Consider the following 113,147-nt stretch of genomic DNA (forward strand, 5'->3'; position numbering starts at 1 on the left):
GTCGATGAGCGTGATGCCCTCGGCGGTGTCGACGAGGTAGCAGGCCACGATGTCGTTGCCGAGGCGGTGCAGGTGGGGCGCGAGTTTCATGGGACCTCCGGCGCCGGGACGCCGATCGCGATCGAGATGGATGTCTGCTTCATGCCGTCGCCTCAGAACATCCCGTGGGGAACCTGTGCCGCCTCCGGCACCGGCTGGACCACGTCCCAGTGCTCGACGATCTGCCCGTCGGCCAGCCGCCAGACGTCGATGACGGCGACGCCGCGCGGGTCGTCGTCCGTGACCATGAGGTAGTGCATGACCACGTGATCGTCGTCGGCGATGACCCGCTTGAGGTCGAGCCGGGCGCGGGCCACGGGCGCCTCGGCGATGAACTCGATGAACGCCTCCCGCCCGGAGGGGTTGCCCGGGCTGTGCTCGACGAAGTCCTCGTGCAGGAGGGTGCGGAGCACGTCGATGTTCCCCGCCGCGAACCGGGTGAAGCCGTCGAGGACCAGGTGCTTGTTGTGCGCGGCCTTGCTGCTGTCGTTCATGTGGGCCACCGTCGCAGCAGCCGCTCGGCCCTGTCGATTACATGCCATGTAATCGCGATGATCGACGAGAGGCGGGGATAATCGCCGTATGACCCAGGATCGGCCGATCGGCGAGCTGCTGCGCGAGTGGCGGCATCGCAGAGGTCTCAGCCAGCTCGACCTGGCGATTCAGGCGGACGTGTCCGCCAGGCACGTCAGCTTCGTGGAGACGGGACGGACCATTCCCAGCAGCGCGATGGTGCTGCGCCTGGCCGAGCAGCTGGGCATCCCGCTGCGGCAACGCAACCGTCTGCTGGTCGCGGCCGGGCACGCGCCCGTCGTCCGCGAACGGCCGCTGGCCGACCCGCACCTGGCCTCGGCGCGGAACGCCCTGGAGCAGATCCTGCGGGGGCACGAACCGTATCCGGCGCTGGCCGTGGACAACCGCTGGAACCTGCTGTTCGCCAACACGGCGATCGACGTCTTCCTGGAGGGCGTCGACGCGTCGTTGCTGCGTCCGCCGGTCAACATGATGCGGCTCGGCCTGCATCCGGGCGGGTTCGCGCCGCGGCTGCGCAACCTCGGACAGGTCCGCGCCTACCTCCTGTCCCGGCTCGCCCGTCAGGTGGCGCAGAGCGGTGATCCCGAGCTGAGCGCGCTCTATGAGGAACTGCTGTCCTACGGCCCCGCGGGCGATCCGCCGCCACCCGATCCCGCCGACATCGCGCTGCCCATCCGCATCCGCCATCACGGAGCGGAGCTGTGTTTCCTCAACACCATCACGACGTTCGGCGCCGCCTTCGACGTCACGCTCGAAGAGATCGCCGTGGAGGCGTACTTCCCCGCCGACGACGACACCGCCCGCTTCTTCCGGACGGAAGCCGCAGCGCCCTCCGCATAGACGACGTGCTCAGAGGGCCGCCAGGGCGAGAGCGGCCGTGACCGCGCTGAGCACCAGCAGAACCAGCGATCCGACGGTGTTCCTGGCGGTGTCGCGGGCCTTGACGTGGGTGGCGACGGCGCCCGCCATCAGGAGCGCCAGGCCGATCGCCGCGGCGATCCCGAGAACTCCGACCCACAGCCCGACGATCAGACCGGCGGCTCCGAGCGCTTCGAGCACGCCGATGACGCGCATGAACCCGGCCGACACCCCGAGGCCGTGGAGCTGGGCTGCCATGGCGTCCTTGCCGGAGAGCTTGGGGAAGGACACACCGGCGAAGGCGAGCGCCAGCAGCACGGACAGGACCGCGGTGGCGATGAACATGGTGAACCCCTCACGATTTACTTCAGTTACTGAACTATGTTGTAGCTGAAATTTTTTCGGGACGCAAAACGGCGATCCGCCGAGATGTGAGGAGATCAGAGGGGGCGGCAGAGTGGCCCCGGCCGCCACGGTCCTGCTACGGAACCGGAGGGTAGGAGTCGTTGTCGGTCTCGGCCGGGAACCGGCGCCACGCCTGGCGCCCGTCGTTCGATTGGGCCGTACGAAGCATCGCGAGCAGACCGGCTCGCTGGTCGGCGTCGAGCGCCGAGATGATCGGCGCCTCCTCGAACAGATGCTTCAGGAGGCGCCCTCTGAGTTCCTGCCCGGCCTCCGTGAGGAAGAGGCGCTTGGCCCTGCGGTCGTCCGGATCCGGCTCTCTGCGCAGGAAGCCGCCGGCTTCGAGGGAGTCGGCGATCGCGGTGACGTGCGAGGGCTCACAATGCAGGTGACCGGCCACCGTCCCCATGCGTTGGGGCTCCTGCAACTGGATCACCGTGTGAGCCTGGGGCACAGTGAGCCTGACGGCGGCGGCGACCTGCTCGAAGTGGGCCCGCAGAGCCGCGTTCGCGGCGAACAGCCGCTCCACGATCTCCTGGCCCTCCGGATCCGGCCATTCGATCCGTATCTCCGCCATGATCCCCACACTCCCGGCCATTACTTCGGTCAATGAACTATCTTAGGACGACGCCCGCCCGGACTGCCGCAGAGGCGTCGAGGCGCAGGGGCGGCCATCGGAGCCGAGCCAAAGGGCCGGGTCACTCCGGCCGCGTCGCCCGGGACATCACGAAGCCTGGCTGTAGTACTGGTCACCTGTGCTTGTTCTCGCCGATGACAAGCCGCCGGGAAGAGTGGGGGGCTGTTCGATGGACCGTCTGAAGGGCAAGGTCGCACTGATCACCGGGGCCGGCAGCGGCATCGGCCGCGCGGCCGCGCGGCTGATGAGCGCGCAGGGCGCGCTGGTCGCCGTGGCCGACCGTGATCGGAGCGGCGTCGAGGAGACGGCCCGGGGGATCGAGGACTCCGGCGGCCGCTCGCTGGCACTGACGGTCGACGTCACGGACGAGGGCTCCGTGGCCGACATGGTGAATGCCGCCGTGCGCGAGTTCGGCCGCCTGGACGTGCTCTGCAACCATGTCGGCGGCACGAACCCGCGCGTGGACCTGGACCTGATGCGGCTGGACATGGCCGAGTTCGACCGCGCCGTCGACCTCAACATACGAAGCACGCTCCTGGGCACCCGGCACGCACTTCCGCACCTGATCAAAGGTGGCGGCGGCTCGGTCGTCAACACCGCCTCGGTGGCCGGTCTGGTGGGAGACGTCCTCCAGATCGCCTACGGCGCGGTGAAGGCCGCCGTCATCAACATCACGAAGTCGATCGCCGTGCAGTACGGCCCGCAGCGCGTCCGCTGCAACGCCGTGGCGCCGGGCGCGGTGGTCACCCCCGCCCTGCTGGGCAATCTCCCTGAGGAGGTCGTCGAGAGCCTCAAGCGGGTGAACGCCCTGCCCTATCTGGGCGACCCGGAGGACATCGGCCACACCATGGTCTTCCTCGCCTCCGACGAATCGCGGTACATGACGGGCCAGCTCCTCGTCGTCGACGGCGGCATGACGATTCGCTCCCCTGCCGCACAAGGGCGCCAGGACATGCTCCCGCCCAGTGGTTGACGCCGCCGTGCCCCGGTGAGAGGACGCGACGTGCGCGCTCAGGGGGTGGTCGGGGCCCACCATGTCAGGTTGGCGGCGGCCTGGGAGACCGGTTCGATGATCTCCCACGCCTCGGCGATGAGGCCGCCGTCCAGGCGCCAGATGTCGACGACCACGATCTCCGGCCCGCCGCCGGGCGCCCACCGGCGCGAGTGCATCACGACGTGGTCGCCGTCGGCCAGCACGTGGTCGATCTCCACGCGCATGCCGGCCAGCGGGGTGAGCGCGGAACGCACGGCGTCCAGCCATTCCGCCTTGGTCGAGTTCTCCGCATCGGGCCGGTGATGGAGGAAGTCGTCGTGGAGCAGCGGCGCGAGCGCGTCGACGTCGCCCGTTCCGATCAGTTGCGTGAGCGCGCGCTGAACGATGGCCTTGTTGTCGGTCGTCATGGAAACAGTGTTTCCAGCCCTGCGGAGGATGTCGATGAAAAGGGATTTCATGGCGGGCGGCGAGTAATCTCGACGGCCATGCGCACTGTCGGGGAAATGTTGCGGCACTGGCGGCACCGCCGCAGGCTCAGCCAGCTCGATCTCGCGATCGCCGCCGACGTCTCGGCCCGTCACGTGAGCCTGGTGGAGACCGGCAAGTCCAACCCGAGCGCCGACATGATCCTGCGACTCGCCGACCAGCTCGACATTCCGCTGCGCGAACGCAACCGGCTGCTGCTGGCCGCCGGTTTCGCCCCCCGGTACGCCGAACGTCCGCTCACCGGGGACGCGCTGGCGACGGCCGGGGACGCGATCGCTCGGGTGCTGCGCGCCCACGAGCCGTACCCGGCGGTGGTCCTCGACCGCCGGTGGAACATCGTGATGGCCAACCGCGCCATCGACGCGTTCCTCGTGGACGTCGCGCCCGACCTGCTGCGTCCGCCGATCAACATCCTGCGGCTCGGGCTGGAGGGCCGCGGGCTCGCTCCCCGGATCGTCAACCTGCCCGAGGTGCGCGCGGTGCTCCGGGCCCGGATCTCGCGCCAGCTCGCCGTCGCGCCCGACGCCGGACTCCACGCGATCTACGAGGAACTGCTCGCGCCGGGTCCCGAGGAACAGCCCGCGCGGGGCTTCGAGGAGCCGGGCCGGTCGATCGGGTCCGAGGTCACCGTTGCGATGATCTTCCGGTTCGGCGACGTCGAACTGCGGCTCTTCTCGACCACCACCACGTTCGGCACCCCGATGGACATCACCCTGGACGAGATCTCGATCGAGTCGTACTACCCGGCCGACGCCGAGACCGCCGCCTATTTCACGAAATTCGGGGCGGACGTACTGGCGGGGGAGTGACCGCCCACCGCCGGTGCCGTCATCGTGACGGCAGTCGTGCCCACCAGGGCTTCAAGATCCGCTTCACGAGGTCCTGGTGACCGGCACCGTCAAGAGCGGCGGCTACCACGCCGTCGAGACCGTCGGCTGGATCGCGACGACGGTCTGGCGGGCGCGGGCCGTTCTCCGGCCGACGGCCAGGGGGCGATCGGCGATGACGTTCGTCATCGCCGATCGTCCACTTCTGCATCTGCCGGTCGCGCGGCGGCGCGACGAGACTTTCCGGCGACGACGGCTTCCCTGCACTTTCACAGTTCCCTGAGGGAACTCCGAGTGATACGGTCGTGAAGTCTCCTCAGGGAACCCCGGAAAGGATCACAGAGATGAGCAAGGTCATCAGCGCCCACGCCGTGTCGGTCGACGGCTACATCACCGGCCGCGACCCCGGCGCCGGACGCGGCCTCGGCGACGGGAGCACGCTGTTCGACTGGTACTTCGACGGCGACACCCCCAGCCAGGTCTTCGACGGGTTCAAACTGAGCGGGCCCAGCGCCCGGTTCTTCGACACCCTGGCCGCCCGCGTCGGCGCGGTCGTCGCCGGTCGCCACACCTACGACGACTCCGACCACTTCGGCGGCGGCGGCCCCCATCCGGGCGCGCGGCTGGTCGTCCTCAGCCACCGCCCGGCGCCGGAGATCACCGACCGCCAGACCCTGGTCAGCACCGGCATCCAGGACGCGATCGCCGCCGCCCGCGAGGCCGCCGGCGGCAAGGACGTCGGCCTCATGGGAGGGGGGATGGTCACCGAGGCGCTGAAGGCGGGCCTCGTCGACGAGGTGGTCCTGCACCAGGTGCCCGTCCTGCTCGGCGGCGGCCGGCCGTTCTTCCAGGAGCTTCCCGGGCACGTACGCCTGCGCCTGGCCGAGGTCGTCCCCGCGCCGGGCGTGACCCACCTGCGCTACGAGGTGACCCGATGATCCTCGTCACCGGAGGGCTGGGCATGATCGGCGCGCACACCGCCCGCGCGCTCGCCGACCTCGGACACCGGGTCGTCGTCACCACGCACCGCCGGACCGAGGTCCCCTCCTTCCTCGCCGGCCGGGTCACCGTGGAACCGCTCGACGTCACCGACCGCGACGCCTTCCTGGCCCTGGCCGCCCGCCACGACGTCGGCGACATCGTCCACCTGGCCGGCGGCATCCCCGGCGAGGACCCGCTGGACTTCTTCCGCATCGACACGACCGGCCTGCTCAACGCGCTGGAGGTGGCCCGCGTCCGGAGGGTGCGCCGGTTCGCCGTCGCGGGCAGCCTCGGCGTCTACGCCGGACGCCCGGAAAGCCGGTGGCACGAGGAGCTCGCGCTGCCCGCCGTGGACCTGCCGCACCCGATCGTCGCCTTCAAGAAGGCGGTCGAGCCCCTGACCACGCAGGGCCTGCGGGGGAGCGGGGTGCAGCCGGTCGTGCTCAGGATCGGCAGCATCTGGGGGCCGCTGATGGACCCGGAGTCGCCGTTCAACCACATCCCGCCGTACATCAGCGCCGTGCTCCGCGGCGAGTCACCGCCGCCGCCGCACGCCGGCGACGGCGGCGACAGCTGTTACGCGCCCGACGCCGGGCGCGCGATCGCCCTGCTGACGACCGCGCGGGCGCTGCCGCACACCACCTACAACGTCTCCAGCGGCAGGCCCATCACCAACCGCGACCTCGCCGAAGCCGTACGGGCGATCGTCCCCGGCCCGCCGCTCGACCTCCTGCCGGGAAGATCCGGCGGCCCCGGCGACAATCCGTTCCTCGACATCGCCCGGCTCACCCGCGACACCGGCTTCGAACCGGCCTTCGACCTGGTCAAGGCGGTCGCCGACTACGTCGCCTGGCGCGCCGGCAACCCCCGTTAGAACGACCGGGCGCGGCGTCAGGAGACCGTCCGGGTGATCGAGTCGACGCGGCGGACCCGCCCGTCGGGGGCGAGCCGGGCGAACACGTGGGCCTCGATCCGCAGCGTCCTGTCCTTCCTGGTCAGGACGGTCATGGTGAAGCGGGCGGCGGCCCGGTCGCCGTCGAGCAGCGTCTCGTGGACCTGGACGTCCAGCTCGCGCGCGTTCCTGCGGGCCGGACCGGCGTGGTCGATCAGCCGCCGGCGGTCCAGGACGACGCCGTCGTTGCGGTATTCGAGGTCGGGGGTGTAGTAGCGGTCCACGATCGCGGCCGGGTCCTCCTCGCTGAAGGCCAGCTCGTGCGGCAGCCGCGTCAGAAAAGCGTGGAAGTCGGGCATCAGACCACCTCGAAGGTGCTCATCATGGCCATGTCCTCGTGTTCGAGATTGTGGCAGTGCATGACGTACCGGCCGCGGTAGCCGGTGAAACGGGTGATGATCTCGACGGTCTGCGCCTCCCGCAGTTCGACGGTGTCCTTCCACTCCGGTGGGCCCTCCGGCCGTTCGCCGCCGACCGAGAGCACCTGGAAGGGCGCCAGATGCAGGTGGACGGGATGGGCGACGTCGCTGGTCAGCCGCCAGACCTCGACCTGGCCGAGCTTGGGCCGGGCATCGACGCGGCGGACGTCGAAGGGCTTGCCGTTGATCAGCCAGCCGGTGTGGCCGCCCAGGTCGCCGCTGCTGAACTCGAAGTCGCGGGTCGCCGTGGCCGCCGCCGGGTCGAGACGCTCGATGGTGGACAGCGTCGCGGGGATCGCCGAGTCGTCGCGGGCGTCGCGCTCGACGGTGAAGCGCATCACCTGGGCCTGTGGGCCCTCGCCCAGGAGGTTGCGCAGTTCGACGTGGTCGCCGACCCGGTAGGCGGCGAAGTCCACGATCACGTCGGCGCGTTCGCCGGGCGCCAGCCGTACCTGCCGGGCGGGACGCGGCGCCGCCAGCAGGCCGCCGTCGCTGCCGATCCGGGTCAGGGTGCCGCCGGGTGACAGGGCCAGCTCGTACGTGCGGGCGTTGGAGGCGTTGAGCAGCCGCAGGCGGTAGCGGGCCCGGTCCACGCCGAGCCGCGGCCAGGGCGCGCCGTTGACCAGGATGACGTCGCCCAGCACGCCGCCCATGAACGGCTCGCGGGAGCCGGGGCCGTCGGGCCTGGCCGGGTAGGGCATCGTCCCGTCGGCCTGGAAGGACCGGTCGCAGATCAGCAGCGGCACGTCCCGTTCGCCCGACGGGAGCGGCAGCTTGTCCTGATCGTCGTCGTCCACGAGGAAGAAGCCGGCCAGGCCGCGCCAGACCTGCGGCCCGGTGTGGTCCATGCGGTGGTCGTGGTACCAGAGCGTGGCCGCGCGCTGCTCCAGCGGGAAGACGTAGTCGCGCCGGGCGCCCGGCTGGACCAGGTCGGTGGGGAAGCCGTCGGACTCCGGCGGGGTGTGCCCGCCGTGCAGGTGGGTGACCGTCGGCGCGGGCAGGCTGTTGGCGACGCGCACGACGGTCCTGCGGCCCGAGCGCGCGCGGATGGTGGGCCCGGGGAACTGCCCGTCGTACCCCCAGATCGGGGTGCGCAGCCCCGGCAGGATCTCCACCTCGGCCGGACGCTGGACGAGCTCGTAGTAGTCGGCGCCCGCGTCGGTCCTGGACGGCTTCGCCACCGCGGGCAGCGGCAGCGGCACGGCGTACGGCGCGGGCAGCGGCGCGGTGCTCGTCAGGAGCTGCGGCAGCGGGGTGCGGGTCAGCAGCGAGCACCCCGAGACGCCCAGCGCCGCGCCCACGCCGAGCAGCCGCAGCGCCTGACGTCTCGTCATGCCGGTCACGCCGGTCATGCCGCCGACGCCGTCCGGAGGCGGCCGGCGGCCCAGATCCGCGTGGTCTGCACCAGGCTCCCGCCGAACATGAGCACGCCGAGCGGCACGTGCACGCTCTTGACGTGCGCCATGCCAAGCGCCATCTGGGCCAGCGTCATCACCAGCATGCCCACGGCGGGCAGGATGGCGGCCCGCTGCCGGGTCATCACCGCGGCGACCAGGTACAGCAGCACGGTGGCCGCGACGGCCAGGGCCGTGGCGCCGTGGGCCGCCCGGCCGTCCGGCGAGCTCAGCAGCAGCCCGGCGGTGACGGCCTGGAGCAGCAGGGCGACGGTCTGCGCGACGAGCGCGATACGCAGGAACATGACGGTTCTCCTAAGAGGTCGAGGGGTGCGCGGCGACCCCGGCACGGGTCGAGGGGCGTGCGGCGACCGCGGCGACGACGATCAGCACGAAGGCGGCCAGCGCGGTCAGGGTGCGCAGCGTGTGGAACAGCTCCCAGCGCTGGAAGATCTCGGCGTGGCCGACCGGCGTCTGACCGGCGGCCCACTCCCGGAACCGCGCGTGCAGCGGGATGTTGCCGAACACCGTGATCAGCAACGAGGCCAGCGCCAGCGCACCGGCGCCCGAGGCCAGCCTGCGCGGCAGGTCGCGCGCGGCGACCGCCAGGCCGAAGGTGGTCAGGATGGCCAGCGCCATCGCGCTCTGCATGACCGGCTCGTTGACCTTCATCATCGTGGTGTGGAAGGTCAGCCGCACGTCCAGCGGCACGGCTCCGAACGTGGGCACCACGTTGGCCGCACCGTATCCGAACGCGCCCGCCAGCAGCCCGGTCGCCACCAACGCGGCGCCGTGGAGGTACCTGACTCGGGTTCTCATGACTGTTAATCGTCGTCCGGCCGGAGCCTCCTGGCGTCCCACCTGCGGACTCATCTGCCGCTACCCCAGCGGGATCAATTGCCGGCCGCGACTACGACGCCGGAAGTAGTGTCGCGCTACCACGCCGAGCACGAGAAAGGCCCGCGACCAGGGCGAACCTGGTCACGGGCCCCGCCGGACGGTGCGGCGTCAGGCGTCGCAGAACCAGCCGTTCTCGACCCAGCCGTTGGCGTTGACGTTGCCGTAGGCGAAGCCGTACACCCATTCCTTGTACGCGCCGTCGAAGCCCTTGACGGTGAAGCTCTGGCCGCGGCGGAGGTTGCCGACGAAGTCGCGGACCATCAGGTCGTCCGCGCACACCGTCAGACGGCGGCCGACGTCGTCGGCGCCCGCGTACGGGTACGGTCCGGCGGCGTGGGCCACCCCGCCGCTCACGGCCAGCACGGCCGCCATCGTGCCCGCGCCGACGATGAGCCGTGCGATGTGCTTGCGCGTTTTCATCGAGTCCGGTCTTCCTCTCTCGTCCCGGGAATCTTCGTGCGGCAAACTACCCACCGACACCGGAACAAGAGGCGTTTTCCGACAATTCGTCGACCAGGATCCCTAGCGGAGGTAGGAGGCGCCGTTGAGGTCGAGGACGGTGCCGCTGGCCCATTCGGCGGCCGGGGAGGCCAGGTAGAGCACCGCGGCGGCGATCTCGTCCGGCTCGCCGACCCGGCCGAACGGGCTCTGGGCGCGGATCGCGTCCCCCGCGGGCGGCTTGAGGTGTTCGGTGGTCATGTCCGTCGCCACGAAGCCGGGGGCCACGGCGGCGACCGCGATGCCGTGCGGGGCCAGCGCCACCGCCAGTGACTGGCTCATCGCGTTCAGGCCCGCCTTGCTGGCGCCGTAGCCGGGGGCGTCGGGCTTGCCGCGGAAGGCGCCGCGCGAGGTGACGTTCACGATGCGGCCGCCGGCGCGCATGTGCCGCAGGGCGCACCAGGCGAGGTTGGCCGCGCCCAGCAGGTTCACCTCGAACGCCTGGCGCCAGGCGGCCTGCCACTCCTCGTACGACGTGGTGGTGATCGGGTGGAGCTGGTAGAGGCCCGCGTTGTTGACCAGGACGTCGATCCCGCCCAGCGCCCCGGCCGCCTCGTCGGCCATGCGCCGCACGCCCTCGGGATCGGCCAGGTCGGCCTGGACGACGACGTGCCCCGAGCCCGCCAGCTCGCCGAGCACGCTCCCGGCCGCCTCCGCCGAGTCGCGATGGTGGACGGCGACCCGGTCACCCTGGTCGGCGAACGCCTTGGCGACCGCCCTCCCGATGCCCCTGGACGCCCCTGTGACGAGTACCGCTCGACCGCTCACCCGCCGCACACTAACAGGCGCCCGCGAGGCGCCCGCGAGGCGGCCATCATCAGCCTCCGTGTTCGGCCCAGTCGTGCAGGGCCTCGACGGTGCCGGAGGCGTCGAGGTTGAGCGCCGCCTCGATCAGCGCCAGATGCGTGAACGCCTGCGGATAGTTCCCCGCCATGTGCCCGTCGCCGGTCATCTCCTCGGCGAACAGGCCGAGCGGCTCGGCCCGCGCGCACAACGTCTCGAAGCGGTCGCGGGCCTCGGCCGTGCGCCCGGCCAGCACCAGCGCCGACACCATCTCGAACGAGCACATCAGGAACGCGCCCTCCGGCCCGTCCACCCCGTCGCGGGTGGTCTCGGGGTCGTAGCGGTGCACCAGGGCCCCGCCCTCGCCCAGGCGCGACTGGATGTGGTCGAGGGTGCCGAGCACGCGGGGGTCGTCGCCGTCCAGGAAGCCGAGCAGCGGCAGCCGCAGCAGCGAGCCGTCGGCCTGGTCGGAGCCGTAGGACTGGGTGAAGGCGCCGACGCGGGTGTTGAAGCCGCGTTCGAGCAGCTCGGCCCGGACGGCCTCGCGCTCGGCCCGCCACTCCGCCAGCGGCAGGCCGCGCTCGCCGGACGCCTCCGCCAGCCGGACCGCGCGGTCGAAGCAGACCCAGGCGTACAGCTTGGAGTAGGTCCAGTGGCGTTCGCCGCCGCGCACCTCCCAGATGCCGGCGTCCGGCTCGCGCCAGCGTCCGCGGGCCCGATCCACCAGCCGCCACAGCACCGGGCCGCCGCTCAGCTCGCCGGTCACGCCGTGGTAGGCCAGGGCCGCGTCGAGGATGTGGCCGTAGCCGTCGAGCTGGTGCTGCCCGGCGGCGTCGTTGCCGATCCGCACCGGACGCGAGCCCGCGTACCCCTCCAGGTGGCCGAGGACCGTCTCGCCGGCGACCGGCCCGCCGTCGACGCCGAACACCGGCGGCAGGTCCCCCTCGTGGATCGCGCACTGCCCGAGCAGGAACGTCAGGTAGCGGCCCGCCTCCTCACGATGGCCGAGCCGCAGCAGCGCGAGCACCATCAGCGCGGCGTCGCGGTGCCACACGTACCGGTAGTCCCAGTTGCGCGGCCCGCCCAGCCACTCCGGCAGCGACGTCGTGGGCGCCGCGAGCAGCCCGCCGCTCTCGTCGAACAGCAGCCCGCGCAGCACGACCGCGCTGTGCCGCACCTGCCGCGCCCCCGCCCCGCCGTACGCCGAGCGCGACGACCACGAACGCCACGACCGCACCGTGGCCTCCAGCAGCCGCTCCGGATCCCGGACGGGCGCGTGGCCCTGCCCCGCGTAGTCGAGCGCGACCGCCCACGACTCGCCCTCGCCGAGCGTGGTCTCGGCCACCGGCTCCGGCGTGCCGGTCAGCAGCATGCCGGACTCCTCGGCCAGCACGCCGTCGCGCGGCGTCCAGCGGCCCTCGCGGGTGGCGTAGTCGGGCCTGGCCAGCACCCGCGAGCGCACGACCGCCCGCCCGCGCTCGCACCTGGCCCACCGCACCAGCAGCCGGACGGGCACCACGCCGTCGCCGCCCGCCTCGGGCCGCGCGGTGGCGAAGAAGTCGTGCACCACGACCTCGCACTCGCGGCCGACCCAGCGGGTGCGCAGCACCAGCGTCTCCTCGACGTAGGCGCATTCGTCCACCCGCGCGCCCGCCACGTCGAACTCCCACGCCCCGCCGAGCCCCCGGTCGAGGACCCGCGCGAACACGCTCGGGCCGTCGAAGCGCGGCGCGCACATCCACTCCACCGCCCCGCCGGGCGCGACGAGCGCCGCCGTGTGGCAGTCCGACAGGAACGCGTACGCACCGATCGGCGGAAATCTCCCGGCCATCCGTGAACCCCGTACCCCTTCATCGCGCTTCCCCCGTGCCGGGCTGCCCGATGTCGTCGCAGGTTAAACGGGGTGCGCGGGCAGCCGGCGGTCGAGCAGGAGCGCGCCGCGGCCGGGCAGCAGCGAGGCGCACCACTCGCGCAGCGCGGCCGGGGCGGGGCCGCCCGCGTCGGAGGTGTCGAGCAGGTCGGCCCAGTCGAGCAGCGACTCGGCCAGCATGAGCGGCACCCCGCTGCGTTCGTGCACCTCGGCGGCGGCCTCGAAGTGCTCGCTCGCGCGCCGCGGGTCGCCCATCGTCACGCACAGGTGGGCCAGGTAGTGGTGGCCGCAGTGGTGGGCGACCGTGCCGTGGCCGAACGTCTCGCCGTCGGCGGCCAGCGAGGCGTACAACCGCTCGGCCAGCTCCGGACGGCGCAGGTGCGCGGCGGCCACGGCCAGGTTGTCCAGGGCGGGCCGGTGGGCCATGTTGCGCGGCGGCACGCCGCCGCGGTCGGCCAGGATGCGGTCGAGCAACGGCCCGGCCTCCTCGTCGCCCATCTCGCACAGGTAGCGCAGCACGGCGTGCACCGGGTCCACCCGGGGCGCCTGGGCGGCGCGGCGCAGCCGGTCGCCCAGCTCCCACAGCCGCCCCTGGAGGCGGCGGATCTCGGAGATCTGCTCGGAGTAGATGGCCACGGCCTCCAGGCGGCGGCCGATCTCGGTGCCGAGCCGCATGGCCGACAGCGCCTCGGACTCGGCCTGGGCCAGGTCGCCCTGCATGAGCGTCAGGCCCGCCCTGGAGTAGCCGATCAGCCAGTTGAGCTGCGGCTGGGCCAGCCGGCGGGCCAGCTCGTCGGCCTGGTCGAGCAGCGTCGCGGCGCGCACGGTGTCGCCGCTGTCCAGCACGGGCGGGGTGCGCTGCACGTAGGCGTGGAACAGCGCCAGGTCGTCGCCCGTCCGGCGGGCCGCCTCCAGCATCTCGTCGCCGTCGCGGTGGCGCTGGTGCAGCGGGTCGGCGGGGATGATCGTCAGGCTGCGCATGCCGAGCACGCTGGCCAGCGTGCGCGGGTCGCCCGACTTGCGGGCCAGCGCGACCGCCTCGTCGCTCAGCGCGAAGCGCCGCTCGCCGTCGGGCGCCCAGATGAGCTCGGAGGCGAGCTGGGCGGCCAGCAGCGCCCGCGTGCTCAGGTCGGTGGAGTCCACCAGCTTGCGCGCCTCGGTCAGCAGCGCGATGCGGCGCTGGTCGGGGGCGGCGGAGATGCTGGAGAAGCCGCGGTCGCCGCCGAGCGCGGCCACCACGATCAGGTCGTCGCGCCCGCACTCCCTGGCCAGCTCGGCGGCCTGGTGCAGGGTCTGCCTGGCCTCCGGGTGCCCGGCCAGCCACATCGCCCGGCCGCAGTCCATCAGCAGCTCGGCGCGCCGCTCGGGGGAGGCGCCGGGGAAGTCCTCCAGCAGGCCGAGCACCCGCTGGTACCAGGTGACCGCCTCGCGATGGGCCAGCCCGGCCAGCGCGTGGCGGGCCGCCTGCACGCCCGCCTCGGCGGCCTCGGCCGTACGGCGGGGGTCGCGGCCGTGCTCGGCGGCGGCCAGCAGATGGGTGGCCACGACGTACGGGCGCGACTCCATGGCCTGCGGGTCGGCCCGGCACAGGGCGTCGGCGACGCGGCCGTGCAGCAGCCCGGCGCGCGGGGCCGACAGCGTGGCGTACAGGGCGGTGCGGGTCAGCTCGTGGGAGAACTGGCACTGGCCGCCGTCGGCCATGGTCACCAGGCCGGCGCCCATGGCCTCCTCGACGGCGGCCACGAAACGCGCCTCGTCCAGGCCGAGGCCCAGGCGCAGCGCGGCCGACTCCATGCGTTCGGCCACGGCCAGCAGGCTGACCAGGTCGCGGGCGTCGGGGTGGAGCTGGGCCAGACGCGCCCGGACCATGCGGGTGACCGAGTCGGGGACGGTCAGCGCGTCGAGGTCGGCGCCCGCCGACAGCTCCCTGGCCACCTCGGTGACCAGGAACGCGTTCCCGCCGGTGATCCGGTAGAGCTGCTCGGGGTCGCCGTCGCTGCGCACCTCCGACAGGGCCCGGCTGACCTCGTCCATGCCGAAGGAGGAGACCTGGACGACGCGGCCGTCGGCGGTCAGCTTGTGCAGCTCGGGCATCGCCGACTCGACCGGCACCGGGCGCGAGGTGGCCAGGATCAGCAGCGGCAGCGAGTCGGCGTCCCACATCAGGGAGTGCAGCATCTGCAACGACTCCAGCGTCGCCCACTGGAGGTCGTCGATCACCAGCAGCACCGGCCGCACGGTGGCCAGGCGCTCGATGAGCGTACGGGCCGCGGCCATCAGGTGGTAGCGCTCGGAGACCGGCTCGGTGGCGGGCGGCACGGCCAGCGACAGCGGGGGAGCCGCCAGCGAGGGCGCGAGCCGGACGAGCTGCCCGCACTGCTGGTCGACCCCGGCCCGCAGCAGCAACGCCGGCGACGTGCGGGCCAGCCGCTCCACCGCCCCCGCGATCGGCTCGTACGCCTGCCGCGCCGGGTCGGTGCACCGCCCCGCCAGCACCGTGAACTGCCGCTTGAGCGCCCGCTGCGCCACGACCGAGGCCAGCCGCGTCTTGCCGACCCCCGGATCGCCCTGGAGGATCACCAGCCCGCTGCCGAACTCGGCCGCCCGCAGCTCCTCCTCCAGCGCCCGCAGCTCCTCGTCCCGGCCCACGAACGGCAGCACGTGCCCGCTGTCCAGCCAGGGCGCCAGGCCGCCGGCGTGCTGGTTGTCGGCGTTCTGCCAGTGGAGCTCGTAGGTGTGCATCGGCTCGCGCAGGCCCTTGCCCGGCAGCCGGCCGAGGTCCTTGAACTCGTGGCGGCTGCGGCCTTGGGCCAGCCGGCGCACCAGGTCGGTGCAGAGCACCTGGCCGCCCTCGGCCACCGCGACCAGGCGGGCCGCCTCCACCGTGGGCAGCCCGCTGACGTCGTCGTCCCCCCAGCACACGTCGCCCGAGGCCAGCGCGGCCCTGATCGAGATCTTCTCCAGCGCCCGCTCGTTCTCGGCCGCGACGGCCTGCTCGACGGCGATGATCGCGTCGAGCCCCGCCGTGGCCGAGCCGAACACCGCCATCAGCCCGTCGCCCAGGCTCTTGGTGAACGTCGAGCCGCTGGCCGTGACCACCGAGTGCAGGAGCTGGTACAGGCGGCGGAAGACGACGTTGGCGCGTTCCTCGCCGAGCCTGATCCGCATGGCGGTGGAACTGACCACGTCGGTGAACAGGATGGTCGCCGTGGTCAGGGTGCCCGGCTCGTGCGGGGTGCTCACGCGGGTTGTCCCTCCCTCCGCACCGGAGCCCTGGCGGCCTGGCCGACGCTTCTGCGCACGCCCTTGCGGACGCTGTGGCGCAGCTCGCGCGTCCGGCGCGCCGCCTTCGACTGCCTGACCCGCCACTGGGAGGCCAGCTCCTGCGGGATCTGGAAGGCGGCGTGGCCGCCCGAGTGGCGGTCGATCATGGCGATGACGATGTGCTTGCCCGCCCGGCGCACCAGCCAGCGCACCACCGCGTCGACCGGGCCCATCAGGCGGCCGTACCGGTTGCCGGCCCTGGCCGCCGCGAACAGCGCGTTGAACCACCACGCCGGCGGCGGCACGTCGAGCAGCGCCGGGACCTGGGCGGCGTTGTAGCGGGCGTCGCGGAAGACCCAGTGCACCAGGCTGCGCGGCAGTTTGCGCCAGCCCAGGTGCATGAACTCCTCCATCTCCGCCAGCAGCACGGCCATCAGCCTGCGGCCCTCTTCGCTCGACTCGTACAGGCGGCCGAGCCGTTCGCTGACCGGCGGCACGTCGTGCAGGGTGAGCGGCCGGTCGCGGCACGCCTCGACGCCCATGAGGTGGCCGAAGACGCTCCACGTGTACAGATGGGCGGCCCTGTCGTCGTCGCTGAGGCGCACCCCCATGCTCTCCAGAGCCTCCCACGTGACGACCGAGAAGTCGAAGATGGTGGCCAGCAGCAGTTCCTGGTTGACCGGCGGGCCGAACCTGGCGGTGTCCCAGTCGTCGCCGAAGTGCTCGGCGGCCAGGGCGCGCACGAAGGAGTGCAGGATGCGCAGCCCGATCGCCGTCGTGTGCCCGGGACGGCCCGGGGTCAGGCTGTCGGTGGCCTTGAGGCCCATGACGTCCACCAGCATCTGGCCGGTCTCGGCGACGCGGCGGGTGAGGCTGTGGGTGGCCAGGTCGGACACGCCGGCCAGCACCTTGGCGCTGGAGACCTCGACGTAGGCCATGGGCAGGCACTTGCAGAACAGCGCGACCGCCTGGTACAGCCCGTAGTCGGAGAAGACGGCCTGGCCGCGGGCCAGCAGCTCGGCGTCCTCACCCCACTCGGGCAGGTCCTTGTTGAAGTCGATGGCGTCGAAGATGGCCGAGGGGCCGGTCTCGCCCGAGGGCGCCCGCGCCTCCCGCTTGGCGAGGCCCAGCTCCACCACGACCGCGCGCAGCATGGACAGGGCGTTGTCACCGTCGGGTCTGGTCTCCAGGTAACCGGCCACGATCTTGTCGATGTCCGGGTCGGCCTGCTGTCGTAATTGCCGAAAACGTTCCGCGGGCCAGCGCTCGGCGGCGGCCTTCTCGTGCTCGTTCATGTTCCCCGTACTCCAGATCTGGTCAGAGGCCCCCGCGTTTGCGCAGTGCCTCGACGTCCAGCAGCGTGATGGTCCGCCCCTTGACGGCGATGAGGCCGCGGGCGGCGAGCGACTGCAGGGCCCGGTTGACCGCCGGCCGCGACGCGCCGATGAGCGCGGCGAGGTCGGACTGGGTCAGCCCCGGCATGTCCACGACCGGGCCCTGGGCCTGGCCGCGCCTGACCGACAGTTGCAGCAGCAGCTTGGCCAGGCGCCCGCCCAGGTCGAGGAAGGCCAGGTCGGCGGCCTGCCCAGTGAGCCGGCGCACCATCTGCCCGAGCATGCGCAGGAACTCGTCGGCGAGCCCGGGATGCTCCCGCATCAGCTCCAGCAGCCGCGCCCTGGGCAGCGCGAAGATCCAGCAGGGCCGCACGGCGATGATCGACGCCGAGCGCGGCGAGTCGTCCAGCAGCGCCATCTCGCCGAACGTCTCCGCGCGGCCCAGCATGTTGAGCACGATCTCGTCGCCGTGCTCGGTGGTGAAGACGACCTTCACCAGGCCGTCCAGCAGCACGTACAGGGACTCGCCCGGGTCGCCCTGATGCAGGATGATCTGCCCGTTGCGGTATCGGCGCGCCACCCCGGCGCGCACGGTGCCGGTGATCCCGGCCTCTCCGAGCACGCGGAACAGCGGAACCTCCGCCAGCACGGCGGCCACCGCCTGGACGTCGTGCGGAACCGCCCCGCTGCTGGCGCTCATGGAAGAACTTTAGGACGCGAACGCCGATCGGGCAGTAAGTGGTAAGCGATCTCCCGAATGTGACGAGCGCCACACCCGCACTGTGTCGTCCGCGACAGTGCGCGAGGACCGCCGGGAGCACCGTTGGGGGGCCGGCCGAACGAGGTTGACCCCCAAGGACCCCGGCCGGCGGGGAGACGATGATGCAGTTGGATACGTTGGAGCGCCGCGACACCGCCACTCTCGTGTCGGACGCCCAGGAGGGCGACGCCCAGGCGTGGGAGCGGCTGGTCGAGGAGTTCACGCCGATGCTGCGGTCCAGGATCCGGCGCTTCAGGCTCGGCCACGAGGACGCCCAGGACGTGCTCCAGACCACCTGGCTGCTGGCCTGGCAGAACCTCAAGCGAGTCGAGGACCCCCAGCGCATGCCCGGCTGGCTGGCCACGATCGCCTTCCGCGAGTGCCTGAAGCTGACCAGGCGCACCCGGGAGATCTGCACGCCCGATCTCGACACCCTCGGCAGCACGGACGACGTCGACAGGGAACTGGCCAGGATCTGGCTGGCCGGCACGCTGGAGGAGCTGGTCGAGGAGCTGCCCACGGCCCAGCGCGTGCTGTTTCGAGCACTCACGGAAACCTCCGAGCCGCACTACGTGGACGTCGCCCGCAGGCTGGGCCGCCCGGTCGGCAGCATCGGCCCCACCCGGGCCCGCTGCTTCGCCAAGCTGCGCGGCCTCCTGCAGGACCGCGAGATCACCAGGGACTTCCTGGACTGACTCCTACTTTCCTGACCGGTCAAGAGGGATCGCCTCCAGGAAGGGCTCGAAGTCGAAGCGCGCCATCTCGTAGGCGTCGGGATCGGTCTCCTCGGGGAAGGCGTAGACCTTGCGCCGCATCCCGGGGAGCAGCCGGCCGGCCGCGAGCGTCCCGGCGTCGTCGGGCACCGGCTCCGGCAGTGTGCCGCGGGCCGTCTCCGCCTCCAGGGCCGCGGTCAGCTCCGGGCCGAACGGCGGGTCGTACAGCGCGCCCACCCGCTGATAGGTGCGGAAGTACCCGACGATGAAGCGCATGCGGTCGGGGTAGGACACCCAGTCGGCCACCCCGGCCGTGGCCTGCTCGACGTCGTCGGGGATGAACTCCTCGGTGAGCTTGCGCACCTTCTCGTTGCGGATCGGCCGCCAGGCGAGCGCCATGTCCACGCCCGGGGGCGGGGTGAGCGGCCGGCCGACCTTGATGTCGCTGAGCGGGGTGCGCACGGCGAACAGGTGGCGGGTGTACAGCGAGGACCACTTGGCCTCCAGCACCCGCGTCAGCCACGGCTGGTCCTCGTGCCGGGCGCTGAACAGCGGGAAGCGGGGGAAGGGCCGCCGGGTCACCAGCGAGCGCAACGACCGCCACGACACCCGCGTCAGCCACCGCACCGGCCGGTACAGCACCAGCTCCAGAGCCTTCTGCGCGCGCTTCTGCTCGTACGCCGACAACGCCACGCTCGCCCCGAACATCAGCTCGGCCCGCTCGTCCGGGTCGGTGGACGCGTGCGCCTCGGTCAGCAGCAGGGCCGCGTCCCGCAGGTAGCGCTCGTCGGCCTCCTCCAGCAGCCCGGACAGGAACTCCGGCGGCATCGGCGTGTTCTCCGACTCCGGGCTCACCTTGACGTAGCAGTCGGGCGTGCCGTTCCACAGGTTGGCCGCCAGGCTCGCGGTCTCCAGGAAGATCGCCCGGTTGGCCAGCGCCAGCCCGAGCTGGTAGCTGGGGCCCAGCAGGGTCAGCAACGTGGCGCGGAACAGGCGGCGCAGGCGCGCGGGCACGTGCAGCCGGTCGCCGAAACCGGTCAGGAAGGGCGAGCCGGGGGTCAGGTCGAGGCTCTCGGCGATCGCCTTGGACGTCCATTTGGCGTAGCAGTACCAGTTGGTCGCGTCCTGGCCCAGGTGCTGGGCGAGGTCCCCGGCGACGCGGTGGTAGCCATGGGCGATGACCATGGCCTCCAGAGCAGGGTTCCTGTCCTTGCAGGCGGCGATGCGGAGCACGTCGTCAGCCGTCATCGGAGCGCCTGGCGCAAGCGCTTGTTCCACTTCGGACATGGGGTCTCCCGTCAGTGGTCCCCCCTGGGACCGTCGATCCTCACCGGGTCAGAGCGCACCCGGTGACGTGAGATACAGGGCGGCGGTCGCGCATTGCCCCGTTCGACCGCCAGCCCGGAGCGTAGGGCGGGCGACTTGCGGTGTGCTTGCAGGGCGCCGGGCCGCCCCGGGAGGCGCCCGGGGCGGCGGCCGTCATTCCTTCACCGATATCTTGCTGATCACGACGAAGCCGCCGAGCGCCCCCGCGGAGCCGGCGGCCGTCGTCGTCGTGAGGTTGACCACCAGGTCATAGGTGCCGGGGCCGAGCTGGCCGCGCATCGGGACGGACGCGGTGTACCGTCCCGATCCAGGGGTGAACGTCATCTCCACAGGAGGCGTGGGGTGGCGGGTCTCACCACCTCCCAGCAGGTCGGCGATGATCTCCAAGTGCCACCGTCCCGCCAGCCAGTCGACCAACTCGCCGCCGACCTCCCAGCTCACGTCCACGGTCCAGCCCTCGCCGCATCTCACGACGTTCGTGGGCTGGGCGCCCGGGTCGACAACCTGGCCGTGCAGGACGCCGTTCAACTGCTCGGCCGGGACCTTCATCACCTGGAACTCACCGGTCGCCATGTCGCTGTCTCCTCTCCGGGGGGAATCAGGTCCCCGTACGGAGAGGCAGAGCGGTGGGACAGGCGGGTAAATACCGGGTGTATTCAAGGACACAAACGGGACCGCCGGACGTCGTACGGCCGGCCGGAAACCCGGCGTCCCCGCCCCGGCCAGTACGGTGGGGACATGATCGACGACCGCCCGGCCGGGCCCTCCGGCACGTCGGCCAGGCTCGCCGCCGACTGGCTCGCGCTGGCGGGCGGCTCGCCGGCCGCGCGGGCCGCCGGCGCCGAGCTGATCGCCCGCTGGGCCGAACCCCACCGCCGCTACCACACCCTCGCCCACCTGGCCGCCGTGCTGGCCGCCGTCGACGACCTGGCAGGGGAGGCCGCCGACCCCGCCGCGGTGCGCCTGGCCGCCTGGTTCCACGACGCCGTCTACGACGGCAGGCCCGGCTGGGACGAGGAGCGCAGCGCCCAGCTCGCCCAGGCCCGCCTGCCGCGCTGCGGGGTGCCGCCCGCCCGGGTCGCCGCGACCGCCCGGCTGGTCCGCCTGACCGCCGCCCACGACACGGTGGCCGCCGGCGACCGCGACGGGGCCGTATTGTGCGACGCCGACCTGGCCGTGCTGGGCCGCCCCGGCTACGACGCCTACGCCGCCGACATCCGCCGCGAGTACGCGCACGTGCCCGACGACCTGTTCCGGCTGGGCCGCTCGCAGGTGCTGCGCAGGCTGCTGGCCGCGCCGCGGCTCTACCGTACGGACCGGGCCCGCGACCTGTGGGAGGAACGCGCCCGCGCCAACATGGACGCCGAGCTGGCCCGCCTCGACGCGGCGGGTTAGGGCGTGCGGCGCTTGCGGCGGCGCAGCCCGGCGGCGATCAGGCGGCGCAGCAGCTCCTGCGAGCCGACCGGCTCGGCGCCCAGCGACACCGCCCGCGCGTGCACGGTCTCCGGCACGTCGTAGTGGTCCCGGTCGAAGGCCCGGCCGGGCACCCCGAGCCGAGCCGCGAACGCGTGCAGCTCCTCCAGCGAGCTGTCGCTGACCAGGTGTGACCACATCAGGCCGCGCGGCCCCGGCCAGTTGGGGGGATCGATCAGAACCGTCACGCCCTCAAGGGTAGGACCCTGCCGCGCACGCCCAGCTCGCCCAGCTCGGGCACCACGACGTGGGCGCCGTGCCCGGTGAGCGCGGCGGCGTCGCCGGGACCGTCCCGGGTGACCGCGACCACCAGCCCGAAGCCGCCCTTGGCGCCCGCCTCGACGCCCGGCAGCGCCGCGTCCACCACGGCGGCCCTGGCGGCGGGCAGCGCCAGGCGGCGCACGGCCTCCAGGAACAGGGCGGGGTGCGGCTTGCCCGGCAGGTTCATCAGGGCCGCGTCGCCGCCGTCCACGACCAGGTCGAACAGGTGCGCCACGCCCGCGGCGGTCACCAGCCTGCGGCCGTGCAGGCTGGCCGAGACGGCGGCCGTGCGGGCGCCCCTGCGGCGCAGCTCGTGCAGCAGCGCCACGGTGGCGGGGAAGGCGGCCACGCCGTACTTGTCCACCTGCGCGATGAAGATCTGGTCCTTGGCCAGGCCGAGCCCGTGCACGGTGGGCGCGCCGGGCTCGTCGCCGGGATCGCCTTCGGGCACGTCGAGGCCACGGGAGGCGAGGAAGGTGCGGACGCCGTCGAGCCGCGGCCGGCCGTCGACGTGCCGGAGGTAGTCGTCACGGATGTCGAACGGCTGGGAGCGGCCGCGCAGGAAGGCGTCGAAGACGTGTTTCCAGGCGGCCGCGTGCCCGCGAGCGGTGTCGGTGACCACGCCGTCGGTGTCGAACACGACGGCGCCGATCGAGGCCAGGTCGATGACGGGCTCGTTCACCCTGTGAACGTAACCGCTCTACCAGGCGACGGGTAGCTCCTTGACGCCGTAGACGATGGCCAGTTCCCGGAACGGCACCTCGCCCGAGACGTGCAGGTCCGGGAAGCGGCGCAGCAGGGCGGGGAAGGCGATGCGCATCTCCATCTGGGCGAGCGGCGCGCCGATGCAGCGGTGGATGCCGTGGCCGAAGGCCAGGTGCGAGCCGGCGGTCTCGCGGCCGGGACGCACCTCGTCCATGTCCGGGCCCAGGGAGGGATCGCGGTTGGCGCCGGTCAGCGAGCACAGCACCATCTCGCCCTTCTTGATCGGCACACCGTGCAGCTCCAGGTCCTCGCGGGCGAAACGCGGGAAGGCCACCTGCACGACCGTCATGTAGCGCAGCAGCTCCTCGACCACGTCGTTGACGTAGCCGTCCACCTCGCGCACCTTGGCGGCCTGCTCCGGGTTGCGCATGAGCCACAGGGAGCCGAGCGCGAGCATGCTGGTGCTGGTGTCGTGGCCGCCGGTGAGCAGGCCGTCGGACATGCTGGCCAGCGTGCGGTCGTCGAGGTCGTCGCCGTGGTCGCGCAGGAGCTGGCCGAGCAGGCCCTCGCCGGGATCGCGCCGCTCGCGGGCGACCAGGTCCACCAGGTACGCCATCGCGTCGTTGATCGCCTGCAGGGACGCCTCGGGTCCGGCCGACAGGTCGAACCGGTCCTTGCTGATCTTGACGAAGTCGGCGCGCTCCTCGTACGGGACGCCGAGCAGCTCGCACACCACCAGCGACGGGATCGGCAGCGCGAAGTCCTCGACCAGGTCCGCGGGCGGGCCCTTGGCCTCGATGCGGTCCAGGTGCTCCTCGACCATCGCCTCGATGCGCGGCTCCAGCCGGCGCAGGCGGCGCATGGTGAACTCGGGCGTCAGGTACTTGCGCAGCCGCGTGTGCTCGGGCGGGTCGCGGAAGCCGAGGCCGCCGGGGTCCTCCTGGTTGGAGCCGAGGCCGGAGATGCCGGCGAAGTCGTTGCTGAAGCGCTCGTGGTCGCCGAGGACACCGCGCACGTCCTCCCAGCGGGTGACCAGGTGCACGGTCTGGTCGCCGGGAATCTTCATGGGGAAGACGGCGTGCTCGGCCCGGATGCGGCCGAGCTCGGCGACCGGGTCGAAGTCCTCGCGCATGAACTGGACGAAGGGGAACTCTGAGTCAGACATGGATATCCGTCCTGCTGGGATACATCACACTATGTTGGGATAAATCCCTCGGTAGATGGTCCCATCCGGACAGGCGACTGTTGCCCTCCGAAAGGACGAAATTGCCGCTCACCCTCACGTCCTACCTGGTCGCTCGCCCGGTCGTCCATCTGGCCGCCCGTCCGGCCTTCTGATCGGCTGCCTCTCTCGTCGGCCGCTCGGCGCGGCCGGGGTGTGGCGCGTTCTTCGAGGGGCCCCGGGGGAGGGGGCGGCCGGGCCGTGGCCCGGTGTCCCGCCGGCGAGAGCGCGGGGGCGGCGAGATCGCACGCTCACAATCCCCTCCTTTCACCTCATTGTGCGGCGCGGCGCAGGCCGCCGACTAGCCACAACCCCCTTCCGGTACGGCGTGTGTCACAGCAACCGGTGGGAGACAGGGGAAATCGGTGGCGTTTGGCGTACAAGGGGGCGACAGTCTGCGATGATCTCGTCGCAAGACAAGCTGGACTTGAGCCTCGCGGATAGTGACTGATGCCGACATTTGAGGAAATAGCAGCCTTCGTCGCCGAAAAGCCGTTCGCCACCGCCGTCATCGCCCTGCTGGGGCTGGCCGGGCTCGTGCTGGCGTTCTTGGTGCTCAGGATGGCCTGGCGGGCAGGCAGCTGGTTATTCGCCCGATACGTCGCCCCCCGTCCCGTCGAGGACGTGCTCACCGTCGTCGCCGCCTCCATCGCCACCGGCGTGTCCGCCCAGGGCATGTGGCGCTTCTCCGGCGACGTGCTGGGCCTCGACGGACCGCTCCGGCTGCTGCTGTTCGCCTTCATAGAGGTCGCCATCATCACCTCGGCCGTCCGCGCCCGCCGCAACATGCGGGAGAACTTCTCCGCCGGCATCGACGGCATCGCGGTCTGGGCGCTGACCTGCCTGACCGCCGTCCTGTCCAGCATGGACGCCCGCAGCCTCCCCGAAGCCCTCTTCCGCCTGGCCGCCCCCCTGGTCGCCGCCTGGCTCTGGGAACGCGGCATGGCCATCGAACGCCACCGCATCCGCGGCACCGGCCGCATCAACTGGCGCCTGACCCCCGAACGCCTGCTCGTCCGCATGGGCCTGGCCGAGGTCAGCGACCGTACGGCCTCCGAGGTCGACGCCCACCGCCGGCTCACCCGCGTCGCCCTGGCCGCCAAGCGGGCCAAGGCCCTGCGCGACGGCGGCGGCTCCGAACGCAAGATGCGCGCCGCGCTGGCCAGGCTCGACAAGGCCATGGACCAGGCCGTCGAGCACACCGGCCTGGCCGTCGACCAGCAGCGTCAGGAAGCGCTGCTGGCCCAGATCGCCGCCCTGTACAACACCACCGCGCTCATCGACGCCGACCCGCGCGTGCCGTGGGAGCCCGAGGCCGACCACCGTCCCGTGCCCGCCCGCCCGGCGCTGCCGCCCGCGCTGGTGGAGCTCGTCGAGGACGACGACGAGGACGTCGAGGTGTTCGACGCCACCCCCCAGGTCGTCGACACCGCCCAGCGCGCCGCCCAGATCAGGGCCGCCCGCGAGTTCTGGGACCGGCAGATCGCCAAGCGCATCGTGCCGCGCTCGCTGGACATCGCCCAGGAGATCGGCGTCCCGCTGGCCACCGCGCGCGAGTATCGTGCCCTGTGGAAGCTGGAGCCGCAGGCACACGCCCTGATCGAGGCTCTGTACCAGCAGCACGGCATCGTCGACACCGGCGCCTTCCCGGCCATCGCCGACGACGGGCGGGTGCTGGCCAAGTAGGGGGAGCTCGGTTGCGGGAGCGCACGCTCGAACGCGTCAGGAAACTCCTGGCCAAGGCCGAACGCACGGACAACGAGCACGAGCGGGCCACCTTCCTGGCGGCGGCCTCCGCCCTGATGGCCAAGTACGGCATCGAGACCCTCCCGCCGCCCGGCACCCGCCAGACCCCCGGCGACCGGATCGTCACCCTGCCCGCCCCCTGGGCCAGGGAGAAGGCCCGCCTGGTCAGCCTGGTCGCCCAGGCCGTACGCTGCCGCCCGCTGCTGATCGGGCGCGGCGACGGCGGCCAGCGGGTGCACGTGTTCGGCTTCGCCGCCGACCTCGAACGCGCCGACGTGCTGGCCACGTCGCTGCTGCTGCAGATGGCCTCCGGCCTGGCCCGCGTGACGCCGCCGGGCGAGCTCGCCACCGCGCGGGCCTACCGGCGCTCGTGGCTGCTGGGGTTCACCGACGAGGTGTACCGGCTGCTGCGCGAGGCCGAGTCGCGCGCCGAGACCGAGGCCGAGGCGGCCGGGGCCGGCACCGCGCTGGTGCTGGCCGACCGCCGGGCCGAGGTGGACGTGGCGGTGGCCGCCCACTATCCGCGCATCCGCATGTCGGTCCCGACGACCAGCGGCACGGGCTACCGCGCGGGCGTGCTGGCGGGCCGGCACGCCGACCTCGGGCGCACCGGTATGCCCACCGCCACCGCCCGCGAGCTGCCCCGCTGAGGCGGCCGGGTCAGCCCAGGGCCGCCGAGACCAGCGAGCGGGCCTCCTCCTGCACCTTGGCCAGGTGGTCGGGCCCCTTGAAGGACTCGGCGTAGATCTTGTAGACGTCCTCGGTGCCCGACGGGCGGGCGGCGAACCAGGCGTTCTCGGTCGAGACCTTCACGCCGCCCAGCGCCGCGCCGTTGCCGGGGGCCGCGGTCTGCACCGCCGTGATCGGCTCGCCGGCCAGCGACGACGCCGTCACCTGGTCGGCCGACAGCTTGGCCAGCACCGCCTTCTCCTCGCGGGTGGCGGGCGCGTCGACCCGGGCGTAGGCGGGCTCGCCGAACCGCTCGGTCAGGCGGCGGTAGTGCGCGCTCGGCGACTCGCCGGTCACGGCCAGGATCTCCGAGGCCAGCAGGGCCAGGATGAGGCCGTCCTTGTCGGTGGACCAGGGCGAGCCGTCGCGCCGCAGGAACGAGGCCCCCGCGCTCTCCTCACCGCCGAACCCCAGCGAGCCGTCGAGCAGCCCGGGGACGAACCACTTGAAACCGACCGGCACCTCGTACAGGCGCCGCCCGAGCGAGGCGGCGACCCGGTCGATGACGCCGCTGCTCACCATCGTCTTGCCGACCCCGGCGTCGGCGGGCCAGCCGTCGCGATGGGCGTACAGGTAGGAGATGGCGACGGCCAGGTAGTGGTTGGGGTTCATCAGGCCGTCGGGGGTGACGACGCCGTGGCGGTCGGCGTCGGCGTCGTTGCCGGTGGCGATGTCGTACCTGTCCCGCCGGGCGATCAGGGACGCCATCGCGTACGGCGATGAGCAGTCCATGCGGATCTTGCCGTCCCAGTCGAGCGTCATGAACCGCCAGGTGGGGTCGACCAGCGGGTTGACCACGGTCAGGTCGAGGCGGTGCCGCTCGGCGATCTCGCCCCAGTAGGCCACGCTCGCCCCGCCCAGCGGGTCGGCCCCGATGCGCACCCCGGCCGACCTGATCGCGTCGAGGTCCACCACCGACGGCAGGTCGTCGACGTACGTGCCGAGGAAGTCGTAGCGGCCGGCCGCGTCGAGGGCCTTGGCGTAGGAGATCCGGGACACGCCCTTCATGCCGTCGGCCAGCAGCTGGTTGGCGCGGTCCTGGATCCAGGAGGTGGCGTCGGTGTCGGCGGGCCCGCCGTGCGGGGGGTTGTACTTGAAGCCGCCGTCGGAGGGCGGGTTGTGCGACGGCGTCACCACCACGCCGTCGGCGAGCCCCGACGTGCGGCCCCGGTTGTGCCGCAGGACGGCGTGCGAGACGGCGGGCGTCGGCGTGTAGCCGTCGCGCGCGTCGATCAGCACCTCGACGTCGTTGGCGGCGAACACCTCCAGCGCCGACACGCGGGCGGGCTCGGACAGCGCGTGCGTGTCGATGCCCAGGAACAGCGGCCCGTAGGTGCCCTGGGACGCGCGGTATTCGCAGATGGCCTGGCTGGTGGCCAGGATGTGGTCCTCGTTGAAGGCCGTCCGCAGCGACGACCCGCGATGGCCCGACGTGCCGAACGCCACCCGCTGCGCCACCTCGGCGGGGTCGGGATGCAGGGCGTAGTAGGAGGTCACCAGCCGGGCGACGTCGACCAGGTCGGCGGGCTGGGCGGGCTGTCCTGCGCGATCGTGCGTCATGAGGCCACTTTACAAATCCGTCCCCTTCGTACGGGTGAGCGCACCGGGCGGCGTGGGAAGATACAGGCGCGTCCGCCTCCAGAATGGAGTTCTGTTTCCATGCGTTTCGGATATTTCCTGAACGAACGGCAAGGGCCCGACCCGCTCGGCGCGCTCCGCGACGACATCGCCCAGGCGGCCGAGGACGGCTTCGCCTCCGCCTGGCTGTCCCACATCTTCGGCCTCGACGCCCTCACCGCCCTGGCCGTGGCCGGCAGTCAGGTGCCCGGCATCGAGCTCGGCACCTCCGTCGTGCCCACCTTCCCGCGGCACCCGGCGGCCCTGGCCCAGCAGGCGATGACGGCCAACGCCGCGCTCGGCGGCCGGCTGGCGCTCGGCATCGGCCTGTCCCACCAGGTCGTCATCGAGCACATGTTCGGCCTCAGCTTCGAGCGGCCCTACCGCCACATGAAGGAGTACCTCGACGTGCTGCTCCCGGCGAGCCGGGGCGAGCAGGTCAAATCGGCGGGCGAGACGATCAGGGCCGACGTGCGGCTCACCACGCCGGGCGCGGGCTTCCCCGTGCTCATCGCCGCTCTCGGCCCGCGCATGCTGAAGCTCGCCGGCACGGTGGCCGACGGCACGGTCTTGTGGATGACCGGCCCGAGGACGGTGGCCGAGCACGTCGCCCCGACCATCACCGCCGCCGCCGCGGAGGCCGGCCGCCCGGCGCCGCGGATCGTCTGCGCGCTGCCCGTCTGCGTCACCGACGACCCCGCCGGCGCGGTCGAGCGCGCCAACGAGATCTTCGCCGTCTACGGCACGCTCCCCTCCTACCGCGCCATGCTCGACCGCGAAGGGGCCGCCGGGCCGGGCGACGTCGCGGTCGTCGGCGACGAGGAGTCCGTGCTCGCCCAGCTCCAGCGGCTGAGGGAGGCCGGGGTGACCGACTTCGTCGGCGCGACCTTCGCCGAGCGGGAACGCACCCGTGAGCTGCTCATCGGCGCGTCGAAGGGTTCATAGGGGGACATCTCAATAAACTCCGGCAAGATGAAGCGCTTGCTGCATGGCATAGACGTGTCGAACTGGCAGGGCTCCGTCGACTGGGCCGGCCACGCCGAGGCCGGGGTCTCCTTCGCCTTCGCCAAGGCCACCGAGGGCGGCGACTGGACCGACAGGTGGTTCGCCCGCAACTGGTCCGGCATGCGCGAGAGCTGGCTGGTGTGCGGCGCCTACCACTTCGCCCGGCCCAAGGGCGACCCGATCGAGCACGCCCGGCACTTCCTGGCGGTGCTCAGGTCGGCCGGCGGCCTGCGCAGGGGCGACCTGGTGGCGCTCGACCTGGAGACCGGCGACGGGCAGCGGCCCGAGCAGGTCGCCAGGTACGCGCGCCGCTGGTGCCACCACGTCGAGCGGCACGCCGGCCTGCGGCCCTTCATCTACACCTTCCACTGGTTCGCCCGCGCGGGGAACTGCGCCGGCCTGGCCGACTACCCGCTGTGGATCGCCTCCCCGGAGCGACCGCGCGGCGAGCCCCTCGTGCCGCCGCCGTGGCGCGACTGGACGATTCACCAATATGTCGGCAGCCCGCTCGACCGGAACGTCTTCCACGGCAGCCGCCAGGACCTGACAAGGCTGGGGTTTCACCCGCGATAGCATCGGTGTTCACCATCGAACCAGCCTCGGTGCCGGGCATCGAGCGCGATCCAAGGGAGACACCGTGTCAGCCGAGCTACGCATCACCCTCGCCGGAGCCGAGCGTGTGGTCGCGGCCGGCACGACGGCCGGTGAGGCGCTGGAGGCCGACGGCCGCACGGTCATCGCGGCCCGGGTCAACGGCGAGCCGCGCGACCTGGCCCACCCGCTGGCCCAGGACGACGTCGTCGAGCCGATCGAGGTCTCCAGCGAGGACGGCAGGGCCATCGTCCGACACTCCACCGCCCACGTCATGGCCCAGGCGGTGCAGGAGCTGTTCCCCGAGGCCAAGCTGGGCATCGGCCCGCCCGTGGAGAACGGCTTCTACTACGACTTCGACGTCAAGCAGGCGTTCAACCCCGACGACCTCAAGCGCGTCGAGAAGCGCATGCGGGAGATCGTCAAGCAGGGGCAGCTGTTCTCCCGCCGGGCCGTCAGCGACGACGAGGCGCGCGAGGAGCTGGCCGCCGAGCCGTACAAGCTGGAGCTGATCGGGCTCAAGGGCGGCGCGGCCGACGAGGAGAGCGTCGAGGTCGGGGCCGGGCAGCTCACGATCTACGACAACCTCGACCCCAAGAGCGGCGAGCTGTGCTGGAAGGACCTGTGCCGCGGGCCGCACGTGCCCTCCACCCGGTCGATCCCGGCGTTCAAGCTCATGCGCTCCGGCGGCGCCTACTGGCGCGGCAGCGAGAAGAACCCGCAGCTCCAGCGCATCTACGGCACCGCCTGGGAGTCCCGCGACAAGCAGGACGAATACCTGCGCATGCTGGAGGAGGCCGAGCGGCGCGACCACCGCAGGCTGGGCGCCGAGCTCGACCTGTTCTCCTTCCCCGACGAGCTGGGCTCGGGCCTGGCGGTCTTCCACCCCAAGGGCGGCGTGATCCGCAAGGTGATGGAGGACTACTCGCGGCGCAGGCACGAGGAGGCCGGCTACGAGTTCGTCAACACCCCGCACATCACCAAGGAGAACCTCTACCAGGTCTCGGGCCACCTCGACTGGTACAAGGACGGGATGTTCCCGCCCATGGAGCTGGAGGGCGCCCGCTACTACCTCAAGCCGATGAACTGCCCGATGCACAACCTGATCTTCAGGGCGCGCGGGCGGTCCTACCGCGAGCTGCCGCTGCGGCTGTTCGAGTTCGGCACGGTCTACCGCTACGAGAAGTCCGGCGTGGTCCACGGCCTGACCCGGGTGCGCGGCCTGACCCAGGACGACGCGCACATCTACTGCAGCCGCGAGCAGATGCGCGACGAGCTGACCTCGCTGCTGCGCTTCGTGCTCGAACTGCTGCGCGACTACGGCCTGGAGGACTTCTACCTGGAGCTGTCCACCAAGGACCCGGAGAAGTACGTCGGCTCCGACGAGGCGTGGGAGGAGGCCACCGCGACGCTGCGCGAGGTGGCCGAGGCGGAGAACCTCCACCTGGTGATGGACCCGGGCGGCGCGGCCTTCTACGGGCCGAAGATCTCCGTCCAGGTGCGCGACGCCATCGGCCGCACCTGGCAGATGTCCACCATCCAGCTCGACTTCAACCTGCCCGAGCTGTTCGACCTGCAGTACCAGGCGGCCGACGGCTCCCGGCAGCAGCCGGTCATGATCCACCGGGCGCTGTTCGGCTCGGTCGAGCGGTTCTTCGGCGTCCTGGTCGAGCACTACGCCGGGGCGTTCCCCGCGTGGCTGGCGCCGGTGCAGGTGGTCGGCATCCCGATCGCCGACGCCCACGTGCCCTACCTCCAGGACGTCGCCAAGCAGCTGCGCGCGCGGGGCATCAGGGTCGAGGTCGACGCGGCCGACGACCGCATGCAGAAGAAGATCCGCAACGCGCAGAAGGCGAAGGTCCCGTACATGCTGCTGGCCGGTGACGACGACATCGCCAACGGCGCGGTGTCCTTCCGTTACCGCAACGGCGAGCAGAAGAACGGCGTGCCCGTCGAGGAGGCCATCGCCGAGATCGTCAACGCCGTGGAGCAGCGCGTCCAGGTCTGATCCGCCGGGCCTGAGCCGTTCTCCGGGCGGCTCAGGCTCCCGCCGGGTCGCCCCGGGCGGGCACCGGGTCGCCTCCCGATGCGCCGCCGGGGTGCCCCTGGCCGCTAGCGGGGGAACAGGCGGAACGTGACCGCCGGGCGGCCGTCGAAGAGTTCGGCGGCCTCCCGCGCGGAGCCCTCGATCAGCTCGCGGGCGTAGACCTCCGGGTCCTGGTCGGTCAGGGCCTCGATGTAGGCGCGGTGCTCCAGCAGCGACCGCACGCCCCGCTCCAGCCCGTCGGTGACGTCCACGGCGTGGGTGGGGGAGTTGGAGCCGGCGACGGCGACCCAGCGGACGCCGTTCCAGGGGGCGGCGTCGGTGTCAGGAAATATCCAGCGATTTCCGGCGTCTCCGGCGGCGTCCAGCACGGCCCGGCCCACCGCCCGATGGTCCGGCGTGTTCCAGTACGTGCCGCCCCACGTGTCGTCGGGATTGAGGGTCATCACCAGCTCGGGGCGATGCCTGCGGATCGCGGCGGCGATGTCCCGCCTGAGCGCCGTGCCGTACTCGACGACCCCGTCGGCGTGGTCGAGGAACTCCACACCGGACACCCCGACCACGGCGGCGCTGGCCCGCTCCTCGCGCTCGCGCACCGGCCCGCACGCGGCGGGGTCGAGGGTGTCGATGCCCGCCTCGCCGCGGGTGGCCATCAGGTAGGAGACCTCGCGTCCGGCGTCGGTCCAGGTGGCGATGGCGGAGGCGCAGCCGTACTCCAGGTCGTCGGGGTGGGCCACGACGGCCAGGGCGCGCCGCCAGTCGGTGGGCATGGGTTCGAGTCGCTGTGCCATGTCCCCACCCTAGGGCTGCCGTCGAAACCCGGGATCGCCGTGCCGTTCGGGGCCGGGGCGGCTGTACAAGCAGGGGACGCCGTGCGAGGCCGGGGTCGCGCCGGGAGAGCGGCCCGTTGCCCGGGGTCCTATGCTGCTTGGTATGCACGATCAGGCAGGAGCCGGGGCGCCCGACAACTTCCAGCGGCTGTGGACCCCGCATCGCATGGCCTACATCAAGGGCGAGAACAAGCCGACGGGCACCGGGCCCGGCGACGGCTGCCCGTTCGACGAGATCCCTCGGATGAGCGACGAGGACGGCCTGATCGTGGCCAGGGGAGAGGTCGTCTACGCCGTGCTCAACCTCTACCCGTACAACTCCGGCCACCTGATGGTCGTGCCCTTCCGGCACGTGTCCGACTACGACGAGCTGACCCCGGCCGAGGTGGTGGAGCTGGGCGAGTTCACCCAGCGGTCGCTGCGCGCGCTGCGCAGGGCCAGCGGCGCGCAGGGCTTCAACGTGGGCATGAACCTGGGCCACGTCGCGGGCGCCGGTATCGCCGCCCACCTGCACCAGCACGTCGTGCCGAGGTGGGGCGGCGACACGAACTTCATGCCGGTGGTGGCCCAGACGAAGGTGCTGCCCCAGCTCCTGCACGACACCCGGCAACTGCTGGCCGACGCCTGGACGGACTAGGCACCGCCACCACCTGACACCGCCCCGCCGAGCGCCGACCTCGACGGGGCCCTAAGCGTGTCCGGTTTCGGGCGTGCTCGGCTTGAGCGCGCCCAGCTCGAAGCGTGCCCGGCTTGAGCGTCACCATACCCCACCCCCGTGTCGCCACCGCTGGCGATCGGCCTTTTCTCCGGACGGTCCGATGTGCGGAATAACACCATACCCCCCTATGGTATTACCGGCACGACCGAAGGAGTCCGACATGCCACACGTGATCCGCAAGCCCGGCGTCCTCGGCGGGACCTCACTCGCCGTCTTCCTCGCCGGCGTGCATTTCGTCAACGACGCCATCACCGCGATGCTCGGAGCCCTGCTGCCGACGTTGCAGGCGCGGTTCGGGCTGGGACCGGCCCTGCTGGCCGTGCTCGTCGCCGTCTACTCGATCTCGTCGTCGGTCACCCAGCCGTTCTTCGGCGCGATGGCCGAGGACCGCAGCCTGCGCGTGGTCGGGGCGACGGGCGTGCTCATGGCCTCGCTGTTCCTCAGCCTGATCGGCGTCGCGCCCGCGCTGGCGGCGGTCTTCGCCCTGCTGGTCATCGGCGGCATGGGGGCGGCGGCGCTGCACCCCGTGGGCACGGCGGTGGCCGGTGGCCCCACCGTGCCGAATCGCACGCTGGGCGTGGGGTTGTTCACCGCCGGCGGGATGGCCGGGTTCGCCCTCGGGCCGGTACTGATCCTCTCCGCGGTCTCGGCGTTCGGGGTCGAGGTCACGCCGTGGCTGATGGTTCCCGGCGTGCTGTTCGCCGTCCTGGTCTTCCTGCTGCTGCCCGACTGGGAGCCGCACGGCCGCCGTCCCCTGCGGACGCTCTTCCGGTTCCGGCTGCTGCGCGGTCCCATCGGCGGGCTCACCCTGGCCGCGACCCTGGCGAGCCTGGCCTTCGTGACCTTCACCAGCTCGATGCCCCTCTGGCTGGTCCGCGAGCACGGCGTGGCGGCCGACGCCGGGCTGCTCGGCTGGACGCTCGCCGTGTTCTCGCTGGCCGCGGGGCTCGGCGCGCTGCTCGGTGGTGTGCTCGCGCCGCGGGTCGGCCGGCGCCGCGTGCTGATCGGTTCGCTCGCCGCCGCGCCGGTGCCGTTGATCGCGATCGTCACGCTCGAACCGGGCGGCGTCCCCTACTTCCTCGCCGCCGCGCTCGCCGGAGCCCTCCTGTACGTCGGCAGCCCCGTCACCGTCGTCATCGCGCAGGACCTGGCGCCCGGCGAGCCGGCGAGCGCCGCGGGGATGGTTCTCGGGGTGTCCGCCGCGGCGGCGGGAGCGCTGTACGCGGCTCTGGGCTGGCTCCAGCAGGCCGCCGGGCTCGGTGTCGGCATGGTCACCGGTTTCGCGCTGGCCGTCCCCGCGGCACTGGTCGTCCTCGTGGTGCTGCGGCGTCACCCGCAGGCCGGACGCTGACCCGACGCCCGGCCGGGGCGCGCTGACCTAGTCGGCCGTACGGGCCAGATGGGCGGCGGCGGGCGCCTCCGCCTGCTGTTCGCGGCCGAGCGCGCCGATGCCCGCCGCGAGCAGCAGCGGCACGGCCAGCGCCAGCGCCATCGACAACACCGCGGCCCCCGAGTCGTTGACCAGCATCCCGATCACCCCGCTGACCAGCGTGCCGATCAGACCGGCGCGCAGGGCGGGGGAGTGGCGGAACGCCGCCGGCACCACGCCCGCGCTGGCCTGCTCGGGCCGCATGATCGCGTAGACGAGGAAGGCCACGGCCGCGATCACGATGGGCATGAGGTTGGGGCTGAGCAGCGTGGCCAGCATGGCCTGGAGCTTGCGGAAGATCACCTCGAACGCCTCGCCGCTGATCACCTGACCCACGAACCGGCCCAGGTGCGTCTGCTCGTCGGGCGGACGCAGGTAGTTGAGCACGGCGAACGTCATCACGATCACCGCCCCGGCCACGCAGAACGCCCCCAGCTTCACGATCGACACCCGCTTGCCGGCCACCAGCAGCGCGGTCACCGCGATACCCGGCACGAACGCGATCACCCCGCCGAAGTCGCTGCCCATGCCGGAGCCGCCCAGCACCATCGCGAACGCCCCGAGCACCACGATCGCGGCCACCCCTGGCCGCCCCGGCCACCGGTGGGCGATCACGGTGGTGGCCAGCAGCGTGCCGGTGGCCAGCAGCGCGAACGGGATGTTGCCCAGGCCGTAGTAGCGGGCCCCCACCTCGGCGCTGTAGCCCATGACGCTGTTGAGCTGCAACGTCGTGCCGGTCAGCAGGTCACCGGCGAGCGTGAGCGCGGTGAGGCCGGCCACCACGGCGAGCGGCCCGAGCGGACGGCGCCGCCAGGGCCCGCCGAAGGCCAGCGCCGTGACCACGACGACCCAGCCGAGCACCCCGGCGATCAGCTGCGGCAGGCTCGACCAGGGCAGCAGGTTGACCAGATAGCTGGAGACGGGCAGCGCGGCCAGCGCCACCGCGGCCAGGCGCACCGGCGACAGCCCCTTGCGCCGGCGCAGCAGCAGGAACGCGATCACGTAGAACAGCACCTGCAGCACCGCCACGACGGTGAAGTACACGCCCTTGATCGACCGGATGGCCTGCGCGGTCGAGTCGGCCCGGCTCAGCCGGTCGACCGTCGCGCCGGCCTCGCCCACCTGCAGCGGCACGCCGACGACCGTGGCCGGCGCCGGGACGCCGAGCCGGGCCAGCACGGTCGCGGTCAGGTCGGGCAGGATCGAGATGTCGGCGCGGCGGGTCGAGGCCGCGCCCAGCAGGTGCCCCTGCGCCCCCGGCTCGCGCAGCGCGGCCACCCGCAGGTGGGGCACGGAACCGTGGTCGGACAGGCCCGCGAGCAGCACCGTGGTGCCGGCAGGCAGGATCGACAGCAGCGCGCCGGCCTTGGCGTCGGCCAGTCGCAGCGCGTCGCGGCGCTCCTTGGGGCCGAGCTGCTCGGGCACCTTGGGCAGCTTGCCGCTGGTCAGGTAGGGGTGGACGAGGTCGTCGACGTCCATGGCGGTCATCGGGCACTGCTCCAGGTCGGCCGTGCTGACCTGGAGCGGGGAGGTGCGGTAGCGCTGCACCTCGCCCTGCCGGTCGGCCAGCGCGAGCGCGGCGCCGGGGCCGATCGCGATCGAGCACCGGCCCGCCGCCTTCAGCGCCTCGCCCAGGGTGCCGGCGTTGCGCTGCCCGGCCACGTCGATGAGGTAGCGGTAGTCGGGGATGACCGCGCCCGCGCCCCGGGTCTCGGGGGCCGGCGGCGCGCCGCAGGAGTAGCCGGCGGCCGACCTGGTGCCGGCCGACACCGTGAGCCAGCCGTCGTAGGGGCAGGTGATGTTGCTGACCGTGCGCACCGACAGCGAGCCGATCGCGCTGCCGCGCGTCAGCTCCCACAGGTTGGGGGCGTCGGCCTGGGTGACGTCGTCCCAGTGGAGGCCGGGGACGCCGATGAGCGCCACCCTGCTCGCCTCCCTGCCCGCCGCACTGCCCGCGTCACGGGCCGCCTCGGCGGCCGTGGCCGTGCCCTGCAGGCCGAGCAGTACGGAACCGGCCAGAACGGCCAGCGCCACGAGCGAACGCCTCACCCCGACGACCTCCAGCGATCGATGACGTCCGTGGCACGCTAGAGCACGTCGTGGTCCGGCGCCACCGGTTCCCCTACCTTCTCACGGGCGGGGAAGCACCCGGTGCCTCAGCCGCGCACGGGGGTGAGCCAGTGGCGGTAGCGGTCGTCGCGGCCGTGCACGGCGGCCTCGTAGGCGTCGGCCAACTTGCCGGTGACCGGCCCGGGGCCGCCGAACTCGCAGTGGTCGACCGCGCTGACGTGCACGACCCCGGCCGCCGTGCCGCAGACGAAGATCTCGTCGGCCGTGTACAGGTCGGTGCGCAGCAGGTCCTGCCTGGTGACCGTGAGCCCCAGGTCGGCGGCCAGCCGGGCGACGGTGTCCTGCGTGATGCCCTCCAGCGCGCCGGCGTGCGGCGGAGGCGTGGTCAGGACGCCGTCGCGCACGACGAAGACGTTGGCGCCCGTGCACTCGCTGACGTTGCCGGCCGCGTTCAGCAGCACCGCCTCGTCGAAGCCCGCCTGCAGGGCCTCGGCCTTGGCCATCACCGAGTTCAGGTAGGGGCCGGTGGCCTTGGCCGCGGTCGGCGTCACCCGGTGGTCGTTGCGCTGCCACGAACTGGTCATCAACCGCACGCCCGCGTCGAGCAGCGCGCCCCACTCCCAGGACGCGATCGACACGACCGTCGGGCAACCGCGCGCCGCCACGCCCATCTCGCCGTAACCGCGGTGCGCCAGGTGGCGGATGTAGCACGAGGACTGGCCGTTGGCCGCGACCGTGGCCAGCGTGGCCGCGCGCAGTTCGTCCAGCGTGTACGGCAGCGGCATCCCGATGATCCGCGCGCTGCGCGCCAGCCGCCGCAGATGCTCGTCGAGCCGGAACACCGCCGGGCCGTCGGGCGTGTCGAAGGCCCTGGTGCCCTCCAGCACGGCGGTGCCGTAGTGCAGGGCGTGCGTCAGGACGTGCACACGGGCCTCACCCCAGGGCACCAGCTCGCCGTCCATCCAGATGTGCTCGGCTTCCCGCATCGTGCCGCTCCTCTCCGTAAATGGCCCCAAACAATCCCGATATCTAGGCCAATTCATTGATAAGTGGCACAGTAACGGGATAATAGTGGCGTGGGAAGAGAAGAGGACCTCGTCACCCTGCTCCGCGACCGGCTCCGGCTGCACGAGGGCACGGCCAGCCGCCGGCTGGCGGGCGCGCTGACCGACCTGGCCCAGACCGGCGCCATCACCGCGGGCACCCGCCTGCCGTCCGAGCGCGACCTGGCCCAGGCGGTCGGGCTCAGCCGCGGGACGGTCGCCGCCGCCTTCAACGCCCTGTGCGAGGAGGGCCTGTGCGAACGCCGGCACGGCAGCGGCACCTACGTGCTGGGCGTCCCGACGTTCGGCGGCCTGCTCCAGGGCGGCGCGGTGCTGGCCGACCTGTCCACCTCGGTCGTCCCCGACCCCTCGCACCTGGCCGTGCCCCCGCTGGACGCCGCCGCCCTGATGCGCGCGCCGAGCGGGCACGGCTACGACGCCATGGGCGACTCCCGGCTGCGCGCCGTGCTGGCCGCCCTGGACGGCGGGCCGCACCGCGAGATCCTGGTGACCTCGGGCGCCCAGCAGGGCATCGACCTGGCGGCCCGGGTGCTGCTGCGGCCCGGCGACCGCGTGCTGGTCGGCGACCCGGCCTACGGCGGAGCGCTCAGCGTGTTCCGGCGCGCGGGGGCCCACGCCGTGCCCGTGGACCTCGCCGTCCCGGACGCCGTGCGCGACGCGCTCGCCCGTCACCGCCCGGCCGCCGTGTACGCGCTGCCCGTGGACAACCCCACCGGCCGCGTGGCCGACCTGCGGCACGTGGCCGAGCTGGCCGCCGCGGCGGACGTCCCGCTGGTCGAGGACCGTACGCTCGCGCCCGTGGTGTTCGACGGCGCACGGTCGCCCGAGCCGCTGGCCCTGGCCCATCCGCACGGCACGGTGACGGTCGGCTCGTTGTCGAAGGTGTTGTGGGGCGGACTGCGGGTGGGCTGGCTGACCGCGTCCGAGCCGCTGCTGGCCCGGCTGCTGGAGGCCAAGCTGGACGCCGACCTGGCCACCAGCGCCGTCTCCCAGCGGCTGGCCGCCGACCTGCTCGACGGCGACCCCGTCACGCCCTGGCTGGCCGAGCTGGCCCGCCGTCGCGACCACTTCACCGCCGCGCTGTCCGCGCGCCTGCCGTCGTGGACCTGGTCACGCCCCGAGGGGGGTCTGTCGGTGTGGGCGCGTCTGCCCGGCGCCGACACCGACAGGTTCGCCGCCGCCGCCCGCGAGCACGGCGTCGCGGTGGCCCCCGGCTCCCTGTTCTCCCCGGACGGCCGCCACCGCGACCGCCTGCGCCTCAGCTTCGCCCTGCCGCCCGCCCTCCTCGACCAGGCGGTGGCCGCCCTGGCCCGCGCGTGGGAACAGACGGGCCACTGAGCCACCGGAAAACGACGACGCCACGCCCGCGGGCCGGGCGTGGCGTCGTGGAGCGCGCGTGCGGGACGGGCCTCAGCCCTTGTCCACCTTGACCTTCACCGGCTTGCTCTCGTGGGTCTGCCGGTCGAGCGAGGTGATCAGGTACGTGCCCGGCTTGGCCGTGTACGACGTTCCCGTCACCACGGCCGCCAGGTTGCGGGCGTCGGTGGTGTGGCAGTCCTTGCCCGACTCCGGCACCCGGTACACCGCATACGCCCGAGCCCCCTCGGACGGCGTCCAGGACACGGTGGAGCCGCTCGCCTTGGCGTCGGCCGGCCTGTCGGGGGCCTCGCCGCCGCGGTCCTCCATGATCGGCAGCAGCGCCGGACGGCTGTAGTGCTCCTTGGCCACGCGGTCGATCGCGCCGAGCGGGTTGGTCAGGAGCTGCTTGGCGCTGAAGTAGATGTCGCCGTCGACCTCTTCGTAGCGCTGGTTCACCGTCAGGTGCGCCGACAGCTCGCCCGGGTTGGCCCAGGCCGCGTTGGTCCTGGTGCCGACCTGGTAGAGCGCCTGGCCGATGTAGAGCTGGACGTCGGTGTCCTCGACCGCGCCCGCCCACCATGACGTCAGCGCCTTGTAGTCGGCCGCCTTGAAGCCGCGCGGCCAGTAGAGCTGCGGGGCCACGTAGTCGACCGTGCCGGCCTTGATCCAGGCGCGGGCGTCGGCGTAGATCGAGTCGTAGGCGGACATGCCGGCCGTCGCGGACCCGTCGGGGTCGTTGGACTTGTTGCGCCAGATCCCGAACGGGCTGATGCCGAACTTGACGTGGTTCTTCGTCTCGTGGACGGCCTCGTCGACCTTGGCCACGAGCTTGTTCACGTTCTCCCGGCGCCAGTCGGCCAGCTTCTGGCCCTTGCCGTACTTGGCGAAGGCCGCCCTGTCGTCGAACGTGCCCCCGCCGCCCGGGTAGGGGTAGAAGTAGTCGTCGAAGTGCACGCCGTCGATGTCGTAGCGGCTGACCACGTCGGTGATGACCTTGGTGACGTGCTCGCGCACCTGCGGCAGGCCCGGGTTGTAGTAGAGGCCGCCGCCGTACTTGACCGTCCAGTCGCGGTGCTGCTTGGCCGGGTGGTTCGCCGGCAGCTTGGACAGGTCGGCGTTCTCGGCCGCGCGGTAGGGGTTGAACCAGGCGTGGAACTCCAGGTTGCGCTTGTGGGCCTCGTCGATGAGGAACGGCAGCGGGTCCCAGCCCGGGTCCTTGCCCGCGGTGCCCGTCAGGTACTGGGACCAGGGCTCCAGCGAGGAGCGGTAGAGCGCGTCGGACGCGGGCCGGACCTGGACGAAGACGGCGTTGAGATTGCGCTTGACCGCGCTGTCGAGGATCTTGACGTACTCGGCCTTCTGACGGGCCTGGCCGAGGCCGGCGCGCGAGGGCCAGTCGATGTTCTTGACGGTCGCGATCCACACCCCGCGCAACTGGCGCTTGGGATACCGGGCGTCGGGCTTGCAGGCCGCCGTCACCTCGGCGGGAGCGGTGGTGGTCGTCGTCTTCTTGGTCGCTGCGGGGCTCGGGGTGGCACCGGGGCCGAACACGTAGGCGGCGCCGGTGGTCACGACCGCGAGGGCTGCAGCGGCTAGGAGTGGGCGTCCAGTTCGCATAGTGCAACCCAGTGTGGCACCTGCTCCTGCCCGTTCGGACCTGAAAAAAGAAATGCAGTCGTGATGCTTCTGTTACGAAACGGTAGGGGGGTGAGGAAACGTGCGGGCCGGGAGGGACAGGCTCCCTCCCGGCTCTCCAGCGTCCGAACCGTCGCTCACCCGTCGCTCACTCTGTGGCCGCCGCCACCTTGCTCGCCAGGTTCGGCGGCAGCGGCTCGTAGCGCAGGAACGTGCGCGTGAACGTCCCGGTGCCGTGCGACATCGAGCGCAGGTCGATGGCGTACCGGGTGATCTCCAGTTCGGGCACCTCGGCCTTGACCAGCGTGCGCCCGGTGCCCACCGGCTCGGTGCCGAGCACGCGTCCGCGCCGGGAGGACAGGTCGGACATGACCGAGCCCACGTAGTCGTCGGCCACCAGCACCGACAGCTCGTCCACCGGCTCCAGGAGCAGGGTCGAGACCTTCGAGGCCGCCTCCTTCAGCGCCAGCTGCCCGGCGATCTGGAAGGCCATGTCGGAGGAGTCGACGGAGTGCGCCTTGCCGTCGTAGAGCGTGACGCGCACGTCCACCATCGGGTAGCCGGCCACCACGCCGCGCTCCATCTGGGCCCGCACGCCCTTCTCCACCGACGGGATGAACTGCCGGGGAACCACCCCGCCCACGATCTTGTCCACGAACTCGAACCCGCCGCCCGAGGGCAGGGGTTCGACCTCCAGGTGGCAGATCGCGTACTGGCCGTGGCCGCCGGTCTGCTTGACGTTGCGGCCCATCGCCTGGCATCTGCCGCCGAACGTCTCGCGCAGCGGCACCCGCAGCTCGATCCGCTCGACCTCGACGCCGTGACGGTTGGCCAGACGGTCGAGCAGCACGTCGGTGTGCGCCTCGCCCATGCACCACAGCACGAGCTGCCTGGTCTCGGCGTTGTTCTCCAGCCGCAGCGTCGGGTCCTCGGCCACGAGCCGGCCGAGCGCCTGGGCGAGCTTGTCCTCGTCGGCCTTCGACCTGGCCCTGATGGCCACCGGCAGCAGCGGGTCGGGCATCTGCCACGACGTCATCAGCAGCGGCCGGTCCACCTCCGACAGGGTGTCGCCGGTCTCGGCGCGCGACAGCTTGGCCACGGCCACGATGTCGCCGGCCGAGCCCTTGGCCGCCGGGCGCTGGGCCTTGCCGAGCGGGCTGGTCAGCGTGCCGATGCGCTCGTCCACGTCGTGGTCCTCGTGCCCGCGGTCGGCCAGGCCGTGGCCGGAGACGTGCACGGTCATGTCGGGGCGCAGCGTGCCGGAGAAGACCCGGACGAGGCTGATGCGGCCCACGTACGGGTCGCTGGTGGTCTTGACGACCTCGGCCACGAGCGGGCCGTCGGGGTCGCACGCGATGCCGCCGACCGGCTTGCCGGACAGGTCGGTGATCTCGGGCATCGGGTGTTCCAGCGGTGAGGGGAAGCCCTGGGTCACCAGCTCCAGCAGCTCCGTCATGCCCACCGCGTGGCCGTCGCCGAGGCCGCTGCACAACACCGGGAAGAAGCTGCCGCGCGCGACCGCCTTCTCCAGGTCGTCGACCAGGACCTTGGTGTCGATGGGCTCGCCCTCCAGGTAGCGGTCCATGAGCGACTCGTCCTCGCTCTCCTGGATGATGCCCTCGATCAGGTCGCCGCGCCGTTCCTCGATCTGGGCCTCGTACTCGGCGCCGGGCTCCTTCTCGGTGCGGGTGCCGGTCGCGTAGTTGTAGAACTTCTGCGACAGCAGCCCGATCAGGCCGTTGACGTGCCCGTTGGTGATCACCGGCAGGTACAGCGGGGCGACGCCGTCGCCGAAGACGTCCTGGCAGGTGGTCAGCACGTCGTCGAAGTCGGCGCGCTGGTGGTCGATCTTGGTGATCACCACCGCCCTGGGCATGCCGACCTGGGCGCACTCCTCCCAGAGCATCCGGGTGAGCCCGTCGATCCCCTCGGAGGCCGACACGACGAACAGGGCGGCGTCGGCGGCGCGCAGCCCGGCGCGCAGGTCGCCCACGAAGTCGGCGTAACCCGGGGTGTCCAGCAGGTTGATCTTGATGCCGTTGTGCACGAGCGGCGCCAGCGCCAGGTTGACCGACCGCTGCTGGCGCACCTCGACCTCGTCGAAGTCGCTGACCGTGTTGCCGTCCTCCACCCGGCCCGGCCGCTGGACGGTGCCCGTCGCCGCGAGCAGCTGCTCGACCAGGGTGGTCTTGCCCGCTCCCGAGTGGCCGACCAGCACGACATTGCGTATGGCATCCGCCCTGTCGGCCGTGGGTGCCCTGCCCGCGGCTCCCATGGCCCCGCCAGAGTTCCTATCCGCCACTTCGCCTCCCGCGTCGTCGGTGTGCATCCAACGCCGCGCCCGCGCGGAGGGTGTCAGAAACCGCATGGACGCGGTGTGTTCACCAAATACCCCTGTGGCGAATATCACAAGGGGTGTGGGGCAAAGAAAGTGGCCGCTCACGTGATGGCCTACGATCGGACCGCGATGCTCAAACTCCTGCGACCGGCCATGACCCGGATACTCACCCCGCTGGGCAGGGCTCTCGTCGGCCGCGGGATCGGCCCGAACGCCGTCACGGCGATCGGCACCCTCGGCACGGTGATCTCCGCCCTGCTCCTGTTCCCGACGGGCCACCTGGCCTGGGGGGCGCTGCTCATCACCGTCTTCGTGCTGTTCGACCTGCTCGACGGCGTCGTGGCCCGGCTCGGCGGCAAGGGCGGCACCGTCTGGGGCGCCTTCCTCGACTCCACGCTCGACCGGGTGGCCGACGCCGCCATCTTCGCCGGCCTGATCCTGTATTTCGTCGCCGGGGGCGACACGCTGATGGCCGGCGTGACGCTGGCCTGCCTCGTCGCCGGCTCCCTGGTCTCCTACGCCAAGGCCAGGGCCGAGGGCCTCGGGCTCACGGCCGACGTGGGGCTGGCCGAGCGCCCGGAACGGCTGGTCGTGGCCCTGGTCGCGACCTTCTTCTCGGGCGTCGGGGTGCCGTACGTCCTGCCGCTCGGCATGTGGCTGCTGGCGGCGGCCTCCACCATCACCGTCGTGCAGCGGGTCGTGCACGTCCACCGGCAGACGAGGGAGCGATGAGCGAGAAGGCGTCCATCGGCGACCGCATCGTGGCAGCGGGCTTCGCGGCGGGCTGGAAGCTGGTCCCGCTGCTGCCCCAGCGTCCCACGGCGGCGGTCTTCCGCCTCCTGGCCGACCGGGTGTGGCGCAGACGCGGCAAGTCCGTGCGCCGCCTGGAGTCCAACCTGGCCAGGGTCACCGGCATCGACGCCGGCAGCGCCGAGCTGCGCGAGCTGAGCAGGGCCGGCATGCGTTCCTACTTCCGCTACTTCCACGAGGTCTTCCGCCTGCCCGCGATCCCGCGGGCCGAGGTCGTCCGGCGCACGCACGTCATCGGGGCCGAGCACATCCACGACACCCTGGCCGCGGGCCGGGGCGTGGTGCTGGCCCTGCCGCACATGGGCAACTGGGACGCGGCGGGCGCCTGGCTGGTCGGCGTCGGCCACCCGTTCACCACGGTCGCCGAGCGGCTGCGGCCCGAGTCGCTGTTCCGCCGCTACGTCGCCTTCCGCGAGGGGCTCGGCATGGAGGTGCTGCCGCTCACCGGCGGCGACGGCCACAACTTCGGCACCCTCGCCGGCCGCGTGCGCAAGGGCGGCGTGGTCTGCCTGCCCGCCGAGCGCGACCTGACCAAGAGCGGCATCGAGGTGCGCTTCTTCGGCGCCACCACCAAGGTGCCCGCCGGGCCGCCGCTGCTGGCCGTGCAGACCGGCGCCGCGCTCCTGCCGGCCACCGTCTACTTCGTGGGCGACGACTGGGGCATCCACATCCACGAGGAGATCCCGGTGCCCGCCGAGGGCACCCGGCAGCAGAAGGTGGCCGCCGTCGCCCAGGCCATGACGGACGTCTTCGAGAAGGGCATCGCCGAGCACCCGGAGGACTGGCACATGTTGCAGCGGCTCTGGCTGGAGGACCTGCCGAGATGAAGGTCGGCATCGTCTGCCCCTACTCCTGGGACATGCCCGGCGGCGTCAAGCAGCACATCGACGACCTGGCCCAGGCGCTGATGGCGCAGGGGCACGAGGTATCGGTGATCGCGCCCGCCGCCGACGACGACGAGCTGCCCCCGTACGTCACGGGGGCCGGCCGGGCGGTGCCGGTGCCGTACAACGGGTCGGTGGCGCGGATGTCGTTCGGGTTCCTGTCGGCCGCGCGGGTGCGGCGCTGGGTGCGTACGGGCGACTTCGACGTGCTGCACATCCACGAGCCGCTGATCCCGAGCCTGGGCGTGCTGGCCTGCTGGGCGGCCAGGGGGCCGATCGTGGCCACCTTCCACGCCTCCTTCAGCCGCTCGCGGGCCATCGCGGTGGCCGAGCCGCTGCTGCGCAGCGCGCTGGAGAAGCTGAGCGGCCGCATCGCGGTCTCCGACGCGGCCCGCAAGAGCCTGGTCGAGCAGTTCGGCGGCGACACCGTGCTGATCCCCAACGGGGTGACCGTGGCCCGCTACACCGAGGCCGAGCCGCTGCCCGGGTGGGGCCCCGACGGCGCCACGATCGGCTTCCTCGGCCGCATGGACGAAGAGCGCAAGGGCCTGCCGATCCTGCTCGACGCCTTCAACGCCCTGGCCGCCGAGCGTCCCGGCCTGAAGCTGCTCATCGCCGGCCCCGGCGACGCCAAGGACGTCTACGACAAGGTGCCCAAGCCCTTCCACGAGCGGGTGACCGTGCTCGGCATGGTGAGCGAGGCCGACAAGATCCGCGCCTACCACTCGGTCGACGTGTTCTGCGCGCCCAACACCAGGGGCGAGAGCTTCGGCATCGTGCTGGCCGAGGCCATGGCCTCGGGGGCGACGGTGCTGGCCAGCGACATCCCGGCCTTCCGCAAGGTGCTGGGCGAGGGGCAGGCGGGGGCGCTGTTCGCCAACGGCGACGCCTCCTCGCTGGCCCGCGAGGCCGCCGCGCTGCTCGACGCCCCCGAGCGGCGCGCCAAGCTGGCCGCCGAGGCGCTGGTGGCGGTCAGGAAGTACGACTGGTCCACGGTGGCCCGCGACGTGGTGCGCGTCTACGAGACGGTGACCACCAGCGGCGCGGGCCGGGTGGAGGAGGACCTGTGACCGCCCCCCGAGAGCTCTTCTAGGGACCTACTGTGACATCCACCATGATCGTCCTGATCGTGGGCATCGTCGTCGTGCTCACGGCCGTCTACATCTCCTGGCGCGCGGGCCGGCTCGACCGCCTGCACATCCGGCTCGAACTGGCCCGCGAGGCACTGGACGCGGCGCTCATGCGGCGCCGGGCCGTGGTGCTCGAACTGGCCGGCTCGCGGCTGCTCGACCCCGCGACCTCGCTGGTGCTGGCCGCCGCCGCCCACGAGGCCAGGATCGCCGGGCCCGAGGAGCGCGAGCACGCCGAGAGCGACCTGTCGCGGGCGCTGCGGGCCGCGGTGGACCAGGAGCGGTTCAGGGAGAAGCTGGCCGAGGCGCCCGGCGGCGGCGACCTGCTGGAGGAGCTCGACGCGGCGGTGGCCAAGGTCGTCTACTCGCGCCGCTTCTACAACAACGCGGTCGGCGTCACCCGTACGGCGCAGCGCCGCTGGCTGGCCAGGACGCTGCGGCTGGCCGGCCACACCGAGTTCCCCGAATTCTTCGAGATCGATGACAATCCGCCGGCAACCATGTCGCCCGAATGACCAAATGTGGAGAGGCCGGTAAGCTTCTCCCGATTTCTGGGCAAAGGCGAGGAGTTGTTGCACGTGCGGCTATCCCGGATGATCTCGGTGACTCTGGCAGGGGCGGCCGTGCTGGGGCCCGTCGCGGCCTGCTCGTCCGACGAGCCCGCTTCCGGCAAGGCACCGGAGGCGGCGACGACCAGCCCCTCCGAGGAGCCCACCGAGAAGGTCGAGGGGCATCCGTTCACCGGGCAGCCGTACGAGGAGCTCAAGCCGGTGCTCGCGGTGAAGATCGAGAACACCTCCGCGGGCAAGCCCCAGCTCGGGCTCAAGAGCGCCGACGTCGTCTACGTCGAGCAGGTCGAGGCCGGCCTGACCCGGCTCATGGCGATCTTCTCCTCGAAGATCCCGGCCAAGGTGGGCCCGGTGCGCAGCGCCCGCATCTCCGACCTGCACCTCGTCCCGCAGTACGGCAAGCCCGCCTTCGCCTACTCCGGCGCGCAGACCAAGATGTTGCCGTACATCGCCAAGGCCCCGCTGTACGACGTGGGCGACACCCGCAACCCCAGCGCCTACTTCCGCCAGCCGGGCCGCTACGCCCCCTACAACCTGTTCGCCAACACCAAGAAGCTGCTGTCCGGCGCGCCCAAGGCCAGTGAGGCCAAGGACATCGGCTTCACCTTCGGCGACGCGCCCGCCGAGGGCGGTGTGGACAAGAAGTCGTACACGGTCAGGTGGCCCGCGGCGCGCTTCACCTTCGCCTGGTCGGAGGCCAAGAAGCAGTGGCTGATCTGGCAGGACGGCAAGAAGGACATGGCGGCCGAGGGCGGCCAGCTCGGCGCCCCCACGATCGTCGTGCAGTACACCAAGACCGAGCGCTCGGAGTTCCACGACTTCCACCAGAGCTACACCCCGCTCGTGCACACCACCGGCAAGGGCAAGGCCGTCGTGCTGCGCGACGGTAAAGCTTTCACGGCCAACTGGGAGCGGGAATCGGAGGAGACCGGCACGACGTTCACGACGGAGAGCGGTGAGCCGATGAACTTCGCCCCCGGCCAGGTCTGGATCGCGCTCGCCAGCCGCAAGCCCGTCACTCCTTGATGACCTTTCTGTACAACTTGAGTGATAAATCCTGACATCGTGGCATGTCGGGGGAGGGGTCCTTCAGGACCTACGATGGGTTTGATAACTTACCGTCCGCCCTGAGAGCCCGTGAGGAAGACCGTTGTCCAGCACGCCTGAAAGCACCCCCGTCACCGGAACGGCCCGCGTCAAGCGCGGCATGGCCGAGATGCTCAAGGGTGGCGTCATCATGGACGTCGTCACCGCCGAGCAGGCCAAGATCGCTGAGGATGCCGGCGCCGTCGCCGTCATGGCCCTTGAGCGCGTGCCCGCCGACATCCGCGCGCAGGGCGGCGTGTCCCGGATGAGCGACCCCGACATGATCGACGGCATCATCGCCGCGGTGTCGATCCCCGTCATGGCCAAGGCCCGCATCGGCCACTTCGTCGAGGCGAAGGTCCTGCAGTCGCTCGGCGTCGACTACGTCGACGAGTCCGAGGTGCTCACCCCGGCCGACTACGCCAACCACATCGACAAGTGGCAGTTCACCGTGCCCTTCGTCTGTGGCGCCACCAACCTGGGCGAGGCCCTGCGCCGCATCACCGAGGGCGCGGCCATGATCCGCTCCAAGGGCGAGGCCGGCACCGGCGACGTCTCCAACGCCGTCACCCACATGCGCACGATCCGCGCCGAGATCAAGCGCCTCACCACGCTGCCCGAGGACGAGCTCTACGTGGCCGCCAAGGAGCTGCAGGCCCCCTACGAGCTGGTCGCCGAGGTCGCGCGGAGCGGCAAGCTGCCGGTCGTGCTGTTCACCGCGGGCGGCATCGCCACCCCGGCCGACGCCGCCATGATGATGCAGCTCGGCGCCGAGGGCGTGTTCGTCGGCTCGGGCATCTTCAAGTCGGGCGACCCGGCCAAGCGCGCCGCGGCCATCGTCAAGGCCACCACGTTCTACGACGACGCCGACGTCGTCGCCAAGGTCTCGCGCGGTCTCGGCGAGGCCATGGTCGGCATCAACGTCGACGAGATCCCGCAGCCTCACCGTCTGGCCGAGCGCGGCTGGTGAACCGGCGCGTCGTCGCAGGTCGGCGGCCCGTCGTGGGTCCATGATCGTCGTGTGACGATGAAAAGCTTCGTAAGAGGCGGCATTCGCGAAGAATGTCGCCTCTTTCGTGTTGTCCCTGGTTCACCGATCTGTCATGAACCTCAGTCAGGCTACGGGCGTCCCTCACCCTTGATCGTCCCGAGGAGCGCACTGTGTCCAAGCTGAACCGCCGGCATTTCCTCGTCACCGGGCTGGCGGCGGGCGCCGCCGCCGCGCTCCCCGCCACGGCGGCGAGCGCCGAGCCCGAGCCCGCCGCAGAGAACGCACAGGCACTGGCCGCACGCGGACTGTCCACCGACCCGTTCACCCTCGGCGTGGCCTGCGGCGACCCCGACCACGAGGGGTTCGTGCTGTGGACCAGGCTGGCGCAGAACCCGCTGGCCGAGGACGGCTTCGGCGGCATGCCGCAGCGTCCGTTCACCGTGCGGTGGCAGGTCTACGCCGACGAGCGCGGGCGGCGCGTCGTCCGCTCGGGGGTGAGCGTCGCCGCGCCGGAGTGGGGGCACAGCGTGCACGTCGAGGTCGACCGGCTGAGCTCGGACCGGGAGTACTGGTACCGCTTCCGCGTCGGCCCGTACGTCTCGCCCATGGGACGGGCGCGCACGGCCCCGCACCCCCTGTCCCACGGCGGCGCGCTGTCGATGGCCTTCGTCTCCTGCGCCCAGTTCGAGCACGGCTGGTTCACCTCCTACCGCAGGCTGGCCGAGGACCACCCGGACCTGGTCCTGCACCTGGGCGACTACCAGTACGAGTACACCAAGGACACCTACACCATCCCCGGCGGTAACATCCGCGACCACGAGGGCCCCGAGACCGAGACCCTGGCCGGCTACCGCCAGCGCCACGCCCAGTACAAGGCCGACCCCGACCTGCAGGCCGCGCACGCCGCCGCGCCCTGGCTGGTCGTGTGGGACGACCACGAGCTGGACAACAACTGGGCCGACGAGGTGCCCGAGAAGCCCGAGGTGCCGCAGCCCGACTTCCTGGCCAGGCGCGCCGCCGCCTTCCGTGCCTACTACGAGAACATGCCGCTGCGCCGCACCTCGATCCCGCGCGGCATCGACATGCAGCTCTACCGGCGGATCCGGTGGGGCAGCCTGGCCACCTTCCACATGATGGACACCCGCCAGTACCGCGACGACCAGGGCTGCGGCGACGGCTACCGCGACTGCCCGGCCGCCGTGGACCCGGCGCGCTCGATCACCGGCGCCGCGCAGGAACAGTGGCTGATCGACGGCTTCCACCGCTCGCGCGCCCAGTGGGACATCCTGGGCCAGCAGGTGTTCTTCGCCCAGCGCGACAACAACGCCGGCCCCGCCAAGATCACCTCGATGGACGCCTGGGACGGCTACGTCGCCTCCCGGCAGCGCATCACCCAGGGCTGGGTGGACACCCGGGTCCGCAACGCGGTGGTGCTGACCGGCGACGTGCACGCCCACTGGGCCGGCGACCTCAAGCTCGACTACGACGACCCGACCGGGCCCACCGTGGGCTCCGAGCTCGTGGCCACCTCCATCACCACCGGCGGCGACGGCGCGGACTCCGACCCCGCGACGCATCCGTACCTGAAGATCAACCCGCACCTGAAGTTCTACAACAACCAGCGCGGTTACGTGCTGACGAAGATAGAGCGAGACCTGCTCACGGCTGACTTCAAGGTCGTGCCGCAGGTGCACGAGCCTGGGGCAGAGGCGTACACGCGGGCGACGTTCGTGGTGGAGGACCGGGTGCCGGGGGTGCGGCAGACGTACCTGCGGCCGCTCGACCCGGCGATCGGGGCCAGGAAGCAGGTGACGGTGGAGGACACCGTCCGGCTGGAGACCGAGCGCCCGTAGCCCTGGGCAGGCGGCGTCCCCCGGTTGGGGGGCGCCGCCTCTTCTTTCGCCCGGAATATTAGCCAGGCTAAGTTAGTTGGGCTAAGCATGAGGGACGATCCCACCCAGATGGCCGAGCAGGTCTCCAAGGTGCTGCGCCACCTGGTCCTGCTGCTGCGGCGCTCCAGCGCCGGCCAGCCCGTCACCACCCAGCAGTACGCCGTGCTCGGCTCGCTGGAACACGGCCCGCGCCGGATGACCGAGCTGGCCGAGGAGCACGCCGTCCAGCTCCCGACCATGACCGTGCAGATCAACCGGCTGGAGTACGCCGGCCTGGTGGCGCGCGGCTCCGACCCGGCCGACGCCCGCGTCAGGACCGTCGAGCTCACCGGCGAGGGCCGCGACCGCCTGCACGCCGTGCGCCGGGCCAGGATCGCCCGCCTCGCCCACGACCTGGCCGCCCTCACCGACGACGAGCGCGACGTGCTCGCCGCGGCCCTGCCCGTCCTGGCCAAGCTCGGCATCGACAGAACCACCCAGTAAGGGGACAACATGCAAACCGGCGGCGGAATCCTGCGCCAGCCGACGTCCGTCTGGGCCACCGCGTTCGCCGCGGTCGTGGCCTTCATGGGCATCGGCCTCGTCGACCCCATCCTGCCCTCCATCGCCCAAGGGCTGCACGCCACGCCCAGCCAGGTGTCCCTGCTGTTCACCAGCTACTTCCTGGTCACCGCCGTGGCCATGCTGATCACCGGCTGGGTCTCCAGCCGCATCGGCGGCAAGCGCACGCTGCTGGCCGGGCTGGCCCTGGTCGTGCTGTTCGCCGCGCTGGCCGGCACCTCCGGCAGCGTCGGCGAGCTCGTCGGCTTCCGTGCCGGCTGGGGCCTCGGCAACGCCCTGTTCGTGGCCACCGCGCTGGCCGTCATCGTCGGCGCGGCCAGCGGCGGCGCGGAGTCGGCCATCATCCTGTACGAGGCCGCGCTCGGCCTCGGCATCTCCGCCGGACCGCTGGCCGGGGCGCTGCTCGGCGACTGGAACTGGCGCGCGCCCTTCTTCGGCACCGCCACGCTGATGGCCGTCGGCTTCGTGCTGATCGCCACCCTGCTCAGATCGGGGCCGAGGCCCGCGGTCAAGACCAAGCTCAGCGCCCCCATCAGGGCCCTGGCCCACGGCGGCCTGTCCACGACCGCCTTCACCGCGCTGTTCTACAACTTCGCCTTCTTCACGATCCTCGCCTTCACCCCGTTCATCCTGAACATGTCGCCGTACGGCATCGGCGCGGTGTTCTTCGGCTGGGGCGTCTGCGTGGCGCTGGCCTCGGTGTTCGGCGCGCCGCCGCTGCAGCGGGCGATCGGCTCGGTGAACGTGCTGCACCTGGCCCTGGGCCTGCTCGTGCTCTTCCAGGCCGGCATCGCGGTGTCGGCGACGGCCGGGGCGCACGCCGGGATCATCGTGTTCACCGTCCTGTCCGGCATCCCGATCGGGCTGAACAACACCGTCTTCACCGAGTCGGCCATGGAGGTCTCCGACGCCCCCAGGCCTGTCGCCTCGGCCGGGTACAACTTCGTCCGCTGGATGGGCGGCGCGCTGGCGCCGTTCATCGCGACCAAGCTGGGCGAGGAGGTCGGCATCGCCGTCCCGTACGCCGTCGGCGCCGCCTGCTGCGCGATCGGCATGGCCTTCCTGTACGCCCGGCGCCACCACCTGAGCGCCCTGGCCCGCGTGGACGTCGTCCGGGCCGCCGCCTGAGCCCGCCTTTACGCCAGAGTGCTCTGATAGGAAGATGCCGGGCCATCTTGGTGTTGAATTGTCGGAAACCGGACCTTAACGGAAGGATCGCTGTGCCCACGATCGGTGTACTCGCTCTCCAAGGGGACGTGCGCGAGCATGCGCGCATGCTCCAGGAGTCCGGCGCGTCGGCCGTCGCCGTACGTCGTCCGGCCGAGCTCGACGCGGTCGACGGCCTGGTGATCCCCGGCGGCGAGTCGACCACCATGTGGAAGCTGGCCGACACCTTCGACATGCTGGAGCCGCTGCGGATGCGGATCAAGGAGGGCCTGCCCGCCTACGGCTCCTGCGCCGGCATGATCATGCTGGCCGATCGCATCCAGGACGGCATCGAGGGCCAGCAGACCGTCGGCGGCATCGACATGGTGGTCAGGCGGAACGCCTTCGGCCGCCAGGTGGACTCGTTCGAGTCGGACCTGGACTTCGCCGGCGAACGCGTACACGCTGTCTTCATCCGTGCTCCGTGGGTGGAATCGGTCGGCGCCGACGTTCAGGTGCTGGGCACGGCCGAGCCTGGGGATAGGATCGTCGCGGTCCGTCAAGGGCCGTTGCTCGCGACGTCGTTCCACCCCGAGCTGACCGGGGACACGCGCGTGCACCGTTACTTCGTAGACATGGTGAGGGAGCTCTAGGTAATGTCCGGCCACTCCAAATGGGCGACGACGAAGCACAAGAAGGCCGCGCTCGACGCCAAGCGCGGCAAGCTGTTCGCGAAGCTCATCAAGAACATCGAGGTGGCGGCACGGACCGGTGGCCCTGACCCGGACGCCAACCCCACCCTCTTCGACGCCATCTTCAAGGCGAAGAAGAACTCCGTGCCCAACGACAACATCGAGCGGGCGCGCAAGCGTGGCGGCGGCCTGGAGGCCGGCGGCGCCGACTGGCAGACCATCATGTACGAGGGCTACGCGCCCGGCGGCGTCGCGGTGCTCATCGAGTGCCTCACCGACAACCGCAACCGCGCCGCCTCCGAGGTCCGCGTCGCCCTGACCCGCAACGGCGGCTCGCTGGCCGACCCGGGCTCGGTGTCGTACATGTTCAACCGCAAGGGCGTCGTGATCGTGCCCAAGAACGGGCTCGACGAGGACACCGTCCTGATGGCCGTGCTCGACGCGGGCGCCGAAGAGGTCAACGACATGGGCGACTCCTTCGAGGTCGTCTCCGAGGCCGGCGACCTCGTGCCGGTCCGCAAGGCGCTGCAGGAGTCCGGCATCGACTACGACTCGGCCGAGTCGAGTTTCCTGCCGACGATGAGCGTGCCGCTCGACGAGGAGGGCGCCAAGAAGGTGTTCCGCCTGATCGACGCGCTGGAGGACAGCGACGACGTCCAGAACGTCTACGCCAACTTCGACGTCTCCGACGACGTCCTCGCCGCTCTCGACTGACCGGCGCACGACCGAGGGCCCGGGGCGTCCCCCCGGGCCCTCGGTCGTTCTCCGGGCCGTGTCCTGCTCAAAGACCTGGCCAAGGTCGGCTTGCGTGGTGTTCGCCGGAGCCGGGGGTGTTCGACACCAAGGGCCCACTCGCCCTTTACGCGTGCGTCCGGGCCCCCGCGCGGCTAGGGTCGGGCGACGTGAGTTCCCCCATCCCACCGACCCCTGTCCCGGCGTCCCCGGCCGTCCGGCCCCCGGCCTCCTACCGCGCCCTGGGCTGGCTGCTGGCCGTCCCCGCGCTGCTCGGCGCCCTGATCACGCTGGTCCTGCCGACGGTCCAGACGATCGTGCTCAGTCTGCACAGCGGCGGCGTGCTGCAGGAGAGCAGGTTCGTGGGCCTGGACAACTACGGCAAGGTGCTGGGCGGCGAGGACTTCTGGCGGGCGCTGGGCTTCACGCTCTCGCTGACCGCCGGGCCGCTGCTGGTGGCCGTGGTGGTGGGGCCGCTGCTCGCGCTGGCGCTCGACCGGGGCGGCTCCCTGGCCAGGCGGGCGGGCCTGGTCGTGCTGTCGCTGGCGATCGTGACGTTCTCCCCGGTCGGCGTGGCGGCGGCCTGGCTGCGCGGGACGCTGCCCGACGGCCCGGGCATCGCCTCGCTGGCCGAGGGCCTGCGCGACCCCGCCACGGCCCCCGGGACGCTGCGGATCGTCGTCGTGGCCGCCACGTTCGGGGTGGTGTGCGCGCTGGCGCTGACGGCGTTCCTGCCCGCGCTGCGCGGCGGCACCGCCGGGCCCGCCACGCTCGTCGTGGCGGTGCTGGTGGCGCTGGCGGCCGTCGCGGTGGGGGCGCAGGCGTTCTCGATCGGCATGACGCTCACCCGTGGAGGCCCTGAGCGCGCCACACAGACCCTCGCGGGCCTCCAGTACGACTACGCCTTCCGGATGGCCCAGTTCGGCCCTGGTGCGGCCGTCGCGGCCCTGACAGGGGTGCTTCTCGGCGGGCTCGGCGTCGTCGCCGTGGTCGTCGCCGCGGCCACCCGGCTGCGGGTCACCGTCCTGCCGAGGCCCGCGACCGCCGCCCGGCCCGGCCCCGGGCAGGATGGAGCGTTCCCCGCCCTGCCGGGGACGGCGGGCGTGGTCACCGCCGTCGTCGCGCTGGTGCTCGTGGTGGCCGCCGGGATCGTCTGCGCCTGGCCGTGGATCTCCGGCGTCCTGGCGGGCGACGACGCCGGCGCCGACGTCGGCGGTCTGCGCGCGCAGGCCAACACCTGGGTCCCCGCCGTGGCCGGCGCGCTGGTGTCGGTCGGCGTCGCCTACCTGGCCGCCCTCGGCATCGGCGGCCTGCGTCCCCTGGGCGCGCGCAGCGAGTGGCTGCTGCTCGCGTTCGCCCCCTGGCTGTTCGTCGGCACGGGCCCGCTCGGCGTCGCCGACTGGCAGAACATGCGCAACCTGGGCCTCGTGGACACCTTCTTCGCGCTCTTCCCCCCGCTGCTGGTCAGCGTCCCGGCGCTGCTGGTGCTGACCCTGCTGTGCAAGGGCCTGGCCGAGCGGAACGACAGGGACTTCTTCGGCGGCGTCCTGCTGCCGTCCCTGCCCATGGCGGGCGTGCTGGCCGGGGCGGTCACGCTGGTCAACGCCCAGGACGCGCTGTGGCCGCTGCTGGTGGCCCAGACCCCGGAGCTGTTCACCGTGCCCGTCGCCCAGCTGGCCCGGCTCGGCGGTTACCACGGCGCCCCCGACGTCGGCGCGAGCACCCCGCCGGTCGTCGTCGCGGTCGCGCTGGCCGCCGTCGTGGCCGCCCAGCTCCTGTATCTCGACAGGCTCGCCATCAGCGTCAACGGTTCGCGACCTGCCCGTACCACCCCGTAGGTTGAGGGGTTGTGGAAATTCGCGATCTCACCCCCGACGACCTCGACGACGTTCTCGACCTGCGTAAACGTTCCTTCGGCCCGATCTCAGCCGCGGACGTCGAGCGGTGGCGCCACACTGTGACGTCCACGCTCGGCGAGGGCCGCTACCTGGGCGCGTTCGAGGGCGGCAGGCTCGCCGCCTCGGCCCGGCTGCGCGGCTTCACCCAATGGTGGTACGGCCGTCCGCAGCCCATGGCCGGCATCGCGGGGGTCACCGTCAACCCGGAGGACCGCGGCCACGGCGTCGGCACCGCCATCATGCGCGCCGTCATCGAACGCGCCGCCGCCCACGGCGACGCCGTCTCGGCGCTCTACCCCGCCACCACGCCGATCTACCGCTCGCTGGGCTACGAGCACGCCGGCGCCCGGCACATGATCACGCTGCCCGCCGAGTCGCTGCGCCGCATCAGGCCGTCCGGCGAGGTCAAGCTGCGCAGGATGGGCCCCGACGACGCCGCCGAGGTCGTCTCCCTGCTCCACCGCACGCACGCCGCCGCCCGCTCCAGCGGCCCCGTCGCCTGGGACGAGCGCGCCTGGCGCATCTGGCTGTCCAACGAGGACGACTTCCTCTACCTGGCCCACGACGGCTACCTCGTCTACCGCTGGAACGGCGACGACATGCACGTCGAGAACCTCGTCGCCGGGTCGGAGGAGACGAGCAGGGCGCTGTGGTCGATGGTGGGCAGCTCGTCCTCCATCGCCCGCAAGGTCACCGCGCCGGTCGCCCCCGACGACCCGGTGCTGTGGCTCCTGGGCGAGCGCTCCACCGACCACGTCACGCAGGTGCGGTGGATGTTCAGGGTGCTGGACGTGGCCGCCGCCGTCGAACGCCGGGGCTTCCCCGCCGCCGTCACCGGCGAAGCCGTGGTCTCCGTGGACGACCCGCTGCGCGGCGGCGGCTCCTTCCGGCTGGAGTTCTCCGGCGGCTCAGGAACGGCCACCCCGGCGGCCGGCGGGGGAGCGGCGCTGAGCGCGGGCGGCTTCTCCGCCCTGTACGCCGGCGTCCCCACCGTGACGCTGCGCAGGACCGGGCTCATGTCCGGCGACGACCGCCACGACGAGCTGCTCGACACGGCCTTCGCCGCCAAGCCGTACATGCTCGACTACTTCTGACGGGCCCGCCCGCCGTTCGCGGCGGGCGATTCACGGTGCGCGGCCAGCTCAGCCGGGGTAGAGTCTCGTGCCGAACAGATGTTCGGCGGCGCGGGAGGCAAGCCGGTGCGGGTGATGGGCGTCGATCCGGGGCTGACCCGGTGCGGCCTGGGCGCGGTCGAGGGGCGGCCGGGCGCGCCGCTGTCGCTGGTGGCCGTCGGGGTCGTGCGCACGGGCGCCGACGAGGAGCTCGGCACGCGGCTGGTCGGCATCGAGGCCGGCATCGAGCGGTGGCTCGACGAGATCCGCCCCGACGCCGTGGCCGTGGAGCGCGTCTTCAGCCAGCACAACGTCCGCACGGTCATGGGCACCGCGCAGGCGGCCGGCATCGCCGTGCTGTGCGCGGCCCGGCGGGGGCTGCCCGTCGCGCTGCACACGCCCTCCGAGGTCAAGGCCGCCGTCACCGGCAGCGGCACGGCCGACAAGAAGCAGGTCGGCACGATGATCACCCGGCTGCTGCGGCTGGCCGAGATGCCCAAGCCGGCCGACGCCGCCGACGCCCTGGCCCTGGCCATCTGCCACATCTGGCGCGGCGGCGCCCAGCATCGGCTGGCCGAGGCCATGGCCCGCGCCGGCAAGGGGCGCTGACCCGTGCGGGCCGGCCGTTTCGTGGAAAGGAAGACCGAGTCGTGATCGCGTCGGTGGCGGGCAGGGTGGCGTCGGTCGCACCCGACGGAGCCGTGATCGAGGTGGGGGGCGTCGGCATGCTCACCCACTGCACCCCCGGCACTCTGGCCACGCTGCGCGTGGGCGAGCAGGCCAGGCTGGCCACGTCGCTGGTGGTGCGCGAGGAGTCGCTGACCCTCTACGGCTTCGCCAGCGACGACGAGCGCGCCGTCTTCGAGATGCTGCAGACCGCCAGCGGCGTCGGCCCCAAGCTGGCGCTGTCGATGCTCGCCGTGCACACGCCCAACGCCCTGCGGATGGCCGTGGCCGCCGCCGACCTCAAGGCGCTCACGCGGGTGCCGGGCATCGGGCAGAAGGGCGCCCAGCGCATCGTGCTGGAGCTGAAGGACCGGCTCGGCACCCCCGAGGAGGCCGTCAACGCGGCCATCGGCGGCGACCGGCGCGCCGCCCTGTGGCGCGAGCAGGTGCACTCCGGCCTGGTGGGGCTCGGCTACTCGGGTAAAGACGCCGACGAGGCCGTGGCCGGGGTCGCGCCCGAGGCCGAGGCCGACCTGGCGGCCGGGCGCCAGCCGCAGGTCGCCGCGCTGCTGAAGGCGGCGCTACGATCTCTCAGCGTAAGATGATCATGAGGTCCGTGACGACGTCCCGGCGCGCGGAGAGGAGCGGTGGCCATGGACTATGAGCGCGAGCTGGTCTCCGCCGACGCCGGCGGCGACGAGCTGCAGATCGAGGCGGCGCTGCGGCCCAAACGGCTGGGCGAGTTCATCGGCCAGGGCCGGGTGCGCGAGCAGCTCTCCCTGGTGCTGGAGAGCGCGATGCGACGGCAGCGCCCGCCCGACCACGTGCTGATGAGCGGGTCGCCGGGCCTCGGCAAGACCACGCTCGCCATGATCATCGCGGCCGAGCTCAACATGCCGCTCCGCATCACCTCCGGCCCCGCCCTCGAACGGGCCGGCGACCTCGCGGCCATCCTGTCCACGCTGACGGAGGGCGAGGTGCTGTTCATCGACGAGATCCATCGCATGGCCAGGCCCGCCGAGGAGATGCTCTACCTGGCCATGGAGGACTTCCGGGTCGACATCGTCGTGGGCAAGGGGCCGGGCGCGACCGCGATCCCGCTCGACATCGCGCCGTTCACGCTGGTCGGCGCCACCACGCGGGCCGGGCTGCTGCCGGCGCCGCTGCGCGACCGGTTCGGGTTCACCGCCCACATGGACTTCTACGACGTCGGCGAGCTGGAGCAGGTGCTCGAACGGTCGGCGCGGCTGCTCGGCGTCGTCCTGCCCGAGGAGGGCGCCCACGAGATCGCCCGGCGCTCGCGCGGCACGCCCCGCATCGCCAACCGGCTGCTGCGCCGCGTCCGCGACTTCGCCGACGTGCGCGCGGACGGGATGATCGACCGGGACATCGCCTCGGCCGCACTCAACCTTTACGAAGTCGACGCCGAAGGGCTCGACCGGCTCGACCGGGCGGTTCTCGGAGTGCTGCTGCGCAAGTTCGGCGGCGGTCCCGTCGGCCTCTCCACGCTCGCCGTGGCCGTGGGGGAGGAGCCCGAGACCGTCGAAGTGGTCGCCGAGCCTTTCCTCGTCCGCCAAGGGCTGCTGGCCAGGACCCCGCGCGGCCGGGTCGCGACCGCTTCCGCCTGGACACATATGGGTATGACACCACCGCCGGACGCGTTCGGAGCCGCCGTTTCACCGTGATCACGAAACGGTTGCAACCATTTCAAATCGGGAACTTCCCCGCGCGCCGAATCGCTGCCTCGTTGCCGCGTTTCATAACAAGCGCCTACACTCCGTGGCTTGGCTGGCTGTGTAGGCTGACGGGCTGAGCGGCGCGGCCCGAGAGCTACGCAACGGAATTTCCGGCGCGAGGCCGGTGTCAAATTCTTGAACGACTATGGAAGGTCGCCCCTATGGACATGGGACAACTCGGAAGCATCCTGCCGCTGATCCTTCTGGTGGTGGTGTTCTACTTCCTGCTGATCCGTCCGCAGCGCAAGCGCCAGCAGGAAGCGCAGCAGATGCAGAACTCCTTGGCCCCGGGCGCCCGCGTCATGACCACGACGGGCCTGTTCGCCACGGTGGTCGCGGTGGACAACGAGGACGTCGTGCTCGAGGTCGCGCCCGGCATCGAGACGCGCTGGGTCAAGGCCGCCATCGGCCGTGTGGTCCAGCCCGGTGACGCCCCGGTGGTGACCGACGAGCCGGTCGCCGAGACCGATGTCGCCGACGGTGACACCAAGGAGTCCGACGCGACCGTGGAGCGTAACGGCGATCAGGACTCCAGCACCAAGCAGTCCTGACTAAGCTCTGCGACAAACCCCTATCTGAGAGAATCGACGACCAGTGGCCCGACCGACCAGCCGCCACAGCCGACCAGGGCGCACGCTCTTGGTGCTGCTGGCGCTCATCCTCGCCCTGGGCGGGACGATGTTCCTGCAGAAGGCGTTCACGCCCAAGCTTGGACTCGACCTCGCCGGCGGAACGACGGTGACGCTGTCACCCGTGACCCAGTCCGGTCAGTCTCCGCCTGAAGAGATCCTCGACCGCGCGGTCAACATCATCCGCGACCGGGTCAACGGCACCGGCATCTCCGACGCGGAGGTCGCCAAGTCCGGCGACAACATCATCATCTCCATTCCGGGCGTCGGACAGAGCGAGGCCATCAAGCTGGTCGCCACCACGGCGGAGCTGCGCTTCCGCCAGGTGCTCGCCATGGAGGCCACGCAGGTCCCGCAGAACCTGACCACCGAGGCGCCCACGCCGGGTGCCTCGCCGTCGGCGCAGCCGTCCTCGACCGCCAAGCCGTCCTCGACCGCCAGGCCGTCGGGCCGGCAGTCGGTGGGCACGCCGAGCGCGTCCCCGACGGGCAAGGCGCTGTCGTCCGCGCTGACCGCCCCCACGCCGGGCGCCACGCCCTCGGCCACGACCGGCACCGGCCGTGACCAGACGGCCCAGAACCAGACGGGCCAGAAGCAGAACACCAAGGGCAGGAACGCCACGCCGACGCCGGCGCCGAGCACGCCGCCCACCACGCCGCCGAACCAGGACCCGAACGCCGGCATCAACACCGAGGGCATCGACCCGGCCGTGCTGCAGCAGTTCCACAAGCTCGACTGCACCGACCCCAAGAACCGGGGCCAGGGCGTCCAGGACGACCCGAACAAGCAGTACGCGGCCTGCGAGACCGACGGCAGCTTCAAGTACGTCCTCGACGTCGCCAAGGTCGTCGGCACCGACATCGACACCGCCTCGGCGGGCGTGCGCCAGGGCACCGTGGAGTGGGTCGTCCAGCTCGACTTCAAGAGCAAGGGCGCGGGCGAGTGGAGCAAGCTCACCACCACCGCCTACAACGCCCAGGAGCCGCGCAACAAGGTGGCGGTCGTCCTCGACGGCGTGGTCATCACGGCCCCCAACATCATCAGCCCGATCCCCGGCGGCCGCGCCGAGATCACCGGCGGCTTCGACCAGGTCAGCGCCACCAACCTGGCCGACCAGCTCAAGTACGGCGCCCTCCCGCTGAAGTTCCAGCGCAGCTCGATCGACACCGTGTCCTCGACGCTCGGCGCCGACCAGCTCGAAGGCGGCCTGATCGCGGGCATCATCGGCCTCGGCCTGGTGGTCGTCTACTCGCTGCTGTACTACCGCGGCCTCGGCCTCGTCGCGGTGCTGAGCCTCGTCGTGGCCTCGATCCTGACGTACACGGCGGTGGTCGTGCTCGGCCACAACGCCGGTTTCCGGCTCTCCCTGCCGCACATCATCGGCCTGGTGGTCTCGATCGGCATCACCGCCGACTCCTTCATCGTGTACTTCGAACGCATACGTGATGAGATGAAGGAAGGTCGGCGGACGCTTCGCGCGGCCGTCGAGGTGGCCTGGGTCCGTGCCCGGCGCACGATCCTGATCGCCGACGCCGTCATGTTCATCGCCGCCATCGTGCTGTACTTCCTGGCGGTGGGCGGTGTGGCCGGGTTCGCCTTCGCCATGGGCCTGACCACGCTGATCGACATCGTGGTGGTGTTCCTGTTCACCAAGCCGTTCATCGCCCTGCTGGCGAGGCTGAAGTTCTTCGCCAAGGGGCACCCGCTGTCCGGTCTCGACGCCGAGCGCATGAGCGCCGAGCCGGCCCGCACGACCACTCCGCAGGAGGCCTGAGATGGGACTGGGGCGTCGCCTCTACCGCGGCGAGATCGATGTCGACTTCGTCGGCAAGTGGAGGCTCTGGTACAGCCTGTCCGGCCTGCTGCTGCTCGTCTCCCTCGCCGGCATCCTGTTCAACGGGCTCAACCTGGGCGTGGAGTTCAAGGGCGGAACGGTCTTCACGTTCCCGGCGAGCACCGGCACCGTCGAGGAGGTCCGCGAGGACTTCCGCACGCAGGGCGCCCACCAGGTGATCGTGCAGCGGGCCCGCGACAACTGGCGGGTCACCACCGAGACCCTGTCGGAGTCGACGCTCAACCAGATGCAGACCACGATCGCCAAGGACTACAAGGTCCCGGTCAAGGACGTCAGCGTCCAGTCGATCGGCGCCTCCTGGGGCGGTGAGGTCTCCCAGAAGGCCTGGATCGGCCTGGGCGTCTTCATGCTCGCGATCATCCTGTACCTGTCGATGGCGTTCGAGCCGAAGATGGCCCTGTCGGCGATCGTCGCGCTCATCCACGACCTCGTCATCACGGCCGGCGTCTACGCCTGGTCGGGCTTCGAGGTCACGCCGGCGACGCTGCTGGGCTTCCTGACCATCCTCGGTTACTCGCTCTACGACGCGGTCGTCGTGTTCGACATGATCAAGGAGGTCACGGCCAAGCTGGGCACGACCTCCAAGATGACGTACTCGATGGCGGCCAACAACGCGCTCAACCACACGCTGATCCGGTCGCTGAACACCTCGCTGGTCGCGATCCTGCCGGTGGCGGCCATCCTGTTCATCGGCACCACGCTGCTCGGCGCGGGCACGCTGAAGGACCTGTCGCTGGCGCTGTTCGTCGGCATGCTCGTCGGCACGTACTCGTCCCTGTGCGTGGCCACGCCGATGCTGGTGACGCTCAAGGAGCGGGAGCCGAAGTACCAGGCCATCGCACGCCGGCTCGCCTCCACCACCGGCAAGGGGGCGAAGGGTTCCAAAAGCGCAGCGGTAGCGAAGGGCTGAGCCCCGTTCCCGGGCTTCGTCCGGCGCCCCCATCCGTTCAGGGTGGGGGCGTCGTCGCGTTCAGGGGCGCTCTGCGGCATTCCAGGAGGGTGCGGGGCACCCTGGCGGGGGCTCCGGCTCCGGCGGGCGGCTGAGGGCATCTCAGGGGCGGCCCGGACGGCGGGCGGTCCGAGGAGGGGCCGGAGTAGGCCATCATGGAGCGCGGCACCCGTGAGGAAGGCGATGGAAGCACGATGAGTGAGCTCACCCAGTTGATCCTGGACCGGATCAGGGACGTCCCCGACTATCCCAAGCCCGGGGTGCTCTTCAAGGACATCACCCCGCTGCTCGCCGACCCGGTCGCGATGGCGGCCGTGGTGGAGGAGCTGGCCGGCCTCACCCAGGTGGACAAGATCGTCGGGATCGAGGCCAGGGGCTTCATCCTGGCGGCCCCGGTGGCCTACCGGGCGGCGGCCGGGTTCGTCCCCGTGCGCAAGAAGGGCAAGCTGCCGGCCGCGACGCTGGAGGAGTCCTACGACCTGGAGTACGGCTCGGCCACCATCGAGGTGCACCGCGACGCGTTCGAGCCCGGCGACCGGGTGCTCATCGTCGACGACGTGCTGGCCACCGGCGGCACCGCCAAGGCCACCATCGAGCTCGTCGAACGGGCGGGCGCGCACGTCGTCGGCATCGCGGTGCTGATGGAGCTGGCTTTTCTCAAGGGGCGCGAGCGTCTGCCGGCCGTCGACCTGCACTCCCTGGTGATCGTCTGAGACGGCCCGAGCGAGTCCGGGTTCCCAGCCTGGATACACTGGGGGGATCTGGACTCGAACGTGAGGAGTCTGAGTGCCCCGTGATGTGGTCGCGCCCGACGTAACCGACGCTGGTAATGCCGACGCGCCCGGCGTTCCTGCGGTGCGTCGACGGCGGTTTGGGGGTGGGGCCATGAATCCGGTGCTGGAGCCGCTGTTCCGCACGGTCCGGGCCACCCATCCCAAGGCCGATCTGCGCCTGATCGAGCGCGCCTACGACATGGCCGCCTACCACCACCGCGACCAGAAGCGGAAGTCCGGCGACCCCTACATCACCCACCCGCTCGCCGTGGCGACGATCCTGGCCGAGCTGGGCACCGACGACGAGACGCTGTGCGCCGCGCTGCTGCACGACACCGTCGAGGACACCGCCTACAGCCTCGACGAGCTGCGCGGCGACTTCGGCGACACGATCGGCTCGCTGGTCGACGGCGTCACCAAGCTCGACAAGGTCAAGTTCGGCGACGCGGCGCAGGCCGAGACCGTGCGCAAGATGGTCGTGGCGATGTCGCGCGACATCCGCGTGCTCATCATCAAGCTCGCCGACCGGCTGCACAACATGCGCACCATGCGCTACCTGCCCGAGCACAAGCGCCACCAGAAGTCCCGCGAGACGCTGGAGATCTTCGCGCCGCTGGCCCACCGGCTGGGCATGAACACGATCAAGTGGGAGCTGGAGGACCTCGCGTTCGCGATGCTCTACCCCAAGCGCTACGACGAGATCGCGCGCATGGTGTCCGAGCGCGCGCCGCGGCGTGACCTGTTCCTCCAGGAGGTCATCGAGAAGGTCTCCGGCGACCTGCGCGAGGCCAAGATCCGCGCGGTGGTCAAGGGCCGGCCCAAGCACTACTACTCCGTCTACCAGAAGATGATCGCCCGCGACGTCGCCTTCGACGACATCTACGACCTGGTGGGCATCCGGGTCCTGGTCGACAGCGTGCGCGACTGCTACGCGGCGCTGGGCACGATCCACGCGCGCTGGAACCCGGTCCCCGGCCGGTTCAAGGACTACATCGCGATGCCCAAGTTCAACATGTACCAGTCGCTGCACACCACGGTGATCGGTCCGGAGGGCAAGCCGGTCGAGCTGCAGATCCGCACGCACGCGATGCACCACAGGGCCGAGTACGGCGTGGCCGCTCACTGGAAGTACAAGGAGGAGGTCGGCGCGCCGGGGCCGACCGGCAAGGTCAAGCCGGGCAGCGACATGGCCTGGCTGCGCCAGCTCCTCGACTGGCAGAAGGAGACCTCCGACCCGGGCGAGTTCCTGGAGTCGCTGCGGTTCGACCTGTCGGTGTCCGAGGTCTACGTGTTCACCCCGAAGGGCCAGGTCATCGCGCTGCCCGAGGGCGGCACGCCGGTCGACTTCGCCTACGCCGTGCACACCGAGGTCGGCCATCGCTGCATCGGCGCGCGCGTCAACGGGCGGCTGGTGCCGCTGGAGTCGCGGCTCGGCAACGGCGACACGGTCGAGATCTTCACCTCCAAGTCGCCCGACGCCGGGCCGTCGCGCGACTGGCTGAAGTTCGTCAAGTCCGGCCGGGCCCGCAACAAGATTCGGCAGTGGTTCTCCAAGGAGCGCCGCGAGACCGCGATCGAGGCGGGCAAGGAGGCCATCGGCCGCGCCATGCGCAAGCAGGGCCTGCCGCTGCAGCGCCTGATGTCCGGCGAGGCGCTGCTGGCGCTCGCCCGCGACCTGCGCTACCCCGACGTGTCGGCGCTCTACGCGGCCGTGGGGGAGGGGCACATCGCCGCGCAGGCGGTCGTGCAGAAGCTCGTGGCCTCGATCGGCGGCGTGGAGAGCGCCGAGGAGGACATCGCCGAGACGTCCCTGCCGACCCGGCTGCGCGGCCGTCCGCGCGGCGGCGGCGCGGGCGTGGTCGTGGCGGGCGACGCCGACGTGTGGGTGCGCCTGTCCAAGTGCTGCACGCCGGTGCCCGGCGACGAGATCGTGGGCTTCGTCACCCGCGGCCACGGCGTGTCCGTGCACCGCGCCGACTGCACCAACGTCCAGCAGCTCAGGGAGCAGCCCGACCGGCTGGTCGAGGTGAGCTGGTCGCCGGGCGACGACAGCGTGTTCCTGGTGGCCATCCAGGTGGAGGCGCTCGACCGGCCGCGGTTGCTGTCCGACGTCACGCGCACCCTGTCCGACCAGCACGTCAACATCCTCAGCGCCTCCGTCACGACCTCGCGCGACCGGGTGGCGATCAGCAAGTTCACCTTCGAGATGGGCGACCCGAAGCACCTGGGCCACGTGCTCAAGGCCGTGCGCAGCATCCAGGGCGTCTTCGACGTCTACCGGGTGAGCGGCGCCGGCAGCTGAGGGGCCGCCGAAGGAATCAGCCCTTCAGGTCCGGCAGGTTGACCACGATCGCCTCCTGGGTGCTGCGCGCGATCACCACGACCGCCTCCCGCTCGGGGTCGGGGTTCTCCTCGCGGTGCGGGGTGTAGGGCGGCACGTAGACGTAGTCGCCGGGGGCCGCCTCGATCCGCCGTTCGCGGCCGTCCTGGAGGAAGACGAAGCGCGGGGTGCCGCTGACGACGTAGATGGCGGTCTCGGAGGCGCCGTGGTGGTGGTCGGAGGAGCGGGTGGCGGGCGCGACGTGCGTCTGGCCCATCCACAGGGCCGACGAACCGGCCGTGGCGCCGCTGATCGCGGCCAGCCGGCGCATCCCGGAGCTCTGGGCCGTGTCGCCCGACAGCGCCTCAGCGGCGATGTGACGCAGCGGGAGGTGGAAGGGGTCGCCCTCGGCCCGGTAGCCCTCCCACAGGCGCCCTCCGGCCCGTTCCAGGACGCCTGAGGCCACCGTGGTCAGCAGCGCCGGGTCGGAGTGGGCCGCCAGCAGCTCGTCGGCCAGCGCCGGGTCGTGCTCGCGCAGCTCGCGCAGCAGCCATTTGCCGTTGCCCCGCCACCTGCCGCCCACGTCGAGCGCGAGCCTGGCGGTCTCCTGGACCACCTGCCAGCGGATGAACAGCTGCTCGCCGGGGTCGGTCGCGCCCGCCAGGTCGTCGAGCAGGTCGGACAGGCCGTAACGGGCCTGTTCGGCGCGGGGCGCGGCCAGGTCGCCGGGACCGGCGGCCAGCCGTTCGCCGAGCACCGTCTGCAGGTCGCTGGCCCGGCCGCCGGTGCGGTCGACCAGCACCGCGCCGTCGGCGCACATGCGGGCCATGCCCGGCTTGCGCCGGGCCAGGTCGCGGTCGACGTAGGCGTCGAGGCTGGTCTCGCTGTGGACGTACAGCTCGACGGGCCAGCCGTGCCAGCGCAGGGACTCGCGATAGGGCACGGCCAGCCCGTCGAGCACCACCACGACGTCGAGGTCGGAGGTGCGGGTGCGGCGCTCGGTGAGCACGCTGCCGCCGACGAAGGCGTACAGGGCGCCGGGGAACAGCTCGTCGACGAGGGCGCGCGCGACGCTGACGGGGTCCATGCCGTCAGCGTAGGACCCCGGCCGCCCTCCGAAGATCGGATCAGCTGAACTCGGTCAGCGTGCGCTCGGCCTCCTCCAGCCACGAACGGCGGGCGACCAGCGCCTCCTCGGTCTCCTTGACGTCCTTGGCCCGGCCGGCGGCCTGCGCCTTGGACAGCCGCTTCTCCAGCTGCTCGATGGAGGCGCGGAGCTGGTCGACCGTGCTCTGGGCGCGCGCCCTGGCCTCGGGGTTGGACCGCTTCCACTCGGCGTCCTCGGCCTTGCGCACGGCCTCGTCGACCTTGCGCAGCCCGCCTTCGAGCCGGTCGCGCTGCTCGCGCGGCACCGGTCCGGCGGCCTCCCAGCGCTCCAGGATGTGCCGCAGCGCCGCCCTGGCCGTGCGCACGTCGGTGACCGGGAGGATCTTCTCGGCCTCGGCCAGCAGCTCCTCCTTGATCTCGGCGTTGGCCGCCAGCGAGGCGTCGCGCTCGGCGAAGACCGCCGAACGGGCCTGGAAGAACTGGTCCTGGGCGGCCTTGAAGCGGCCCCACAGCTCGTCCTCGACCTCGCGTGAGGCGCGGCCTGCGGTCTTCCACTGCTGCATCAGCTCGCGGTAGATCGCCGCGGTCGTGCCCCAGTCGGTGGAGCCCGCGATGGCCTCGGCCTCGGCGACGATGCGCTCCTTGGCCGAGCGCACGCCCTCGCGCTGCTCGTCGAGACCCGCGAAGTACTGCTTGCGGCGCTTGGCGAAGGCCGTACGGGCGGCCGACAGGCGCTTCCACAGCGCCGCCTCGGTGACCCGGTCGATCCGGTCGGCGGCCTTCCACTCCTCCACGAGCTGGCGCAGCCGTTCGCCGCCCGACTTCCAGTGGGTGGTCTCGTCGGCGATGCGCTCGGCCTCGGCGACGATGCGTTCCTTGACCGTCCTGGCCTCGGCGCGCGCCTGGTCGCGGGCGGCCTTGACCTCCTCGCGGCGATGGCCGACCAGCTCGGTCAGGCCGTCGAGGCGGGCCGTCAGCGCCGCCAGGTCGCCCACGGCGTGGGCGTCGGCGACGGCCTCGCGCAGCTTGGCGATGCTCGCCTCGGCCTGCGCGGGCGCCAGGTCGGTGCCCTTGACCCGCTGTTCGAGGAGCTGTACCTGGCCCGACAGCTCGTCGTACTTGCGATGGAAGTAGGCCAGTGCCTCTTCGGGTTCACCGGCCTGCCAGGAGCCGACGGCCCGCTCTCCCTCAGCCGTACGCACGTAGACGGTGCCGTCGTCGTCTACCCGGCCCCACGGGTCGGTGCTCACCGTGTCCTCCCGCACTATCCATCAGACCCTTCGGGACTACTTCGTCCCTAGTTTGTATTACGTCAGCTCTTGCCGGCGATTGTCACGTCTTTGATTTCGAGGGTTTGCTTCGGTGCTCCGGTCCCATCTCCCATGTCAGCGATGATGCCCGCTTTGTTCACCTTGTCCAGGATGTCGAGCCCCTTGGTGATCGTACCCACCGGCGTGTAATCCGGGGTGAGTCCGAGATCGCCGTAAACGAGGAAGAACTGGCTCCCCGTGCTGCCCGGCGCCGACGTCTTCGCCATCGCCACCGTGCCGCGCTTGTACGCCGCCCCCTGCAGGTTCTCCTCGGCCATCACGTAGCCGGGGCCGCCCGCGCCGTCCTGGCTCTTGCCGTCGGCCTTGGCCGTCGGGTCGCCGCACTGCAGCATCGGGAACTTGTCGCTGCCGAGCCGGTGGCACTTGCTGCCGTCGTAGAACTTCTTGGATGCCAGGAAGGCCAGCGAGTTGGTCGTGCAGGGCGCCTTGGCGTTGTCGAGCTCGACCACGATGGCGCCCAGGTTGGTGTCGAGCGTCATCGTCCTCTTGGCCGGTTCGGTCTTGACCTTGGCCGGCGGCATGCCGACGTCCTTGACCTGACCGCCGGCCGCCTCCTTGACATAGTCGCAGGTGCCGGCCGCCGCGTCGTACGGCTTGGGCCCCTTGTCGGCCGCGGCCGACGCGGTGTCCTGCGGGGCCGAGGCCGAAGGCGAGGCGGCCGCCTCGGTCTTCGAGTCGCCGCCGCCGAGGAGCGCGACCGCGGCCACGATGCCGCCCACCACGACCACGACGCCGACCGTGGAGCCGATGATCGCGGTGCGCTTGGCCTTCTGCTCGCGCTCGATGCGGCGCTGCATCTGCCGCTCGTAGTGCTCACGTGCCAGCTGCTTCTGCCGGTCCTTGCCCGTGGCCACCGCTTTGCCTCCCATAGTCAATCAACTGAGGTGGGCGAATCGTATCGGCCAATGGGTAATGATTCGCAGCCCGGCGACCCGCACCGGTACCCTTCGGTTACATTCCCATTGGCTTTTCGACGAGATCACCTGAGGCAGATGCTCATCGCAGGCTTCCCCGCAGGGGCCCTCCAGACCAATTGTTACGTCGTCGCGCCCGCGGCCGGCGAGGAGTGCGTGATCGTCGATCCGGGCCAGGACGCCGCCGAAGGCGTCGACGAGTTGCTGCGCGAGCACCGGCTCAAGCCGGTCGCGGTGCTGCTCACGCACGGCCACCTCGACCACGTGTGGTCGGTCGCCCCCGTCTGCGGCGCGCGCGACGTCCCCGCGTGGATCCACCCCGACGACCGCCACCTGCTGAGCGACCCCTCGGCCGGCTGGGGCGGCGGCGTCTCGCTGTTCGGCGACATCAGGCTGAGCGAGCCCGACGACGTGCGCGAGCTGTCCGACGGCGCGGAGCTCAGCCTGGCGGGTCTCGATCTCGTGGTCGACCATACCCCGGGCCATACCAGGGGGTCGGTGAGCTTCCGGCTGCCCGGCGACGAGATCATGTTCTCGGGCGACCTGCTGTTCGCCGGCTCCATCGGCCGTAGCGACCTTCCCGGCGGCGACTACGCGACCATCCTGCGCAGCCTGGCCACCAAGTGCCTGCCGCTGCCTGACGATACGGTCGTCCTGCCGGGCCACGGACCACAGACCACGATCGGCCGCGAGCGCGCCACCAACCCTTACCTGAAGGAAGCGGCGCCGCAGGCCGGTCCCACACGAGGGATCTAATGAGCTTCCAAGCACCCAAAGGCACCTTCGACTGGCTGCCGCCCAGCTCCGAGGCCATCCTGGCCGTGCGCGAGGCGCTGGCCGCGCCCCTGAGGCGGGCGGGCTACGGCTACGTCGAGACCCCCGTCTTCGAGGACACCGAGCTGTTCAAGCGAGGCGTGGGCGAGTCAACCGACGTGGTGTCGAAGGAGATGTACACCTTCCCCGACAAGGCGGGCAGGTCGCTGACCCTGCGCCCCGAGGGCACCGCCTCGGTCGTGCGCGCCGTGCTCCAGCACAACCTGCACACCGGCCAGCTCCCGGTCAAGTTGTGGTACTCCGGCAGCCAGTTCCGCTACGAGCGTGCCCAGAAGGGCCGCTACCGCCACTTCTGGCAGGTCGGGGCCGAGGCCCTGGGCTCCGAGGACCCGGCGCTCGACGCCGAGCTGATCGTGCTCGGCGCGCGGGGCTTCGCCTCGCTCGGGCTCCGGCAGGTCAAGCTGCTGGTCAACTCGCTCGGCGACAAGAACTGCCGGCCCGCCTACCGGGCCGCGCTGCAGGAGTTCCTGCGCGGGCTCGACCTCGACGCCGACACCAGGGCCCGCATCGAGATCAACCCGCTGCGGGTGCTCGACGACAAGCGGCCCGAGGTGCAGGCGCAGCTCACCGGCGCGCCGCTGGTGGTCGACCACCTGTGCGCGGCGTGCAAGAGCTACCACGAGGAGGTTCGCTCGCTGCTGACCGCCTCGGGCGTGGCCTTCGAGGACGACCCGCGGCTCGTGCGCGGGCTCGACTACTACACGCGCACCACGTTCGAGTTCGTGCACGGCGGGCTCGGCTCGCAGTCGGCCGTCGGCGGCGGCGGCCGCTACGACGGGCTCAGCGAGGTGCTGGGGGGCCCGCCGCTGCCCAGCGTCGGCTGGGCGCTCGGCGTCGACCGCACGTACCTGGCGATGGAGGCCGAGGGTCTGCTCGGCGAGGCCGCGCCGGGCCGCGTCCAGGTGTACGGTGTCCCGCTGGGTGACGACGCCCGCCGCCGCATGTTCCTGCTCCTCTCCGAGCTGCGCGAGGCGGGCATCAGCGCCGACATGGCCTTCGGCGGCAAGGGGCTCAAGGGCGCGATGAAGGGCGCGGACCGATCCGGCGCCCGGTTCGCGCTGATCCTGGGCGAGCGTGACCTCGCGGCCGAGGCCGTGCAACTGAAGGACCTGACCACCGCTGAACAGACCGAGGTGCCGCTGGCCCAGGTCGCCGACGTTTTGAAAGGGAAAGTGCAGTGATCCGCACGCATACGGCCGGGTCGCTCCGTGAGGAGCATGCCGGGCAGCAGGTGACGCTCGCAGGATGGGTGGCCCGCCGCCGTGACCACGGCGGCGTTGTCTTCATCGACCTGCGCGACGCCTCCGGCTCGGCGCAGGTGGTCTTCCGCGAGGAGGACCACGCCCACGACCTGCGCGCCGAGTACTGCGTGCAGGTGGTCGGCCAGGTCAGGGTGCGCCCGGAGGGCAACGCCAACCCCGAGCTGCCCACCGGCGCGATCGAGGTCGTGGCCGAGCGGGTCGAGGTGCTGAGCGAGTCCGCGCCGCTGCCGTTCCCCATCGAGGGCAACGTGGGCGTGTCGGAGGAGGCCCGGCTCAAGTACCGCTACCTCGACATCCGCCGCCAGCAGGTCGCGAGCGCCATGCGCACCCGCTCCAAGGCCACCTACCTGGCCAACGAGGTGATGCACGAGCTCGGCTTCGTCTACGTCGAGACCCCGACGCTGACCCGCTCGACCCCCGAGGGCGCGCGCGACTTCCTGGTGCCGGTCCGCCTCCAGCCCGGCAACTGGTACGCCCTGCCGCAGTCGCCGCAGCTGTTCAAGCAGCTCCTCCAGGTCGCCGGCCTGGAGCGCTACTACCAGCTCGCCAAGTGCTACCGCGACGAGGACCTGCGGGCCGACCGCCAGCCCGAGTTCACCCAGATCGACGTCGAGATGTCCTTCGTCGACCAGGAGGACGTCATCGAGGTCGGCGAGAAGCTGGTCGGCCGGCTGTGGCGGGAGATCCTCGGCTACGAGATCCCCATGCCGCTGCCGCGCATGACCTACGCCGACGCCATGGCCCGCTACGGCTCCGACAAGCCCGACCTGCGCTTCGGCCAGGAGCTCGTCGAGATGACCGACTACTTCGCCGACACCTCCTTCCGCGTCTTCCAGGCCGACTACGTCGGCGCGGTGGTCATGCCGGGCGGCGGCTCGCAGACCCGCAAGGAGCTCGACGGCTGGCAGGAGTGGGCGCGCAGCCGCGGCGCCAAGGGCCTGGCGTACGTGCTGGTCCAGGAGGACGGCACGCTCGGCGGCCCGGTCGCCAAGAACCTGTCGGAGCAGGAGCTGTCCGGCCTGGCCGCCAAGGTCGGCGCCAACCCCGGCGACGCGGTCTTCTTCGCCGCCGGCGCCCGCTCGGCCTCCCGCGACCTGCTGGGCGCGGCCCGGCTGGAGATCGGCCGGCGCTGCGGCCTGATCGACGAGTCGCAGTGGTCGTTCCTGTGGGTGGTCGACGCCCCCATGTTCGAGGAGGACGGCGAGGGCGGCTGGACGGCCGTGCACCACCCGTTCACCGGTCCCAAGCCGGAGTGGGCCGACAACTTCCAGGACCACCCGGGCGAGGCCCTGGCCTACGCCTACGACATGGTCTGCAACGGCATGGAGATCGGCGGCGGCTCGATCCGTATCCACCGGGCCGAGATGCAGCAGCGCGTCTTCGACGTGCTCGGCATCTCCAAGGAGGAGGCCGAGAGCAAGTTCGGCTTCCTGCTGGAGGCGTTCAAGTACGGCCCGCCCCCGCACGGCGGCATCGCCTACGGCTGGGACCGGATCTGCATGCTGCTGTCCGGCGGCGACTCGATCCGCGACGTGATCGCGTTCCCGAAGACCGCCTCCGGCTTCGACCCTCTGACCGCCGCGCCGACGCCGATCACGGCCGAGCAGCGCAAGGAGGCGGGCGTCGACGCCCAGCCCAAGTCCGAGGCCTGACACGACGACGGCGGGCGTCCCCTTTCCGAGGGGGACGCCCGCCGTTCTCGTGTGCCGAGCTACCTCAGCGTGACGCGCTTGATGATGATGGGGTTCTTCGGCGCGGTCGAGCCGCCGTCGCCCACGATGTCGTCGCCGTTGACGATGACGCCGTCCTTGGCGACCTTCTCGATGATCTCCAGGCCGGAGCGCACGATGCCGAGCACCGAGTACTGCGGCTCCAGCTGGCCGTTCTCGTCCGACAGCGAGATGGCGAACTGGCTGCTGTTCTGCCCGGCGGCGCCGTCGGGCTGGGTCAGGAACACCACGCCCTTGGTGTAGGACATGGTGCCGGCGGCCTCGTCGCCGAACACGTAGCCGGCCGTGCCCTGTCCGTCGGTCGGGTTCCTGCCGTCGGCCTTGGCCTGCGGGTCGCCACACTGCAGCAGGAACAGGCCGGCCGTCTCCGGCGTCGCCAGCCGGTGGCACTTGGTGTTGTTGTAGAAGCCCTTCCTGGCCAGGAACGCCATCGAGTTGACCGAGCACGGGGTCGCGTTCGCGTCGACGTCGATGACGATGTTGCCGTGGTTGGTGGTCACGGTCATCGTCTTGAGCTTCAGGTTGGGCCGCTTGCCCGGCAGGCCGACGAACTTGTTGGGCGCGGAGTCGTCACGCTTGTACGTGCACGACACCTCGCCCGCCTTCCTCGGCGGCGTGGTGCTCGGCAGCTCCGTCGGCGCGGGAGAACTGGTGCTGGCGGAGGGCGTGGGCGTGCTCGCCGCCGCGGCCGTCTTCTTGTCGTCGCCCATCAGGGTGGTCGCGGCGAAGATGCCGCCCGCCACCACGACGACGGCCACGCCCGCGCCGATGAAGGTGTTCCGCCTGCCTTTGGCGGTCTGTTCGGCCGCGCGCCGCGCCTGCCGCTCCTTGTGCTCCCGGGCCAGCTCGCTCTGGCGGTCGTCGCCGCTCACCGGTTGTCTCCTTCATCTTTGCCGACACATGACCAAACAACTCCGCGAATGCTACCGGCCTCCGATATGTGCCGGGCGTAAGTGGCGGAAGCCACTGACTGGGGCAAGTGGGAGATAGAACCTTTCGGTATGAGAATTCGTAGTCCAGGTGAGGCCCCTACCAAGGAGTGATCGTGTTCGAGCAGATCCTCGGCCTGCCGGCCCATCCGCTCATCGTCCATTTCGCCGTGGTGCTGACGCCGCTGCTCGTCCTCCTGGCGGGGGCTTACGCGCTGCTGCCACGCGTACGGGCCCTGGCGGCGTGGGCGGTGGTGCTGCTCGCCGTGGCCGCCCCCGTGGTGGTCCTGGTGGCCAAGGAGAGCGGGGAGAGCCTGAAGCGGGCCCGCTTCGCCGACGTTGAGGGCCCGCTCGGGGCGCGCGTCGCCGACCACGAGAGCTTCGCGAACCCGCTGCTGCTGTCGGTGGCCGGTCTGGCCGCCGCCTCCCTGGCCCTCGTGTACGCCACCACCCCCGCGCGCCGCTCGGTCACCTCCGACCGGTTCGGCAGGCCCGTCACGTTCGTCCTGTCGGCGCTGACGGTCGTCCTGGCGGCCGTGGCGGGGTGGTTCTGCTTCCGCGCGGGCGACTCCGGGGCCAGGGCCGTGTGGGCCGCGGCGGGTCTGACCGGCGTGTAATCTCGCGTTGTGGATAGCCTGTTCGATTCGGCGGCTGAGGAGGCCACCCCGCAACCCCTCGCGGTGCGGATGCGCCCGCGCACCCTCGACGAGGTGATCGGCCAGCGACACCTGCTGGGCCCCGGCACCCCGCTGCGGCGGCTGGTCGAGAGCGAGGCCCCCATGTCGCTGTTCCTGTGGGGCCCGCCCGGCACCGGCAAGACGACCCTGGCCTACGTCGTCTCCAACGTCACCAAGCGCCGCTTCGTCGAGATCTCCGCCGTCTCGGCGGGCGTCAAGGACGTCCGCGCCGCCATCGACAACGCCCGCCGCGAGCTGGGCATGAGCGGCCGGCAGACCGTGCTGTTCGTCGACGAGGTCCACCGCTTCAACAAGGCCCAGCAGGACGCCCTGCTGCCGGCGGTGGAGAACCGCTGGGTCACCTTCATCGGCGCCACCACCGAGAACCCGTCCTTCTCGGTCATCTCGCCGCTGCTGTCGCGCTCGCTGCTGCTCACGCTGGAGTCGCTGTCCGACGACGACGTGCGCGCGGTCCTGGAGCGCGCGGTGGCCGAGCCGCGCGGCCTGGACGGGCGGCCCCGGCTCGCGCCCGAGGCCCTCGACCACCTGGTGCGCCTGGCCGGCGGCGACGCCCGCAGGTCGCTGACCTACCTGGAGGCCGCCGCCCTGCTGGCCGACGACATCACCGTCGAGGTGGTGGAGAAGGCCGCCGACAAGGCGGCCGTGCGCTACGACCGCCAGGGCGACCAGCACTACGACGTGATCAGCGCGTTCATCAAGTCGATGCGCGGCTCCGACGCCGACGCGGCGCTCCACTACCTGGCCCGCATGATCGAGGCCGGCGAGGACCCGCGCTTCATCGCCCGCCGCATCGTCATCTTCGCCTCCGAGGACGTCGGCATGGCCGATCCCACCTGCCTGCAGACGGCGGTGGCCGTGGCCCAGGCCGTGCAGCTCATCGGGCTGCCCGAGGGGCAGATCAACCTGGCCCAGGCCGTCATCCACTGCGCGATGGCGCCCAAGTCCAACGCGGTCGTCAAGGCCATCGGCGCGGCGGTCGGCGACGTCCGCAAGGGGCTGATCGGCCAGGTCCCCGGCCACCTGCGCGACGCCCACTACCCCGGCGCCGCCAAGCTCGGCCACGGCGACGGCTACAAGTACCCGCACGACTTCGACCACGGCCTGGTGCGCCAGGACTACGCGCCCGAGCAGGTGCGCGACCGCCGCTACTACGAGCCCACCCGCCACGGCGCAGAGGCTCCCGTGGCCGACCGCTGGGCCAGGATCCGCGACTTCCTGCGCGGCTCCTGACCGTCCCGCCCGCACGCCAGATTGATCGCCACCATGACCGTCACCTCGAACGACCACCGCGCGAGCTTCGACGCCCGCATCACCTTCGGCAACGGCGGCGACCTCGCCGTCCACGGCTTCCGCGTCGACCTGCCCGGGCCCGACGTCTCCGAAGGCGAGATCGCCGCCCTGTTCGTGGCCTCGCTCGGCCTGCTGATGACCGACGGCGTCGAGCTGACCAACGTCGAGATCTTCGCCGAGCCGCACAAGGGCACCAGGGGAGGGCCGTCCGACCGCGCGGCCACGGCCGCCCCGGCGGCGGGGGGAGCGCTGGTCGAGCTCGCCCGTCCGCCCGCCGAGGGCGGCACCTGCCTGGTGGCGCCCGGCGGCGACCTGCCGGGGCTGCCCCTCTCGCGCGCGGCCGAGCTGCCCACCGTGGTGGTGCGGCTGGAAGGGGCCGGGGGGCGGGAGGTCGGCGTGGGCACGCTGGCCGCCTTCGACGTGCGCGGCAGGGCCGTGCTGCTGCACACCGGCGCGGGCGACGGCGGGCGGCTCACCCCGGAGGCCGCCGCGTGGCTGGCCGCGGGCGGCGTGGCCCTGGTCGGCACCGACGCCGACACCCTCGACGGCACCACGTCTGAGGGGGACGAAGGGCGCGTGGGCGGACCGGCGCTCGACGTGCTGCTCGCCGCCGGTGTGCCGGTCGTGGAGCGGCTGACCGGGCTCGACCGGCTGCCGCCGACCGGCGCCCTGTTCACGGCCGCGCCGCCGCTGCTGGAGGGCGTCGGGCGGGTTCCCGTACGCGCCTTCGCCCGCGTCCCCGAGGCGTGACAGGCGGCGTGACAGGAGGCGGCAGGGCAGCGGAAGGCCTGGTCAGGGCGGCATGCGATCGGTCACGGAAGCGTCCGCAGGCGACCTGGCCGCCGGATCGGACCCGGTTTCCTCACGAACGTTGTCGCCGGGACGCGATAAGGTTCTTGCCGTTCCGGCCCAGCGTACGAGGGAGATGAGCGGATGCTTACCGCTGGAGAGGTCGCCGGGCTGATCGCGGCCACGGGCTGGATTGTCCTGGTCTGCGTTCTCGCCATGGTGCTCGTCAAGCTCGCCAGGCTGCTCACCGAGACCACCAAGGCGGTCTCCGACCTGAACAACCGCCTGGTTCCGCTGCTCGACGACGTGAGCGTCACGGTCAACGAGACCAACAGGCAACTGGTCGCGGTCGAGGCCATCGCCCAGGACGTCAAGCAGGTCAGCGCCCACGCCGCCAAGCTCAGCGCGGTGACGCAGACCATCTTCACGGGCCCGTTGATCAAGGTGTCGTCGCTCGGCTACGGCGTGCGGCGCGCCATCGAGGCCCGCAGGCCGCCGAGGCGGTCCCGGTGATCAGACGGCTGTTCTACCTCTCACTCGGCGCGTTCCTCGCCTTCTGGGTGATGCGCAGGCTGCAGGCGCTGCACCCGACCCACGTCGTCCGGCGCACGGCCGACGGCGCGGCGGGCATGCTCGCGCGGGTGAGAGACTTTACCTCTGACGCGCTCGGCGAGGCCGCCGAGCGCGAAACCCAGTTGCGGGCCCGCTTCGGGCTCGACAACGCTGAAGACAACAACTGACTACCAGCAAAGGATGGCCACAATGGAGTCGGCAGAGATAGCCCGCCGCTTCCTGCGCTTCTTCGAGGAGCGTGGGCACAAGGTCGTGCCCTCGGCCAGCCTGATCGCTGAGGACCCCACGCTACTCCTGGTTCCTGCCGGTATGGTGCCGTTCAAGCCGTACTTCCTGGGGCAGCGCAAGCCTCCGGCGTCACGGCTGGCAACCGCGCAGAAGTGCGTGCGCACGCCCGACATCGAAGAGGTCGGCAAGACCACCCGGCACGCCACCTTCTTCCAGATGCTCGGCAACTTCTCCTTCGGCGACTACTTCAAGTCCGAAGTGATCCCGTTCGCGTGGGAGCTGCTCACCCGCTCCGAGTCCGACGGCGGCTTCGGCTTCCCCGAAGACCGGCTCTGGGCGACCGTCTACCTCGAGGACGACGAGGCCTACGACATCTGGCGCAACAAGGTCGGCGTGCCCGAGAGCCGCATCCAGCGCCGCGGCCTGGAGGACAACTACTGGCACATGGGCGTGCCCGGCCCCGGCGGCCCCTGCTCGGAGATCTACTACGACCGCGGCCCCGAGTACGGCAAGGAGGGCGGCCCCGTCGCCGACGAGGACCGCTACCTCGAGGTCTGGAACCTCGTCTTCATGCAGTACCAGCTCAGCCAGGTCCGCACCAAGGTCGACTTCGACATCTCCGGCGAGCTGCCGGCCAAGAACATCGACACCGGCATGGGCCTTGAGCGCATGGCGACGATCCTGCAGGGCGTCGACAACCTCTACGAGATCGACACCACCTACAAGATCCTCGACAAGGCGGCCGAGCTCACCAAGACCCGCTACGGCCGCGACCACCGCGCCGACGTGAGCCTGCGCGTGATCGCCGACCACGTGCGCACCGGCACCATGCTGGTCGCCGACGGCGTCATGCCCGGCAACGAGGGCCGCGGCTACGTGCTGCGCCGCATCCTGCGCCGCTCGGTGCGCAACCTGCGCCTGCTCGGCTCCGGCGACGAGCGCTACATGCACGAGCTGACCGACGTCGCGATCAACGTGATGGGCGAGCAGTACCCCGAGCTCAAGGCCGACGCGCCGCAGATCCACGGGATCATCGACGCGGAGGAGGCGTCCTTCCTGGGCACGCTCCGCACCGGCACCGCGATCTTCGACGTGGCCGTCGAGGAGACCAAGCGCAAGTCGGGCACGACGCTCTCGGGCGACCAGGCGTTCAAGCTGCACGACACCTACGGCTTCCCGATCGACCTCACCCTGGAGATGGCGGCCGAGCAGGGGCTCAAGGTCGACGAAGAGGGCTTCCGCCGCCTCATGAAGGAGCAGCGGCAGAACGCCAAGGCCGACGCGGCGGCCAAGAAGACCGGCAACGCCGACATCTCCGTCTTCGGCCACCTGCTGGAGAAGGCCGGCAAGATCGACTTCCTCGGCTACGACGAGACCGAGGCCGAGACGTCCGTCGTCGGCATCCTGGTCGACGGCGTCAGCGTGCCGGCGGCCGGCGCGGGCACGACCGTCGAGATCGTGCTCGGCCGCACCCCGTTCTACGCCGAGGGCGGCGGCCAGCTCGCCGACCAGGGCGTCATCCGCACGGCGGGCGCCGAGGTCGAGATCCTCGACGTGCAGTCGCCGCTCAAGGGCCTGATCGTCCATCGCGGCAAGATCCGCAGCGGTGAGCTGAAGGCCGGCGACGAGGCCCAGGCCGAGATCGACGTCGAGCGCCGCCGGGCGATCTCGCGCAGCCACAGCGCAACCCACCTGGTCCACCGCGGCTTCAAGAACGCGCTGGGCGAGACGGCCGCGCAGGCGGGCTCGGAGAACTCCCCGGGCCGCTTCCGCTTCGACTTCACCGCGGCCGGCGCGGTCCCGGCCAGTGTGCTGCGCGACGTCGAGGACGAGGTCAACGCGGTGCTGATCAACGACCTCAAGGTCAACGCGTTCTACACCTCCCAGGCCGAGGCCAGGGCGATGGGCGCGCTGGCGATGTTCGGCGAGAAGTACGGCGACGAGGTCCGCGTGGTCGAGATCGGCGACTACTCGCGCGAGCTGTGCGGCGGCACCCACGTCCACAGCTCCGGGCAGCTCGGCCTGGTCAAGGTGCTGGGCGAGCAGTCGGTCGGCGCGGGCGTGCGCCGGGTCGAGGCGCTGGTCGGCATCGACGCCTTCCGCTTCCTGGCCCGCGAGAGCGTGCTGGTGGCCCAGCTGTCCGAACAGCTCAAGGCGCGCCGCGAGGAGCTGCCCGAGCGCATCGAGGGCATCGTCACCCGCCTGCGCACCGCCGAGAAGGAGCTGGAGAAGGTGCGCTCGGCGCAGGTGCTCCAGGTGGCCGGCGAGCTGGCGTCCCAGGCCCGTGACCTGCACGGAGTCTCCGTGGTGACTCACCGCGCGCCTGATGGCACCGGCGCCGACGACCTGCGTAAGCTCGCGCTTGATGTGCGTGGCAGATTCCCGGCCGACCGGCCGGCGGTCGTGGTGATCGCCGGCGCCCCCTCCGACCGGCCCGTGGTGGTCGCCGCGGTCAACGAGGCGGGGCGCGAGCGGGGGCTCAAGGCCGGAAGGCTGGTCGGCGTCGCCGCCAAGGCTCTTGGGGGTGGCGGTGGCGGCAAGGACGATGTCGCGCAGGGCGGCGGTACGCGGCCCGAGGCGATGGGCGACGCGCTCGGCCTGGTCGAACAGGCCATCGGCGAGCAGATCGGATGACATGAGGTTCGGTTCGCGGATCGGCGTCGACGTCGGATCCGTACGCATCGGCGTGGCCCGCAGCGACCCCAGTGGGACGCTGGCCACGCCGGTCGAGACCGTGCGGCGCGGCAAGGGCGACCTCGACCGCATCGCCGAGATCGTCGCCGAGCACGAGGCGATCGAGGTGATCGTGGGGTTGCCCACCTCGCTGTCCGGGCGTGAGGGGCAGGCGGCCGGGCTGGCCCGCGCGTTCGCCACCGAGCTGGCCGGGCGGCTGGCGCCCACGCCGGTGCGGCTGTTCGACGAGCGGCTCACCACGGTCGCCGCCCAGCATGGGCTGCGGGCCAGCGGCGTACGCGCCAAGAAGCAGCGCGGGGTCGTCGACCAGGCGGCCGCCGTCGTGCTGCTGCAGGACGCCCTCGACTCCGAACGCGCCACCGACAGACCACCAGGCAGGCCCGTCGAACCGCCCCCCGCGGCGGCCGACGGACCTGCCTCATGACCGGGCGGCACCGCGAGGCCCGCGACGAGGCCATGACCTGTGCGCCCACTCCGGGGCTGCCCGCCCGGCGCCTGCCCGGCGAGGTGGTCACGTGAACGCCACCCCTGAGGACGACGGCGGCGAAGTGGTCCCGTTCCAGCGGGCCGACTCCGAGCAGGAGTCGCCGCCGGAGCCGGCGGCCGGGGAGCCTCCGGGCGACGGCGACGGCCCGCCGCAGCGTCGGGGCCGGGCCCTGGGCAAGGCGGGGCTGATCTCCGCCGCGCTGGTGGCCGCCCTGGTGGCGGCGGGGGCGGCCGCGCTCACGGTGGTCAGGCCGTACCTGAGCCCCGACGACTTCGAGGGCGTGGGCAGCGGGACGGTCACCGTCCGCATCCCGCCGGGCGCGAACGCCGAGGAGATCGGCACCGCGCTGGCCGACGCGGGGGTGGTGGCCAGCTCGCGTTCGTTCGTGAACGCGGCCCAGGAGCGGGCCGTGGCCAACCGGCTGCGTCCCGGCCACTACCGGCTGCGCAAGGGCATGGCCGCGGGCGCGGCGCTCGATCTGCTGCTCGCGCCGACGTCCCGGCTCGTCAGGCGGGTGGCGGTGCCCGAGGGGCTGCGCGCGAACGAGGTGCTGCGGCGCGTCGCCCACCTGGCTGCGCTGCCGCTGAAGGAGCTGCAGGCTGTCGACAAGAGCCTCATCGGGCTGCCCACGTACGCGCCCGGGATCGAGGGCTTCCTGTTCCCCGCCACCTACGACGTCGAGCCCGGCGACAAGCCCGTGGACGTACTGGCCGCCATGGTGGAGCGGTGGGGCGTGGCCGCCCGGCAGATCCATCTGGCGGACGGGGCCCGGCGGCTCGGCCTGACCCCGCTGGAGGTCCTCACGGTCGCCAGCCTCGTCCAGGCGGAGGGCGGCACCGACGCCGATTACCCCAAGATCGCCAGAGTGATCTACAACAGGCTCAAGAGCAACACGCCGCTGGAGCTGGACACCACGGTCCTGTACGCGCAGAACCGCCGGTCACTGAAGGTCACGGAGAGCGACACCAAGGTGAACTCGCCCTACAACACCTACCGCCGCCGCGGGCTGCCGCCGGCGCCCATAGCCAATCCGGGGGAGAAGGCGCTGCTGGCGGCGCTGAACCCAGCCGCAGGTGATTGGCACTGGTTTGTGACGACGGATCCGGCGCATAGAATCACCAAATTCACCAACAAAGAGAGCGAGTTCGTGAGATACCGGGAAGAGTTGAACAAGAACCTCGGGACAGGCTGATGTTCGGCGGGACCCCCCTCGTCCCCGCGCAAAAGCCCCATCCCGGGTCATGCGCTCTCTTCTCATCCCCTAGCATGGCTACCCAGAGTGATCTCCGCTGGTCGTGGGAGCATGCCCGGCGGATCCCCCCGTTCCGCCCGGTGACCCCAGCCGGTTCGGCACAACCGCTTGACGCCGAACGGGCCGTACCGGGAGATTGGCCAGCGCACCTATGAGCGATCTCGATCTGAACTCCCTGCTCGGCACCGAGGACGACGAGGGTCGGTCCCGGCGCCGTTCCCGTGGCTCCGGAAAGCGCGGCGGCAACCGCCGGCGGCGCAGACGGCGCAACCGTGGCGGCTTCATCGCGCCGCTGCTCGCCTTCGTGGTGCTGGCGGGCATCATCGGCGGCGGCGGCTACTACGGCTACCTGTGGGTCAGCGACGCCCTCGTCCCCGACGACTACACCGGCCAGGGCACCGGCGAGGTGATCGTCGAGATCAAGGACGGCCAGAGCGCGTCGGAGGTGGCCGAGGAACTCGTGCGCCTGGGCGTCGTGGCCAGCGCCAGGGCGTTCAGCACCGCCATCGGCAACGCCGGCAAGAGCGGGTCGCTCCAGCCCGGCCAGTACAAGATGCGCAAGAAGATGTCGGCGGCCGACGCGGTGGCGATGCTGAGCCCCGAGAACAAGCTGCTGGCCAAGGTGCCGGTCAAGGAGGGCCTGCGCCTGTCCGACACGCTGACCACGCTGGCCAAGGCGACGGACAAGCCGGTCAAGGGGTTCGCGGCCGCGGCCAAGGAGACCGGCGACCTCGACCTGCCGTCGTACGCCAAGGGCAAGCTCGAAGGGTACGCCTTCCCGGCCACCTACCAGTTCCCGCCCAACGCCACCCCGGCCCAGATCCTGGGCGCGATGGTCAAGCGGTTCAACCAGACCGCCGAGGAGGTCGACCTCGAAGGCGGCGCCAAGGCGCTCGGGCACAAGCCCCAGGACATCGTGATCATCGCCAGCATCATCCAGGCCGAGGCCGGCCGGTTCGAGGACATGCCCAAGATCGCCCGCGTCATCTACAACCGGCTCGACCGCGACCCGGAGATGAAGCTGGAGATGGACAGCACGGTCATGTACGCCCTCAACAAGTACCGCACCGCCGCCACCTTCGCCGAGACGAAGACGAAGAGCCGGTACAACACCTACATGTACCTCGGCCTGCCGCCGGGCCCGATCTCGAACCCGGGTCAGCACGCCATCGAGGCGGCGCTCAACCCGGCCAAGGGCGACTGGCTCTACTTCGTCGCCACCGACCCCAAGAGCAGCGTCACCAAGTTCGCCACCACCGAGGCCGAACGCCAGGCACTGCTGGCCGAGTACAAGCGGAACGGCGGCTGACCCCCGCAGGCGGGCTGCGGGACGACCGGCGGCCCGCCCACGCGGCGTGGTAGGAGTAAGGACCGTGTTTCCGGAAGGAGTGTCGATGCGGGCTGCGGTCATGGGCTCGCCGATCGGGCATTCGCTCTCGCCCCACCTGCACAGGGCCGCCTACGCGGCGATGGGGCTCGACGAGTGGAGCTACGAGGCGTTCGAGTGCGACGAGGCGCGGCTGCCCGGCCTGCTCGCCGGGCTGACCCCCGTACGCGGACAGGGCGGCGGCGAGCGGGCCTGGGCGGGCCTGTCGCTGACGATGCCGCTCAAGCGGGCCGTGCTGCCGCTCCTCGACACCGTCTCCGACCTGGCCGTCGAGGTGGGCGGGGCCAACACCGTGGTCTTCGCCGACGGCCTGCGTCACGGGCACAACACCGACGTCCACGGCATCGAGCGGGCGCTGGCCGAGGCGGGCGTGCCCGCGCCGTGCTCGGCGACCGTCCTGGGCGGCGGCGCCACGGCCGCCTCCGCGCTGGCGGCCCTGCGCAACCTGGGGCTGTTCGCGGTCACGCTGCTGGTACGCGACCCGGCCAGGGCGGGGGAGACGGCCGAGGTGGCCGACCGGCTGGGCGTGACGCTGGCGGTGGAGACGTTCGACAAGCTCGACGCGTCCATCGGGGTGGACCTGGTGGTCTCCACGCTGCCCGCGGGGGCCGCCGACGCGTGGGCGGGGCGGCTGGCCCGGGTGCCGGCGCTGTTCGACGTGGTCTACGCCCCCTGGCCGACCAGGGCGGCCACGGCGGTCCGCGAGGCGGGCGGCACGGTGGTCGGCGGCTTCCCGATGCTCCTGCACCAGGCCGTGCGCCAGGTGGAGCTGATGACCGGCCGCACGGACGTGCCGGTCGAGGCCATGCGCGCGGCGGGCGAGGCCGAGATCGCCCGGCGGTCCACGGCCCCGCAGGGCTGATCTCCCGGACGATTACCCGTGCCTGCGGGATGATTCGAGGCGCCTGCGTGGTTGTGGTAATGTAGCTCTCTGATCGGTCCGGCATGCCTTGCTGGACGCGCAAGCGGAGGTCTCCCTCCCACCCGAGTCACCGCAAGGCGGCCGGGTCCAGGATCACGCCGGACTCTCCGGGGAGCTCGAGGCCACGAAGCCACAGAGCTCAGTGGCCCCGCATGCGCGACGTGCGGGGCTTTTCGCGTCTTCGGCGCGGAAGGCCCCCGCCACGACGAGCACGTAGGGATCGCAAACCTAGGAGGCCCCATCAGCACTGAGCCCCGCATCAACGAGCGTATCCGAGTTCCCGAGGTTCGCCTCGTGGGCCCGAACGGCGAGCAGGTCGGCATCGTCAGCATTCACGACGCGCTGAAGCTCGCCCAGGAGGCCGACCTTGACCTCGTCGAGGTCGCGGCCACGGCTCGACCGCCCGTGTGCAAGCTCATGGACTACGGCAAGTTCAAGTACGAGTCCGCGATGAAGGCGCGCGAGGCGCGCAAGAATCAGGCGCACACGATCATCAAGGAGATCAAGCTCCGGCCGAAGATCGACCCGCACGACTACGAGACCAAGAAGGGTCACGTGGTGCGGTTCCTCAAGGCGGGGGACAAGGTCAAAGTCACGATCATGTTCCGTGGGCGTGAGCAGTCCCGGCCGGAGCTCGGCTTCCGGCTGCTGCAGCGGCTCGCGGAGGACGTCCAGGAGCTCGGGTTCGTGGAGTCCCAGCCCAAGCAGGACGGCCGTAACATGATCATGGTGATCGGTCCGCACAAGAAGAAGGCCGAGGCCAAGGCCGAAAAGGCCGCCGCCAAGGCGCAGCGTGGCGAGGAGCCTTCCGAGCTGGAAGAGGAGGCTTCCGTACCGGAAGCGGAACCTTCCGTACAGGAAGCGTGACCTGCGGCTGGGGTTAGCCTTACAACACGCGCCCCAGCAGCCGCCACCGGCAGACGAACAAGCCGCGACCGGGTCGGCCAGCACCGGCCCGGCCACCGGCACGACCGAATTGAGGAGAGACGGCGACATGCCGAAGATGAAGACGCACAGCGGTGCGAAGAAGCGGTTCCGGCTCACCGGCACCGGCAAGCTCAAGCGCCGCCGCGCCAGCCGCGCGCACTACAACGAGTGGAAGTCCTCCACGCTGACGCGTCGTCTCAAGGGTGAAGTCGTCGTTTCGCCGGCAGACACCAAGAAGATCAAGAAGCTGCTCGCCAAGTAGCGCGAACCCCCGGGGAGAAGAACATGGCACGCGTGAAGCGGGCGCTCAACGCCAAGAAGAAGCGCAAGGTCGTCCTCGACAGGGCGAGTGGTTATCGTGGCCAGCGGTCGAGGCTGTACCGCAAGGCCAAGGAGCAGATGCTCCACTCGATGACGTACGCCTACCGGGACCGCAAGGACCGTAAGGGTGCGTTCCGCCGTCTGTGGATCCAGCGGATCAACGCCGCTGCCCGCGCCAACGGCATGACCTACAACCGCCTGATCCAGGGCCTGCGCCTGGCCGGCATCGAGGTCGACCGCAAGATCCTCGCTGACCTCGCGGTCAACGACGCCCCGACCTTCGCCACGCTCGTCGAGGCCGCCAAGAAGGCGCTCCCGGCGAACGTGAACGCTCCGGCAACCGCGAGCTGAGGTCGCCTTCAGACACATGAGGGCCCACCGTCACGGTGGGCCCTTTTGCTGTATCCACGCATGACCAGGGGGAGAGCATGGCCGGGTCCGAGCTGACCAACGTGAAGTCGCCGAGGGTGAAGGCCGCACGCAGGCTCACCAAGCGCGCCTTCAGGGAGCAGGACCGCAGGTTTCTGGCCGAAGGGCCGCAGGCGGTGCGTGAGGCGCTCAAGCTCGACGGGGTGGTCCTGGAGCTGTTCGCCACGGCCGAGGCCGAGCTGCGGCACGCCGAGCTCGTCACCCAGGCCACGCTGCAGGGGGTGCCCGTCCACCGGGCCAGCGGCGAGGTCATGTCGGAGCTGTCCCAGACCGTGACCCCGCAGGGGCTGCTGGCGGTGTGCCGGTTCGTGCACGTGCCGCTGGAGGAGGCGCTCGACGGGGAGCCGAAGCTGGTCGCGATGCTGGCGCACGTACGCGACCCGGGCAACGCCGGCACCGTCATGCGGGCGGCCGACGCCGCCGGGGCGGACGCCGTGATCTTCACCGACGCCTCCGTCGACCCCTACAACGGCAAGTGCGTACGCGCCAGCGCGGGCAGCCTGTTCCATTTGCCGGTCGTCATCGGTGCACCGGTCGCCCCCGCCGTGCGTCAACTCAGGGAGCGGGGCATGCGCGTGCTGGCGGCCGACGGCGCGGGCAAGCACACGCTCGACGACGTGGATCTTTCCGGACCGACCGTGTGGATCTTCGGGAACGAGGCCTGGGGACTGCCGGAGGAGATACGCGCCGAGGCGGACGATGTGGTCAGAGTGCCTATCTACGGACAGGCTGAAAGTCTGAACCTGGCCACCGCCGCGGCGGTGTGCCTTTACTCCTCCGCCAGGGCTCAGCGAGTGCCCTAGGCGGCCGGAAACCCGCTATTGTCGGCGTTGTAGGCGGAGGAGGCGAGGTCGTGCACGGCGCAGAAACCGACGGGCGAGTCGTGGCCGCCGCGTGCACGATCTCCATCGACGACCTCCCCGACGGCCTTATCGTGACCGACCGATATGGGTGCGTGCTGGCCGTCAACCGGGCCGCCGTCCGGCTCACGCGGGTCGCCATGGAGCGCGCGGTGGGCCGGGAGATGAACGAGGTCTTCCCCTTCCGCGACCACGACGGGCGCGAGTGGTGGAAGGGCCTCGACCCCGAGGGCGGGCTGCGTACCCGCACCAGGGTCCCCGAGCGGCCGCTGCACCTGCCGGGCGGGCAGGAGCTCTACGTCGCGGCCCGGCTGGTGCGCGAGCCCGAGCGCGGCGGCGAGGTCGAACGCGTGACGATCACGCTGCGCGACGGCGGCGCCCGCGCCCGGCTGGAGCGCAGCCGCGCCGACCTGGTCTCCACCGTGGCCCACGAGCTGCGCTCGCCGCTGACCAGCGTCAAGGGCTTCACCGCCACCCTGCTGGCCAAGTGGACGCGCTTCACCGACGAGCAGAAGCGCGTCATGCTGGAGACCGTCAACAACGACGCCGACCGCGTCACCCGTCTCATCACCGAGCTGCTCGACGTCTCGCGCATCGAGTCCGGGCGGCTGGAGGTGCGCCGCCAGGTCGTCGACCTGCCGGCCAGGGCGCGCCGGCTTGTCGCCGGCCGGGTCGCGGCGGGCGACTCCGAAGACCGCTACCGCCTGATCGTCGGCGACCGCCTGCCCGAGATGTGGCTCGACCAGGACAAGATCGACCAGATTCTGGGTAATCTGGTGGAGAACGCGGTGCGCCACGGGCGTGGCACCGTGACGATCGAGATCGAGTCCGTCGGATGGGGAGTGGCCGTGTCGGTGCGCGACGAGGGCGAGGGCATCGAGCCCGAGCTGGCTCCGCGCGTCTTCCGGCAGTTCTGGCGGGGCGGCAACAGCCGCCGCCGCGGCGGCACCGGGCTCGGCCTGTTCATCGTGAAGGGCCTGGTCGAGGCACACGGCGGCACGATCACCGTGCAGCGCGCGCCCGAGGGCGGCGCGGAGTTCCGATTTACCGTGCCCACCGGCACACCCGACTTCGCCACGGTCTGAAGCCCCGAGCGGCTTGCCGCCTGAGCCCGTCGAAGTCGGTCCGGTGGGCGGGCCCCACTAGACTCGTTTCCGCTCAAGCCCTGGATACGGAGCTCACTCTTGTCTGACTACGACCCCGTCGAGGTGACGCCGTTGCACGCCGACGAGCTGTCCCGCATGGAGGCCGACGCCCTCACGGCGATCAAGGCGGCCGACAGCCTCGACGCACTCAAGCAGGCCAGGCTGGCGCACGCGGGCGACCGCTCGCCCATCGCCCTGGCCAACCGCGAGATCGGCGCCCTGCCGCCGGCCGCCCGAGCCGAGGCCGGCAAGCGCGTCGGCGGCGCCCGCAGAGCGATCGGCGAGGCGCTGGCCGCCCGCCAGGCCGAGCTGGAGGCCGAGCGCGACGCCCGGGTGCTCGTCGAGGAGACCGTCGACGTCACCCTGCCGTGGGACCGCCGGCCGCGCGGCGCCCGCCACCCGCTGACCACGCTGCAGGAGCGCATCGCCGACGCGTTCGTCGCCATGGGCTACGAGGTCGCCGAGGGCCCCGAGCTCGAAGGCGAGTGGTTCAACTTCGACGCGCTCAACATCGCCACCGACCACCCGGCCCGCTCCGAGCACGACACGTTCTTCGTGGACTCCACCGAGTCGGGCATGGTGCTGCGCACCCAGACCTCGCCGGTGCAGATCCGCGCGCTGCTGCAGCGCGAGCTGCCGGTCTACGTGATCTCGCCGGGCAAGACGTTCCGCACCGACGAGCTCGACGCCACCCACACCCCGGTCTTCCACCAGACCGAGGGGCTGGCCGTCGACGAGGGCCTGACCATGGCCCACCTCAAGGGCACGCTCGACAGGTTCGCCGAGGTCATGTTCGGCAAGGGCATCACCACCCGGTTCCGGCCGAACTACTTCCCCTTCACCGAGCCGTCCGCCGAGATGGACCTGAAGTGCTTCGTCTGCCGCGGCGCCTCGGCGATCCCCGGCAACCCGCCGTGCCGCACCTGCAAGTCCGAGGGCTGGATCGAGTGGGGCGGCTGCGGCATGGTCAACCCGCGGGTGCTCATCGCCTGCGGCGTCGACCCCTCGCGCTACTCCGGGTTCGCGTTCGGCATGGGGATCGAGCGCACGCTGATGTTCCGCTACAACGCCGAAGACATGCGAGACATGATCGAGGGGGACGTGCGCTTCACGCTCCCGTTCGGAATGGAGATCTGATGAAGGTCCCGCTCTCCTGGCTGCGGGAGTACGTCGATCTCCCGGCGGCCACCGCGCACGAGGTGGCCGACAGGCTCACCATGGCCGGGCTCAAGCTCGAGGCCATCACCTCCTACGGCCACGACGTCAAGAACGTCGTCGTCGGCGAGGTGCTGGAGATCGAGGAGCTGTCCGGTTTCAAGAAGCCGATCAGGCACTGCAAGGTCGAGGTGGGCGAGGCGACGCCGCGCGAGATCGTCTGCGGCGCCACGAACTTCGTCGCCGGCGACCGCGTGCCGGTCGTGCTGCCCGGCGGCGTGCTGCCGGGCGGGTTCGAGGTGGGGGCGCGCAAGACGTACGGGCGCATGTCCGAGGGCATGATCTGCTCCGAGCGCGAGCTGGGCCTCGGCGACGACCACAACGGCATCATGGTGCTGCCCGCCGACACGCCCATCGGCACCGACGTGGTCGAGCTGCTCGGCCTGCGCGACGACGTGATCGAGCTGGAGATCACGCCCGACATCGGCTACGCGCTGTCCGTGCGCGGCGTGGCCCGCGAGGTGGCCACCGCGTTCGGCGTGGCCTTCCGCGACCCGGCCGACGTCGAGGTGCCCGCCGAGACCGAGCCGTCCTGGCCGGCCTCCATCGGCGACCCGACGGCCTGCGACCGGTTCGTGCTGCGCGAGGTGCGCGGCTTCGACCCGGCCGCCCAGAGCCCGCTGTGGATGCGGGTGCGGCTGAGCCGGTCCGGCATGCGCCCGGTGTCGCTGGCCGTCGACGTCACCAACTACCTGATGCTGGAGCTCGGCCAGCCGCTGCACGCCTTCGACCGGTCGAAGCTGACCGGCGAGATCGTCGTACGGCGGGCCCGGGAGGGCGAGCGGCTGGAGACACTCGACCACGTCGTGCGCGAGCTCGACCCCGACGACATCCTCATCACCGACGAGTCGGGCCCGATCTCCATGGCGGGCACGATGGGCGGGCTGGAGACCGAGATCTCCGACGGCTCGACCGACATCGTCATCGAGGCCGCCCACTTCTCGGCCACCGGCATCTCGCGCGAGTCGCGCCGGCACGGGCTGGTGTCGGAGGCGTCCAAGCGGTTCGAGCGCGGCGTCGACCGCGAGCTGCCGCTGGTCGCTTCCTGGCGGGCGGTGCAGCTGCTGGCCGAGCTGGGCGGCGCGACCGTGCAGCCCGGGGTGACGCACGCCGAGGTCGACGTCACGCCGGCGCGCATCGCGATCCCGGCCGGTCATCCGTCGGCCGTGGCGGGCCTGCCGTACGCCAAGGAGGTCGTCGTCGGCCGCCTGGAGCAGGTGGGCTGCGTCGTGACCGACGGCGACGACCCGGCCGTGCGCCAGGGCGGCGTCGACCCGACCGGCGTGGTGACCGGCGGCGAGCTGGCGGCCAGGCTGGCCGTCACCGGGCCGGACATGATCACGGTGACCCCGCCGTCCTGGCGGCCCGACCTCACCGACCCCAACGACCTGGCCGAAGAGGTCATCCGGCTCGAAGGCTACGACCGGCTGCCGTCGGTGCTGCCCAGCGCGCCGGCGGGCGCCGGGCTGACCGAGGGGCAGCGGCTGCGCCGGCGGGTCGGCCGGGCGCTGGCCGAGGGCGGCTACGTCGAGGTGCTCAGCTACCCGTTCATCGGCGCCGACGACTTCGACCGCCTCCAGCTGCCCGCCGACGACGCGCGGCGCCGGGCCATGCGCCTGGCCAACCCGCTGTCGGAGGACGAGCCGCTGATGCGCACGACGCTGCTGCCCGGCCTGCTCAAGACGCTGGTCCGCAACGTCGGGCGCGGCTTCGGCGACGTGGCGCTGTTCGAGACGGGCGCGGTCTACCGGCCCCGCGAGAACGCCCCCGCGGCCGCTCCGGTGCTCGGCGTCGCGCGCCGTCCCACCGAGGAGGAGCTGGCCTCGATCGAGGCGGCGCTGCCCGACCAGCCGCTGCGGGTCGCGGTCGTGCTGGCCGGGGAGTTCGAGCGGTCCGGCTGGTGGGGCTCCGGCCGCGAGGCCTCGTGGGCCGACGCGGTGCAGGCCGCCCGGCTGGTCGCCGCCGAGTCGCGGATCGAGCTGTCCATCAGCGCCGACCAGCACGAGCCCTGGCACCCGGGCCGGTGCGCCGCCCTCTACGTGGGCGACACGCTGGTGGGGCACGCCGGTGAGCTGCATCCGCGGGTCATCGAGGCGTACGGGCTGCCGCCGCGTACCGCCGCCATGGAGCTGGAGCTGTCGCGGCTGGAGTCGGGCATGCCGGGGCCGGTGCAGGCGCCGCCGGTGTCCCCGTACCCGGTGGCGACACAGGACGTGGCGCTGATCGTGCCCGACTTCACGCCGGTGGCCGACGTGGAGGCGGCGCTGCGCGACGGGGCCGGGGAGCTGCTGGAGTCGGTGCGGCTGTTCGACGTCTACGCGGGTGAGCAGGTGGGCGAGGGGAACAAGTCGCTCGCCTACACGATGCGGTTCCGGGCGGCCGACCGTACGTTGACGGTCGAGGAGACGACGGCGGCCAGGGACGCGGCGGTGGCGATGGCGGCCGACCGCGTGGGAGCGCAACTGCGCGGCGTCTGACGTCACGGGAACGGGCCGGTACGGATCGCCGTACCGGCCCTTTTTCGTCAGGCGGTGTAGAGCGTGGTGAGGTCGATGTCGAGGTCGAACGGCAGGGTCAGCTTGAGCCGGTCGTGGTGGATGCCGGTGCCGATGTAGGCGCCGGTGGCGGGGTCGATCTCGTAGACGTAGACCACCGGCCGGCCCCCGGCTTCTTCGATGCGCCAGAAGTGCGGGATGCCCGCCTTGGCGTAGAGGGTGGGCTTACGCTTCCTGTCGCGCACCACCGAGTCGGGGGAGACCACTTCGACGGCGAGGATGACATCCTCGGCCTGGTAGCAGCTGACACCCTCGTCGGAGGGCGCCTCCGGACCCAGCACGATCAGGTCGGGTTCGGGCCGTTGCATGGGCGCCAGCTTGACGGTCATCTCCTGGCAGACCTGGAGAGGGTCGGGCGCGGCGTCGGCGAGCGCTCGGTGCAGGCCGAAGATCACGTCGTGGTGGAAGCGTTGCCGGGGGCGCGCGAAGACCAGGCTTCCGTCGATCAACTGTGTGTGCGCGGGGAGATCCGGGATGTGATCGAGGTCTTCGGCGACGTAGCCCTGTGGTGGGGGGAAGGCCCAGTCGGGGAGCGAGGATGGGGCTTCTGTGTTGCGGGTCGCCGCTTCGGCAGTCATGGTCGGACGCTAATCGACGCCTTCCGCTCACGTTGGGTGAACGGACGTACACGTGTTCAAGGCGCGGGAGAATGTGGGGCATGAGGCAGTTGCTGGTGTTCGGCGAGCGGGAGGATGCCGAGGAGGTCGCCGAGGTGCTGGGCGAGTGGTTCCCGGGGCTCGGGGTGCCGAGGGTGGTACGGGAGACGCTCGCCGGCGAGGACGACGCCGAGGACGCCCAGTGGCTCGTCGTCCTGGAAGGGCTCGACGAAGGCTCGCTGGCGAAGGTGGACGAGCTGGTGGAGCGGTACGAAGGGTGGCGGGAGGCGGAGTAGGCCCTCGCCGCCGTCTGTCGGGTGGGGCCCGGGGTGGGGCGGTCAGGCGGGGGTGGGTTCGGTGGACTGGGCGGCGCGGCGGGTGCGTTCCGCGATCGCGTGCTCGTCGGTCCTGGAGTCGTAGCGGCGGAATCCGGGGAGCGCGGCGGCCAGGCCCAGGACGGCGCCCACGCACAGCAGGCCGCCCGCGCCCAGCGAGAAGCGGGTGCCGCCGAAGTTGGCCATCAGGCTCGCGCGGGCGTTGCCCAGCATCGGGCCGCTGGCGTAGGAGAGCAGCTCGATGCCCGCCAGCCGTCCGCGCAGCTCCTGCGGGATGGTCTGGTTCCACATCGTCGTGCGGAAGATGCCGCTGATCATGTCGGCCGCGCCGGCGAGCGCGATGCAGAGGAAGACCAGCCACACGCTCGGGGCCAGCGCGGTCAGCGTCATCGCCACGCCCCACAGCGCCGCCGCGACGATCACGCCGAGGCCCTGCCGCTGCACGCGGGCCGTCCAGCGGCCGGTCACGGAGGCGGCCAGGGCGCCCACGGCGGCCGCCGAGTACAGCAGGCCCAGCGACTCGGGTGAGCCCAGCTCGTCGGCCAGGAACGGGAACAGCGCGTTGGCCATGGCGAACACCATGGCCGCGATGTCCACCAGGTACGTGCCCATGAGGTCGCGGCGGCCGGTGGCGTACCGCACGCCCTCGACCAGGGACCTCAGGGAGGCCGGGGCGGCGTCCTCGACGGGCGGCAGCGACCTGATGCGCCACAGCAGCGCCAAGGAGAGGGCGAAGGTGATCGCGTCGATGGCGTAGGCGACGTGCGTGCCCATCTGGACCAGCAGCAGGCCGCCCAGCGCCGGGGCCAGGATCGCGCCGAAGTTCCAGCGCAGGCTGTTCAGCACCGCCGCCGCGGCCTGCTGGTCGTGCCTGACGACCTGCTGCATCACGGCCTCCAGGCTCGGACGCTGCAGGCAGGCGATGCCGGTGGACAGGGCGCCCATCACGTACAGGACCCAGACCTGCGGGTGGGGGAGCATCGCGTTGACCATGAGGGCGGCGGTGGTCACCAGCAGGCCCAGCTCGCTCAGCACGATGATCCGGCGGCGGTCAAGCGCGTCGGCGATCGCGCCGCCCCACAGGCCGCACACCACCATCGGCACGAACTCCGCCAGGCTCATCATCCCGACCGCGACGTAGGAGCCGGTCAGCTCCTTCATCTGGAACGGCAGCGCCACCATGGTGATCATCGTGCCGAACATGGTGATGACCCCGGCGCCGAACAGCAGGCGGTAGTCACGGGAGTCGCGCAGCGGGCTCAGGTCAGGGGAGAGGTGACGGAGCAGGCGGGTGAGTCGTGCGGGCACGAAGTCTGATTCTGCGATGACGTGCGTGGCCAGGGCAAATCATTTTGGAACGGGCGAAGGCCCCCGGGGAAACCGGGGGCCTTCGCAGGAGGGGGGAGTCAGGCGCCGGGGACCTTGTCGAGGAAGCCGAGGACCTTGCGGATCCTGCCGTCCTCGGCCAGCTCGACCACGTCGAAGCCGACGGCCAGGGGCTCCTCGCCGGCGGGGCCGAGGTGCCAGGTGAAGCGGGCGATGTCGTGGTGGGCGTCGAACACCTCGCCGGGGGTGAACACCAGGCCGGGGAACATGCCCTGCGCGCCCTCGATCACGGCGGCGATCCCGGCGTGCCCGGCCACGTCGGCCATCGGGTCGGTGTAGGTCGCGTCCTCGGTCCACAGCTCGGCCACGGCCTTGGCGCGGGCGTCGGCGTCGGTCTCGTTCCAGACGGCCAGGTAGCGTTCGACGAGTTCGGCGGTCATGATGATCTCTCTTTCCTCAAGGTGTTGCGGTCTGGGATCTTCACAGGGAGTCAGTTGCGGGCCCGGCGCAGGCCGGTGATCTGGAGCTCGGCGAACACCCCCACGACCAGGGCCTGGGCGATGGCCCAGACGGCGCCGATCGTGCTGAACCCGAGCGCGCCGGTCACGACGGCGGCGACGCTGCCGAGGGTCCAGACGATGTTCAGGGCGATGAAGGCCTTGACGGCGGTCTGGTTGATCGTGGGGCGCGCGGCCACCAGGCCGACGGCGGCGCCGTACACGAGCAGGAAGATCCCGATCTCGCGCAGCAGGCCCGCGCCCGGGCCGAGCAGGTCGCTCGCGGGGGCGGCCAGCGCCAGGTAGGCCAGCCCGTTGACGCCGGTGACGACGGCGTCGGCGACCAGCGCGAGGCGCAGGAACTTGGTCCGGTCGGCGGTGACGGTGAGGGCGGTCATCTCGGCTCCTTCAAGTGCTCGTTGCGACACTTGAAAGATGTCAGCCGGGGCGTAGGGGCCGCGATTACGCGCCAGGTAATGAGGGCTGCGAACCGGCCGCCGACCTGCGGGTTCTTCGGGAGAAAAAGAAGGGGGCGCCCCCTTGCGGAGGCGCCCCGGGAGGGGTTCAGGGGGTGTTGCGGGGAGGGTCAGGAGCCGAGGATCTCCCGGCGCAGGTGGGTCTTGAGGATCTTGCCGCCCGGGTTGCGGGGCAGTTCGCCCTCGCGGAACCACACGTGCACCGGGATCTTGAACTTGGCGATCCGGCCGGCCAGGAACGAGCGCAGCTCCTCCGCCGTGACCGACCGGCCCGGGGCCTGCCGGATCACCGCGCCGACCTCCTCGCCCAGCTCGTCGTGCGGGACGCCGATCACCGCCGCGTCGTCCACGGCCGGGTGCTCGAACAGGGCCGCCTCGACCTCGGCGCAGTAGACGTTCTCGCCGCCCCTGATCACCATGTCCTTGGCGCGGTCCACGATGTAGACGAAGCCCTCCTCGTCGATCCTGGCCAGGTCGCCGGTGTGCAGCCAGCCGTCCACGAACGTCTGGGCCGTGGCCTCGGGCTGGTTCCAGTAGCCCATGATCACGTTCGGGCCGCGTACGCACAGCTCGCCCACCTCGCCGGCGGGCAGCTCGGCGCCCATGGGGTCCACCACGCGCACGTCCACCACGGCCGACGGCATGCCGATGCTGTCGGGCCTGGCGTGGTACTCGGCGCCGCCGTTGCCGATGGCCAGGGCGGTCGTCTCGGTCATGCCGTAGCCGTTGGAGGGGGCGCGGTCGGGCAGGTTCGTGGTGATGCGCTCCAGCAGCTTGGGCGGGGCGGGGGCGCCGCCGTAGCCGAGGGTGGTCAGGGACGACAGGTCGTACTTGCCGAAGTCCGGGTGCGACATGAGCTGCCAGGCGTTGGTCGGCACGCCGATCATCGTGGTGACGCGCTCCCGCTCGATCAGCCGCAGCGCCTGCTCGGGGTCCCACTTGTACATGAGCACCACGCCGCCGCCGGTGAACATCGAGGTGGTCATGCCGGAGAAGCAGCCGGTGACGTGGAACAGCGGCACGGTCAGCAGCGTCACCCGGCGCACGCCCGCCGCCGCGCCCGCGTCCTTGCCGGCCATGGTGAGCGAGCGCATGAGGCCGTAGGCCACGGTCATGGGGGACTGGCCGAGGTTGCGGTGGCTGCCGAGCGCGCCCTTGGGGCGGCCGGTGGTGCCGGAGGTGTAGAAGATCGTCGCCGGGTCCTCGGGGGAGAGCTCCACGTCGGGCAGCCGCACGTCGGCGGTGACCTCGCCCAGCACGTCCCCGAACGGGCGCGCGCCCTCGGGGACCTCGCCCCTGGTCACGATCATCGGCACGCCCGTGGAGGCCAGCCGGACCGCCCGCTCGCCGTCGGCGATCAGGACCTTGGCCCCCGAGTCGCTCACGCCGTAGGCCAGCTCGGCCTCCGTCCACCAGGCGTTCAGCGGTACGGCGATGGCTCCGGCGGCCAGCGCGGCCGAGAACGAGACGACCCATTCCGGGTAGTTGCGCATGGCGATGGCGACGCGGTCGCCCTTGGTCACGCCGTACTCGTCGACCAGGCGGTTGGCCAGGGTGGCGGCGCGGCGGAAATGCTCCTCGAACGTGATGTGCTCGTCCTCGTAGGCCAGGAAGACCTGCTCGCCGTGGAACCTGCTGATCTCCAGCAGGGCTCGGAAGTGTCCCGGCGCGTGCTTCCATGTGCGTACCCCGGCGTCGCCGATCTCCTCGGTCTCGAAAAGCTGGCCGGGGCCGGTGAGCTGGGCTTGGACCTGGGCGTGCGAAAGGGACATGCGCAGAACTCCCGCATCAGAGGATTATTCCGGTCCATTCACAGTACCGACCGGTAGGTACGTCGCGCTAGAGCAGCGGAAACCGACGCCCGGAGGCCTCGCCAGGTCTCCTGTGAAAGTTTCATGAATACGGCGATATTTTCAGCCTCCGAGCTGCCGGTTTGGCAGCGGTTGGCGACTGCCATTGACCGTCCTCGCGCATGTCAATACCGTCTGCGATGCGATCCGCCGAGGATCGAAAGTTTTCGCAATCGAGTGCCTGCCTCCGGAGGTAGATGCCCGTGCTCTCGTCCCTGTTCGTCAGAGTCCTCGCCCTGCTGGGGATTCTCGCAGCGTTTCTCCTCCCCGCCACGTCGGCCGACGCCTCGGCGCCCCTGCGGACGCACGCGGCCGCCAAGGGCAAGTTCATCGGCACGGCGCTCGCCACCGGTCCGCTGGCCGGTGAGACCTCCTACAAGAACATCGCGGCGACCGAGTTCAGCCAGGTCACCCCCGAGAACGCGATGAAGTGGGACGCCACCGAGCCCAGCCAGGGCCAGTTCAACTACTCCGGCGCGGACGCGATCGTCGCCTTCGCCGCCCAGAACGACCAGCAGGTGCACGGCCACACCCTCGTGTGGCACAACCAGACGCCGGGCTGGGTGCAGGGCCTGAGCGCGACCGCGATGCGCGCGGCCATGCAGAACCACATCTCCAACGTGGTCGGCCACTTCGCCGACAACCCGGCCGTGGTCTCCTGGGACGTCGTCAACGAGGTCTTCGACGACAACGGCAACCTGCGCACGTCGTTCTGGTACAACACGCTCGGCTCGGGCTACATCGCCGACGCCTTCCGCGCCGCCCGCGCCGCCGACCCCGACGCCAAGCTGTGCATCAACGACTACAACACCGAGGGGATCAACGCCAAGAGCACGGCGATCTACAACCTGGTCTCCTCGCTGCGCCAGCAGGGCGTCCCCGTCGACTGCGTCGGCTTCCAGTCCCACCTGGCCATCCAGTACGGCTTCCCCGGCGACTTCCAGCAGAACCTGCAGCGCTTCGCCGCCCTCGGCGTCCAGGTGCGGATCACCGAGCTGGACGTGCGCATGCAGACCCCCAGGGACGCCACCAAGGACGCCACCCAGGCCACCTACTACCGCAACGTCGTCAACGCCTGCCTGGCCGTGACCGCCTGCCAGGGCGTGACGATCTGGGGCTTCACCGACAAGTACTCCTGGGTGCCCGACACCTTCCCCGGCCAGGGCGCGGCGCTGATCTACAACGAGAGCTACCAGCAGAAGCCGTCGTACACCGCCGTGCACGACGCGCTGGCGGGCGGCACCACGACCGACACCACCCCGCCCACCACGCCGGGCGCCCCGGCGGCGGGCAACGTCACCGCGAACGCGGCCACCCTCACCTGGACCGCCTCCACCGACAGCGGCGGCAGCGGCCTGGCCGGCTACAACGTCTACCGCGAGCAGGGCAGCACCGACACCCAGCTCGGCCAGTCCACCGGCAACAGCATCAACCTGACCGGCCTGACCGCCGGCACCCAGTACCAGGTCTACGTGCGGGCTCGCGACGGCGCGGGCAACCTGTCCGGCGACTCCCCGACGGTCACCTTCACCACCCTCACCGGGGGCGGCACGGGCGGCTGCACCGCCGCCGGCACCGTGCAGACCCAGTGGAACGGCGGGTACGTCATCCAGCCCGTGACCGTCACCAACACCGGCACCTCGGCGATCAACGGCTGGACGGTCACCTTCACCCTGCCCGCCGGGCACACCGTGACCGGCTCCTGGAACGCCGCGCTCACCGTCAGCGGGCAGAACGTCACCGCCAGGAACGCCGGGTACAACGGCACGCTCGCGCCCGGCGCGAACACCAGTTTCGGGTTCCAGGTCGCCAGGCCGGGCGGCGACAACGCGACGCCGTCCGGCTACACCTGCGCCTGACCCCGCGAGCCCCCCGGGCGGACATGGCCACCGCCCGGGGTCCCGCCCTCCGCCCGGGGAACATCGGCCGGAGGCCGTGCGGCGCGGGCGCCGGGAGCGACGGGAGCGTGGCCGAACGGGCCCCTTGGTGGGGCCTTCGCGCGGTGGTACACAGTGCACATGGCAGAGATCATCCTGTTGCACTCCGCACAGGGCCTGCGACCGGGGGTACTGGGAGCCGCGGAGGCGCTTCGCGAGGGCGGGCACGTCGTGCGCACGCCCGACTACTACGACGGCGAGATCTTCGACGACCTCGAATCCGGGCTGCGCAAGCGGGACGCGGTCGGCTTCGGCGAGCTCGAACGCCGCTGGCGGGAGATCGCCGGGCAGGCGCGCGGGCCGGTCGTGTTCGCCGGGTTCTCGCTGGGAGGGTACGCGGCCCAGCTCCTGGCCGCCACGCACCCCCTGGCCCGGGGGCTGCTGCTCTACCACGGCTGCGCGGCCGTGCCCGAGGTGTGCGGGGAGGGATGGCCGGTCTCGGTGCCGGTGCAGCTCCACTACGCGGAGGGCGACCCGTGGGTGGACGCCGACGACGTCGGCAATCTTCGTACGGAGCTGGGGCCGATATTCGAGTGCTTCATTTATCCGGGAAATGTGCACTTGTTCGCCGATCCCGATCTTCCCGGATACTCGGCGGAGTCGGCCGCGCTTATGTGGAAACGATCACGCGACTTTATTGCACGGATATAAGACGGTTTCCCGGATATTTCGTACTTGGGTCTATCAAAAGGGGCGATCTTTACTTTATGATCGCAGCGGCCCATCAAGATCGACGGAAGGACCGCTCATGACGATCGAGATCAAGAAGGTCGAAGAAGTCGAGACCACCGGAAACAGCAACAGCTGCTGACCGTTTCGGGCCTCCCGCGACGCGGCCCAACCCCGCGGGAGGCCCTCACTCGTCCGGGAGCCGCCTTCATGCCCAGGATTCAGGTGAATCCGGTCTTCCCCCTGTTCATCGACGACGTCCGCGGACGCGTACGGCTCGGCGACTTCCCCCCGACCGGCCAGATCCTCGACCCCGCGCCGCCGCCCCTGCGCCGCCTGCTGCGCCTGTGCGCCGAGGCCCCCGTCGAGCAGTCCGACCTGTACGCCCTCCTCGACGAGCTCACCCCCGCCGAGATCGACTCGGCCGTCGAGCAGCTGCGCGCGGCCCGCTTCCTGGTCACCGACGACGAACTCGGCACGCTGGCCGCAGACGCGAGATTATCCAGGTTCGCCCTGTTCATGGCCATGTTCCACCCGGCCGACCGGGCCGTGGCCGCACTCGGCGACCTCGCCGGCCGGCACGTGGCGGTGCTCGGCGCCGGTGCGATCGGCGGCCAGGTCGCCCTCCACCTCGCCACCTCGGGCGTCGGCCGCCTGACCCTCCTGGACGACGACCGCGTCGAGATCGGCAACCTGCACCGCCAGCACCTCTACACCGTCCGCGACGTCGGCGAGCCCAAGACGGCCGCGGCCGCCCGCAGGCTGCGTGAGCACTGCCCGGACCTCCGCGTCACCCGCGTCGAACGGCGCATCACCGGCCCCGCCGACGTGGTCACCGACGCCGACCTCGTGGTCAACACCGTCGACACCCCGCAGCCGCACATCCGCCGCTGGGTCAACGAGGCGTGCGTGCGGGCCGGCACGCCGTTCCTCACCGGCGGGTTCAACCAGCACGTCGGCCTGCTCGGCCCGCTGGTCGTGCCCGGCAAGACCGGCTGCCTGGCCTGCCAGGAGGCCGCCCTGGCCGAGCGGTACGGCTCGACCGTCCTGCCCGTCAACGACAACCCCGGACGGGCCATCCCGTCGTTCGGGCCGTTGTGCGGGATCGTGTCGGGCATGCTCGCCGCCGAGGTGATCCGCTTCCTGACCGGCACCGGCGCCCCGGCCGTCGAGGGCCGCAGCCTCTGGCTGGACCTGCTGACGCTGACCACCACGGCCTACGAGTTCGCCCGCCTGGACGGCTGCGAGGTGTGCGGGTGAAGACCGAGCCGCTGACCGACCTGTCGTTCCTCAGCGTGGTGGCCGACGGCCCGGACGACTACGTGATCGGCAACGGCGAGACGTTCGTCAACGTGCCGGGCGTGGCGGCGGCCGTCGTCGAGGCGCTCGACGGCACCAGGACGGCCGCCGAGGCCCGCGCCCTGGTCCTGACCGAACACGGCCTGGACGTGGACGTGGCCGAGTTCGTGACCGGGCTCGGCGCGGCCGGGCTGCTCGGCCGGCCCCGGCGCCCGCCCAACCTGTGGGACCGCATCCGCCCCGGCCACGTGGCCTGGCTGTTCTCCCGCCCCGCGCACGCCGTGCTGGCCGCGCTGACGCTGTGCGCCCTGGCCGCGGCGGTCGCCAGGCCCGGCGTGCTGCCGTCCTTCTCCTCGCTGGTCTGGTCGGACAGCCTCACCTTCACCGTCGCCTTCGCGGCGGGCTCGTGGCTGCTCGTCCTGGTCCACGAGCTGGGCCACATCGCCGCCGCCCGGTCGCTGGGCGTGCGGGCCGAGTTGTCGCTCGGCACCCGCCTGCAGTTCCTCGTCGTGCAGACCAGGATCACCGGCATCTGGGGCGTGCCCAGGCGCGCCCGCTACCGCGCCCACCTGGCGGGCATGCGGGTGGACTGGTTCCTCGTCTGCGCCGGGACCTGCCTCCTGTACGTCGCCGACGTGCCGGTGGTGCGGCTCGTCGTGGTCATCTGCCTGTCGCAGATCGCCTGGCAGTTCCTGTTCTTCATGCGCACCGACGTCTACTACGCCATCGCGAACGCCGGCGGCAACAAGAACCTCATGGCCGACGCCCAGGCGTACCTGCGGGCGCGCCGCACCCGTACGGCGCCGCGCGGCGTACGGGTCTACGCCTGGTTCCTCGTCGTGGGGCGGGTGCTCGGGCTGGCCTTCTTCGCGCTCTACACGATCCCGGTGACGGTCGCCGTGTGCCGCCGGGCCGTCGAGGAGCTGCCGGGCTGGCAGCCGGTCGCCGCCCTGGCCGTGATCGGCGCCGGCTGGGTGCTCTACCTGGCCGTACTGGCCCACCGCCTCCTCACCTCGACCCGCCGCCCGGCCGTCTGAGCCGACCGATGGGGACCGCGGCGGTCCCGGCCGGCGCGGCCGGGACCGTGACGATCAGGTGCGGCCGCGGCTTCTGGCGACGACCTCCTCCGTGGTGAGCGGCGCCTTCGGGTGGTGCGTCAGGCACATCGGCACGCGCGCCTTGGCGAACCCGCCGCCCTCGCCGGCCACGTAGAACTCGCCCGAGCCCAGCCGGGAGATGTCCGGCACGTCGCCGCCGCCCTTGAACTGGGCCATCTCCCTGGCCGCGCTGATCTGGATCGGGGCGTTCAGCAGGCCGAAGAACTGGGTGGCGCAGTTGCCGGGGATCTGGTTGTGCAGCCCCTTGGGCGCCTGCGTGGCGAAGACGAGGCCCAGACCGTACTTGCGGGCCTGGGAGGCGAGCATCACCGTGCTGCGGGTGGAGACCGACGCGCCGCCCACCGCGGGAGCGAACGTCTGGGCCTCGTCCATGACGAACAGCGCGCCCAGCGGACGGTCCTGGGCGGGATGCCGCTTGAACCAGACGAACAGCTCCATCTCCAGCCGGCTGACGAAGCTCTGCCGCTGCTCCAGGCTCGGCAGCCCGGCCAGGCTGATCACCGAGACGCGGGCCCGCCTGCCCGGTGGCGGTGTCACCAGCAAGCCGGGGTCGACCGGCTCGCCGGCCCCGCCGAACAGCGGGTCGTTGTCCATGGCCGCGGTCAGCGACTGGGACAGGTCGGCCGCGACGCGCCGGGCGCTGGACAGCTCGCTGACGCCGTCCGGCAGGTCGGCCAGGTACGCCGCCAGGCCCCTCAGGCTGGTCGCGCCGCCGCCTCCGTAGGCGGCCAGGGCCCGCCTGAGCACGGCCTGCCCGCGCAGCGCCTTGTCGGTGTTGGCGTCCAGCCTGACCCGCGGCACGATGAACGCGACCGCCGCCTCGACCGCCTCGGCGAACTCGTCCGGATCGCCGGCCAGGCTCGCCAGGTCGGGCAGCGGCTGGAAGCTCAGCGGCCGTCCGCCCGTGCGTCCCGGCGTCCAGACGGTCACGTCGGTGGCCGCCAGGTACTCCTCGGCGCGGCGCGCGTCCCCCTCCTCCCACGTGCGCGGCGGCTCGGGCCACGGCTCGTCCAGCCTGGCCAGGTCGTTGTTCGGGTCCAGCACGATGGAGGAGACACCTCGCAGCGCGCACTCCTCGACCAGCCGCCTGATCAGCACGGTCTTGCCCGATCCGGAACCGGCGAAGATCGCCGTGTGCTTGCGCAGCGCCTCCAGCGCGATCCGCACCGGCGCGCCGTCCGAGATCCGCCGGCCGATCGTCAGGGACTGGTCCTGGTCGCCGCCCTGGCGCCTCGCCTTCACAGGCATCTCAGGGGTCGGTACGGCGGGAACGCTCCACACGTCCGACAGAGCCTCGGTGAGGAAGCCGATCCCGGACGTCGGCCGCCGCGCGGCGAGCCAGGCGGCCAGGTCCGGCGGGTTCGCCGAGACCAGGTCCCGGAGGGCGGCCAGGACCAGCAGGTCCTGCCGGCTCATCCGCAGCGTCCGCCCGCCCGCCCGCTCGAACGCCGCGATCGCCTCCCGCGTGGCCGGTCCTTGCGACCAGGGGGTGTCGCGCAGCAGGAACAGCCGCCGCTTGGGCACCTCCGCGTCCAGCCCGGCCGCCACGCACGCCTTGCGGACGCGGTTCAGCGCCGCGTTCCCGTGCGTCGCGCTGACCGCGCGGAAGGCCCAGTGGACCTCGTCCTCCCTGCTCTCGTCGAGCGTGCGGCGCAGGCGGGCGTGCAGCGGAGGCTTGGCGCTCGGCGGCGGGTCCACGCTGAAGGCCCGGCCGGCCTCCCCCTGCTCGGCGATCCACGCGTGCAGGCCGGCGGCCAGCAGCGCCGGCATCACGGTGTCCTCGCCGCCCTGGTCGATCACCGGAGCCTGCGCGGTCTCCAGCAGTTCGGCGAAGCGGGCGTCGAGCGCGCCGAGGTCGGCCATCGGCGAGCGCGTGGCGGGCGGCCGGGGACGCGGCGCCGGCACCGTCGCGAACCCGGTCAACTCCCTGACCTCGCCGTCCAGCAGGCAGGCCTGGACATGCCGGTCGATCCGGATGAGCAGCTCCCGCGGGGTGAACCCGGGCGCCTGCTCGAACGCCTCCGGCCGGACCGGCCAGGTCGGGTACGGCGGCTTGACGCCCGCCTCGCCGTACTGCACCTCGAAGCGCGTGGCGACCAGGGTGCGGGCGGTGGCCGCGTCGGGGATGGTCATGAGCTGGACCGCCTCGCGGAAGCGGTCGCGCACGGTGTCGACCGCCACCCGTACGACGAGCGCCCACGTGGCGGGGATGCACGTCACGACCGTCAGGGTCCGGCGGGTGACCTCGCGCAACGCCATCAGCCCGCCCGCGATGCGCTCGATCATGAGCTGCTCGGCCGGGTCGTGCTCGGCGCCGCCCTCGGTCGTGGCCCGCGACTGGGCGACGAGCGGGTCGATCTGGTCCACGGCGACGATCGTCGGGCCGGTGAGGGCCATCAGACGCGAGAGGTCCCTGACGATCTCCTGCGGCGTCCGGTCGAGCCCGCGGATGCCCCACCGGGCCCGCTCGCCCGGCTCGCCCTCCGGCGCCGACGACAGGTACGCCTCGCCCAGGTCCTGCAGGCCCGGATCCTCGCCCGCAAGCAGGACCAGAGCGCGCGCGGCGTCCTGGCTGTCGCGGCCGACCTGGCCCCCGACGCGACGGAACGCGGTGACGAAGGCGTCCAGCTCGTCCCTGGTGAGGCCGCGCTTGCCGGTGATCGAGCGGCGTGCCATGCGGGAGAGCCCCGCCATGATGGCCAGGCGGTCCAGGAGCACGGTGAGCTGCGTCTGCCCGTCCTGGCGGGGCCGGGAGAGGCTGTCCAGGAGGGAGACCACGACGCTCTCCCAGAAGCCCTTGGCGTCCAGCAGGCCGACCAGGACGAAGTAGCCGCCCTCGCGCTGGGCGCGTTCGCGCAGCCAGCCGAGCAGGTGGGTCTTGCCGGTGCCGCGCTGGCCCTGCACGACGACGCCGATGGGACTGGCCTCAGGCCGGTGGGCGGCCTCGGCCAGGCCGTCGAGGAGGACCTTCGTCGACGCGCCGTGCAGGCCCTCGACGTGGAAGGGGGAGCGGCGCCAGACGTCGTCGGCGCCCTCGGTGTAGTTGAACGTCAGCGCGGCCAGATCCGCGACGCCGCTCACAGCTCGCCGATCCACAGCAGATGCTTGTCCTGCCCGCCTATGATCACCGCCGCTTCGCGGTCCTCGGGCGTGAGCGTCTTCTGGTTCGACTCCGGGACGAGGTTCACGTCAGGGAGTCGTTCCATCAGGACGAGTGCCTCGTCCACCGCCGCCTTCGGCATGCCGGTCAGCAGCCGCCGGAGCCGCGTCAGGCTCACCCACGCACCCGGCTGGGCGGCCAGTTCGGCGTACGCGGCGCGGATGCGGGACTCCGGACCGGCGGCGGGCGCGTCCGGCTCGGGCTGGAAGATCTCCGACAGCCGCTGGTCGGTCCGCCGCATGAACCGGGGGAGCCATTCGAGCAGGGCCCGCGCGACGGCCCCCGACGAGCCGGTCTGGGGCGGGATCGTCCCGGTCTGCAGATCCTCGGCGAGCCTCGCCCATCCGGAGTCGGTCAGCACGTGCACGAAGGCGCGCCCGCGCGTGGGCCGCCGGCTCTCGACTAACTTCAGGTCGTTGAGCCTCAGCCGCCTCTGACCGTCGATGGTCAGCTTGTAGTGCTCCTTGAGCTCGCTGTTGGAGACCTCGCGGGCTTCGACGGCCAGCACCAGCAGGGCAGTGAACTCGGGCAGCGACAGCCCTTTGTCTGGCATATCTCATCCTTCCGCTCTGCGGCGGTTCCGCAGAAACTGGCCGATCTGACGGACCACGGTGTCCATGTCAGTCAATACTTGACCATCGGAGAAGCGCAGCACGGCGTAACCATCGAGTTGCAGCAGCACGTCCCGCTGCCGGTCCGCGGCGAACTTGGCCGGAGCCCGATGGTCGGGACCGTCGATCTCCACGACGCAGCGTTCCCGCTCCCAGAGCAGGTCCACCCGGATCGGGACGGCCAGCGGGCCCGGCCGGTACGTCTGGTTCCAGGCCCGCCCCCCGGCCCACGCCCGCGAGGACAAGGCGGCCTCCAGCGCCCGCTCGCTCGCGCTGCCCGGATGCGGCCTGCCCGCCACCGGCGGGTACGCGACGGCGGGCGCCTGATCGGCCGTCGCGGGAACCGGGACGGCGTTCCCGCCGCCGTCGAAGGTCGCGGGAACCGGGACGGTTTCCCCTGCGCCGTCGAAGGCCGCGGGGAGCGGGACGGGGACCGTCCGCACGCGGTCGTCGTCCAGGGGCGCGCCCGCCAGCCAGACGCCGGCCCTGCCCCGGTGCGCCAGCCATTCGCACCCGGCGACCAGCACTTCCCGTGCCGCCGTGCCGAGCCCGTCCGGAACCCGTACCAGGATCGCCAGCCTGGCCCGGCCGAAGCTGTCGGCCAGCACCCTGACCAGCCCCGCCGCCCGGACCTCCGGCGCCAGCCCGCTGGGACCTCCCGTCAGCGCCCGCCGGGCCAGCTCGGCGAGGAACGGCCCGAAGTGGCCGGTGACCGAGGCCCTGCCCCGGGCCAGCGCCTGGACCGCGGCCACGTTCATCCCGGACGGGCCCTCGATGCCCTCGGCGCCCGGCAACCAGGCCGGGAACAGCGCGATGGCCGCCTTGTCCAGCTCACGCAGGACAGAGGCGGCCAGGTCGGCCACGGAACGTTCCTCGGCGGCGAAGTAGGTGACGACCGCCGGAGCGTCGTCCGGCAGGGGATCGAGGGCCAGTGCCACGGCGTCGGGGTCGGCGTCCAGCCGTACCACCCGGCCGATCGGCAGCTCTGCCCACGACGGCACGGCTCCCTGCCCTCACAAGATCGGAAACTTCGGCACTTGGGAGGGTAGCCCGTCCCTATCGGGCTGTCACCCAGGCCGCGGACGCGGTCTCCAGGGACGGGCTCCCCAGGGAAGGGACGTGGGCGCGGGTCAGGAGGGCCTGGGAGACGCTCGCCTTCACCAGGGCGGCCGAGCGCAGCACCGGGACCAGCGTGAGCGCGAACAGCAGGCCGACCGCCGTGTTGAACACCACGAACGGCACGGTCCCGGTGCCGAGGCCGAGCAGCGCGGGCAGGCCGCCGTCCACGCCGGGGATCGCGGCGATCGCCCAGCCGTAGACCGGGAAGGTCAGCCCGAGCACGGCGCCCGCCCACCACACCGCGCTCACGACGGCGGCGGCCAGCGAGACCGGGAAGGTGATGATCGCGTGCAGCAGGTCCAGCGCCGCCTGGCCGGAGGCCAGCGGGTTCATCATGCGGCGGAACAGACCCGCCCCCGCGGGGGTCTGCGCGTAGCGGGGGCGGGAGACCGGGTGGCCGAGCACGCCGGGCAGCGCGGCGCGCTCCAGGTCGGCGAAGTGGCGGGCCGAGGCGGCGGTGGCGGCCAGGACGGGGAGCCCCACGAACGCGACCGCCGCGCCGAGCCCGGCCGAGACGCCGGCCACGGCGAGGGTGAAGGAGGCGGTGGCCATGGGCAGGCCGAGCAGGACGTAGCGGGTGTCGGCGGCGACGCGGTGCCGGAGGGATGTCATGGCCATGACGCTACGGATCCGGCGCCCGCCGATCGATCCTGGCTGCGGGCCGGTACGCGGTAGGGTCAGCCCTACCGCGCGCCGGAGAGCGGCTACCGCGGCTGGTCCACCCGGATCACGGTCAGCTCCTGCGGGCGCACCGGCTCCCGGCAGCTCGCGCACACCGTGAGCGGCTCCAGGGGCTCGCCGCACGAGTGCCGCCACACGGTGGGCGGCTCGCCTTCGGTGACGTACCGGTCGCCCCAGTCCATCAGGGCGAGCAGGACCGTGTGCAGGGCCTGGCCCGCATCGGTGAGGACGTACTCGTGGCGCGGCGGGTGCCGCTCGTACGGCACCCGCTCCAGCAGGCCCACCTCGACCAGTTTGCGCAGCCGGGCGGTGAGGATGTCGCGGCTGGCGCCGGTGTTGCGGGCGATCTGGTCGAAGCGGCGCACCCCGAGCATGATCTCGCGCATCGCCAGCAGGCTCCACCGCTCGCCCACGACGGCCAGCGCGTTGGCGATCGAGCACTGTCTCGGGCGGGACAAGGCCCCTCCGCTCAGCTAGGTCCGGATTTCCAACTTACCATCAGGCGGCCTGACCCGGGATGGCGGCGAGCAGCTCGCGGGTGTAGTCGGCCCGCGGCGAGTCGAAGATCTCGGCCGCCGTGCCGCTCTCCACGATCCGGCCCGCCTGCATCACGTGCACCCGGTGCGAGATCATCCGTACGACGGCCAGGTCGTGGCTGATGAACAGGTAGCTGAGCCCGAGGTCGCGCTGGAGGTCGGCGAGCAGCTCCAGGATCTGGGCCTGGACCAGCACGTCCAGCGCGGAGACGGCCTCGTCGAGCACGACCAGCTCGGGGGAGAGCGCCAGCGCCCGCGCGATGGCCACCCGCTGCCGCTGGCCGCCGGACAACTCGTGCGGCAGCCGCTCGGCCACCGACGCCGGCAGCGACACCTTCTCCAGCAGCTCGGCGACGGTCTTCGCGCGCTCGGCCGGGGTGCCCACGCGGTGCACGCGCAGCGGCTCGGCGATCGACTTCTCCACGGTGTACCGGGGGTCGAGCGAGGCGTACGGGTTCTGGAAGACCGGCTGCACCCGGCGGCGGAAGGCGAACAGCTCCCGGCGGCCGAGCGAGGTCAGGTCGGTGCCGTCGAACAGGATCCGGCCGGAGGTGATGCCGTCCAGGCCGAGCAGCAGGTTCGCGGTGGTCGACTTGCCCGAGCCCGACTCGCCCACCACCGAGACGGTACGGCCGCGCGGGATCGTGAAGGAGACCCCGTCCACCGCCGTGAACTCGCCGGAACCGCCTCTGAGCGGGAACACCTTGCGCAGGTCCTCCACCACGACCAGGTCCTCGGCCGCCTCCCGCGGGCCGGGCTCGGCCACCCGCACCGACGACAGGCTCGGCACGGCCTTCAGCAGCCGCCGGGTGTACTCGTGCCGCGGGTCGGCCAGCAGCTCGGCCGCCGGGCCGGTCTCCACGATCTCGCCCTTGTACATGACGGCCACCACGTCGGCCCGCTCGGCGGCCAGCGCCAGGTCGTGCGTGATGAGGAAGACGGCCGTGCCCATCTCGGCGGTGAGCTGCCCGAGCTGGTCGAGGATGCGGCGCTGGACGGTCACGTCCAGGGCGGAGGTCGGCTCGTCGGCGATGAGCAGCTTCGGCCGGCAGGCCAGGCCCATGGCGATGAGCGCCCGCTGCCGCATGCCGCCGGAGAACTCGTGCGGGTACTGCCCGGCCCGCCGCTCCGGATCGGGGATGCCGACCATGTCCAGCAGCTCGGTCACGCGGGCGCGCGCGGCCCTGCCCGCGGCCAGGCCGTGCACCTCCAGCGCCTCGCCGATCTGGTCGCCGATGCGCATGAGCGGGTTGAGGTTGGACATCGGGTCCTGGGGCACCAGGCCGATGCCCGCGCCCCGGACGGCGGTCATCTCGCGCTCGCTCACCCCGGCCAGGTCGCGGCCGTCGAACAGCACCTGGCCGGTCGTGATGCGCCCGCCCGCGGGCAGCAGCCGGTTGACCGCGGCGGCCGTGGTGGACTTGCCCGAGCCCGACTCGCCGACCACGGCCACGGTCTGCCCCGGCAGGATCTCCATCGAGACGTTCCTGACGACGGTGACGTCCTGCTTGCGGGTGCGGAAGGCGACGGAGAGGTCGCGGATCTCCAGGAGCGGGGTCATGCGGTCCTCGATCGGTGGGTGATGGCCTGCAGCAGGCCGGTCCAGAGGGCGTCGGTGGGCGTCGGCACGCCGGGCGTCAGCAGGCGGTTGCTCGCCAGCGCGATCGCGACGTCCCGGCCGGGGACGAACCCGACGACGCAGCCGACGTAGCCGGGGTGGCCGAGCACGGTGACGGTCTCGTCGCGCAGGACGAGCTCGTAGGTGCGGAAGCCGAGCGCCTGGCCGGGGTCGGGGCCGGGGCGGAAGAACTCGCGGGCCACCTCGGGCCGCCACAACCGGTCGTGCTCCTCGTAGCGGGACAGCGCGCCGGCGTAGCGCAGCAGGTCGGGGACGGTGGAGAACAGCCCGGCGTGGCCCGACACCCCGCCGAAGGCGTGGTAGGCGTTGCCGTCGGCGACCTGGCCGAGCACGGGCCCGCGCCGCCAGCCGGCGAAGTCCGCGGCGCGGAAGGGCACCGGGTACGGCTCGGAGGTGTCGAGCATGCGCATCTCGACCCGGTCGTCCAGGGCGCTCATGGCCACCTCGGGGCCCGCCGGCCGCGCGTACGTGGTGTCGTCCAGCCCGAGCGGGCCGGTGACCAGCTCGGCCACCGCCCGGTCCAGGGACGTGCCGGTGACGGTCTCGACCACCCGGCCGAGCAGGATGAAGCCCAGGTCGGAGTAGTGCCGTTCGCGGCCGGGCGGGTAGCGCGGGGCGGGCACCCGCGGGTCGAGGTACATCGGCCACCACTCCCACAGTCCCGCCCGGTGCAGCAGCAGGTCCCGCACGCTGACCTGTTCCGGGCAGCCCGCCGGCAGGTACGCCCCCGCCCGCTCGTCCAGGTCCACCAGCCGGTCGGAGACCAGGCGGATGAGGGCCGTCGTGGTGGCGACGACCTTCGTGACCGAGGCCAGGTCGTGGTACGTGCCGAGGGTCATGGGCGCGTCACCGGCGAGCGCGCCGCCGTCCGTGCCGTCGTCCGTGCGGCGCACGGTGCGGTGGCCGGCGCACTCGGTCAGGTCGAACCACGGCGTGCGCGCCGCCCGTACCACGCCCGCGGGCGGGGCAGGGGCAGGGGCAGGGACGGCGGCGTCGGGGGCAGGGCTCATCGGCGCAGCACCAGGGAGCGCGGGGGCGTGGGCAGCGGGGCGGGCAGGACGAGCGGGTCCGCGCCCGGCGTCAGCGTGCCCAGCACGCGGGCGGCCTTCGCGCCCGTGCCGCCGGGGACCGTGCCCGGCAGGCCGTGGGCGGTCAGCCAGCCGATGAGCGCGAAGGCGATGGCCTCCTTGTCGTCGGCCGGGGCGCCGAGCTCGTCCGACAGGGACACCCGCACGCCGGGCAGCGCGGCACGCAGGCCGTCCATGATGACCGGGTTGCGGCAGCCGCCGCCGGAGACGACGAGCACGTCCACGCCCGCCGCGGCGACGTCGGCGGCCACCGTGCGGACCGTCAGCTCGGTCAGCGTCGCCACCAGGTCGGGTCCGGACGGCTCGCGGCCCGCCTTCGCCGTCGCCGCCTCGACGTAAGCGAGGTGGAACAGCTCCTTGCCGGTGCTCTTCGGCGCGGCCAGCCGGTAGTACGGCTCGTCGAGCAGCACGGCGAGCAGGTGCTCGTCCACCTGCCCCGAGGCCGCGATCCGGCCGTCCTCGTCGAAGCCGCGCGGGTTCAGGCCCCGGCCGGCGACGACGGCGTCGATGAGGGCGTTGGCCGGGCCGATGTCGTAGGCGCTCAGGCCGCCGTCGCGCACGACGGTCATGTTGGAGATGCCGCCCAGGTTGAGCGCCGCCGCGCCGCGCTCGTGGCCGTCCCGCAGCAGGCCGCCCAGCAGCAGGTCGTCGAGCACGGAGACCAGGGGGGCGCCGTGCCCGCCCGCGGTGATGTCGCGGATGCGCACGTCCGAGAGCACGGGCGAGCCGGTGCGCTCGGCGATCCACGAGGGCTGGCCGATCTGCAGGGTGCCGCGCGCGTGCGCGCCCTCCACCCAGTGGAAGACCGTCTGGCCGTGGGAGACGATCAGGTCGGCCGGACCGGCCTGCTCGGCCGCGGCCTCGGCGGCCTCGGCGAAGCACTGGCCGATGAGCGTGTCGAGCACGCACACCTCGGCCAGCGTGACCGGGGCGGGCGGCAGCGCGGCCACCAGCCGGGCGCGCAGCTCGGCGGGGTACGGGGTGCTCGCGGTGTGCAGCACGCGGCCGGTCAGCACGTCGCCGTCCAGGGCGAAGTCGACCAGGGCCACGTCGATGCCGTCGTGCGAGGTGCCGGAGATCATGCCGAGGATCTTCATGCCGACTCCCCCAGCGCCACCCGCAGCTGCCCTTCGCTGCGTGCCAGCAGCGCCGCGGCCTCCTGCGGGCCGAGCCCGAGCCGGGCTCCGAGCACCGCCTGCTTGACGTTGAAACCGTGCTGGTCGAGCACTCGTTCCGCCTCCTCGCGGTCGACACCGGCGATCGTCCGCACGATCCTGATCGCCCGTTCCCTGAGCTTGCCGTTGCTGGCCTTGACGTCGACCATCAGGTTCCCGTACGTCTTGCCGAGCCGGACCATGACGATGGTCGAGAACATGTTGAGCACGAGCTTCTGCGCCGTGCCCGCCTTGAGCCGGGTCGAGCCGCTGACCACCTCGGGGCCGACCAGCACCTCGATCGCGTGCTCGGCGGCCGCGCTGAGCGGGGTGCCGGGGTTGCAGGACAGGCCCACGGTCAGCGCGCCGCGCTCGCGGGCCCGCCGCACCGCGCCCAGCACGTACGGCGTGCGCCCGCTGGAGGCGATGCCGACCACCGTGTCCAGCGGCCCGATGCCGGCCGCGTCGATCGCCGCCGCGCCGGCCTGCGCGTCGTCCTCGGCGCCCTCGCACGGGTGCACGATCGCCCGCTCGCCGCCGGCGATGACGGCGAACACCTGCTCGGGTGGGGTGCTGAAGGTGGGCGGGCACTCGGAGGCGTCCAGCACGCCGAGCCTGCCCGGCGTGCCCGCGCCCACGTAGACCAGCCGGCCGCCCGCGTGTACCAGCTCGGCGGCGGCCTCGATGGCCCCGGTGATCTGCGGCAGCGCCGCGGCGACCGCGCCGGGGACGGTGGCGTCGGCCGCGTTCATGGTCTCCGCGAGCTCGGCCACGCTCATGGTGTCGATGCCCGCGAAACGCGGGTCTGCCGATTCCGTGGTCAGATCTGAGAGGTTCACCGCTTGCCTCGGGTTCTGGGGTCGAGAGTGTCACGCAGGCCGTCGCCGAGCAGGTTCAGGCCCACCACCAGCAGGACGACGACCGCGCCCGGCGCGATCAGCGTCCAGGGGGCGATGAACACCAGGCTGCGCGCCTCGAAGATCATCGAGCCCAGCGAGGGGGCGGGCGGCGGCGTGCCCAGGCCGAGGAAGCTCAGCGACGCCTCGGTCAGCACCGCCCACGACAGCGACAGCGCCACCTGGATGACGATGATCGAGGTGATGTTGGGCAGCACGTGCCTGAGCATGATCTGCCAGCGGCTCTGGCCGGTGGAGACCGCGGCCTTGACGTACTCGATCTCCCTGAGGGAGAGCACGGGGCCGCGCGTGACACGGATGAAGATGGGGACGTACACGATCGCGATGGCGACGGCGACCGTGAACCAGTTGCGGTCCAGCACCGAGGCCAGCGAGAGCGCGAGCAGCAGCGGCGGGAACGCGAACAGCACGTTCGTCACGCCGCCGATGGCGCCGTCGGCGAAGCCGCGGTAGAAGCCGGACACCAGCCCGCCCAGCGTGCCGACCACGGTGGCGAAGGCCACCGCGACCACCGCGATGAGCGCCGAGTTGCCGACGCCGGACGCCACCCGGGAGAAGACGTCCCGGCCGAACTGGTCGGTGCCGAACAGGTGCGCCCCGGACGGCGCCAGGAACCGGTCGGGCGGATTCTGGGCGATCGGGTCGTAGGGGAGCAGCCCGGCGAACGACAGCGCCGCCACCACGGCCAGCACCAGCAGCACGATCGTGCCCGCCAGCATGGCGGGGCTCCTGCGCAACGCGGTCACGACGCCCTCACCCGCGGGTCGATGATCCGGTACAGCATGTCGGTCAGCAGGTTGACCAGCACGAACGCCAGCGCGATGACCAGGACCGTGCTCTGCACGACCGCGTACTCCTTCTGCTGGATGCCGAGCAGCACCTGCCGGCCCACGCCGGGCACGGAGAAGATCTGCTCGACCACGACCGCGCCGCCGAGCAGGTAGCCGAACTGCAGCCCGGTCATCGTCACGATCGGCACCAGCGCGTTGCCGAGCACGTGCCTGACCTGGAGCCGGCGCGGC

At 71.8% G+C, this 113,147-nt stretch carries 107 protein-coding genes (1 of these 107 running past the window's edge); 62 read left to right on the top strand and 45 right to left on the bottom strand.

Going from position 1 to position 113,147, the window contains the following annotated elements:
* Positions 1-152 precede the first annotated feature (152 nt).
* The gene (locus ACWCSU_RS41835) at positions 153-533 is read right to left on the bottom strand and encodes a nuclear transport factor 2 family protein (protein WP_449942177.1); all 381 of its coding nucleotides are present in this window, start codon (positions 531-533) and stop codon (positions 153-155) included.
* Positions 534-621: 88 nt separating this feature from the next.
* Here ACWCSU_RS41835 and ACWCSU_RS41840 point away from each other — a divergent pair, with 88 nt between their 5' ends.
* Positions 622-1,413, top strand: a complete 792-nt coding sequence (locus tag ACWCSU_RS41840) for a helix-turn-helix domain-containing protein (RefSeq protein ID WP_449942178.1) — start codon at positions 622-624, stop codon at positions 1,411-1,413.
* A 9-nt stretch (positions 1,414-1,422) separates the two neighbouring features.
* Here ACWCSU_RS41840 and ACWCSU_RS41845 read toward each other — a convergent pair whose 3' ends face one another.
* On the bottom strand, positions 1,423-1,776 hold the full coding sequence (locus ACWCSU_RS41845; protein ID WP_449942179.1) for a DoxX family protein: 354 nt from the start codon (positions 1,774-1,776) through the stop codon (positions 1,423-1,425).
* Positions 1,777-1,912: 136 nt separating this feature from the next.
* The gene (locus ACWCSU_RS41850) at positions 1,913-2,410 is read right to left on the bottom strand and encodes a MarR family winged helix-turn-helix transcriptional regulator (protein ID WP_449942180.1); all 498 of its coding nucleotides are present in this window, start codon (positions 2,408-2,410) and stop codon (positions 1,913-1,915) included.
* Between the two features lie 229 nt (positions 2,411-2,639).
* Here ACWCSU_RS41850 and ACWCSU_RS41855 point away from each other — a divergent pair, with 229 nt between their 5' ends.
* Entirely contained in the window at positions 2,640-3,443 is an 804-nt protein-coding gene (locus tag ACWCSU_RS41855) for an SDR family NAD(P)-dependent oxidoreductase (RefSeq protein ID WP_449942181.1), read from the top strand.
* 38 nt (positions 3,444-3,481) lie between these two features.
* On the opposite strand, the gene ACWCSU_RS41860 is transcribed toward ACWCSU_RS41855, so the two are convergent.
* A complete protein-coding gene (locus ACWCSU_RS41860; protein WP_357703184.1) occupies positions 3,482-3,871 on the bottom strand; it encodes a nuclear transport factor 2 family protein in 390 nt (129 codons plus the stop codon).
* 78 nt (positions 3,872-3,949) lie between these two features.
* Between ACWCSU_RS41860 and ACWCSU_RS41865 the strand changes: the two genes are divergently transcribed.
* From ACWCSU_RS41865 to ACWCSU_RS41880, 4 genes are all read left to right on the top strand, one after another.
* Positions 3,950-4,759 (top strand): helix-turn-helix domain-containing protein, encoded by an 810-nt coding sequence (locus tag ACWCSU_RS41865; RefSeq protein ID WP_449942182.1) that lies wholly within the window; start codon positions 3,950-3,952, stop codon positions 4,757-4,759.
* Positions 4,760-4,835: 76 nt separating this feature from the next.
* Positions 4,836-5,060 (top strand): hypothetical protein, encoded by a 225-nt coding sequence (locus tag ACWCSU_RS41870; protein ID WP_449942183.1) that lies wholly within the window; start codon positions 4,836-4,838, stop codon positions 5,058-5,060.
* A 61-nt stretch (positions 5,061-5,121) separates the two neighbouring features.
* Positions 5,122-5,715, top strand: a complete 594-nt coding sequence (locus ACWCSU_RS41875; protein WP_449942184.1) for a dihydrofolate reductase family protein — start codon at positions 5,122-5,124, stop codon at positions 5,713-5,715.
* Positions 5,712-6,632 carry an NAD-dependent epimerase/dehydratase family protein gene (locus ACWCSU_RS41880; RefSeq protein ID WP_449942185.1) on the top strand — a complete coding sequence of 307 codons (921 nt, stop codon included), beginning with the start codon at positions 5,712-5,714 and terminating at the stop codon, positions 6,630-6,632. Before ACWCSU_RS41875 ends, ACWCSU_RS41880 begins: the two co-directional genes overlap by 4 nt.
* Positions 6,633-6,649: 17 nt before the next feature.
* Here ACWCSU_RS41880 and ACWCSU_RS41885 read toward each other — a convergent pair whose 3' ends face one another.
* The 10 genes from ACWCSU_RS41885 to ACWCSU_RS41930 all read right to left on the bottom strand — a co-directional run bounded on the left by ACWCSU_RS41885 (position 6,650) and on the right by ACWCSU_RS41930 (position 17,872).
* Positions 6,650-7,009 (bottom strand): nuclear transport factor 2 family protein, encoded by a 360-nt coding sequence (locus ACWCSU_RS41885; protein WP_364097496.1) that lies wholly within the window; start codon positions 7,007-7,009, stop codon positions 6,650-6,652.
* Positions 7,009-8,481 carry a multicopper oxidase family protein gene (locus ACWCSU_RS41890; protein ID WP_449942186.1) on the bottom strand — a complete coding sequence of 491 codons (1,473 nt, stop codon included), beginning with the start codon at positions 8,479-8,481 and terminating at the stop codon, positions 7,009-7,011. The genes ACWCSU_RS41885 and ACWCSU_RS41890 overlap by 1 nt, the downstream gene beginning before the upstream one ends.
* The gene (locus tag ACWCSU_RS41895; RefSeq protein WP_357703196.1) at positions 8,478-8,828 is read right to left on the bottom strand and encodes a hypothetical protein; all 351 of its coding nucleotides are present in this window, start codon (positions 8,826-8,828) and stop codon (positions 8,478-8,480) included. The genes ACWCSU_RS41890 and ACWCSU_RS41895 overlap by 4 nt, the downstream gene beginning before the upstream one ends.
* Positions 8,829-8,838: 10 nt before the next feature.
* The gene (locus ACWCSU_RS41900; RefSeq protein ID WP_449942187.1) at positions 8,839-9,342 is read right to left on the bottom strand and encodes an anthrone oxygenase family protein; all 504 of its coding nucleotides are present in this window, start codon (positions 9,340-9,342) and stop codon (positions 8,839-8,841) included.
* Positions 9,343-9,531: 189 nt separating this feature from the next.
* Entirely contained in the window at positions 9,532-9,843 is a 312-nt protein-coding gene (locus ACWCSU_RS41905; protein WP_357703200.1) for a hypothetical protein, read from the bottom strand.
* Between the two features lie 102 nt (positions 9,844-9,945).
* Positions 9,946-10,689: an SDR family NAD(P)-dependent oxidoreductase gene (locus ACWCSU_RS41910; RefSeq protein WP_449942188.1), complete on the bottom strand. Its 744-nt coding sequence runs from the start codon at positions 10,687-10,689 to the stop codon at positions 9,946-9,948.
* A gap of 49 nt (positions 10,690-10,738) precedes the next feature.
* Entirely contained in the window at positions 10,739-12,535 is a 1,797-nt protein-coding gene (locus ACWCSU_RS41915) for a glycoside hydrolase family 15 protein (RefSeq protein WP_449942189.1), read from the bottom strand.
* A gap of 63 nt (positions 12,536-12,598) precedes the next feature.
* Positions 12,599-15,817, bottom strand: coding sequence for an ATP-binding protein (locus ACWCSU_RS41920; protein WP_357703206.1), 3,219 nt, complete (start codon positions 15,815-15,817; stop codon positions 12,599-12,601).
* Positions 15,814-17,133 carry an oxygenase MpaB family protein gene (locus ACWCSU_RS41925; protein ID WP_357703208.1) on the bottom strand — a complete coding sequence of 440 codons (1,320 nt, stop codon included), beginning with the start codon at positions 17,131-17,133 and terminating at the stop codon, positions 15,814-15,816. Before ACWCSU_RS41925 ends, ACWCSU_RS41920 begins: the two co-directional genes overlap by 4 nt.
* Positions 17,134-17,155: 22 nt before the next feature.
* Positions 17,156-17,872, bottom strand: a complete 717-nt coding sequence (locus tag ACWCSU_RS41930; protein WP_357703210.1) for a Crp/Fnr family transcriptional regulator — start codon at positions 17,870-17,872, stop codon at positions 17,156-17,158.
* A gap of 179 nt (positions 17,873-18,051) precedes the next feature.
* On the opposite strand from ACWCSU_RS41930, the gene ACWCSU_RS41935 reads away from it, so the two are divergent.
* Positions 18,052-18,627 (top strand): RNA polymerase sigma factor, encoded by a 576-nt coding sequence (locus tag ACWCSU_RS41935; protein ID WP_357703212.1) that lies wholly within the window; start codon positions 18,052-18,054, stop codon positions 18,625-18,627.
* A gap of 3 nt (positions 18,628-18,630) precedes the next feature.
* Here ACWCSU_RS41935 and ACWCSU_RS41940 read toward each other — a convergent pair whose 3' ends face one another.
* On the bottom strand, positions 18,631-19,893 hold the full coding sequence (locus ACWCSU_RS41940; protein WP_364097471.1) for a hypothetical protein: 1,263 nt from the start codon (positions 19,891-19,893) through the stop codon (positions 18,631-18,633).
* 231 nt (positions 19,894-20,124) lie between these two features.
* Positions 20,125-20,544, bottom strand: a complete 420-nt coding sequence (locus ACWCSU_RS41945) for a hypothetical protein (protein ID WP_357703215.1) — start codon at positions 20,542-20,544, stop codon at positions 20,125-20,127.
* A gap of 165 nt (positions 20,545-20,709) precedes the next feature.
* Between ACWCSU_RS41945 and ACWCSU_RS41950 the strand changes: the two genes are divergently transcribed.
* Positions 20,710-21,366 (top strand): HD domain-containing protein, encoded by a 657-nt coding sequence (locus ACWCSU_RS41950; RefSeq protein WP_357703217.1) that lies wholly within the window; start codon positions 20,710-20,712, stop codon positions 21,364-21,366.
* Here the strand turns inward: ACWCSU_RS41950 and ACWCSU_RS41955 are convergent.
* Genes ACWCSU_RS41955 through ACWCSU_RS41965 form a run of 3 tightly spaced genes read right to left on the bottom strand, consistent with a single transcriptional unit; the run spans position 21,363 to position 23,575 of the window.
* Positions 21,363-21,632, bottom strand: a complete 270-nt coding sequence (locus ACWCSU_RS41955) for a DUF4031 domain-containing protein (protein ID WP_357703219.1) — start codon at positions 21,630-21,632, stop codon at positions 21,363-21,365. The two genes, ACWCSU_RS41950 and ACWCSU_RS41955, sit on opposite strands and share 4 nt — an antisense overlap.
* A complete protein-coding gene (locus tag ACWCSU_RS41960) occupies positions 21,629-22,387 on the bottom strand; it encodes an HAD family hydrolase (RefSeq protein WP_357703221.1) in 759 nt (252 codons plus the stop codon). Before ACWCSU_RS41960 ends, ACWCSU_RS41955 begins: the two co-directional genes overlap by 4 nt.
* 18 nt (positions 22,388-22,405) lie before the next feature.
* The gene (locus ACWCSU_RS41965) at positions 22,406-23,575 is read right to left on the bottom strand and encodes a cytochrome P450 (protein ID WP_357703223.1); all 1,170 of its coding nucleotides are present in this window, start codon (positions 23,573-23,575) and stop codon (positions 22,406-22,408) included.
* 507 nt (positions 23,576-24,082) lie between these two features.
* Here ACWCSU_RS41965 and ACWCSU_RS41970 point away from each other — a divergent pair.
* A complete protein-coding gene (locus tag ACWCSU_RS41970; protein WP_357703225.1) occupies positions 24,083-25,318 on the top strand; it encodes a hypothetical protein in 1,236 nt (411 codons plus the stop codon).
* 11 nt (positions 25,319-25,329) lie between these two features.
* Positions 25,330-26,028 (top strand): DUF2786 domain-containing protein, encoded by a 699-nt coding sequence (locus ACWCSU_RS41975; protein ID WP_357703227.1) that lies wholly within the window; start codon positions 25,330-25,332, stop codon positions 26,026-26,028.
* Between the two features lie 10 nt (positions 26,029-26,038).
* Here ACWCSU_RS41975 and pgm read toward each other — a convergent pair whose 3' ends face one another.
* Complete coding sequence (gene pgm / locus ACWCSU_RS41980) at positions 26,039-27,667, bottom strand: phosphoglucomutase (alpha-D-glucose-1,6-bisphosphate-dependent) (RefSeq protein WP_449942190.1); 1,629 nt, start codon at positions 27,665-27,667, stop codon at positions 26,039-26,041.
* A 99-nt stretch (positions 27,668-27,766) separates the two neighbouring features.
* Here pgm and ACWCSU_RS41985 point away from each other — a divergent pair, with 99 nt between their 5' ends.
* From ACWCSU_RS41985 to thrS, 3 genes are all read left to right on the top strand, one after another.
* A complete protein-coding gene (locus tag ACWCSU_RS41985; protein ID WP_357703230.1) occupies positions 27,767-28,669 on the top strand; it encodes an LLM class F420-dependent oxidoreductase in 903 nt (300 codons plus the stop codon).
* Positions 28,670-28,696: 27 nt separating this feature from the next.
* Complete coding sequence (locus ACWCSU_RS41990; protein ID WP_357703232.1) at positions 28,697-29,302, top strand: glycoside hydrolase family 25 protein; 606 nt, start codon at positions 28,697-28,699, stop codon at positions 29,300-29,302.
* 64 nt (positions 29,303-29,366) lie between these two features.
* On the top strand, positions 29,367-31,328 hold the full coding sequence (gene thrS / locus ACWCSU_RS41995; RefSeq protein ID WP_357703234.1) for a threonine--tRNA ligase: 1,962 nt from the start codon (positions 29,367-29,369) through the stop codon (positions 31,326-31,328).
* A 104-nt stretch (positions 31,329-31,432) separates the two neighbouring features.
* Here thrS and ACWCSU_RS42000 read toward each other — a convergent pair whose 3' ends face one another.
* A complete protein-coding gene (locus tag ACWCSU_RS42000; protein WP_449942191.1) occupies positions 31,433-32,155 on the bottom strand; it encodes a PIG-L deacetylase family protein in 723 nt (240 codons plus the stop codon).
* Positions 32,156-32,297: 142 nt separating this feature from the next.
* Between ACWCSU_RS42000 and ACWCSU_RS42005 the strand changes: the two genes are divergently transcribed.
* Both ACWCSU_RS42005 and ACWCSU_RS42010 read left to right on the top strand, forming a co-directional pair.
* A complete protein-coding gene (locus tag ACWCSU_RS42005) occupies positions 32,298-32,831 on the top strand; it encodes an HIT family protein (RefSeq protein ID WP_364097457.1) in 534 nt (177 codons plus the stop codon).
* Between the two features lie 241 nt (positions 32,832-33,072).
* Entirely contained in the window at positions 33,073-34,263 is a 1,191-nt protein-coding gene (locus tag ACWCSU_RS42010) for an MFS transporter (RefSeq protein WP_449942192.1), read from the top strand.
* A 27-nt stretch (positions 34,264-34,290) separates the two neighbouring features.
* Here the strand turns inward: ACWCSU_RS42010 and ACWCSU_RS42015 are convergent, their stop codons facing one another.
* Together ACWCSU_RS42015 and ACWCSU_RS42020 are read right to left on the bottom strand one after the other, a co-directional pair.
* On the bottom strand, positions 34,291-36,390 hold the full coding sequence (locus tag ACWCSU_RS42015; RefSeq protein ID WP_449942193.1) for a hypothetical protein: 2,100 nt from the start codon (positions 36,388-36,390) through the stop codon (positions 34,291-34,293).
* A 107-nt stretch (positions 36,391-36,497) separates the two neighbouring features.
* Complete coding sequence (locus ACWCSU_RS42020; RefSeq protein WP_357703244.1) at positions 36,498-37,397, bottom strand: branched-chain amino acid transaminase; 900 nt, start codon at positions 37,395-37,397, stop codon at positions 36,498-36,500.
* Between the two features lie 90 nt (positions 37,398-37,487).
* Between ACWCSU_RS42020 and ACWCSU_RS42025 the strand changes: the two genes are divergently transcribed.
* The gene (locus ACWCSU_RS42025; RefSeq protein ID WP_449942194.1) at positions 37,488-38,813 is read left to right on the top strand and encodes an aminotransferase-like domain-containing protein; all 1,326 of its coding nucleotides are present in this window, start codon (positions 37,488-37,490) and stop codon (positions 38,811-38,813) included.
* Between the two features lie 72 nt (positions 38,814-38,885).
* On the opposite strand, the gene ACWCSU_RS42030 is transcribed toward ACWCSU_RS42025, so the two are convergent.
* The gene (locus ACWCSU_RS42030; protein WP_449942195.1) at positions 38,886-40,406 is read right to left on the bottom strand and encodes a glycoside hydrolase family 10 protein; all 1,521 of its coding nucleotides are present in this window, start codon (positions 40,404-40,406) and stop codon (positions 38,886-38,888) included.
* Between the two features lie 211 nt (positions 40,407-40,617).
* Entirely contained in the window at positions 40,618-42,744 is a 2,127-nt protein-coding gene (locus ACWCSU_RS42035) for an elongation factor G-like protein EF-G2 (RefSeq protein WP_449942196.1), read from the bottom strand.
* A gap of 171 nt (positions 42,745-42,915) precedes the next feature.
* On the opposite strand from ACWCSU_RS42035, the gene pgsA reads away from it, so the two are divergent.
* The 21 genes from pgsA (at position 42,916) to ACWCSU_RS42140 (ending at position 65,220) form a co-directional block, all read left to right on the top strand.
* A complete protein-coding gene (gene pgsA / locus ACWCSU_RS42040; protein WP_357703418.1) occupies positions 42,916-43,539 on the top strand; it encodes a phosphatidylinositol phosphate synthase in 624 nt (207 codons plus the stop codon).
* Complete coding sequence (locus ACWCSU_RS42045; protein ID WP_357703252.1) at positions 43,536-44,444, top strand: phosphatidylinositol mannoside acyltransferase; 909 nt, start codon at positions 43,536-43,538, stop codon at positions 44,442-44,444. The genes pgsA and ACWCSU_RS42045 overlap by 4 nt, the downstream gene beginning before the upstream one ends.
* Positions 44,441-45,571: a glycosyltransferase family 4 protein gene (locus ACWCSU_RS42050; protein ID WP_364097440.1), complete on the top strand. Its 1,131-nt coding sequence runs from the start codon at positions 44,441-44,443 to the stop codon at positions 45,569-45,571. The genes ACWCSU_RS42045 and ACWCSU_RS42050 overlap by 4 nt, the downstream gene beginning before the upstream one ends.
* 32 nt (positions 45,572-45,603) lie before the next feature.
* Positions 45,604-46,146: a hypothetical protein gene (locus tag ACWCSU_RS42055; protein ID WP_357703256.1), complete on the top strand. Its 543-nt coding sequence runs from the start codon at positions 45,604-45,606 to the stop codon at positions 46,144-46,146.
* Between the two features lie 63 nt (positions 46,147-46,209).
* On the top strand, positions 46,210-47,226 hold the full coding sequence (locus ACWCSU_RS42060) for a DUF3048 domain-containing protein (RefSeq protein WP_449942197.1): 1,017 nt from the start codon (positions 46,210-46,212) through the stop codon (positions 47,224-47,226).
* Positions 47,227-47,350: 124 nt separating this feature from the next.
* On the top strand, positions 47,351-48,256 hold the full coding sequence (gene pdxS, locus ACWCSU_RS42065; RefSeq protein ID WP_357703260.1) for a pyridoxal 5'-phosphate synthase lyase subunit PdxS: 906 nt from the start codon (positions 47,351-47,353) through the stop codon (positions 48,254-48,256).
* Positions 48,257-48,447: 191 nt separating this feature from the next.
* On the top strand, positions 48,448-50,130 hold the full coding sequence (locus tag ACWCSU_RS42070; RefSeq protein ID WP_449942198.1) for an alkaline phosphatase D family protein: 1,683 nt from the start codon (positions 48,448-48,450) through the stop codon (positions 50,128-50,130).
* An 87-nt stretch (positions 50,131-50,217) separates the two neighbouring features.
* Positions 50,218-50,652, top strand: coding sequence for a MarR family winged helix-turn-helix transcriptional regulator (locus ACWCSU_RS42075; protein WP_357703263.1), 435 nt, complete (start codon positions 50,218-50,220; stop codon positions 50,650-50,652).
* A 9-nt stretch (positions 50,653-50,661) separates the two neighbouring features.
* Entirely contained in the window at positions 50,662-51,858 is a 1,197-nt protein-coding gene (locus ACWCSU_RS42080) for an MFS transporter (RefSeq protein ID WP_449942200.1), read from the top strand.
* Between the two features lie 92 nt (positions 51,859-51,950).
* Positions 51,951-52,529 carry a pyridoxal 5'-phosphate synthase glutaminase subunit PdxT gene (gene pdxT, locus ACWCSU_RS42085; RefSeq protein ID WP_357703267.1) on the top strand — a complete coding sequence of 193 codons (579 nt, stop codon included), beginning with the start codon at positions 51,951-51,953 and terminating at the stop codon, positions 52,527-52,529.
* A 3-nt stretch (positions 52,530-52,532) separates the two neighbouring features.
* Entirely contained in the window at positions 52,533-53,282 is a 750-nt protein-coding gene (locus tag ACWCSU_RS42090; RefSeq protein WP_357703269.1) for a YebC/PmpR family DNA-binding transcriptional regulator, read from the top strand.
* Positions 53,283-53,470: 188 nt separating this feature from the next.
* The gene (locus tag ACWCSU_RS42095) at positions 53,471-55,138 is read left to right on the top strand and encodes a carbohydrate ABC transporter permease (protein WP_449942201.1); all 1,668 of its coding nucleotides are present in this window, start codon (positions 53,471-53,473) and stop codon (positions 55,136-55,138) included.
* A gap of 11 nt (positions 55,139-55,149) precedes the next feature.
* Positions 55,150-56,292 (top strand): GNAT family N-acetyltransferase, encoded by a 1,143-nt coding sequence (locus ACWCSU_RS42100; protein WP_449942202.1) that lies wholly within the window; start codon positions 55,150-55,152, stop codon positions 56,290-56,292.
* A 105-nt stretch (positions 56,293-56,397) separates the two neighbouring features.
* The gene (gene ruvC / locus ACWCSU_RS42105; RefSeq protein WP_357703420.1) at positions 56,398-56,919 is read left to right on the top strand and encodes a crossover junction endodeoxyribonuclease RuvC; all 522 of its coding nucleotides are present in this window, start codon (positions 56,398-56,400) and stop codon (positions 56,917-56,919) included.
* Positions 56,920-56,960: 41 nt separating this feature from the next.
* A complete protein-coding gene (gene ruvA, locus ACWCSU_RS42110) occupies positions 56,961-57,581 on the top strand; it encodes a Holliday junction branch migration protein RuvA (protein WP_357703275.1) in 621 nt (206 codons plus the stop codon).
* Between the two features lie 48 nt (positions 57,582-57,629).
* Positions 57,630-58,661, top strand: coding sequence for a Holliday junction branch migration DNA helicase RuvB (ruvB, locus tag ACWCSU_RS42115; protein WP_357703277.1), 1,032 nt, complete (start codon positions 57,630-57,632; stop codon positions 58,659-58,661).
* Between the two features lie 212 nt (positions 58,662-58,873).
* Positions 58,874-59,263: a preprotein translocase subunit YajC gene (gene yajC / locus ACWCSU_RS42120; protein ID WP_397037243.1), complete on the top strand. Its 390-nt coding sequence runs from the start codon at positions 58,874-58,876 to the stop codon at positions 59,261-59,263.
* 127 nt (positions 59,264-59,390) lie between these two features.
* Positions 59,391-61,115: a protein translocase subunit SecD gene (gene secD, locus ACWCSU_RS42125; RefSeq protein ID WP_449942233.1), complete on the top strand. Its 1,725-nt coding sequence runs from the start codon at positions 59,391-59,393 to the stop codon at positions 61,113-61,115.
* Between the two features lies 1 nt (position 61,116).
* Positions 61,117-62,106, top strand: coding sequence for a protein translocase subunit SecF (gene secF / locus ACWCSU_RS42130; RefSeq protein ID WP_357703281.1), 990 nt, complete (start codon positions 61,117-61,119; stop codon positions 62,104-62,106).
* A 233-nt stretch (positions 62,107-62,339) separates the two neighbouring features.
* A complete protein-coding gene (locus ACWCSU_RS42135) occupies positions 62,340-62,858 on the top strand; it encodes an adenine phosphoribosyltransferase (protein WP_357703283.1) in 519 nt (172 codons plus the stop codon).
* 172 nt (positions 62,859-63,030) lie between these two features.
* A complete protein-coding gene (locus ACWCSU_RS42140; protein WP_357703285.1) occupies positions 63,031-65,220 on the top strand; it encodes a RelA/SpoT family protein in 2,190 nt (729 codons plus the stop codon).
* A 16-nt stretch (positions 65,221-65,236) separates the two neighbouring features.
* Here the strand turns inward: ACWCSU_RS42140 and ACWCSU_RS42145 are convergent, their stop codons facing one another.
* The 3 genes from ACWCSU_RS42145 to ACWCSU_RS42155 form a co-directional block, all read right to left on the bottom strand.
* Positions 65,237-66,325, bottom strand: a complete 1,089-nt coding sequence (locus ACWCSU_RS42145; RefSeq protein ID WP_357703287.1) for a cupin domain-containing protein — start codon at positions 66,323-66,325, stop codon at positions 65,237-65,239.
* Positions 66,326-66,365: 40 nt separating this feature from the next.
* Entirely contained in the window at positions 66,366-67,595 is a 1,230-nt protein-coding gene (locus ACWCSU_RS42150; protein WP_449942203.1) for a DUF349 domain-containing protein, read from the bottom strand.
* Between the two features lie 62 nt (positions 67,596-67,657).
* Positions 67,658-68,530, bottom strand: a complete 873-nt coding sequence (locus tag ACWCSU_RS42155; RefSeq protein ID WP_357703291.1) for a peptidylprolyl isomerase — start codon at positions 68,528-68,530, stop codon at positions 67,658-67,660.
* A gap of 138 nt (positions 68,531-68,668) precedes the next feature.
* On the opposite strand from ACWCSU_RS42155, the gene ACWCSU_RS42160 reads away from it, so the two are divergent.
* Genes ACWCSU_RS42160 through aspS form a run of 3 tightly spaced genes read left to right on the top strand, consistent with a single transcriptional unit; the run spans position 68,669 to position 72,338 of the window.
* Entirely contained in the window at positions 68,669-69,346 is a 678-nt protein-coding gene (locus ACWCSU_RS42160) for an MBL fold metallo-hydrolase (RefSeq protein WP_357703293.1), read from the top strand.
* Positions 69,346-70,605 (top strand): histidine--tRNA ligase, encoded by a 1,260-nt coding sequence (gene hisS, locus ACWCSU_RS42165; protein WP_357703295.1) that lies wholly within the window; start codon positions 69,346-69,348, stop codon positions 70,603-70,605. The genes ACWCSU_RS42160 and hisS overlap by 1 nt, the downstream gene beginning before the upstream one ends.
* The gene (gene aspS, locus ACWCSU_RS42170; protein WP_397037251.1) at positions 70,602-72,338 is read left to right on the top strand and encodes an aspartate--tRNA ligase; all 1,737 of its coding nucleotides are present in this window, start codon (positions 70,602-70,604) and stop codon (positions 72,336-72,338) included. Before hisS ends, aspS begins: the two co-directional genes overlap by 4 nt.
* A 59-nt stretch (positions 72,339-72,397) precedes the next feature.
* On the opposite strand, the gene ACWCSU_RS42175 is transcribed toward aspS, so the two are convergent.
* A complete protein-coding gene (locus ACWCSU_RS42175) occupies positions 72,398-73,288 on the bottom strand; it encodes a peptidylprolyl isomerase (RefSeq protein ID WP_449942204.1) in 891 nt (296 codons plus the stop codon).
* A gap of 173 nt (positions 73,289-73,461) precedes the next feature.
* Here ACWCSU_RS42175 and ACWCSU_RS42180 point away from each other — a divergent pair, with 173 nt between their 5' ends.
* From ACWCSU_RS42180 to ACWCSU_RS42260, 17 genes are all read left to right on the top strand, one after another.
* Positions 73,462-73,962 carry a hypothetical protein gene (locus ACWCSU_RS42180; protein ID WP_449942205.1) on the top strand — a complete coding sequence of 167 codons (501 nt, stop codon included), beginning with the start codon at positions 73,462-73,464 and terminating at the stop codon, positions 73,960-73,962.
* A 69-nt stretch (positions 73,963-74,031) separates the two neighbouring features.
* Positions 74,032-75,273, top strand: coding sequence for a replication-associated recombination protein A (locus tag ACWCSU_RS42185; RefSeq protein ID WP_449942234.1), 1,242 nt, complete (start codon positions 74,032-74,034; stop codon positions 75,271-75,273).
* 33 nt (positions 75,274-75,306) lie between these two features.
* Positions 75,307-76,083: a hypothetical protein gene (locus ACWCSU_RS42190; RefSeq protein WP_449942206.1), complete on the top strand. Its 777-nt coding sequence runs from the start codon at positions 75,307-75,309 to the stop codon at positions 76,081-76,083.
* A 183-nt stretch (positions 76,084-76,266) separates the two neighbouring features.
* Positions 76,267-76,635: a DUF948 domain-containing protein gene (locus ACWCSU_RS42195; protein ID WP_357703307.1), complete on the top strand. Its 369-nt coding sequence runs from the start codon at positions 76,267-76,269 to the stop codon at positions 76,633-76,635.
* A complete protein-coding gene (locus ACWCSU_RS42200; protein ID WP_357703309.1) occupies positions 76,632-76,862 on the top strand; it encodes a hypothetical protein in 231 nt (76 codons plus the stop codon). The genes ACWCSU_RS42195 and ACWCSU_RS42200 overlap by 4 nt, the downstream gene beginning before the upstream one ends.
* Positions 76,863-76,884: 22 nt before the next feature.
* Entirely contained in the window at positions 76,885-79,557 is a 2,673-nt protein-coding gene (gene alaS / locus ACWCSU_RS42205) for an alanine--tRNA ligase (RefSeq protein WP_449942207.1), read from the top strand.
* Position 79,558: 1 nt separating this feature from the next.
* Positions 79,559-80,041 (top strand): Holliday junction resolvase RuvX, encoded by a 483-nt coding sequence (gene ruvX, locus ACWCSU_RS42210; RefSeq protein ID WP_357703313.1) that lies wholly within the window; start codon positions 79,559-79,561, stop codon positions 80,039-80,041.
* Positions 80,042-80,132: 91 nt separating this feature from the next.
* The gene (mltG, locus tag ACWCSU_RS42215; protein WP_449942208.1) at positions 80,133-81,296 is read left to right on the top strand and encodes an endolytic transglycosylase MltG; all 1,164 of its coding nucleotides are present in this window, start codon (positions 80,133-80,135) and stop codon (positions 81,294-81,296) included.
* A 211-nt stretch (positions 81,297-81,507) separates the two neighbouring features.
* Positions 81,508-82,665, top strand: a complete 1,158-nt coding sequence (gene mltG / locus ACWCSU_RS42220) for an endolytic transglycosylase MltG (RefSeq protein WP_449942209.1) — start codon at positions 81,508-81,510, stop codon at positions 82,663-82,665.
* Between the two features lie 85 nt (positions 82,666-82,750).
* On the top strand, positions 82,751-83,605 hold the full coding sequence (locus tag ACWCSU_RS42225; RefSeq protein WP_449942210.1) for a shikimate dehydrogenase: 855 nt from the start codon (positions 82,751-82,753) through the stop codon (positions 83,603-83,605).
* Between the two features lie 354 nt (positions 83,606-83,959).
* Positions 83,960-84,532 carry a translation initiation factor IF-3 gene (gene infC / locus ACWCSU_RS42230; RefSeq protein ID WP_449942211.1) on the top strand — a complete coding sequence of 191 codons (573 nt, stop codon included), beginning with the start codon at positions 83,960-83,962 and terminating at the stop codon, positions 84,530-84,532.
* Positions 84,533-84,659: 127 nt separating this feature from the next.
* Entirely contained in the window at positions 84,660-84,854 is a 195-nt protein-coding gene (gene rpmI, locus ACWCSU_RS42235) for a 50S ribosomal protein L35 (protein WP_125635662.1), read from the top strand.
* A gap of 23 nt (positions 84,855-84,877) precedes the next feature.
* Positions 84,878-85,264, top strand: coding sequence for a 50S ribosomal protein L20 (gene rplT / locus ACWCSU_RS42240; RefSeq protein WP_357703321.1), 387 nt, complete (start codon positions 84,878-84,880; stop codon positions 85,262-85,264).
* Positions 85,265-85,341: 77 nt separating this feature from the next.
* Complete coding sequence (locus ACWCSU_RS42245; protein ID WP_357703323.1) at positions 85,342-86,145, top strand: TrmH family RNA methyltransferase; 804 nt, start codon at positions 85,342-85,344, stop codon at positions 86,143-86,145.
* Between the two features lie 50 nt (positions 86,146-86,195).
* Positions 86,196-87,287 (top strand): sensor histidine kinase, encoded by a 1,092-nt coding sequence (locus ACWCSU_RS42250; protein ID WP_364097387.1) that lies wholly within the window; start codon positions 86,196-86,198, stop codon positions 87,285-87,287.
* A gap of 156 nt (positions 87,288-87,443) precedes the next feature.
* A complete protein-coding gene (pheS, locus tag ACWCSU_RS42255; RefSeq protein ID WP_449942235.1) occupies positions 87,444-88,484 on the top strand; it encodes a phenylalanine--tRNA ligase subunit alpha in 1,041 nt (346 codons plus the stop codon).
* Complete coding sequence (locus tag ACWCSU_RS42260; RefSeq protein WP_449942212.1) at positions 88,484-91,039, top strand: phenylalanine--tRNA ligase subunit beta; 2,556 nt, start codon at positions 88,484-88,486, stop codon at positions 91,037-91,039. Before pheS ends, ACWCSU_RS42260 begins: the two co-directional genes overlap by 1 nt.
* Positions 91,040-91,086: 47 nt before the next feature.
* Here ACWCSU_RS42260 and ACWCSU_RS42265 read toward each other — a convergent pair whose 3' ends face one another.
* Positions 91,087-91,695, bottom strand: coding sequence for a Uma2 family endonuclease (locus ACWCSU_RS42265; RefSeq protein ID WP_449942213.1), 609 nt, complete (start codon positions 91,693-91,695; stop codon positions 91,087-91,089).
* An 80-nt stretch (positions 91,696-91,775) separates the two neighbouring features.
* Here ACWCSU_RS42265 and ACWCSU_RS42270 point away from each other — a divergent pair, with 80 nt between their 5' ends.
* Positions 91,776-92,009 (top strand): hypothetical protein, encoded by a 234-nt coding sequence (locus tag ACWCSU_RS42270; protein ID WP_364097379.1) that lies wholly within the window; start codon positions 91,776-91,778, stop codon positions 92,007-92,009.
* 42 nt (positions 92,010-92,051) lie between these two features.
* On the opposite strand, the gene ACWCSU_RS42275 is transcribed toward ACWCSU_RS42270, so the two are convergent.
* The 4 genes from ACWCSU_RS42275 to ACWCSU_RS42290 form a co-directional block, all read right to left on the bottom strand.
* Positions 92,052-93,356 (bottom strand): MFS transporter, encoded by a 1,305-nt coding sequence (locus tag ACWCSU_RS42275; protein ID WP_397037263.1) that lies wholly within the window; start codon positions 93,354-93,356, stop codon positions 92,052-92,054.
* Positions 93,357-93,454: 98 nt separating this feature from the next.
* Positions 93,455-93,814, bottom strand: coding sequence for a nuclear transport factor 2 family protein (locus ACWCSU_RS42280; RefSeq protein WP_357703333.1), 360 nt, complete (start codon positions 93,812-93,814; stop codon positions 93,455-93,457).
* A gap of 50 nt (positions 93,815-93,864) precedes the next feature.
* Positions 93,865-94,269: a hypothetical protein gene (locus ACWCSU_RS42285; protein ID WP_357703335.1), complete on the bottom strand. Its 405-nt coding sequence runs from the start codon at positions 94,267-94,269 to the stop codon at positions 93,865-93,867.
* A 188-nt stretch (positions 94,270-94,457) separates the two neighbouring features.
* Complete coding sequence (locus ACWCSU_RS42290) at positions 94,458-96,119, bottom strand: class I adenylate-forming enzyme family protein (protein ID WP_357703337.1); 1,662 nt, start codon at positions 96,117-96,119, stop codon at positions 94,458-94,460.
* A gap of 275 nt (positions 96,120-96,394) precedes the next feature.
* Here ACWCSU_RS42290 and ACWCSU_RS42295 point away from each other — a divergent pair, with 275 nt between their 5' ends.
* The 4 genes from ACWCSU_RS42295 (at position 96,395) to ACWCSU_RS42310 (ending at position 101,139) form a co-directional block, all read left to right on the top strand.
* Positions 96,395-98,056 (top strand): endo-1,4-beta-xylanase, encoded by a 1,662-nt coding sequence (locus ACWCSU_RS42295; RefSeq protein WP_449942214.1) that lies wholly within the window; start codon positions 96,395-96,397, stop codon positions 98,054-98,056.
* 159 nt (positions 98,057-98,215) lie between these two features.
* Positions 98,216-98,785: a dienelactone hydrolase family protein gene (locus ACWCSU_RS42300; protein ID WP_357703341.1), complete on the top strand. Its 570-nt coding sequence runs from the start codon at positions 98,216-98,218 to the stop codon at positions 98,783-98,785.
* Positions 98,786-99,013: 228 nt separating this feature from the next.
* Entirely contained in the window at positions 99,014-100,063 is a 1,050-nt protein-coding gene (locus tag ACWCSU_RS42305; RefSeq protein WP_357703343.1) for a TOMM precursor leader peptide-binding protein, read from the top strand.
* A complete protein-coding gene (locus ACWCSU_RS42310; protein WP_357703345.1) occupies positions 100,060-101,139 on the top strand; it encodes a hypothetical protein in 1,080 nt (359 codons plus the stop codon). Before ACWCSU_RS42305 ends, ACWCSU_RS42310 begins: the two co-directional genes overlap by 4 nt.
* A gap of 54 nt (positions 101,140-101,193) precedes the next feature.
* Here ACWCSU_RS42310 and ACWCSU_RS42315 read toward each other — a convergent pair whose 3' ends face one another.
* From ACWCSU_RS42315 to ACWCSU_RS42365, 11 genes are all read right to left on the bottom strand, one after another.
* Entirely contained in the window at positions 101,194-104,301 is a 3,108-nt protein-coding gene (locus tag ACWCSU_RS42315) for a helicase HerA domain-containing protein (protein ID WP_449942215.1), read from the bottom strand.
* Complete coding sequence (locus ACWCSU_RS42320) at positions 104,298-104,933, bottom strand: hypothetical protein (protein ID WP_449942216.1); 636 nt, start codon at positions 104,931-104,933, stop codon at positions 104,298-104,300. Before ACWCSU_RS42320 ends, ACWCSU_RS42315 begins: the two co-directional genes overlap by 4 nt.
* A 3-nt stretch (positions 104,934-104,936) precedes the next feature.
* Complete coding sequence (locus ACWCSU_RS42325) at positions 104,937-105,992, bottom strand: DUF559 domain-containing protein (protein WP_449942217.1); 1,056 nt, start codon at positions 105,990-105,992, stop codon at positions 104,937-104,939.
* A gap of 55 nt (positions 105,993-106,047) precedes the next feature.
* Entirely contained in the window at positions 106,048-106,722 is a 675-nt protein-coding gene (locus tag ACWCSU_RS42330; protein WP_449942218.1) for a sensor domain-containing protein, read from the bottom strand.
* Between the two features lie 92 nt (positions 106,723-106,814).
* Entirely contained in the window at positions 106,815-107,249 is a 435-nt protein-coding gene (locus ACWCSU_RS42335) for a winged helix-turn-helix transcriptional regulator (RefSeq protein ID WP_364097351.1), read from the bottom strand.
* A 40-nt stretch (positions 107,250-107,289) separates the two neighbouring features.
* Positions 107,290-108,888, bottom strand: a complete 1,599-nt coding sequence (locus ACWCSU_RS42340) for an ABC transporter ATP-binding protein (RefSeq protein WP_449942219.1) — start codon at positions 108,886-108,888, stop codon at positions 107,290-107,292.
* On the bottom strand, positions 108,885-109,976 hold the full coding sequence (locus tag ACWCSU_RS42345; RefSeq protein WP_449942220.1) for a serine hydrolase domain-containing protein: 1,092 nt from the start codon (positions 109,974-109,976) through the stop codon (positions 108,885-108,887). Before ACWCSU_RS42345 ends, ACWCSU_RS42340 begins: the two co-directional genes overlap by 4 nt.
* A complete protein-coding gene (locus ACWCSU_RS42350; protein WP_449942221.1) occupies positions 109,973-111,151 on the bottom strand; it encodes an anhydro-N-acetylmuramic acid kinase in 1,179 nt (392 codons plus the stop codon). The genes ACWCSU_RS42345 and ACWCSU_RS42350 overlap by 4 nt, the downstream gene beginning before the upstream one ends.
* Positions 111,148-112,047, bottom strand: coding sequence for an N-acetylmuramic acid 6-phosphate etherase (gene murQ / locus ACWCSU_RS42355; RefSeq protein ID WP_449942222.1), 900 nt, complete (start codon positions 112,045-112,047; stop codon positions 111,148-111,150). The genes ACWCSU_RS42350 and murQ overlap by 4 nt, the downstream gene beginning before the upstream one ends.
* Complete coding sequence (locus ACWCSU_RS42360; protein ID WP_357703364.1) at positions 112,044-112,871, bottom strand: ABC transporter permease; 828 nt, start codon at positions 112,869-112,871, stop codon at positions 112,044-112,046. The genes murQ and ACWCSU_RS42360 overlap by 4 nt, the downstream gene beginning before the upstream one ends.
* Positions 112,868-113,147, bottom strand: partial view of an ABC transporter permease gene (locus tag ACWCSU_RS42365; protein WP_364097336.1) — the 3' portion only. It continues 689 nt past the right edge of the window; only the last 280 of its 969 coding nucleotides appear in the window; its start codon lies beyond the right edge, outside the window; its stop codon occupies positions 112,868-112,870. Before ACWCSU_RS42365 ends, ACWCSU_RS42360 begins: the two co-directional genes overlap by 4 nt.

The sequence above is a fragment of the Nonomuraea sp. NPDC001699 genome (assembly GCF_053596455.1).

Coding starts and splice junctions, on each gene's coding strand:
- ACWCSU_RS42265 (WP_449942213.1), bottom strand. CDS start 91,695: ATGACTGCCGAAGCGGCGACCCGCAACACAGAAGCCCCATCCTCGCTC.
- hisS (WP_357703295.1), top strand. CDS start 69,346: ATGAGCTTCCAAGCACCCAAAGGCACCTTCGACTGGCTGCCGCCCAGC.
- ACWCSU_RS42005 (WP_364097457.1), top strand. CDS start 32,298: ATGCACGATCAGGCAGGAGCCGGGGCGCCCGACAACTTCCAGCGGCTG.
- ACWCSU_RS42340 (WP_449942219.1), bottom strand. CDS start 108,888: ATGACCCCGCTCCTGGAGATCCGCGACCTCTCCGTCGCCTTCCGCACC.
- ruvX (WP_357703313.1), top strand. CDS start 79,559: ATGAGGTTCGGTTCGCGGATCGGCGTCGACGTCGGATCCGTACGCATC.
- ACWCSU_RS42075 (WP_357703263.1), top strand. CDS start 50,218: ATGAGGGACGATCCCACCCAGATGGCCGAGCAGGTCTCCAAGGTGCTG.
- pgsA (WP_357703418.1), top strand. CDS start 42,916: ATGGCCTACGATCGGACCGCGATGCTCAAACTCCTGCGACCGGCCATG.
- ACWCSU_RS42145 (WP_357703287.1), bottom strand. CDS start 66,325: ATGGACCCCGTCAGCGTCGCGCGCGCCCTCGTCGACGAGCTGTTCCCC.
- ACWCSU_RS41880 (WP_449942185.1), top strand. CDS start 5,712: ATGATCCTCGTCACCGGAGGGCTGGGCATGATCGGCGCGCACACCGCC.
- ACWCSU_RS42185 (WP_449942234.1), top strand. CDS start 74,032: ATGCGCCCGCGCACCCTCGACGAGGTGATCGGCCAGCGACACCTGCTG.
- ACWCSU_RS42245 (WP_357703323.1), top strand. CDS start 85,342: ATGGCCGGGTCCGAGCTGACCAACGTGAAGTCGCCGAGGGTGAAGGCC.
- ACWCSU_RS42270 (WP_364097379.1), top strand. CDS start 91,776: ATGAGGCAGTTGCTGGTGTTCGGCGAGCGGGAGGATGCCGAGGAGGTC.
- ACWCSU_RS42000 (WP_449942191.1), bottom strand. CDS start 32,155: ATGGCACAGCGACTCGAACCCATGCCCACCGACTGGCGGCGCGCCCTG.
- ACWCSU_RS42285 (WP_357703335.1), bottom strand. CDS start 94,269: ATGACCGCCCTCACCGTCACCGCCGACCGGACCAAGTTCCTGCGCCTC.
- ACWCSU_RS41850 (WP_449942180.1), bottom strand. CDS start 2,410: ATGGCGGAGATACGGATCGAATGGCCGGATCCGGAGGGCCAGGAGATC.
- ACWCSU_RS41945 (WP_357703215.1), bottom strand. CDS start 20,544: ATGGCGACCGGTGAGTTCCAGGTGATGAAGGTCCCGGCCGAGCAGTTG.
- ACWCSU_RS42020 (WP_357703244.1), bottom strand. CDS start 37,397: ATGCGGGAAGCCGAGCACATCTGGATGGACGGCGAGCTGGTGCCCTGG.
- ACWCSU_RS41855 (WP_449942181.1), top strand. CDS start 2,640: ATGGACCGTCTGAAGGGCAAGGTCGCACTGATCACCGGGGCCGGCAGC.
- ACWCSU_RS41935 (WP_357703212.1), top strand. CDS start 18,052: ATGATGCAGTTGGATACGTTGGAGCGCCGCGACACCGCCACTCTCGTG.
- ACWCSU_RS41840 (WP_449942178.1), top strand. CDS start 622: ATGACCCAGGATCGGCCGATCGGCGAGCTGCTGCGCGAGTGGCGGCAT.
- ACWCSU_RS41965 (WP_357703223.1), bottom strand. CDS start 23,575: ATGTCTGACTCAGAGTTCCCCTTCGTCCAGTTCATGCGCGAGGACTTC.
- ACWCSU_RS41865 (WP_449942182.1), top strand. CDS start 3,950: ATGCGCACTGTCGGGGAAATGTTGCGGCACTGGCGGCACCGCCGCAGG.
- secD (WP_449942233.1), top strand. CDS start 59,391: ATGTTCCTGCAGAAGGCGTTCACGCCCAAGCTTGGACTCGACCTCGCC.
- ACWCSU_RS42330 (WP_449942218.1), bottom strand. CDS start 106,722: ATGACATCCCTCCGGCACCGCGTCGCCGCCGACACCCGCTACGTCCTG.
- ACWCSU_RS42050 (WP_364097440.1), top strand. CDS start 44,441: ATGAAGGTCGGCATCGTCTGCCCCTACTCCTGGGACATGCCCGGCGGC.
- ACWCSU_RS42280 (WP_357703333.1), bottom strand. CDS start 93,814: ATGACCGCCGAACTCGTCGAACGCTACCTGGCCGTCTGGAACGAGACC.
- ACWCSU_RS41950 (WP_357703217.1), top strand. CDS start 20,710: ATGATCGACGACCGCCCGGCCGGGCCCTCCGGCACGTCGGCCAGGCTC.
- ACWCSU_RS42045 (WP_357703252.1), top strand. CDS start 43,536: ATGAGCGAGAAGGCGTCCATCGGCGACCGCATCGTGGCAGCGGGCTTC.
- ACWCSU_RS42140 (WP_357703285.1), top strand. CDS start 63,031: ATGAATCCGGTGCTGGAGCCGCTGTTCCGCACGGTCCGGGCCACCCAT.
- ACWCSU_RS41895 (WP_357703196.1), bottom strand. CDS start 8,828: ATGTTCCTGCGTATCGCGCTCGTCGCGCAGACCGTCGCCCTGCTGCTC.
- ACWCSU_RS42090 (WP_357703269.1), top strand. CDS start 52,533: ATGTCCGGCCACTCCAAATGGGCGACGACGAAGCACAAGAAGGCCGCG.
- ACWCSU_RS41925 (WP_357703208.1), bottom strand. CDS start 17,133: ATGAACGAGCACGAGAAGGCCGCCGCCGAGCGCTGGCCCGCGGAACGT.
- ACWCSU_RS41890 (WP_449942186.1), bottom strand. CDS start 8,481: ATGACCGGCGTGACCGGCATGACGAGACGTCAGGCGCTGCGGCTGCTC.
- ACWCSU_RS42035 (WP_449942196.1), bottom strand. CDS start 42,744: ATGGGAGCCGCGGGCAGGGCACCCACGGCCGACAGGGCGGATGCCATA.
- pheS (WP_449942235.1), top strand. CDS start 87,444: ATGGAGGCCGACGCCCTCACGGCGATCAAGGCGGCCGACAGCCTCGAC.
- ACWCSU_RS42225 (WP_449942210.1), top strand. CDS start 82,751: ATGCGGGCTGCGGTCATGGGCTCGCCGATCGGGCATTCGCTCTCGCCC.
- ACWCSU_RS42290 (WP_357703337.1), bottom strand. CDS start 96,119: ATGTCCCTTTCGCACGCCCAGGTCCAAGCCCAGCTCACCGGCCCCGGC.
- rplT (WP_357703321.1), top strand. CDS start 84,878: ATGGCACGCGTGAAGCGGGCGCTCAACGCCAAGAAGAAGCGCAAGGTC.
- ACWCSU_RS42190 (WP_449942206.1), top strand. CDS start 75,307: ATGACCGTCACCTCGAACGACCACCGCGCGAGCTTCGACGCCCGCATC.
- ACWCSU_RS41900 (WP_449942187.1), bottom strand. CDS start 9,342: ATGAGAACCCGAGTCAGGTACCTCCACGGCGCCGCGTTGGTGGCGACC.
- ACWCSU_RS41905 (WP_357703200.1), bottom strand. CDS start 9,843: ATGAAAACGCGCAAGCACATCGCACGGCTCATCGTCGGCGCGGGCACG.
- alaS (WP_449942207.1), top strand. CDS start 76,885: ATGGAGTCGGCAGAGATAGCCCGCCGCTTCCTGCGCTTCTTCGAGGAG.
- ACWCSU_RS42160 (WP_357703293.1), top strand. CDS start 68,669: ATGCTCATCGCAGGCTTCCCCGCAGGGGCCCTCCAGACCAATTGTTAC.
- ACWCSU_RS41940 (WP_364097471.1), bottom strand. CDS start 19,893: ATGACGGCTGACGACGTGCTCCGCATCGCCGCCTGCAAGGACAGGAAC.
- rpmI (WP_125635662.1), top strand. CDS start 84,660: ATGCCGAAGATGAAGACGCACAGCGGTGCGAAGAAGCGGTTCCGGCTC.
- ruvB (WP_357703277.1), top strand. CDS start 57,630: ATGGACTATGAGCGCGAGCTGGTCTCCGCCGACGCCGGCGGCGACGAG.
- ACWCSU_RS41915 (WP_449942189.1), bottom strand. CDS start 12,535: ATGGCCGGGAGATTTCCGCCGATCGGTGCGTACGCGTTCCTGTCGGAC.
- ACWCSU_RS41885 (WP_364097496.1), bottom strand. CDS start 7,009: ATGCCCGACTTCCACGCTTTTCTGACGCGGCTGCCGCACGAGCTGGCC.
- ACWCSU_RS42135 (WP_357703283.1), top strand. CDS start 62,340: ATGAGTGAGCTCACCCAGTTGATCCTGGACCGGATCAGGGACGTCCCC.
- ACWCSU_RS41930 (WP_357703210.1), bottom strand. CDS start 17,872: ATGAGCGCCAGCAGCGGGGCGGTTCCGCACGACGTCCAGGCGGTGGCC.
- ACWCSU_RS42320 (WP_449942216.1), bottom strand. CDS start 104,933: ATGCCAGACAAAGGGCTGTCGCTGCCCGAGTTCACTGCCCTGCTGGTG.
- ACWCSU_RS42195 (WP_357703307.1), top strand. CDS start 76,267: ATGCTTACCGCTGGAGAGGTCGCCGGGCTGATCGCGGCCACGGGCTGG.
- ACWCSU_RS42260 (WP_449942212.1), top strand. CDS start 88,484: ATGAAGGTCCCGCTCTCCTGGCTGCGGGAGTACGTCGATCTCCCGGCG.
- ACWCSU_RS41835 (WP_449942177.1), bottom strand. CDS start 533: ATGAACGACAGCAGCAAGGCCGCGCACAACAAGCACCTGGTCCTCGAC.
- ACWCSU_RS42305 (WP_357703343.1), top strand. CDS start 99,014: ATGCCCAGGATTCAGGTGAATCCGGTCTTCCCCCTGTTCATCGACGAC.
- yajC (WP_397037243.1), top strand. CDS start 58,874: ATGGACATGGGACAACTCGGAAGCATCCTGCCGCTGATCCTTCTGGTG.
- ACWCSU_RS42350 (WP_449942221.1), bottom strand. CDS start 111,151: ATGAAGATCCTCGGCATGATCTCCGGCACCTCGCACGACGGCATCGAC.
- ACWCSU_RS41985 (WP_357703230.1), top strand. CDS start 27,767: ATGCGTTTCGGATATTTCCTGAACGAACGGCAAGGGCCCGACCCGCTC.
- pgm (WP_449942190.1), bottom strand. CDS start 27,667: ATGACGCACGATCGCGCAGGACAGCCCGCCCAGCCCGCCGACCTGGTC.
- ACWCSU_RS41970 (WP_357703225.1), top strand. CDS start 24,083: ATGCCGACATTTGAGGAAATAGCAGCCTTCGTCGCCGAAAAGCCGTTC.
- ACWCSU_RS42295 (WP_449942214.1), top strand. CDS start 96,395: ATGCCCGTGCTCTCGTCCCTGTTCGTCAGAGTCCTCGCCCTGCTGGGG.
- ACWCSU_RS41845 (WP_449942179.1), bottom strand. CDS start 1,776: ATGTTCATCGCCACCGCGGTCCTGTCCGTGCTGCTGGCGCTCGCCTTC.
- ACWCSU_RS42345 (WP_449942220.1), bottom strand. CDS start 109,976: ATGAGCCCTGCCCCCGACGCCGCCGTCCCTGCCCCTGCCCCTGCCCCG.
- ACWCSU_RS41990 (WP_357703232.1), top strand. CDS start 28,697: ATGAAGCGCTTGCTGCATGGCATAGACGTGTCGAACTGGCAGGGCTCC.
- secF (WP_357703281.1), top strand. CDS start 61,117: ATGGGACTGGGGCGTCGCCTCTACCGCGGCGAGATCGATGTCGACTTC.
- ACWCSU_RS41860 (WP_357703184.1), bottom strand. CDS start 3,871: ATGACGACCGACAACAAGGCCATCGTTCAGCGCGCGCTCACGCAACTG.
- mltG (WP_449942209.1), top strand. CDS start 81,508: ATGAGCGATCTCGATCTGAACTCCCTGCTCGGCACCGAGGACGACGAG.
- ACWCSU_RS41875 (WP_449942184.1), top strand. CDS start 5,122: ATGAGCAAGGTCATCAGCGCCCACGCCGTGTCGGTCGACGGCTACATC.
- ACWCSU_RS42300 (WP_357703341.1), top strand. CDS start 98,216: ATGGCAGAGATCATCCTGTTGCACTCCGCACAGGGCCTGCGACCGGGG.
- ACWCSU_RS42080 (WP_449942200.1), top strand. CDS start 50,662: ATGCAAACCGGCGGCGGAATCCTGCGCCAGCCGACGTCCGTCTGGGCC.
- ACWCSU_RS42010 (WP_449942192.1), top strand. CDS start 33,073: ATGCCACACGTGATCCGCAAGCCCGGCGTCCTCGGCGGGACCTCACTC.